Source organism: Pseudomonas schmalbachii (genome assembly GCF_017589465.1).
In the GTDB taxonomy this organism is placed as follows: domain Bacteria; phylum Pseudomonadota; class Gammaproteobacteria; order Pseudomonadales; family Pseudomonadaceae; genus Pseudomonas; species Pseudomonas schmalbachii.
Genome location: NZ_JAELYA010000008.1, coordinates 1 through 115,343, shown reverse-complemented (window position 1 = coordinate 115,343; position 115,343 = coordinate 1). Strand labels below are relative to the sequence as shown.

The 115,343-nt window shown below is 66.3% G+C and carries 88 protein-coding genes, 2 rRNA genes and 2 pseudogenes (1 of these 92 running past the window's edge); 50 read left to right on the top strand and 42 right to left on the bottom strand.

Annotated elements, in window-relative coordinates:
* Together JFY56_RS19505 and JFY56_RS19500 are read left to right on the top strand one after the other, a co-directional pair.
* Window positions 1–317 carry the 3' portion of a CBS domain-containing protein gene (locus tag JFY56_RS19505; protein ID WP_208315713.1) on the top strand. 118 nt of this gene lie to the left of the window's left edge, so 317 of the gene's 435 nt are visible here — the last part of the coding sequence; its start codon lies beyond the left edge, outside the window; the stop codon is at window positions 315–317.
* A gap of 329 nt (window positions 318–646) precedes the next feature.
* Window positions 647–3,406: a LuxR C-terminal-related transcriptional regulator gene (locus JFY56_RS19500; protein WP_208315712.1), complete on the top strand. Its 2,760-nt coding sequence runs from the start codon at window positions 647–649 to the stop codon at window positions 3,404–3,406.
* Between the two features lie 190 nt (window positions 3,407–3,596).
* On the opposite strand, the gene JFY56_RS19495 is transcribed toward JFY56_RS19500, so the two are convergent.
* From JFY56_RS19495 to JFY56_RS19465, 7 genes are all read right to left on the bottom strand, one after another.
* Window positions 3,597–5,165, bottom strand: coding sequence for a long-chain-fatty-acid--CoA ligase (locus tag JFY56_RS19495; RefSeq protein WP_208315711.1), 1,569 nt, complete (start codon window positions 5,163–5,165; stop codon window positions 3,597–3,599).
* 166 nt (window positions 5,166–5,331) lie between these two features.
* Complete coding sequence (locus tag JFY56_RS19490; protein ID WP_208315710.1) at window positions 5,332–5,913, bottom strand: DUF2889 domain-containing protein; 582 nt, start codon at window positions 5,911–5,913, stop codon at window positions 5,332–5,334.
* A gap of 104 nt (window positions 5,914–6,017) precedes the next feature.
* Entirely contained in the window at window positions 6,018–7,160 is a 1,143-nt protein-coding gene (locus tag JFY56_RS19485) for an acyl-CoA dehydrogenase family protein (RefSeq protein ID WP_208315709.1), read from the bottom strand.
* A gap of 197 nt (window positions 7,161–7,357) precedes the next feature.
* Complete coding sequence (locus tag JFY56_RS19480) at window positions 7,358–8,191, bottom strand: SDR family NAD(P)-dependent oxidoreductase (protein WP_208315708.1); 834 nt, start codon at window positions 8,189–8,191, stop codon at window positions 7,358–7,360.
* A 105-nt stretch (window positions 8,192–8,296) separates the two neighbouring features.
* A complete protein-coding gene (locus JFY56_RS19475; protein WP_208315707.1) occupies window positions 8,297–8,716 on the bottom strand; it encodes a MaoC family dehydratase in 420 nt (139 codons plus the stop codon).
* Between the two features lie 10 nt (window positions 8,717–8,726).
* A complete protein-coding gene (locus JFY56_RS19470) occupies window positions 8,727–9,167 on the bottom strand; it encodes a MaoC family dehydratase N-terminal domain-containing protein (RefSeq protein ID WP_208315706.1) in 441 nt (146 codons plus the stop codon).
* 57 nt (window positions 9,168–9,224) lie between these two features.
* A complete protein-coding gene (locus JFY56_RS19465) occupies window positions 9,225–10,412 on the bottom strand; it encodes a lipid-transfer protein (RefSeq protein ID WP_208315705.1) in 1,188 nt (395 codons plus the stop codon).
* 514 nt (window positions 10,413–10,926) lie between these two features.
* Between JFY56_RS19465 and JFY56_RS19460 the strand changes: the two genes are divergently transcribed.
* The 3 genes from JFY56_RS19460 (at window position 10,927) to JFY56_RS19450 (ending at window position 16,475) form a co-directional block, all read left to right on the top strand.
* On the top strand, window positions 10,927–12,474 hold the full coding sequence (locus JFY56_RS19460) for a class I adenylate-forming enzyme family protein (protein ID WP_208315704.1): 1,548 nt from the start codon (window positions 10,927–10,929) through the stop codon (window positions 12,472–12,474).
* A 284-nt stretch (window positions 12,475–12,758) separates the two neighbouring features.
* Entirely contained in the window at window positions 12,759–15,473 is a 2,715-nt protein-coding gene (locus JFY56_RS19455) for a LuxR C-terminal-related transcriptional regulator (RefSeq protein ID WP_208315703.1), read from the top strand.
* Between the two features lie 219 nt (window positions 15,474–15,692).
* Window positions 15,693–16,475: an SDR family oxidoreductase gene (locus tag JFY56_RS19450; RefSeq protein WP_236032880.1), complete on the top strand. Its 783-nt coding sequence runs from the start codon at window positions 15,693–15,695 to the stop codon at window positions 16,473–16,475.
* Window positions 16,476–17,374: 899 nt separating this feature from the next.
* On the opposite strand, the gene JFY56_RS19445 is transcribed toward JFY56_RS19450, so the two are convergent.
* Both JFY56_RS19445 and JFY56_RS19440 read right to left on the bottom strand, forming a co-directional pair.
* Complete coding sequence (locus tag JFY56_RS19445) at window positions 17,375–18,751, bottom strand: DUF1329 domain-containing protein (RefSeq protein WP_208315701.1); 1,377 nt, start codon at window positions 18,749–18,751, stop codon at window positions 17,375–17,377.
* A gap of 21 nt (window positions 18,752–18,772) precedes the next feature.
* The gene (locus tag JFY56_RS19440) at window positions 18,773–20,557 is read right to left on the bottom strand and encodes a DUF1302 domain-containing protein (RefSeq protein WP_208315700.1); all 1,785 of its coding nucleotides are present in this window, start codon (window positions 20,555–20,557) and stop codon (window positions 18,773–18,775) included.
* 608 nt (window positions 20,558–21,165) lie between these two features.
* Between JFY56_RS19440 and JFY56_RS19435 the strand changes: the two genes are divergently transcribed.
* A complete protein-coding gene (locus JFY56_RS19435) occupies window positions 21,166–23,703 on the top strand; it encodes a LuxR C-terminal-related transcriptional regulator (protein WP_208315699.1) in 2,538 nt (845 codons plus the stop codon).
* A 314-nt stretch (window positions 23,704–24,017) separates the two neighbouring features.
* Here the strand turns inward: JFY56_RS19435 and JFY56_RS19430 are convergent, their stop codons facing one another.
* A complete protein-coding gene (locus JFY56_RS19430) occupies window positions 24,018–26,699 on the bottom strand; it encodes a LuxR C-terminal-related transcriptional regulator (RefSeq protein ID WP_208315698.1) in 2,682 nt (893 codons plus the stop codon).
* 289 nt (window positions 26,700–26,988) lie between these two features.
* Here JFY56_RS19430 and JFY56_RS19425 point away from each other — a divergent pair, with 289 nt between their 5' ends.
* Complete coding sequence (locus tag JFY56_RS19425) at window positions 26,989–28,536, top strand: acyl-CoA synthetase (RefSeq protein WP_208315697.1); 1,548 nt, start codon at window positions 26,989–26,991, stop codon at window positions 28,534–28,536.
* Between the two features lie 311 nt (window positions 28,537–28,847).
* Here JFY56_RS19425 and JFY56_RS19420 read toward each other — a convergent pair whose 3' ends face one another.
* The gene (locus JFY56_RS19420; protein ID WP_208315696.1) at window positions 28,848–30,005 is read right to left on the bottom strand and encodes a CaiB/BaiF CoA transferase family protein; all 1,158 of its coding nucleotides are present in this window, start codon (window positions 30,003–30,005) and stop codon (window positions 28,848–28,850) included.
* 176 nt (window positions 30,006–30,181) lie between these two features.
* Here JFY56_RS19420 and JFY56_RS19415 point away from each other — a divergent pair, with 176 nt between their 5' ends.
* On the top strand, window positions 30,182–31,084 hold the full coding sequence (locus tag JFY56_RS19415) for a LysR family transcriptional regulator (protein WP_208315695.1): 903 nt from the start codon (window positions 30,182–30,184) through the stop codon (window positions 31,082–31,084).
* 176 nt (window positions 31,085–31,260) lie between these two features.
* Here JFY56_RS19415 and JFY56_RS19410 read toward each other — a convergent pair whose 3' ends face one another.
* A complete protein-coding gene (locus JFY56_RS19410) occupies window positions 31,261–32,463 on the bottom strand; it encodes a CaiB/BaiF CoA transferase family protein (RefSeq protein WP_208315694.1) in 1,203 nt (400 codons plus the stop codon).
* A 527-nt stretch (window positions 32,464–32,990) separates the two neighbouring features.
* Here JFY56_RS19410 and JFY56_RS19405 point away from each other — a divergent pair.
* The gene (locus tag JFY56_RS19405) at window positions 32,991–35,732 is read left to right on the top strand and encodes a LuxR C-terminal-related transcriptional regulator (RefSeq protein WP_208315693.1); all 2,742 of its coding nucleotides are present in this window, start codon (window positions 32,991–32,993) and stop codon (window positions 35,730–35,732) included.
* 112 nt (window positions 35,733–35,844) lie between these two features.
* Window positions 35,845–36,423 carry a DUF2889 domain-containing protein gene (locus JFY56_RS19400; protein ID WP_208315692.1) on the top strand — a complete coding sequence of 193 codons (579 nt, stop codon included), beginning with the start codon at window positions 35,845–35,847 and terminating at the stop codon, window positions 36,421–36,423.
* Between the two features lie 248 nt (window positions 36,424–36,671).
* On the opposite strand, the gene JFY56_RS19395 is transcribed toward JFY56_RS19400, so the two are convergent.
* Complete coding sequence (locus JFY56_RS19395; RefSeq protein ID WP_208315691.1) at window positions 36,672–37,778, bottom strand: CaiB/BaiF CoA transferase family protein; 1,107 nt, start codon at window positions 37,776–37,778, stop codon at window positions 36,672–36,674.
* A 214-nt stretch (window positions 37,779–37,992) separates the two neighbouring features.
* Between JFY56_RS19395 and JFY56_RS19390 the strand changes: the two genes are divergently transcribed.
* A complete protein-coding gene (locus JFY56_RS19390; RefSeq protein ID WP_208315690.1) occupies window positions 37,993–39,711 on the top strand; it encodes a hypothetical protein in 1,719 nt (572 codons plus the stop codon).
* A 224-nt stretch (window positions 39,712–39,935) separates the two neighbouring features.
* Here the strand turns inward: JFY56_RS19390 and JFY56_RS19385 are convergent, their stop codons facing one another.
* The 5 genes and pseudogenes from JFY56_RS19385 to JFY56_RS19365 form a co-directional block, all read right to left on the bottom strand.
* On the bottom strand, window positions 39,936–41,633 hold the full coding sequence (locus JFY56_RS19385; RefSeq protein ID WP_208315689.1) for an N-acyl-D-amino-acid deacylase family protein: 1,698 nt from the start codon (window positions 41,631–41,633) through the stop codon (window positions 39,936–39,938).
* Window positions 41,634–41,824: 191 nt separating this feature from the next.
* On the bottom strand, window positions 41,825–43,480 hold the full coding sequence (locus tag JFY56_RS19380) for a flavin-containing monooxygenase (RefSeq protein ID WP_208315688.1): 1,656 nt from the start codon (window positions 43,478–43,480) through the stop codon (window positions 41,825–41,827).
* Window positions 43,481–43,567: 87 nt separating this feature from the next.
* Window positions 43,568–44,482, bottom strand: coding sequence for an alpha/beta hydrolase (locus JFY56_RS19375; RefSeq protein WP_208315687.1), 915 nt, complete (start codon window positions 44,480–44,482; stop codon window positions 43,568–43,570).
* Between the two features lie 140 nt (window positions 44,483–44,622).
* A complete protein-coding gene (locus tag JFY56_RS19370; protein ID WP_208315686.1) occupies window positions 44,623–47,292 on the bottom strand; it encodes a LuxR C-terminal-related transcriptional regulator in 2,670 nt (889 codons plus the stop codon).
* A gap of 259 nt (window positions 47,293–47,551) precedes the next feature.
* Window positions 47,552–48,640: pseudogene (locus JFY56_RS19365) on the bottom strand (NAD(P)H-dependent flavin oxidoreductase); the annotation flags it as partial.
* 207 nt (window positions 48,641–48,847) lie between these two features.
* Between JFY56_RS19365 and JFY56_RS19360 the strand changes: the two are divergent.
* Together JFY56_RS19360 and JFY56_RS19355 are read left to right on the top strand one after the other, a co-directional pair.
* The gene (locus JFY56_RS19360) at window positions 48,848–49,855 is read left to right on the top strand and encodes a helix-turn-helix transcriptional regulator (protein ID WP_208315684.1); all 1,008 of its coding nucleotides are present in this window, start codon (window positions 48,848–48,850) and stop codon (window positions 49,853–49,855) included.
* Window positions 49,856–49,873: 18 nt separating this feature from the next.
* Window positions 49,874–50,575 (top strand): SDR family NAD(P)-dependent oxidoreductase, encoded by a 702-nt coding sequence (locus tag JFY56_RS19355; RefSeq protein ID WP_208315683.1) that lies wholly within the window; start codon window positions 49,874–49,876, stop codon window positions 50,573–50,575.
* Between the two features lie 59 nt (window positions 50,576–50,634).
* Here the strand turns inward: JFY56_RS19355 and JFY56_RS19350 are convergent, their stop codons facing one another.
* Both JFY56_RS19350 and JFY56_RS19345 read right to left on the bottom strand, forming a co-directional pair.
* Window positions 50,635–52,296: a SulP family inorganic anion transporter gene (locus tag JFY56_RS19350; protein ID WP_208315682.1), complete on the bottom strand. Its 1,662-nt coding sequence runs from the start codon at window positions 52,294–52,296 to the stop codon at window positions 50,635–50,637.
* Between the two features lie 209 nt (window positions 52,297–52,505).
* Window positions 52,506–53,453: an adenosine deaminase gene (locus JFY56_RS19345; RefSeq protein ID WP_208315681.1), complete on the bottom strand. Its 948-nt coding sequence runs from the start codon at window positions 53,451–53,453 to the stop codon at window positions 52,506–52,508.
* Window positions 53,454–53,641: 188 nt separating this feature from the next.
* Here JFY56_RS19345 and JFY56_RS19340 point away from each other — a divergent pair, with 188 nt between their 5' ends.
* Together JFY56_RS19340 and JFY56_RS19335 are read left to right on the top strand one after the other, a co-directional pair.
* Window positions 53,642–54,724, top strand: coding sequence for a calcium:proton antiporter (locus tag JFY56_RS19340; protein ID WP_208315680.1), 1,083 nt, complete (start codon window positions 53,642–53,644; stop codon window positions 54,722–54,724).
* A 2-nt stretch (window positions 54,725–54,726) separates the two neighbouring features.
* Window positions 54,727–55,233, top strand: coding sequence for a nucleoside 2-deoxyribosyltransferase (locus tag JFY56_RS19335; RefSeq protein ID WP_208315679.1), 507 nt, complete (start codon window positions 54,727–54,729; stop codon window positions 55,231–55,233).
* Between the two features lie 127 nt (window positions 55,234–55,360).
* On the opposite strand, the gene JFY56_RS19330 is transcribed toward JFY56_RS19335, so the two are convergent.
* Both JFY56_RS19330 and JFY56_RS19325 read right to left on the bottom strand, forming a co-directional pair.
* Window positions 55,361–56,398, bottom strand: a complete 1,038-nt coding sequence (locus JFY56_RS19330; RefSeq protein ID WP_208315678.1) for an energy transducer TonB — start codon at window positions 56,396–56,398, stop codon at window positions 55,361–55,363.
* 87 nt (window positions 56,399–56,485) lie between these two features.
* Window positions 56,486–57,451, bottom strand: a complete 966-nt coding sequence (locus JFY56_RS19325) for a CobW family GTP-binding protein (protein ID WP_208315677.1) — start codon at window positions 57,449–57,451, stop codon at window positions 56,486–56,488.
* Window positions 57,452–57,527: 76 nt separating this feature from the next.
* On the opposite strand from JFY56_RS19325, the gene JFY56_RS19320 reads away from it, so the two are divergent.
* The gene (locus JFY56_RS19320; protein WP_208315676.1) at window positions 57,528–57,881 is read left to right on the top strand and encodes an NADH:ubiquinone oxidoreductase; all 354 of its coding nucleotides are present in this window, start codon (window positions 57,528–57,530) and stop codon (window positions 57,879–57,881) included.
* Window positions 57,882–57,981: 100 nt separating this feature from the next.
* On the opposite strand, the gene zigA is transcribed toward JFY56_RS19320, so the two are convergent.
* On the bottom strand, window positions 57,982–59,184 hold the full coding sequence (zigA, locus tag JFY56_RS19315; RefSeq protein WP_208315675.1) for a zinc metallochaperone GTPase ZigA: 1,203 nt from the start codon (window positions 59,182–59,184) through the stop codon (window positions 57,982–57,984).
* A gap of 20 nt (window positions 59,185–59,204) precedes the next feature.
* On the bottom strand, window positions 59,205–59,609 hold the full coding sequence (dksA, locus tag JFY56_RS19310; protein WP_208315674.1) for an RNA polymerase-binding protein DksA: 405 nt from the start codon (window positions 59,607–59,609) through the stop codon (window positions 59,205–59,207).
* 72 nt (window positions 59,610–59,681) lie between these two features.
* On the opposite strand from dksA, the gene folE2 reads away from it, so the two are divergent.
* Window positions 59,682–60,578, top strand: coding sequence for a GTP cyclohydrolase FolE2 (gene folE2 / locus JFY56_RS19305; RefSeq protein ID WP_208315673.1), 897 nt, complete (start codon window positions 59,682–59,684; stop codon window positions 60,576–60,578).
* Between the two features lie 48 nt (window positions 60,579–60,626).
* On the opposite strand, the gene cfaB is transcribed toward folE2, so the two are convergent.
* Window positions 60,627–61,811: a C17 cyclopropane fatty acid synthase CfaB gene (cfaB, locus tag JFY56_RS19300; RefSeq protein WP_208315672.1), complete on the bottom strand. Its 1,185-nt coding sequence runs from the start codon at window positions 61,809–61,811 to the stop codon at window positions 60,627–60,629.
* Between the two features lie 854 nt (window positions 61,812–62,665).
* On the opposite strand from cfaB, the gene JFY56_RS24745 reads away from it, so the two are divergent.
* The 19 genes and pseudogenes from JFY56_RS24745 (at window position 62,666) to JFY56_RS19205 (ending at window position 85,177) form a co-directional block, all read left to right on the top strand.
* A complete protein-coding gene (locus JFY56_RS24745) occupies window positions 62,666–62,755 on the top strand; it encodes a COX aromatic rich motif-containing protein (protein ID WP_208315671.1) in 90 nt (29 codons plus the stop codon).
* Between the two features lie 100 nt (window positions 62,756–62,855).
* Window positions 62,856–64,412 carry a type VI secretion system protein TssA gene (tssA, locus tag JFY56_RS19290; RefSeq protein WP_208315670.1) on the top strand — a complete coding sequence of 519 codons (1,557 nt, stop codon included), beginning with the start codon at window positions 62,856–62,858 and terminating at the stop codon, window positions 64,410–64,412.
* A 32-nt stretch (window positions 64,413–64,444) separates the two neighbouring features.
* Window positions 64,445–64,954, top strand: coding sequence for a type VI secretion system contractile sheath small subunit (gene tssB / locus JFY56_RS19285; protein WP_208315669.1), 510 nt, complete (start codon window positions 64,445–64,447; stop codon window positions 64,952–64,954).
* 25 nt (window positions 64,955–64,979) lie between these two features.
* Window positions 64,980–66,455 carry a type VI secretion system contractile sheath large subunit gene (gene tssC / locus JFY56_RS19280; protein ID WP_208315668.1) on the top strand — a complete coding sequence of 492 codons (1,476 nt, stop codon included), beginning with the start codon at window positions 64,980–64,982 and terminating at the stop codon, window positions 66,453–66,455.
* A gap of 15 nt (window positions 66,456–66,470) precedes the next feature.
* A complete protein-coding gene (gene tssE / locus JFY56_RS19275; RefSeq protein ID WP_208315667.1) occupies window positions 66,471–66,878 on the top strand; it encodes a type VI secretion system baseplate subunit TssE in 408 nt (135 codons plus the stop codon).
* 9 nt (window positions 66,879–66,887) lie between these two features.
* Window positions 66,888–68,672, top strand: coding sequence for a type VI secretion system baseplate subunit TssF (tssF, locus tag JFY56_RS19270; RefSeq protein WP_208315666.1), 1,785 nt, complete (start codon window positions 66,888–66,890; stop codon window positions 68,670–68,672).
* Window positions 68,636–69,643 (top strand): type VI secretion system baseplate subunit TssG, encoded by a 1,008-nt coding sequence (gene tssG, locus JFY56_RS19265; protein ID WP_208315665.1) that lies wholly within the window; start codon window positions 68,636–68,638, stop codon window positions 69,641–69,643. Before tssF ends, tssG begins: the two co-directional genes overlap by 37 nt.
* Window positions 69,644–69,649: 6 nt before the next feature.
* A complete protein-coding gene (gene tssH / locus JFY56_RS19260; RefSeq protein ID WP_208315664.1) occupies window positions 69,650–72,241 on the top strand; it encodes a type VI secretion system ATPase TssH in 2,592 nt (863 codons plus the stop codon).
* 10 nt (window positions 72,242–72,251) lie between these two features.
* The gene (locus JFY56_RS19255) at window positions 72,252–73,760 is read left to right on the top strand and encodes a sigma 54-interacting transcriptional regulator (protein WP_208315663.1); all 1,509 of its coding nucleotides are present in this window, start codon (window positions 72,252–72,254) and stop codon (window positions 73,758–73,760) included.
* Between the two features lie 16 nt (window positions 73,761–73,776).
* Window positions 73,777–75,180, top strand: a pseudogene (locus JFY56_RS19250) (type VI secretion system Vgr family protein); the annotation flags it as partial.
* A gap of 26 nt (window positions 75,181–75,206) precedes the next feature.
* Window positions 75,207–75,839, top strand: coding sequence for a DUF2931 family protein (locus JFY56_RS19245; protein WP_208315661.1), 633 nt, complete (start codon window positions 75,207–75,209; stop codon window positions 75,837–75,839).
* Window positions 75,840–75,900: 61 nt separating this feature from the next.
* A complete protein-coding gene (locus JFY56_RS19240; RefSeq protein ID WP_208315660.1) occupies window positions 75,901–76,041 on the top strand; it encodes a type VI secretion protein in 141 nt (46 codons plus the stop codon).
* A gap of 25 nt (window positions 76,042–76,066) precedes the next feature.
* Window positions 76,067–77,254: a type VI secretion system-associated FHA domain protein TagH gene (tagH, locus tag JFY56_RS19235; protein WP_208315659.1), complete on the top strand. Its 1,188-nt coding sequence runs from the start codon at window positions 76,067–76,069 to the stop codon at window positions 77,252–77,254.
* 5 nt (window positions 77,255–77,259) lie between these two features.
* Window positions 77,260–77,748, top strand: a complete 489-nt coding sequence (gene tssJ / locus JFY56_RS19230) for a type VI secretion system lipoprotein TssJ (protein ID WP_208315658.1) — start codon at window positions 77,260–77,262, stop codon at window positions 77,746–77,748.
* Window positions 77,745–79,076 (top strand): type VI secretion system baseplate subunit TssK, encoded by a 1,332-nt coding sequence (tssK, locus tag JFY56_RS19225; protein ID WP_208315657.1) that lies wholly within the window; start codon window positions 77,745–77,747, stop codon window positions 79,074–79,076. The genes tssJ and tssK overlap by 4 nt, the downstream gene beginning before the upstream one ends.
* A 5-nt stretch (window positions 79,077–79,081) precedes the next feature.
* Complete coding sequence (icmH, locus tag JFY56_RS19220; RefSeq protein ID WP_208315656.1) at window positions 79,082–79,951, top strand: type IVB secretion system protein IcmH/DotU; 870 nt, start codon at window positions 79,082–79,084, stop codon at window positions 79,949–79,951.
* Window positions 79,952–79,968: 17 nt separating this feature from the next.
* On the top strand, window positions 79,969–83,496 hold the full coding sequence (gene tssM, locus JFY56_RS19215; protein WP_208315655.1) for a type VI secretion system membrane subunit TssM: 3,528 nt from the start codon (window positions 79,969–79,971) through the stop codon (window positions 83,494–83,496).
* A complete protein-coding gene (locus JFY56_RS19210) occupies window positions 83,496–84,224 on the top strand; it encodes a PP2C family protein-serine/threonine phosphatase (RefSeq protein ID WP_208315654.1) in 729 nt (242 codons plus the stop codon). The genes tssM and JFY56_RS19210 overlap by 1 nt, the downstream gene beginning before the upstream one ends.
* Complete coding sequence (locus tag JFY56_RS19205) at window positions 84,221–85,177, top strand: serine/threonine-protein kinase (protein ID WP_208315653.1); 957 nt, start codon at window positions 84,221–84,223, stop codon at window positions 85,175–85,177. The genes JFY56_RS19210 and JFY56_RS19205 overlap by 4 nt, the downstream gene beginning before the upstream one ends.
* Window positions 85,178–85,274: 97 nt before the next feature.
* Here the strand turns inward: JFY56_RS19205 and JFY56_RS19200 are convergent, their stop codons facing one another.
* Window positions 85,275–85,646 carry a DUF4870 domain-containing protein gene (locus JFY56_RS19200; RefSeq protein WP_208315652.1) on the bottom strand — a complete coding sequence of 124 codons (372 nt, stop codon included), beginning with the start codon at window positions 85,644–85,646 and terminating at the stop codon, window positions 85,275–85,277.
* 30 nt (window positions 85,647–85,676) lie between these two features.
* On the bottom strand, window positions 85,677–86,396 hold the full coding sequence (gene rph / locus JFY56_RS19195; RefSeq protein WP_208315651.1) for a ribonuclease PH: 720 nt from the start codon (window positions 86,394–86,396) through the stop codon (window positions 85,677–85,679).
* Between the two features lie 168 nt (window positions 86,397–86,564).
* On the opposite strand from rph, the gene JFY56_RS19190 reads away from it, so the two are divergent.
* The 6 genes from JFY56_RS19190 to JFY56_RS19165 all read left to right on the top strand — a co-directional run bounded on the left by JFY56_RS19190 (window position 86,565) and on the right by JFY56_RS19165 (window position 91,823).
* Window positions 86,565–87,428, top strand: coding sequence for a YicC/YloC family endoribonuclease (locus JFY56_RS19190; RefSeq protein WP_208315650.1), 864 nt, complete (start codon window positions 86,565–86,567; stop codon window positions 87,426–87,428).
* Window positions 87,429–87,489: 61 nt separating this feature from the next.
* Window positions 87,490–88,101 carry a guanylate kinase gene (gene gmk / locus JFY56_RS19185; protein WP_208315649.1) on the top strand — a complete coding sequence of 204 codons (612 nt, stop codon included), beginning with the start codon at window positions 87,490–87,492 and terminating at the stop codon, window positions 88,099–88,101.
* An 89-nt stretch (window positions 88,102–88,190) separates the two neighbouring features.
* Entirely contained in the window at window positions 88,191–88,457 is a 267-nt protein-coding gene (rpoZ, locus tag JFY56_RS19180; RefSeq protein ID WP_208315648.1) for a DNA-directed RNA polymerase subunit omega, read from the top strand.
* 60 nt (window positions 88,458–88,517) lie between these two features.
* Entirely contained in the window at window positions 88,518–90,626 is a 2,109-nt protein-coding gene (spoT, locus tag JFY56_RS19175; RefSeq protein ID WP_208315647.1) for a bifunctional GTP diphosphokinase/guanosine-3',5'-bis pyrophosphate 3'-pyrophosphohydrolase, read from the top strand.
* 26 nt (window positions 90,627–90,652) lie between these two features.
* Complete coding sequence (locus tag JFY56_RS19170; RefSeq protein ID WP_208315646.1) at window positions 90,653–91,033, top strand: RidA family protein; 381 nt, start codon at window positions 90,653–90,655, stop codon at window positions 91,031–91,033.
* 55 nt (window positions 91,034–91,088) lie between these two features.
* On the top strand, window positions 91,089–91,823 hold the full coding sequence (locus tag JFY56_RS19165) for a hypothetical protein (RefSeq protein ID WP_208315645.1): 735 nt from the start codon (window positions 91,089–91,091) through the stop codon (window positions 91,821–91,823).
* A 91-nt stretch (window positions 91,824–91,914) separates the two neighbouring features.
* Here JFY56_RS19165 and JFY56_RS19160 read toward each other — a convergent pair whose 3' ends face one another.
* Window positions 91,915–92,781, bottom strand: a complete 867-nt coding sequence (locus tag JFY56_RS19160; RefSeq protein WP_208315644.1) for an NAD-dependent epimerase/dehydratase family protein — start codon at window positions 92,779–92,781, stop codon at window positions 91,915–91,917.
* A 176-nt stretch (window positions 92,782–92,957) separates the two neighbouring features.
* Between JFY56_RS19160 and JFY56_RS19155 the strand changes: the two genes are divergently transcribed.
* The 3 genes from JFY56_RS19155 to JFY56_RS19145 all read left to right on the top strand — a co-directional run bounded on the left by JFY56_RS19155 (window position 92,958) and on the right by JFY56_RS19145 (window position 97,468).
* Window positions 92,958–93,890 carry a hydrogen peroxide-inducible genes activator gene (locus JFY56_RS19155; protein ID WP_208315643.1) on the top strand — a complete coding sequence of 311 codons (933 nt, stop codon included), beginning with the start codon at window positions 92,958–92,960 and terminating at the stop codon, window positions 93,888–93,890.
* Window positions 93,887–95,962, top strand: a complete 2,076-nt coding sequence (gene recG / locus JFY56_RS19150) for an ATP-dependent DNA helicase RecG (RefSeq protein ID WP_208315642.1) — start codon at window positions 93,887–93,889, stop codon at window positions 95,960–95,962. Before JFY56_RS19155 ends, recG begins: the two co-directional genes overlap by 4 nt.
* A gap of 102 nt (window positions 95,963–96,064) precedes the next feature.
* A complete protein-coding gene (locus JFY56_RS19145) occupies window positions 96,065–97,468 on the top strand; it encodes an aminoacyl-tRNA deacylase and HDOD domain-containing protein (protein WP_208315641.1) in 1,404 nt (467 codons plus the stop codon).
* 369 nt (window positions 97,469–97,837) lie between these two features.
* Here the strand turns inward: JFY56_RS19145 and JFY56_RS19140 are convergent, their stop codons facing one another.
* The 5 genes from JFY56_RS19140 to JFY56_RS19120 all read right to left on the bottom strand — a co-directional run bounded on the left by JFY56_RS19140 (window position 97,838) and on the right by JFY56_RS19120 (window position 100,516).
* Window positions 97,838–98,230: a helicase gene (locus JFY56_RS19140; protein ID WP_208315640.1), complete on the bottom strand. Its 393-nt coding sequence runs from the start codon at window positions 98,228–98,230 to the stop codon at window positions 97,838–97,840.
* A gap of 133 nt (window positions 98,231–98,363) precedes the next feature.
* Complete coding sequence (locus JFY56_RS19135) at window positions 98,364–98,708, bottom strand: HU family DNA-binding protein (RefSeq protein ID WP_268968885.1); 345 nt, start codon at window positions 98,706–98,708, stop codon at window positions 98,364–98,366.
* A gap of 132 nt (window positions 98,709–98,840) precedes the next feature.
* Complete coding sequence (locus tag JFY56_RS19130) at window positions 98,841–99,995, bottom strand: FAD-dependent oxidoreductase (protein WP_208315638.1); 1,155 nt, start codon at window positions 99,993–99,995, stop codon at window positions 98,841–98,843.
* 54 nt (window positions 99,996–100,049) lie between these two features.
* Window positions 100,050–100,217, bottom strand: coding sequence for a rubredoxin (locus JFY56_RS19125; RefSeq protein ID WP_208315637.1), 168 nt, complete (start codon window positions 100,215–100,217; stop codon window positions 100,050–100,052).
* Between the two features lie 131 nt (window positions 100,218–100,348).
* Window positions 100,349–100,516: a rubredoxin gene (locus JFY56_RS19120; protein WP_208315636.1), complete on the bottom strand. Its 168-nt coding sequence runs from the start codon at window positions 100,514–100,516 to the stop codon at window positions 100,349–100,351.
* 201 nt (window positions 100,517–100,717) lie between these two features.
* Here JFY56_RS19120 and JFY56_RS19115 point away from each other — a divergent pair, with 201 nt between their 5' ends.
* Together JFY56_RS19115 and ubiA are read left to right on the top strand one after the other, a co-directional pair.
* Window positions 100,718–101,266, top strand: coding sequence for a chorismate--pyruvate lyase family protein (locus JFY56_RS19115; protein ID WP_408004436.1), 549 nt, complete (start codon window positions 100,718–100,720; stop codon window positions 101,264–101,266).
* Window positions 101,267–101,293: 27 nt separating this feature from the next.
* On the top strand, window positions 101,294–102,184 hold the full coding sequence (gene ubiA / locus JFY56_RS19110; protein ID WP_208315634.1) for a 4-hydroxybenzoate octaprenyltransferase: 891 nt from the start codon (window positions 101,294–101,296) through the stop codon (window positions 102,182–102,184).
* Window positions 102,185–102,250: 66 nt separating this feature from the next.
* Here ubiA and JFY56_RS19105 read toward each other — a convergent pair whose 3' ends face one another.
* A complete protein-coding gene (locus JFY56_RS19105) occupies window positions 102,251–102,622 on the bottom strand; it encodes a COG4315 family predicted lipoprotein (protein WP_208315633.1) in 372 nt (123 codons plus the stop codon).
* Window positions 102,623–102,917: 295 nt separating this feature from the next.
* On the opposite strand from JFY56_RS19105, the gene phoB reads away from it, so the two are divergent.
* The 3 genes from phoB (at window position 102,918) to JFY56_RS19090 (ending at window position 106,402) form a co-directional block, all read left to right on the top strand.
* Entirely contained in the window at window positions 102,918–103,607 is a 690-nt protein-coding gene (gene phoB / locus JFY56_RS19100; protein ID WP_208315632.1) for a phosphate regulon transcriptional regulator PhoB, read from the top strand.
* A gap of 43 nt (window positions 103,608–103,650) precedes the next feature.
* Window positions 103,651–104,955 carry a phosphate regulon sensor histidine kinase PhoR gene (phoR, locus tag JFY56_RS19095; RefSeq protein ID WP_208315631.1) on the top strand — a complete coding sequence of 435 codons (1,305 nt, stop codon included), beginning with the start codon at window positions 103,651–103,653 and terminating at the stop codon, window positions 104,953–104,955.
* Between the two features lie 106 nt (window positions 104,956–105,061).
* A complete protein-coding gene (locus JFY56_RS19090; protein ID WP_208315630.1) occupies window positions 105,062–106,402 on the top strand; it encodes a hemolysin family protein in 1,341 nt (446 codons plus the stop codon).
* Between the two features lie 235 nt (window positions 106,403–106,637).
* On the opposite strand, the gene JFY56_RS19085 is transcribed toward JFY56_RS19090, so the two are convergent.
* The 8 genes from JFY56_RS19085 to JFY56_RS19050 form a co-directional block, all read right to left on the bottom strand.
* Window positions 106,638–107,537: a peptidoglycan DD-metalloendopeptidase family protein gene (locus JFY56_RS19085; RefSeq protein WP_208315629.1), complete on the bottom strand. Its 900-nt coding sequence runs from the start codon at window positions 107,535–107,537 to the stop codon at window positions 106,638–106,640.
* A 220-nt stretch (window positions 107,538–107,757) separates the two neighbouring features.
* The gene (phoU, locus tag JFY56_RS19080; protein WP_208315628.1) at window positions 107,758–108,486 is read right to left on the bottom strand and encodes a phosphate signaling complex protein PhoU; all 729 of its coding nucleotides are present in this window, start codon (window positions 108,484–108,486) and stop codon (window positions 107,758–107,760) included.
* Window positions 108,487–108,641: 155 nt separating this feature from the next.
* Window positions 108,642–109,478 carry a phosphate ABC transporter ATP-binding protein PstB gene (gene pstB, locus JFY56_RS19075; RefSeq protein ID WP_208315627.1) on the bottom strand — a complete coding sequence of 279 codons (837 nt, stop codon included), beginning with the start codon at window positions 109,476–109,478 and terminating at the stop codon, window positions 108,642–108,644.
* A 57-nt stretch (window positions 109,479–109,535) separates the two neighbouring features.
* Entirely contained in the window at window positions 109,536–111,212 is a 1,677-nt protein-coding gene (gene pstA, locus JFY56_RS19070; protein ID WP_208315626.1) for a phosphate ABC transporter permease PstA, read from the bottom strand.
* Between the two features lie 25 nt (window positions 111,213–111,237).
* Window positions 111,238–113,214 (bottom strand): ABC transporter permease subunit, encoded by a 1,977-nt coding sequence (locus JFY56_RS19065; protein ID WP_408004440.1) that lies wholly within the window; start codon window positions 113,212–113,214, stop codon window positions 111,238–111,240.
* Window positions 113,215–113,665: 451 nt separating this feature from the next.
* Window positions 113,666–114,637 carry a phosphate ABC transporter substrate-binding protein PstS gene (pstS, locus tag JFY56_RS19060; protein WP_208315625.1) on the bottom strand — a complete coding sequence of 324 codons (972 nt, stop codon included), beginning with the start codon at window positions 114,635–114,637 and terminating at the stop codon, window positions 113,666–113,668.
* A 339-nt stretch (window positions 114,638–114,976) separates the two neighbouring features.
* Window positions 114,977–115,092 (bottom strand): 5S ribosomal RNA (rrf, locus tag JFY56_RS19055).
* Between the two features lie 144 nt (window positions 115,093–115,236).
* Window positions 115,237–115,343: ribosomal RNA gene (locus JFY56_RS19050) — 23S ribosomal RNA — on the bottom strand; the annotation flags it as partial.

Here is a 115,343-nt window from a genome sequence, read left to right as displayed (position 1 = left end):
TGCCGGTGGTGAAGGACGGCACGGTGGTCGGCGTGGTCAGCGAGCGCGACTATGCGCGCAAGCTGGTGCTGCTGGGTCGTTCCTCTATCGGTACGCCGGTCAGCGCGATCATGAGTTCGCCGGTGGTGACGGTGGACACCCACCAGACCATCGACACCTGCATGACCATCATGACCGAGCGCCACCTGCGCCACCTGCCGGTGGTGGAGGACGGCGAGCTGCTCGGCCTGCTGTCCATCGGCGACCTGGTGAAGGAAGCCATCGCCGAACAGGCCGACCTGATCCGCCAGCTGGAACAGTACATCCGCGGCGAATGACGATCTCTCCCCGCCCTCTTCCGCAAGGGGAGAGGGCATGGGAAACAACCCGCAACACCCCCGTCCCCACCCTTCCCGATACGGGTCGCCCCGGTCCTTTCGTCCAGCCAGCCTGCTTCCACGGCAAAAATGGTCCATAAGGGGGATATGCACCTGCCTGCCGATATGAAAGACCACCAGGCGCGCTGCCGCCACGATCCATCCGCGGTTATTCTGGGCCACCTGCCCGCCGCTCAGGCGTGGCAGAATAGGCGGGATACCTAATAAGAGCAGTCGGCGGACCGGCCTCGTTGGAGGCGGGCAAATGACCGAAGTGGAGACCATCTTTCATGCCAACCTCCTGGGACAAGCGCACGCCTTCGTCCAGCGGCGCATCCATCAGCACGGATGCCTCGAACGCCGGCAAGCAATCGGCTGACGGCGGTGCGCTGCGCAATCTGTCCACCAAGTACGCCACGCCGAACGCCGCCAGCAGTCACCTGGCGCGGGCGCGGTTGCTCGAACAGATGGAAAACGCCGGGACGGCGAAGCTGATCCTCATCCGCGCCGCCGCCGGCTTCGGCAAGACCACCCTGCTCCAGCAATACCGGCAGCGCTGTCTGGCCGCCGGCCGGCCGACCCTGTGGATCAACCTGGATGCCGCCGACAACGACCTGCAGCGCTTCACCCTGCTGATCGGCAACGGCCTGCGCACCATCCTGCCCGCGGACGCCCAGCCCGCACCGGCAGGCAGCGGCCAGGAGAGCCAGGACCTGCTGGACCTGATCGCCGGCAGCGAAACCCCGTTCGTCATCATCCTCGACGAGTTCGAGGTGCTGCAGAATCCCGAAGTGCTCAGCTTCATCCAGCAACTGCTGGAGGCACTGCCGGGCGGCAGCACCCTGGCGATGGCCTCGCGCTCCACCCCCGGCATCGGCCTCGGCCGCATCCGCGCGCGCGGCCAGTTGCTGGAGATCAAGCCGAGCGACCTGCGCTTCACCCTCGAAGAAGCCATGGAGTTCATCCGCGACAAGCGCGAGCTGCAGCTGCGCGAAGCCGACATCGCCACCCTCTACAAGCGCACCGAAGGCTGGATCGCCGGCCTCTACCTGGCCAGCCTGTCGCTCAAGGGCCGCGACGACCAGGCGGACTTCATTTCCTCGTTCTCCGGCTCCAACCTGGAACTGGCCGAGTACCTCACCGAGGACATCCTCTCCCGGCAGACCGAGGAGTGCCGCGAGTTCCTCCTGCAGACCAGCATCCTCGGGCAGTTCAGCGCCTCGCTGTGCGACGCCGTGACCGGCCGCGACGACAGCCGGGAAATGCTCGAACGGCTGGAGCGCGCCAACCTGTTCCTGCTTCCGGTGGACAGCCAGCAGCAGTGGTTCCGCTACCACAACCTGTTCGCCAGCTTCCTGCGCGACGCGCTGGAGCGCCAGCATCCCGGCAAGGCCAAGAAGCTCCACGAGATCGCCGCGCGCTGGTTCCTCCAGGCCCAGCAGCCGATCCCGGCGATCGAGCACCTGTTCAACGCCGACCTCCTCGACGAAGCCGCCGCCCGTCTCGCCGAGCACCTGGACACCCTGATGGACAACGGCCGCACCCGCCTGCTGGTGCGCTGGCTGGACCGCCTGCCGGAAAGCGCGCTGGACCGCTATCCCAACCTCGGCCTGGTCTATGCCTGGATGCTCGCCCTGTCGAGCCGCATGAAGGACTCAATCCAGATCGCCGAGCGCCTGGAACGCGGAGCGAAGCCGGAGCACATCTACGTGGCCAAGGCGATCCGCTGCATGCAGCTGTCGATCACCGACCAGGTCGAGGCGTGCTGCAAGGCCGGCATCGAGCTGCTGGACGTGGTCCCGCAGTCCGACGTGCACCTGTATTCGGCGCTGGCCCATACCGTGGCCAACACCATGGTTTCCGCCGGCCGCTATGACGAGGCACGGCGCCTGCTGTCCCATGCGCTGCAACGCGACCTGCAGGGCGGCTCGGGCTTCCTGCGCTTCGGCTTCAGCGTCAGCGAGGCGGTCCTCGACCTGATCCAGGGCCGCCTGAGCAACGCCCTGACCCGCCTGCTGGCGGCCAACGAAGGCGACAAGAGCGGCACCAGGGGCCGCCACGACACCACCATCTCGCTGAACATCGCCCTCGCCCTGCTGCACTACGAGAACAATGCCCTGGCGGAGGCGGAGCGCCTGCTCACGCGCAACCTGCCGTTCACCAAGCACCTCAGCTCGCCGGACCTCCTGATCAACAGCCACGTGCTGTCGGCGCGCATCGCCTACCTGCAGGGCGACCGCAATACCTGGCTGCGCTGCCTGGTCGAGCTGGAACAACTGGGCCAGCACGCCAACTCGCAGCGCATCCAGTGCTCGGTATGGCTGGAGCGCGCCCGCGTGGCGATCCTCGAAGGCCGTCTCGACACCGCCACCCAGGCCCTGCACGAGGCCGATCAGGCCAGCGACTGGGACCGCCCCGGCGTCCTGCGCTACGCCAACGACGTCGATACGCCGAGCATCGCCCACCAGCGCCTGCGCATCGCCCAGGGACTCTTCGCGGAAGCGGCCAAGGCCCTGCGCGAGGCCATCGAGGATGCCCATTCGCGCCAGCTGCACCGCCGCGAAATCAAGCTGCGCCTGCTGCTGGCCCTGGCGCTGGACGGTCTGCAGCAGCAACAGGATGCCTTCGAGGAACTCAACCAGGCCCTGCGCCTGGCCAGCCACGAAGGCTTCCTGCGCACCTTCATCGACGAGGGCGAGCCGATGGCTCACCTGCTGCAGCGCTGGGCGTCGACCGGACAGGCGCGCGGCAAGGACCTGGGCATCGAACCGCATTTCGTCGAGACGCTGCTGCAACAGCTGAACGTCGCCAGCGAAGGCGCCAAGCCGACGGTGACGGAGGGTGGCGACGTGCACCAGATCCTCACCGAGCGGGAGATCCAGGTCCTCCAGTTGCTGGCCGCCGGCCACCGCAACCGGGAGATCGCCGAGAAGGTGTTCCTCTCCGAATTCACGGTGAAATCGCACCTGCAGAAGATCTACGCCAAGCTCGACGCCAAGGGCCGCACCGAAGCCCTGGCCATCGCCCACGCGCGGGGTTGGATCAACTAGCACGCTGGGCGGAGCCGAACGTTGGGCTTCGCAAGCTCAGCACCAACCTACGATAAGCGCGGCGCCGGAATCGTAGGTTGGCGCTGAACGCAGTGAAGCCCAACATCAGCGGGGCCGGGCGTTGGGCTTCGCTACGCTCAGCCCAACCTACGAGAGCAAACTCCCAACATCGGCACAGCCCGGCGCCAACCTACGCGATATTGCGCTTCTGGCTTTCCCAGAACGGTTTGCGCAGTTCGGTCTTCAGTACCTTGCCGACGCTGGACAGCGGCAGCGCGTCGCGGAATTCCACGCTGCGCGGGCACTTGTAGCCGGCGATGCGTTCGCGGCAGTGGGCGATGATTTCCTCCGGCGTGGCGGTTGCGCCCGGCTTGAGGATGACCACCGCGTGCACCGTCTCGCCCCACTTGTCGCTGGGGATGCCGATCACCGCGCCCTGGGCCACCGCCGGATGGCTGGCCATGGCGGTCTCGACCTCGGCGGAATAGATGTTCTCGCCGCCGCTGACGATCATGTCCTTCAGCCGGTCGCAGACGTAGACGAAGCCGTCCTTGTCCATGTAGCCGCCGTCGCCGGTATGCATCCAGCCGTTGCGCAGGGCGTCCGCCGTGGCTTCCGGTTTCTTCCAGTAGCCGAGCATGACGTGCGGGCCCTTGACCACGATCTCGCCCACGGTGCCGCGCGGCACTTCGTTGTCGTCCTCGTCGACGATGCGCACTTCGGCGCAGCACGCCGCCTTGCCGGCCGAGTACATCTTGCCGCTGATCTGGTGCTCGGGGGTGTGGAATTCCGGGCCGAGGGTGGTGGCGATCGGCGCCAGTTCGGTCATGCCGTAGCCCTGGCTGAAGCCGGCCGAGCGGAAGGCCAGGCGGGCGCGGTCGAGCAGCACCTGGGTGATCGGCGAGGCGCCGTAGCCGACGATGCGGATCGAACCGAGGTCAAGCGCGGCCGCCTCGGGATGGCTGTCGCGCCAGTCGAGCAGCATCTGGATCATGGTCGGCGCGAGGAGGATCTCGTTGACCTTATGGCGGTCGATGGCTTCCAGCATGCTCTGCGGGGTAAAGGTCGGCAGCACGACGTGGGTGCCCCCGCTGATGAACAGCGCGGTCATCGCCGCGAAGTCCGCCAGGTGGAACATCGGCATCGAGTGCAGGAAGACGCAGTCGTTGGCGAAACGGCCGCCATTCAGCGATGCGGTCGCCGAGAAGAACAGGTTGTTGTGGCTGAGCATCACGCCCTTGGGGAAACCGGTGGTGCCGCCGGTGTAGAAGATCCCCAGCAGCGAATCGCCGCCCCGGCGCGCGTCCTCGACCGGCGGGGTCGCGGCGATCAGCGCCTCGTAGGACATCATGCCGGCCGGGCATTCGCCGTCGCCGGAGTAGATCACCTGGCGGATCGTCTTCGACTCCGCGGCGACCCTGGCGCCCAGCTCCTTGAAGGTATCGTCGACGATCAGTACGGCGGTTTCCGAATCATCCATGGAGTAGATGATTTCCGCCGCGCTCCAGCGGATGTTGACCGGATTGACCACCGCGTCCGCCCACGGCACCGCCAGGTTGTATTCGATGCAGCGGGGCGAGTTGATGGAAAGCATGGCTACCCGCTCGCCGCTGCCCACGCCCATGCTCTTCAGCGCGCCGGCGAGCCGCGCCACGCGGTCGCCGAACTCGGCGTATGTCATGTCGCCGCCCGGGGAACGGATGGCGATCGCGTCGGGATTCTGTTGCAGCTGTCGGTGCAAACCCTGAGTAATGTACATGCGAAACTCCACTTTTATTGTTATCTGGAAGCCTTTTCGCAACTACCGCAGCCTGGTGGAGCGCAGTAGTCACACACACTGGAAACCCTGCCTGCTCAACGGTGGACGCCCTGCCGGATCGGTCCACCCATCGACCGTAGCGTATTCCTTGCCGGCGGTCGCCTCACTACTCTTTTCGATTCGTTTCAGCCCCCAGCGCCAGCAGTTTCCGCGTGACCTCGCTGTCCGGGTGATAGGCATGACAGGTGCCGATCACCCAGTTGTTGCGGGTCGACTGGTAATCCGGGTCGCGGGCGGCCTTTTCGTTTTCCAGCTTGCGCATCAGCTCGAAGGTGGTCTGGTACAGGGTGGTGGCCATCGGTCCGAGCAGTTCGGTGAGATGGGTGCAGCCGTGTACGCCGCCGACGCGCTGGCTGACCTGCTTCTTGAAGCCGGGGCCGATCTTCAGCCCCCTGAGCGCCTCGTAGGCACTGGCGATGTTGCCGCAGATCGGGGTCGGCGCAGCCTCGGTGAACGCCTTGACGTCCTGGATCACGAAGTCCATGTCGACGGTCAGCAGCATGCGCATCAGGTGGAAGGGCTCGCCGGCCTCGACTGTCTTGTACAGCGTCTGCGAGGGGACCGGCTTGACGTCGACGATGCTGCCCTCGATGTCGATCAGGCCGTCGTCGCGCAGGTAGCCACGGCAATGCACATGGCGGTCGTGCAGGAGGGTTCGGGCGGGACCGTTCGGTAAGTCATCCGTCATGGCGACTGCCTCGAAACTCGGTGGGACTGGCGGCCGCTCCCGGCTGCCGGATGTCGCAGGCGCTACGGGAACCGCCGCCTGGGCGGCCCCGCAGCGATCCTTCGTTACAGCGAGCGGGCGACCACTTCACGCTGGATCTCGTTCGATCCACCGTAGATGCGCGCCACGCGGGCGTCGGTCCACATGCGCGCGATGGGGTACTCGTGCATGTAGCCGTAGCCGCCGAACAGTTGCAGGCACTTGTCGAGCACTTCGCCCAGACGCTCGGTCAGCCAGAACTTGCCCATGGACGCCAGGGTGGTGTCCAGGGTGCCGTCGATCCAGCGCGAGATGATCAGGTCGACGAAGGTCTTCGACGCCTGCACGGTGGCCTTCACGTCGGCCAGCACGAAGCGGCTGTTCTGGAACTCGATCACCGGCTTGCCGAAGGCCTTGCGGTCCTTGGTGTACTCGATGGTCAGGCGCAGGGCGCGCTCCATCACGGCAACGGCGCCAACGCCGATCTGCGCGCGCTCGTAGGCCAGCTGGCGCATCAGGGTGTAGAAGCCCTGGCCTTCCTTGCCGCCGAGCAGGCAGTCTTCCGACACTTCGACGTCGTCGAAGAACATCTCGGAAGTGTCCTGGGAGTGCATGCCGATCTTTTCCAGGCACTTGCCGCGGCGGAAGCCCGGGGTCTTGGTGTCGACCATGAACAGCGAAACGCCCTTGGAGCCTTCGCCGGCATCGGTCTTCGCCACCACCAGCACCATGTCGCAGGTCTGGCCGTTGGAGATGAAGGTCTTGGCGCCGTTGATGACGTACTTGTCGCCCTTCTTCACCGCGCGGGTACGGACCGACTGCAGGTCGGAACCGGCGCCCGGCTCGGTCATGGCGATGGCGCAGATCACCTCGCCGGAGCCGACTTTCGGCAGCCAGTATTTCTTCTGCTCTTCGGTGCCGTCGTCGAGGATGTACTTGGCGACGATGTGGCTCAGGCCGGTGCCGAGACCGCCACCGTTGGCGGCGAAGACCTGGGAGGTGCACACGTAGTGGCCGACATGGCCGCCAGCGCCGCCGTATTCCTCGGGGAAGTCGGGGAGGATCAGGCCCAGTTCGCCGGCCTTCAGCCAGGCGGCACGGTCAGCGTAGTGCTGTTCGCGCCACTTCAGTTCGTTCGGCTCGATGTATTCCTTGGCGAAGCGCTCGACCATGTCCTTGAACTGTTCGAGATCTTCGTCCATCCAGGGGGAGCGGTAGTTGTCCAGCATTGCGGTTACCTCGAAATCTGAAAGAGAGCCAGGACTCGCAGGGCGGGTGCAACCCGCCGGGCCTCTGTGCAGAGCGGCGGGTTGCACCCGCCCTACGGTCTGGAGAACTCCTGGTCGTAGGTTGGGCTGAGCCTGCGAAGCCCAACATCAGCATCGTTGGGCTTCACTGCGTTCAGCGCCAACCTACGGGCGGGTTCTTAGAAGTTGGAGCCCGGGCCGCCGCCGCAGTACAGGGTCTGGCCGGAGCAGTAGTCGGATTCCGGCAGGCACATCAGCACCACCGCACCGGCGGCTTCTGCCGGGGTACCCGGACGGCCCAGCGGGATCGCCTTGCTGGCGCCGTCGACCATGGCCTGCTGGATGCCGACCTTGATCTCGCGACCTTCGATGTTCACGGTCTTGCTGTCGGCACCGGCCAGGGCTTCGGTCAGGCGGGTCTGGATGAAGCCGAAGGCAACGGCGTTGACGTTGACTTTCAGGCGGCCCCACTCCTTCGCCAGGGTCTTGGTCATGCCCAGGATGCCGGCCTTGGCCGAGGAGTAGTTGGTCTGGCCGGCGTTGCCGCCAGCAGCGCCGGAGGAGATGTTGACGATCTTGCGGAACACTTCCTTGCCTTCAGCGGCCTCTTTCTTGGCAGCGGCGCTGATCACCGGCTGGGCGGCGCGCAGGATGCGGAAGGGCGCGGTCAGGTGGCAGTCGATGATCGCGTACCACTGCTCGTCGGTCATCTTCTGGATGACGTTGTCCCAAGTGTAGCCGGCGTTGTTGACGATGATGTCGATGCCGCCGTAGTTCTTCACCGCGGTGGCGACGAAACGGTCGGCGAAGTCGGGAGCGGTCACGCTGCCGAAGCAGGCAACGGCTTCACCGCCGGCAGCGCGGATTTCCGCAACGACTTCGTCAGCCGGGGCCTGGTCCAGGTCGTTGACCACGACCTTGGCGCCGTAGGCAGCCAGTTGCAGGGCGACTTCACGACCGATGCCACGGCCGGAGCCGGTTACCAGGGCGACTTTACCTTCGAGCTTTTTCATTGTTCTGTTCCTGTTCAGTTTCTTGTGTAGGGCGGGTGCAACCCGCCGGAGCGGAGTGGCCGATTGGCGGGTTGCACCCGCCCTACGACGTGTTCGTATGGGTTATCAGGCCAGGGCGACGACTGCTTCGCCGACCAGTTTCTCTTCGCCGTACTGGTTGCCGCAGCGAATGGCCACGCGAACCAGCTTCTCGCCGTTCGCTTCGAACTTCTCGGTGATGGTGCCGGTGCAGGTCGGCACGTGGCCCAGCTGGGTGATGCCGGTGAAGCGCACGGAGTAGCTGCGCAGTTGCGACTGCGGGACCCAGTTGGTCATCAGGCGGCCGAGGTAGGCAGCCGACAGCATGCCGTGGGCGAAGACGTCGGGCATGCGCGCCTTGCGGGCGAAGTCGATATCGATGTGGATCGGGTTGTGGTCGCCCGAGGCGCCGCAGTACAGGGCCAGGGTGGTGCGGTTGATCGCCGGCAGCTTCAGTTCGGGGATCTGATCGCCAACGTTGACGTCATTGAATTTCGGGGCGGTCATTTCGTTCTCCTTAGCGGTGCACGAGCGAGTTGCGTACGTCGGCGATGTGCTCGCCGTCCTGGTTGGTCACGCGGCTTTCCTGGACCACGAACTGCAGGGCGCCGCCCTTCTTCTCGTACACATCGGAGATGCGGGTCTCGAAGCTCAGCACGTCACCGGCATAGGCCATCTTGTGGTAGGTGAAGGACTGCTCGGCGTGCAGGATGCGACCGAGGTCCCAGCCCAGCAGCTTCATCAGGCCGCCGATATCGCCACGGATTTCGCTCATCAGCGGCATCAGCATGGTCGGCGGAACCGGCAGGCTCTTGTGGCCGGCGGCCTTGGCAACGGCTTCGTCGGTGTAGACCGGATCGGTCTCGCCGATGGCCTTGGCGAAGAAGCGCAGCTTGCCTTTTTCCACTTCGACCGAACCTTGCGTCGTCACATGTCCGATCAGACTCTTGTCTGCCATTTGTTTCACTCCTCTTTCAGGGCGCGCACCCGGCAGAGTGCGCGCGAAGGTGGTTGATCAGTTGCGGCCGTACATGGTGACGACGCAGGCGCCGCCGAGGCCGAGGTTGTGCTGCAGGGCGATGTTCACGTCCTCGACCTGACGGGCGCCGGCGGTGCCGCGCAGCTGATGGGTCAGCTCGTAGCACTGCGCCAGACCGGTGGCGCCCAGCGGGTGGCCCTTGGAGAGCAGGCCGCCGGACGGGTTGGTGACCACCTGGCCACCGTAGGTGTTGTCGCCGTCGAGGACGAAGCGCTCGCCGCCGCCGACCGGGCACAGGCCCAGGGCTTCGTAGGTCAGCAGTTCGTTCTGGGCGAAGCAGTCGTGCAGCTCGACCACGCGGATGTCCTGCGGGCCGACACCGGCTTTTTCGTAGACCTGCTGGGCGGCGTCCTGCGCCATGTAGAAACCAGCGTAGGCGATCAGCGACGGCGGATCGAAGGAGATCACCGGGTCGGTGGCCATCGACTGGGCGAGGATCACCACGTCGCTGCGCAGGCCATGCTTCTTGGCGAACTTCTCGGAAACGATCAGCGCGGCGGCAGCGCCGCAGGTCGGCGGGCAGGCCATCAGGCGGGTCATCACGCCCGGCCACATGAGCTTGTCGTTCATCACGTCTTCGGTGGTGACGACGTTCTTGAACAGCGCCAGCGGGTTGTTCGCGGCATGACGGCTGGCCTTGGCGCGAATGGCGGCGAAGGTTTCCATCTTGGTGCCGTACTTCTGCATGTGTTCGCGACCGGCGCCACCGAAGGTGCGCAGGGCCTGCGGCAGGTCCGGGACGTCGGCGGTCAGGTCTTCCATGACGTGGACGACGCTGGCGCGGGTACGCGGGCGGTCATCCCAGTGCGATTTCAGCGCGCCGGCCTGCATCTGCTCGAAGCCGAGGGCCAGGGCGCAATCGACCTGGCCGCTCTGCACGGCGGCACGGGCCAGGTACAGGGCGGTGGAACCGGTGGAGCAGTTGTTGTTGACGTTGACCACCGGGATACCGGTACGGCCCACTTCGTAGAGGGCGGTCTGGCCGCAGGTGGAGTCACCGTACACGTAGCCGGCGAAGGCCATCTGCACCTGGTCGTAGCTCAGGCCGGCGTCTTTCAGCGCCAGACGCACGGCTTCGGCGCCCATGTCGGTGTAGCTCGGGCTGGCGCCCGGCTTGGTGAAGGGGATCATGCCGACGCCGGCAACGACTACTTTTTCGCTCATGCTCGATGCTCCTGTAGTAACGCCGCGCCAGGCAGGACATGTCGTCCGTATCGAAGCCGGGAGCCAGGTTGCCCTGAAGCTGCTCCACCAGGCGCTGTGTGTTCGCGCCAGGCCGGATGTCCTCGGCCACTGACGCAGTTATCACGTTCAATCCTAGGGAGCGTCCGCCTGCCCAGCGACCGTCGAAGGGATGAAGTTGAGGAGGAACCGGAGGCATCCAAATGGACGAGGGAATGGGCGGAAAGGCCCTGCGGCCGGACAAAACCGTCGCTTCGGACGACGACACCCGGGACGCCCGTTTGCATCATCGGTACATCCCCCCGACCGACGGTATGCCTGCCTGCAGGGCCCGCCGGTGGAATGTGGAGACCGGCCGGTGCGCAACCGGCCGACGACGATCCAGCAATGCCTCGCACAACCGGTCCGGGCGCCACGCCCCGAACCAGACAACAATAACCAGCGTCGCCGTTGTAACCCCGCGCCGGACGGAGCGGGGCCAACCAGGAGATCTTCGATGAAACGTCATGCCATGGGCAAAATGGTGGTCGGCCAGGTCATCAGCACCGCCGCCATCCGCTTCCCCGAACGGGAAAGCTTCTTCTGCAGTTCCACCCAGCGCCGCTTCACCTTCCGCCAGACCAACGACCGCTGCAATCGCCTCGCCCACGGCCTGGGCGGTCTTGGCCTGCGCAAGGGCGACCGGGTGGCGTTCCTCAGCAGCAACCGCGCGGAAATGGTCGAGACCTACTTCGCCCTGGCCAAGACCGGGCTGGTCGGCCTGCCGCTCAACTACCGCCTGGCGCCGCTGGAAATGCTCGAACTGATGCGCGCCACCGGCGTGGTCGCCCTGGTCATCGAGCGCCGCTTCGCCGAGGCGCTGGCGCCGCTGCTCGCCGACCTGCCGCAGATCGCCCATTGCGTCAGCTTCGGCGACGGCCCGGCGCTGGGTCACGACTACGAAACGCTGCTGGCGCGCTCGGCCAGCAGCGAACCGGACATCGAGGTGGAGGAGGACGACCCGTACTACTTCAACCTCACCTCCGGCACCACCGGCCTGCCCAAGTGCTACGTGATCAACCACTACAACTGCACCGCCGCCACCAGCCTGTTCCAAAGCTACGACATGACCAGTCGCGATGTGGCGATGACGGTATTCCCGATGTTCGGCCGGGTCGGCTTCGGCTGGGCGATCGCCTCGGTATCCCAGGGCATCCGCAACGTGCTGGTCAACTTCGACGCGGAAACCGCGCTGCGCCTGATCGGCGAGGAAGGCGTGAGCATCGTCAACCTGGTGCCGACCATGGCGGCGATGCTGCTGGCCGCGCCGAACCTGGCCAGCGCCAAGGTCGATTCGCTGCGCGCCATCGTCTTCGCCGGCTCGTCGCTGCCCGAACCGCTGCGCCACGCGGTCCAGGCTTCGCTGTGCCAGGACCTCTACGAGTACTACGGCATGCAGGAAAGCGGCGCCCTGGTGCTCAGCACGCCGGAAGACCGGCTGCGCAAGCCGGGCTCGGTGGGCCGTCAGGTCCTGCATTCGCAGGTGCGCATCGTCGACCTGCAGGGCCGCGACCTGCCGGCCGGCCAGCCGGGCGAGATCCTCGGGCGCTGCCCGGCGGCAGTCACCGCCTACTACGACAACCCGGAAAAATCGGCGGAAACCTTCCGCGACGGCTGGGTGCATACCGGCGACATCGGCTACCTCGACGAGGAAGGCTATCTGTTCATCAGCGGCCGGCTGAAGGAAGTCATCGTCACCGGCGGGCAGAACGTGCATGCCGCCGAGGTGGAGGAAACCATCCTGGCCGTCCCCGGCATCGCCGAGTGCGCGGTGATCGGCCTGCCCGACCCGCTGTGGGGCGAGGCGGTGACTGCCGTGGTGGTCCCGGCGGGCAGCGAGCCGGTGGATGGCGATGCGGTGATCCGCCATTGCCATGCCCGCCTGGCCGGCTTCAAGACGCCCAAGCGGGTGATCCAGCAGCAGGACCCGCTGCCGCGCACGCCGACCGGCAAGGTGCAGAAGTTCAAGCTGGTCGAGCGCTACGCGGAGCAAGCCAAGAAATAGCAGGTAGGGCGGGTGCAACCCGCCATCACACCTCCGGACTGGCGGGTTGCACCCGCCCTGCGCAAAGCCTCCCGGAACCCGCCAACCGGCCACGCCGGTCGGCGGGTTATACCGCCCGTCACCCCCAGTCCACCCTCCCCCTCGCTGGCCGTAGTGCCTACCTGCCGAGCAACCTCTCTTTCCGGCACCTTGCCGTGGCACAATGCCCCAAAATGAAACAATTGGATGGCGACGGCCGCAGTCTCACGTCGCCCGAACAGGAGGTGCGTTGCATGACATGGTCCATGGATAACTCAGCCACCGCGCCGTCCCGCGCCGGCAATGCGCCAGCCAGGTCCGCACCGATCCGTATCCTCGCCACCAAGTACGCACCACCCTGCAGCGACAGCCACCACCTGCAACGCCAGCATCTGCTCGACCAGATGGAAAACGCCCGCGACGCCCGGCTGATCCTGGTCCGCGCCGCCGCCGGCTTCGGCAAGACCACCCTGCTCCAGCAATTCCACGACCGCTGCCGCGCCACCGGCCGCCGTCCGCTGTGGATCAACCTCGACGCCGCCGACAACGACCTGCAGCGCTTCGTCGTCCTGCTCTGGCACGGGCTGCGCAACCTGCTGCCGGAGGGGGCGGAGGCCAGCGCCGCCGACGAGCCGGGCACCCAGAACGTGCTGGACCTGCTCGGCCAGTGCCAGCCGCCGTTCGCCATCCTCTTCGACGAGTTCGAGGTGATCCAGAACCCCTCCGTGCTCAGCTTCGTCCAGCAGATCCTCGACAGCCTGCCGACGGGCGGCGTGCTGGCGATCGGCACCCGCACCACCCCGGAACTCGACCTCGGCCGCCTCGCCGCCCGTGGCCGCCTGCTGGAGCTGGCCCCCGGCGCGATGCGCTTCAGCCTGGAGGAAACCACCTCGCTGGTGCGCGACAAGCGCCAGCTGCCGCTGCTCAACAACCTGATCTCCAGCCTCTACCGGCGCACCGAAGGCTGGGTCACCGCGATCTACCTGGCCTGCCTGTCGCTGCAGGGCCGCGAGGACCATGCGTCGGTGATCGCCTCGTTCTCCGGCTCCAACCTGCAGCTGGCGGAATACCTGGCCGAGGACATCCTCGCCCGGCTCGACGACGACTGCCGCCAGTTCCTCCTGCAGACCAGCGTGGTCGAGCAGTTCTGCGCGCCGCTGTGCGACGCACTGACCGGCCGCGACGACAGCCAGGCGATGCTGCAGCGGCTGGAGCGCGCCAACCTGTTCCTGATCCCCATCGAAGGCCAGCACCAGTGGTTCCGCTACCACAGCCTGTTCACCAGCTTCCTGCGCGACGCCCTGGAGCGACGCCACCCCGGCCAGGCCCGCGAGTTGCAACGCAAGGCGGCGCAATGGTTCCTCGCCGAAGGGCGGCCGATACCGGCCATCGAACTGCTGCTGGATGCCGGCGACCAGACCGAAGCCGCCGGACAGCTGGCCGAGCACATCGACAGCCTGGTGGAAACCGGCCGCACGCGCATGCTGCTGCGCTGGCTGGACCGCCTCCCCGGCGAGCTGCTGGACCGCCATCCGCGACTCAACCTGGCCTATGCCTGGGCGCTGATCTTTGCCCGCCGCTTCCATGACGCCAACCGCCTGATCGACCAGTTGTCGCAGACCGGCGAGGCCATGGAGGCACAGACCCTGCGCTGCCTGCTGCTGGGTCTGACCGACGAGGTCGAGGAATGCTGCCGCGTCGGCCTGGAGCAGTTGCTTCGTCTGCCCGAAGGCGAGCTCTTCCAGTACGACGTGCTGATCAACGCCCTGGCCTACAACCTGATCGCCAGCGGCCGCTACGACGAGGCCCGGCAACTGATCGCCCAGGCCCGCGAGCGCGACGCGCAGAGCCCGTCGAGCCTGCTGCGCAGCGTTTCCGACTGCAACGAAAGCATCCTCGACCTGATCCAGGGGCGCCTCGGCGAGGGTCTGGCGCGCCTGCAGGGCGACGGCGCCAATCCCTGGCACGAGGTCGACGGCAAGTCGGTCGGCGCCCTGCTCACCCGCGACGCCATCAGCGCCCAGCTGCTCTACGAAATCGATCGCCTGCAGGAGGCCGAGCGCCTACTGCAGCGGATCATGCCGACCACCAAGAACGCCAGCACGCCGGACAGCCTGATCGTCAGCCATGTGCTGATGGCGCGCCTGGCCCTGGCCCGTGGCGAGCGCGACACCTGGCTGCGCTATCTGGTGGAGCTGGAGCAGATCGGCCATCAGGCCGGCTCGCCGCGCGTACAGTGCTCCGCCTGGTTGGAGCGCGCCCGCGTGGCCATCCTGGAACACCGCCTGGACGCCGCGCAGCAGGCGCTGGAGTCCGCCGAGCAGGTCGGCGGCTGGGATCGCCCCGGCTTCCTGATGTTCGCCAACGACGTCGATACCCCGAGCATCGCCCGCCAGCGCCTGCACATCGCCCTCGGCGAGCACGCCGCGGCGGTCGAGGCCCTGCGCCCGGCCATCGCCGATGCCCGCGAGCGCCTGCACCGGCGCCGCGAGATCAAGCTGCAAGTGCTGCTGGCCCTCGCCCTCGATGGCCTGGGCCGCACGCAGCCGGCCTTCGAGGCGCTCGGCCTGGCCCTGCAACTGGCCAGCCAGAACGGCTTCGTGGAGACCTTCGTCGAGGAAGGCGAGCGCCTGGTCGCGCTGCTGCGCCGCTGGACGCTCAACCAGCGCACCCAGGGCGGCGACCAGCGCGGCGTCGAACCGCGCTTCCTCGCCGCGCTGCTGGAGCGCCTGAACATCGTGGTGGAGAGCGCGGGCAGCGGCGAAGGCAGTGCCGACGCCCATCAGGAAGCGCTGACCGCCCGGGAAATCCAGGTCCTGCAACTGCTCGCAGCCGGCCACCGCAACCGCGCCATCGCCGAGAAGCTGTTCCTCTCCGAATGCACGGTGAAATCCCATCTACGCAAGATCAACGCCAAGCTCGGCGCCCAGGGCCGCACCCAGGCCATCGCCATCGCCCGCAACCGCGGTCTGCTGGACTGAAGGATGTTGGCTCACCGCTCCCGTAGGTTGGGCTGAGTTTACGAAGCCCAACGATGCAATGGCTCGACAGATGTTGGGCTTCGCTGCCTGTAGGTTGGTGCTGAGCTTGCGAAGCCCAACGATGCCAATGCCGGGCTCATGTTGGGCTTCGCTGCGCTCAGCGCCAACCTACGGCCACCAACCTACGTTCCGGACTACAACAAGAAAGGAGTACCCATGATGCAAACCCATCCCTGGTCGGGCTTCGCCAACGCCCACGTCTTCGTCGCCGGCGGCACCAGCGGCATCAACCTCGGCATCGCCCGGGCCTTCGCCCGGTGCGGCGCGAAGGTCGCGGTGCTCGGGCGCAATCCGGAAAAGGCCGCCAATGCCGCCGCGGAACTCGGCCCGCAGGCCCTCGGCCTGGCTGCCGACGTGCGCGATCCGCAGGCGCTGGGCGCCGCGCTGGAGAAGGCGGTGGAAGCCTTCGGCCCGATCGACGTGCTGATCTCCGGGGCCGCCGGCAACTTCCTCGCCGCTGCCACCGACATGTCCTGCAACGCCTTCAAGACCGTGGTCGACATCGACCTGCTGGGCACCTTCAACGTCGTCCGCCTCGGCCACCAGCACCTGCGCGGCGCCGGCTCCTCGGTGCTGACCATCTCCGCGCCGCAGGCGAGCATCCCCACCCCGCTGCAGAGCCACGCCTGCGCCGCCAAGGCCGGCATGGAAATGCTCACCCGCACCCTCGCCGTCGAGTGGGGTCGCCAGGGCATCCGCGTCAACGCGCTGGTGCCCGGCCCGATCGGCGACACCGAGGGCATGCGCCGGCTGGCGCCGGACGACGAAAGCACCAAACGCACCGCCAGCCTGGTGCCGCTGGGTCGCTACGGCACGCTGGAGGAAGTCGCCAACGCCGCGCTGTTCCTCTCCTCGCCGCTGGCCTCCTACATCAGCGGCACCGTGCTGAACGTCGATGGCGGCTATTCCCAGGGTGGCGCGATGTTCCGCATGGGCGCCTGACCCGCGGCCGGACCAGCCATCGCCCGGACGGGAAATTGGTCCGAAGTGATTAGAGCCATCCACCATCGCCGCGTCGATAATCGGCAACAGCTATCGACGCGGCCGCAGTTCCGGCCATGCGCCGATCCCGACCGCAAGCGACGGACCAGCCACGGATGCCGGTCGATGAACGAACGCTTGCAGCCGTGCGCCCCGAATCGCACGCCCCTCCCCGCGTAGCGCGGCCGCTCCGGCCCGCTGCGTCGACAGATTTCCCACGGACGATCCCCTCCCTGCCGAGACTCATAGACACGGCAGGCCGGGCAGCGCCGTGTTTCTATCCCCCTTTGGTTTCACCGGGCCGCTTGGCCCGGTTTTTTTTTGCGTCTTTCCTGCCCCTCCGGCTAGACGCGGGGGTATTCCTGTAGGAGCGAGCTCTGCTCGCGAAGCTTTTGCGGGGCCGATGTTCGCGAGCAGAGCTCGCTCCTACATCAGTACCCTTGGCCGCGCAAGACAGTTATTCCTACGACGATGCTGTTGCGTTGCCGGCTCCCTCACCCCAACCCTCTCCCGGAGGGAGAGGGGGTAAAACGGTGCAAGGATATGCGCCGTGCCAACCGGCAACTCCGACCAGTCCCCTCTCCCTCCGGGAGAGGGTTAGGGTGAGGGGGTAGCCTCGCGACAACGCAAAGACAGTTGCTCCTGCAGGTCGATACACGGGGCAAGGACCGAGGCATTGGCGGGTTGCACCCGCCCTACCTCCTGAAATACCGAGGGCAGCGGCTGCAGCACCCCGAGCCACGGTGGAGCGGACCGTGGATCGGGCATGCTGCAGAAGCTGCCCTCGTGTACTGGAAATGCCCGGGCCCTGCCGAACCTGCCAGCCCGCATTGCGGGCGGCAGGAGGGCCGGGGATGGGGTTAGCGGATACCGGCGTTGCGCAGCGCGGCCGGGGTGAAGTCGTTCATGGTGAACTTCTGGCCGAACGAGGAAGCACGCTTGACCTCGTTGGTCAGGCCGATCACCGCATAGCGGCCGGCGATCAGGTCGTACAGGGTCTGGGCGGCATAGGTACCGGCGCCCTGCTGGTAGTCCAGCACCTGGTGACCCTCGCCGACGCGCCACAGCTGGCCACGGCCGTCGTAATGGTCGACTTCCACCAGTTGCCAGGTGTCCTCGTCGAAGTACATGTGGCGCTTGGCGTAGATGTGACGCTCACCCGGCTTGACGGTACCCTCCACTTCCCACACGCGGTGCAGTTCGTAGCGGGTCAGGTCCTGGTTGATGTGGCCCGGCTTGAGGATGTCGGCGTACTTCACCTTCGGCGACCACAGCTTGTAGTTGTTGTACGGGATGTACATCTCCTTCTTGCCGATCAGCTTCCAGTTGTAGCGGTCCGGCGCGCCGTTATACATGTCCGAGTTGTCGGCGGTACGCATACCGTCGGCGGCGGTACCCGGACCGTCGTAGGCGACCTGCGGGGCGCGGCGCACACGGCGCTGGCCAGCGTTGTAGGCCCAGGCCAGACGCGGCTCCTTGACCTGGTCGATGGTCTCGTGAACCAGGGTCACGTTACCGGCCAGGCGCGCCGGGGCGACGATTTCCTGCTTCACGTAGAAGAGGAAGTTGGCACCTTTCTCCGGACTGACGTCGGACATCAGCTGCGGGAAAGCCACATCCTGCTTGAACTCGACGATGGTGTAGGTGCCATTGGCCTGCGGTGTGGCCTGAACCGAGAGCTGCGTGTAGTTGCTGCCGCGATAACGGGTCTCGTGGTTCCACACCACTTCCACGCCGCTCTTCGGAATCGGGAAGGCGTAGTTGTGCGACTGCTCGAAGTTCTTCAGGCCGTTGCCGTCGTTGACCGCCTCGGTGGTCACCGCGCTCTTCTTGATGGCGTCATACACGGTCTGCGGAGCGGCGGCGGTACGGCGAGTCTGATACACCGGGATCTTGTAGGTGTCCGGGTAGCGCTGGAACAGCGCCTGCTGGCCGGGGGTCAGCTTGTCCTTGTACTGATCGACGTTGGCCTTGGTGATGACGAACAGCGGCTTGTCGCTTTCGAACGGGTTACCGAGGAAGCCGTTGGCATCCACCGGAGCGGCGCCCGGCTTGAGGCCGCCGGTCCACTCCGGAATGCTGCCGTCGGCATTGCCGGCCTTCTCCGCGCCCAGCGGGGTCAGGGTGGTGCCGAGCTTGGCGGCCTCTTCCGGAGAAACCGCGGCCAGCACGCTGGTGGCCAGCAGGGACAGGGACAGAGCCAGTACACCCGATTGCAGCTTTGTAATTGTTTTCATGTGCATGCCCTTTCGGTGAGGTTAGAAGTTCACGCCGACGCTGAGCGCGACGAAGTCACGGTCGCCGTTGGTGCTGAAGTTGCCGCCGAAGAAGTCGGTGTAGCTGAGGCTGGCGGTGTACTTGGTCAGGTAGTCGGCGTCGACGCCAATGCTGATGGCCTTGGAGCCTTCGTCGAAGTTCGGGCCGTAGCCGTCCACGGAATGCTGCCAGGCGACGGTCGGCGCCAGGTTGATACCGGCGATCACGTTGGAGTAGTCCAGGCGGGCACGAGCCTGGTAACCCCAGGAGTTGGTGGTGTAGAAGCCGTGGTTGCTGCACTTGGCATTGGTGGTGGCGCTCGGTACGCAGGCGTTGCTGGCGAAGACGCTCGGACCGGCGCCGAATACCGGGCTGCGGCCGAAGCGCAGGTCGCTGCCATCGGTGTCACCCAGGCCGTTGATGCGGTTGTAGCCGATCTCGCCGACCAGGGTCAGGCGGCTGGCGCCCCAGATCTGGTCGAAGAACTGGGTGGCGGTCATCTGCGCCTGGAATACCGGCATGCGCTTGTAGGCGGTCATCTCCTGGCCACGCTGGCTGGCCTGCAGGCCGGTGGGGTTCACCGGAGTCTGGCGACCCAGTGCCGCGCCGAGGAAGTCCGGCGAGGACAGTTGCAGCGGCTGGTTCGGCCGGAAGCTGATTTCGCCGCCCAGCGAGGTGCCGCCGACGTTGGTCTGGAAGCTCAGACCATACATGCGGATATCTTCAGGATAGTCGATGAAGAAGCGCGTGTTACGAACGGTATTGATCGCAGCCGCACCGGGGCCGGTCGCACCAGTGGTGGCGATGGTGTTAATGAACGGGTTGCGGCTGTGATAGTTCATGTAATAGGCGCCGAACTCGGTGTCGTTCAGCTCCGGCACGAACCAGCGCAGGGCCAGGCCATACTGGCCGCTGTCGCGGGCGTCGTCGTCCTTCAGGCGGGGCACGTAGGCACTGTTTGCGGCGACGTTAAGACGCGGATCACCCTGGGGGAAGTCCGGGCCGGCTGCCGACAGACGATCGTTACAGCCTTGCTGGACCGCATCGGCGCCGAAGAAGGTGCCGCAGTTGTCGATGATGGTCTTCTCCCACTGCAACTGGTAGAAGCCCTCGGCGGTGAGGTTCTCGGCCAGGCCCTGGGACAGGTAGAACATGTTCACCGGGATCAGGCCTTCCTTCACCTCGGCACCCGGACGGCGCAGGGCGGCGACGTCGAGCGGGTTGATCACGTTGATGCCGTTCTGGATGAAGGTACTCTCACCCCAGCTGACCACCTGTTTGCCGAAACGCACGTTGCCGGGCAGTTCGCCAAGGTTGTAGTTGTAGTAGAGGAAGGCGTCGAGGAATTCGGCGCCGGAAGACTTGGCCAGGTCGTCACGACCGCTGTCGTCGATATCGTAGAACAGGCGGTGCTCGTCCTTCAGTTCGAAGTCGTACCAGTACTTGCCGCGGATGAAGGCACCGCCGTCGCCGTACTTCAGTTCGAGGTCATGCAGGCCCTTGAAGATCTTCGAGAAGGTCTCGCCCTTCTTGAAGTTCAGGCGGCCGTCGTCGACGGTGGCGCTGCCTGCCGCGCCGCGCTTGCCCATTGTGTTGTTCGGCGAGATGTAATCCGGATCGGCACCGCGGACAGCCCAGCTGGCGCCAACAGATAGAGACGAGTCGAAACGCCCCTCGATCTCCCCGATATTGAATTCAACGGCGTGAGCCTGTGCGCTGATCCCCAAGGCTACTGCTGCGGCCAGCAGGTGCGGTTGGTACAGCCCGCGCATTTTTATAGTTGTCATGCGGTACTCCGATTGCGGATGTGTTGACAGTTGGAAGCTAGATGCTAGGGAGCGGCGCAAGGGGTAAACATTGCCTGTTGGAGTAATTTTGAGTCACCCGTGCGGGTGATTGGATTGGCGGCGGCGATTACAGAAGGTAACGGTCCGCATACCAACGGAAACGAAACGGCGTTTACGCATCGCCAGGCATTAGCGGAAACCCCTTCCAGCACGGGCACTTGCGGCGTACCGCGAGGCGTCCGCGAAAGTGTTACGACCACCCCGCCCGCCACGGATCGCGATGCTGGCCTGCGTGCTCCGCTTCACGCGGCGTTTCGTCCCATCGGGCGAAGGAAGTAACCCGTATCACCCGAAAAGGGTATTGCCCGCTGGAGTGGTTCCCAAACAATCCTTAATGCCCGCAGAGGGAGGGAAAATCGCTGCCCGGCATAGCGCCGGAAACGCCCAGCGCAGGGGACTTCCACCCTGCCGGCCAACCAGCTCGCGAATCATGCGGCACAGCGCCGCGTCGGCCGATCCGATTGGAATCGGCCATGGCACATCACTCATTCACTCGCAGAAGTGTCGACAGCGTCGCAATCCGGCGCCGTCCAGGAGAATAAAAAAAGATGTCGCAGCATCTCTCAGCCATCGCCCTGGAGACCGCCCAGGCGGTGAGCTTCGAGGCCCCCATACGATCCGTACCGTCATCCCGGCTCGTGCCGCGTCCGCGCCTGGTCGCCGAACTGCTTGCCGGGCAGCCGCGCCTGCGCCTGCTCTGCGCACCCGCCGGCTACGGCAAAAGCACCCTGATCCGGGAATGCCTGGAGCAGTCCGACGCACAGGGGCGCTGCGTCCACCTCGACCTGGCCGGAAAGCCGCTGCCGCTGCAGAAGCTCTGCGCGCGCATCGCCGAACAGCTGGACGGTGCACCGGACGGCAGCCAGGCGCTGCTGGAATTCCTCGAACGCTCGAACGCTCCCCTGCGTGTGGTGCTGGACGACTACCCGGCCGAGGCCGACGCCGAACTGGACGCCTGGATCGATCACCTGCTGGTGCATTCCCGCGCGCCCCTGCAGCTCTGGGTGGGCAGCCGGCAACGGCCGCAGTGGAACCTGCCGCGCCTGCTGCTGGACGGCGAGCTGCTGGAGCTGGGCAGCGATGCGCTGGCCTTTTCCCGCGGCGAGTTCGACGACATCGTCGCCCTCCTCTCCCCCGCCACCAGCGTCAGCACCCGCGAGGAGGTCTGGCAACGGACCCTCGGCTGGTGCGCCGGCGTGCGTCTGCTGCTCGGCGCCCAGGGCCGCGCCAGCCAGTCCAGCGCGGTGTGGCTGGGCGACTATCTGGAACGCGAACTGCTGTCGCGCCTGAGCGAGGACGAGCGCCGCCTGCTCGGTGGCCTGGCGCACCTGCCGCGCTTCTCGGCGAATTTCTGCGCCCAGTTGTGGGACGACCTGGACGCCAGGGGACTGTTCCAGCGACTGCTGCAATCACAGTCGTTCTTCCAGCCGCTCGACCGCGACGGCGAATGGTATCGCCTGCTGCCGGCCGTGGCGCACGTGCTGCAGGACCGGGCAGCCACGGTCGACGTCAACCGCCTGCGCCTGGCCGCCTGCCGACTGCTCAGCGCCCTGCGCTTCACCGACGAAGCCATCGACCTGGCGCTGGACGCCGGGCACCTGGACGTTGCCGTCAACTACATGTCGCGGCTGAGCCCGAGCTGGCTGCTCGGCGGACAACACCTGATGGCCTTCCTCGACTGGCGCAAGCGCCTGCCCGTACGCCTGCTGGAGAGCACGCCGCGACTGGTGGCGCTGAATGCCTGCGCCCTGCTGATGGCCTCGCGCCTCAGCGAGGCCCAGACCTGCCTGACCCACCTGGGGCACTTCCTGCCGCAACCCACGGCCGACCTGAACCGCTGCCTGCTGGCCGCATGGCAGGCGCTGCACGGCACCATCCAGGGCCTGCTGGGCAGTTGCGACAGCGCCCGCGAACACTGCCAGTCGGCGTTGGCCCAGCTGGGCGAGAGCGACCGCCACGTCTCCTTCCTCTGCCACTCGACGCTGGCCCGCCTGGCCATGAGCGCCGGGGAGACCGCACAGGCCCAGCAGATCCTCATGGATGCGGTGGAGCAGGCGCGGCGCCATGGCTGCCTGGCCAGCGAAGCGCTGGTCAACAGCGAGCGCATCTGCCTGATGATCCTCTGCGGCGAAATCACGCTCGCCGAACTGCTGCTGCAGGAGAACCTCGCCCTGCTGCAGGCCGACGGCAACCACCACCAGATGCTGCACGGGCGTCTGCTGGCCATGCAGGGCAAGCTGCATCTGCAGCGCGGCGACCTGGATGCCTGCGAGCGGGCCATGCAGGAAGCCCTGCAGCACATCCAGAATTGCGGCTCGCCGCTGCTGCACGCCCTGACCGGCCTTGCCGAAGTGGCCTCCTGCCGCGGCGACCAGCAGCAGGCATTCCGCTACCTGCAGGATGCCGAACGGCGCCTGCAGTGCGCCAACGTCCAGGAAACCAGTTACCGCGGCGTGCTCAACCTGCAATCGCTGAGCATCCTGGTGCGGCAGAACAAGTGGGAACAGGCGCTGACCATGGCCCGCTCGATCGAGGACTACCTGCGCGGCCCCACCGCGCGCCTGAACGGCATGCTGGTGCCCTCCATGATGGTGCGCAACCAGGTGCTGATGGCCCGCGCCGAGATCGGCCTGGGCCGGGTGAGGGATGCCGAGAAGCGCCTGCAGATGACCCAGAAGGAATGCCTGCGCCTGAATTTCCGCGGCCTGCTGAACAGGGTGCGGCAGACCCTGGAACAACTCGAACAGGCCCAGCCGGAGGCGGCCCAGCCAGGCGAGAGCCGGCATGTGCCGGCGGGTGGATCGTTCAACCTGCTGGTCGGCGAGGCCAAGGCCGCGCAACCGGCCAGGTCCCATTCCGAAGGCGGTTCCGGCAGCAGCCTGAAGAAGCGCGAGGAACTCACCTCGCGGGAAGTCTCGGTGCTGGAACTGCTGGCCGAAGGGCTTTCCAACCAGGAAATCGGCGAGCGCCTGTATATCTCCACCAACACGGTCAAGGCGCACACCAAGCACATCAACCACAAACTCGGCGTGACGCGCCGGACCCAGGCGGTGGTGCGGGCCAAGGCGATGGGGGTGTTGTCCTGAGGCAGTCGCGGGAGTGGTTCGCTCCCACCGAAACACCGGCGTTGCGATTCCCTCACCCCAACCCTCTCCCGGAGGGAGAGGGGGTACAACTGCGTCGGGCGATATGCCGTGCCAGCCGGCAACTCCGAACAGTCCCCTCTCCCTGGAGGGAGAGGGTTAGGGTGAGGGGGTAGCCACGCGACAAATCCCACCGCCACGGCGCAAACGTAGGATGGGTTGAGCGAAGCGATACCCATCGAATGGTGGATGCCGCGAATGATGGGTATCGCAAGCTCAACCCATCCTACGATTTCCTCTCTCCTGCGCCGGCAGCGCTAATCGAGCAACCCGCGCGACCGGGCGATGGCGATGGCTTCCATGCGGCCGTGGGAGCCGAGCTTGCCGTTGATGTTGCGCAGGTGGGTCTTCACCGTGTGCAGGGAAAGACTCATCCGCTCGGCGATGTCGCGGATCGCGCAGCCTTCGGCGGCCAGTTGCATGACCTCGCGTTCGCGCTCGGTGAGCAGGTCGCGCGCCTCGCCGGCGCCATCGCGGCCGCCCGGCTCGCTGCGCGTACCGACCCGCCTGAGCAGTTCGCCAAGGAAGCGCGGGGCGATGCCCAGCGCCGATGCGCTGGGCCGGTATGACTGCGCCCAGCGCTGCAGCAGATCCGCCAGCCGCGCGCCTTCTTCGAGGAAGGTCGCGACAAAGCCTTCGTGACTGGCGAAGCGCAGCGCCTCGCCGAGCACCGCGAAGGCCCTGCCCTCCGGCCCCATGCCGTCCAGCGCCAGCGCCAGCAGCAGGCGCAGCTTCAGCGCGCGACGCAGCAGCCGCTGCCCCTCGGCAGCGTCGATGGCCTGGGTCAGCGCCTCGGCCGCCGCGGCGTGCTGTCCCTGGGCGATAGCCAGGCGCAGACGGGCGATGCTCGGGTTGTCCGTATCGTTGCTGTGGAACAGGATGCCGGGGCGATCCCAGTCGCCGTGGCGCTCGGCCTGGTACAGCGCCTGGGCGGCGCCTTCCAGGCGGCCTTCGAGAGAAGCGACGCGCGCTCGCTCGATCCACACCGAGCAGAGGATGCGCGAGGAGCCGCAGCTGCGGCCGATCTGTTCGAGGTCCAGCAGGTTCTGCTGCCATGCCGTCCGCTCGCCACGCGACCAGGCGATGCGCGCCAGCAGCAGGTGGACGATGATCGGCGTGTTCAGCGGTCCGCTGTCCTGCGCATAGGGCTGGCACTCGCTGAGCAACAGCTCGACTTCGTCCAGCTGGCCGCTCTCGTAGAGCGCCACGGCGCGGATGACGTTCAGCGCCAGCTTGCCGCCGAACAGCTTGCCGCCAGCCGAGCCCCAGTGACTCAGGCCCAGGTCCTGCACGCGGGCCAGCGCGCTGCCCAGGCGCCCCTGGACCAGGTCGAGGTTGCTTTCGATGCTGACCGAGACGCTTTTCATGAACCCCGTTCCACGCTGCGTGGCGTGCTGGATCGCGCTCGACAGCAGGCGTCGCGACTCGTCGCTGCGGCCGGTGGCGAGCATGCAGTAGGCCAGCGTATTGGCCAGCGTCCCGTAGGCGAAGCGCTCGTTCGGCGTCACCCGGTCGCGCAGCGCCAGCCCCAGTTCATAGGCTTCCTCCACCCGGTCGGTGACCGCCAGCACCATGCAGCGGATCAGGTCGCGCTCGACCGGCGAAGCGGAGCGCCCCACCAGGTGCAGCGCCTCGTCATAGCGCCGGGCCAGGGTCAGCACCCAGGCATACACCAGCAGCAGCCCCGGCTGCTCGTCGAGCTGCTCCACCGGGATCTGCTCCAGCCAGCGCAGCAGCAGGCGCGTATGCCCGCGTTCGAACAGCGCGGGGAAATGGCCGGCCAGCACGCCGGCGGCCGCCCGGGTATCGCCGGCGCGCAGCAGGTGGTCGATCGCCTGCACCGGCAGCCCCTCGGCCAGGTGCCACTGCGCGGCCGCCCGGTGCAACGCCACGGCGCGGCCGGGGAAACGCTGCTCCAGGGCATCGGCGAGGAAACTGGCGAACAGGGTGTGATAGCGGAACCAGCGCTGCTCCTCGTCCACCGGGAACAGGAACAGGTTGGCGTGCAGCAGGTATTCGATCATCTGCCGGCTGTCGTTGCGGCCGGTCAGCGCATCGCAGAGCGGCGCGCTGAGCTGCCGCAGCACGCTGGTCTGCAGCAGGAAACCGCGGCACTCCCTGCTCTGCTGGGCAAGGATGTCGTTGGCCAGGTAGCTGGCCAGTTCCAGATGGGAGCCGGAGAAGGATTCGATGAACGCCGCCGGATCGTCGCGCCCGTGCAGGGACAGCACGGCCAGGCAGAGCGCCGCCGCCCAGCCCTCGGTGCACTCGTGCAGCCTGGCAATCTCGCTGTCGCCGAGCTTCAGCCGGTGCATGTCGCGCAGATAGAACGCCGTCTCCGCCATGCTGAAACGCAGTGCGTCGGGCCGAATTTCCAGCAGTTGCCCGCGCGCACGGATGCGGCCGATGCCGATCGCCGGGGTGGTGCGCGAGGCGATCACCAGCCGGCCGGCCGCCGGCAGCGCGGCCAGCAGTTGCTGGATGAAGCTGAGCACGGCGGGATTCTGGATCGCCTCGAACTCGTCGAGCAGGATCGCGAAGGGCCGCTCGCTGCCGTGCAGGTATTCCAGCAGCAGGTGGATCGATTCAGCGGCATCGGCGCCGTCGTCCGTGCCATCGGCCTCGTCGCCCAGGTCCAGCGCGCGGATGCCGGTTTCCAGGCGTCCGGCGAAACTCGCCAGGTCGTTGTCCGCCGTTTCCATGTCCAGCCAGAGGACCTGCATCCCCGCCGCCACGCAGCGCTCGCGGTATTGCTGGAGCAGGCTGCTCTTGCCGAACCCCGCCGCCGCGCGGATCAGGATCAGCCGGGCGTTACCGGCATTGTCCAGCCGTTCCAGCAGCTTGCCGCGCGGCATTTGCCCAACCACGGCCCATCTGCCCGGCATGGCGGCGGACAGCCCGTCGGCGGCGGGCGAGACACTGTTGTGGTGATCAGGCATGCGACTCTCCTGCAACCCGCCCCGCGATGACTCCGGTGAATGCCGTGGCGAGTGGATAAGCGAATGATCCCTGTTCCGCCATGACTGGCGATCCGGCCCTTTCCTGGCCGCCAGGGTGAAGGTACAGGCCACTGGACACGCCTACAGCTACTCTCCGCGGGTAGCTCCCCCCGGCTTCCCGCCATGCCACCATTTCCCGCAGCAATACCGACCCGGTAGCGGAGCTTCCAGGCGCGCCTGGCGCAAGGACAGCTCCCACGCAAATACAAGCATAAGAGATGACCGACAGATGGAAGCTCCCAAGTACCTCGGCGATCACGCCATCCTGACGCCGGAAAGGCCGGCCGTCATCAACGCCAACAGCGGCGAGACCCTGACCTACCGCGAGCTGGACGAGCGCTCCAACCGCTTCGCCCAGTATCTCCATGCGCACGGCCTGCGCCGCGGCGACCGCTTCGCGATGTTCCTCGAGAACAACATCCGCTGCTTCGAGATCTGCTGGGCGGCGCTGCGCTCCGGGCTGCTGGTGGTGCCGATCAACCGCTTCCTGACCGCCGGCGAAGTGGCCTACATCGTCGAGGACAGCAACTCCAAGCTGATCGTCAGCTCCTGGGCCATGCGCGAAACCGCCAAGGACCTGCCGCCGCTGATCCCCAACTGCACCCAGCATCTGATGGTGGATGGCGCCCTCGACGGCTGGACGCGCTTCGAAGACGCCGTGGCCGACTTCCCCGCCGAACGCCTGGCGGACGAATGGCTGGGCGCCACCATGATGTACAGCTCCGGCACCACCGGCCGGCCGAAAGGCGTCCTGCGCGCCCTGCCGCAGGTGAAGATCAACGAGTACGCCGCGGTCAGCCCGATGGTCACGCTGCTCGGCTACACCGGCGACAGCGTCTACCTGTCCACCGCGCCGCTGTACCACGCCGCGCCCATGGGCTTCGCGCTGAACCTGCACTACCTCGGCGCCACCGTGGTGTTCATGGAGAAGTTCGACGAGCTGCAGGCGCTGGCGAACATCGAGCGTTACCGCATCACCCACAGCCAGTGGGTGCCGACCATGTTCGTGCGCCTGCTCAAGCTGCCGGCGGAAGATCGCCAGCGCTACGACCTGTCCAGCCACCGGAGCGCCGTGCACGCCGCGGCGCCCTGCCCGGTGGAGATCAAGCGGCAGATGATCGACTGGTGGGGGCCGATCATCAACGAGTACTACGGCGGCAGCGAAGGCAACGGCGCCACCGCGCTGAACAGCGAGGAATGGCTGGCCCACCCGGGCTCGGTCGGCAAGCCGCTGATCGGCACGCTGCACATCTGCGACGACGAGGGTAACGAACTGCCCGCCGGCGAGAAGGGCCTGGTCTACTTCGGCTCCGAGCAGCCGGCCTTCCAGTACCACAACGACACCGAGAAGACCCGCTCCTCGCAGCACCCGCGCAACCCGAACTGGAGCGCCATCGGCGACATCGGCTACGTGGACGAGGACGGCTTCCTGTACCTGACCGACCGCAAGTCGTTCATGATCATTTCCGGTGGGGTCAACATCTACCCGCAGGCGATCGAGAACGAACTGATCCTCCACCCCAGCGTCGCCGACGTGGCGGTGATCGGCGTGCCGAACGCGGAGATGGGCGAAGAGGTCAAGGCGGTGGTGGAGCTGGTGCCCGGCGCGCAGGCTTCCGACGACCTGGCGAAGGCGCTGATCGAGTTCCTCAACGGCAAGATCGGCCGCTACATGATGCCGCGCTCGGTCGACTTCACCGACCAGCTACCGCGCCTGCCCACCGGCAAGCTGTACAAGCAGCAACTGCGCGAACGCTACTGGCCGAAGCAGGCCTGAGGGCGGTAGGAACGAAAAAGCCGGAGCATCAGCTCCGGCTTTTTTTCGCGCGTAGGGCGGGTGCAACCCGCCATGACATCTACGGACTGGCGGGTTGCACCCGCCCTACGGCTTCCGCTCTCTCTCGAACGTAGGGTGGAAAACGGCGAAGCCTTTTCCACCACCATCAAAAGCGGTGGACAAGCAGAGCGTTGTCCACCCTACGAACTGCTCCTACGTATTCCATACGTAGGGTGGAAATCGCGAAGCATTTCCACCAATTCATGGCCCCGACGTTGGACAAGCAAAGCGTTGTCCACCGTACAAAGGGCTCACCCCTGCGGGCCGTCTCCCAGCACGCCGTTGTCGCGCCAGCGGTTGATCTCCTCGCTCGGCAGCCAGCCGGCCAGGGCCGCGTCGGCGCCGGCGCGGGTGGCGGCTTCCGGCGGGGTCGGGGTGGCCGACGGCGTGCGGCTGAAGCGCGGCGCCGGGGCCGGTTGCGCTACGCCGTCGATCTCAATGAGGGTGCCACGCGCCTTCAGGTGCGGATGCTGCGGCGCCTCGGCGAACGACAATACCGGCGAGAAGCACACGTCGGTGCCTTCCAGCAGCGCGCACCACTCGTCGCGGTTGCGCTGCTTGAACGCCTGGGCGAACAGCTCGCGGGCCTTCGGCCAGTTGCGCGGGTCGTTCTGCGCGCCGACCTGATCCGGGTCGATGTCCAGGCGCTTGAGCAGTTCGGCGTGGAAGCGTCCCTCGATGGGGCCGATGGAAATCAGCTGGTCGTCCTTGCACGAATAGACGTCGTAGAAGTGCGCACCGGAATCCAGCACGTTGCTGCCGCGCCGGGGGTTCCACTGGCCGCTGGCGGTCATGCCGTAGAAGATCGTCGCCATCGACGCGGTGCCGTCGACGATCGCCGCGTCCACCACCTGGCCCTGCTTCGACTGCCGCGCTTCGAGGATCGCCGCGAGCACGCCGATGGTCAGGTACAGCGCGCCGCCGCTCATGTCGCCGAGCAGCGCCAGCGGAATCGACGGCAGCTGGTCCTTACGGCCGATGGCGTTGAGCACGCCGGTCAGGGCGATGTAGTTGATGTCGTGGCCGGCGGCCTTGGCCAGCGGGCCGTCCTGCCCCCAGCCGGTGATGCGGCCGTAGACCAGGCGCGGGTTGATCGCCAGGCACTGCTCCGGGCCGAGGCCGAGGCGCTCGGTGACGCCGGGGCGGAAGCCCTCGATCAGCGCGTCGGCGTCGCGGACCAGCTCCAGCACCAGCTTGACCGCTTCCGGGTCCTTCAGGTCGAGGGCGATGGCCTTGCGGTTGCGCAGCGTCAGGTTGTACTTCAGCTCTTTCTTCACGCCCAGGTCGACGGCCTCGCGGCGCTCGATGCGCAGCACGGTGGCGCCCAGGTCGGCGAGCATCATGGCGGCCATCGGGCCCGGCCCGATGCCCGCCAGTTCGATCACTTTCACACCAGCAAGTGGTCCCATGGAATTCTTTCGCTCTGGCAGATTGGTAGACGCGGCCACGGCCGTACGCTTCAGGCGGACGCCGGGGCCATGCGATACTCTGTGGCCCGCCGCAAGCCGCGTCCAATACCGGATTCGGATAGCCCGATACACTCGGCGTATGGTGTCGCCGCCCACTCGCCAACACGGCAAGCCCTATGGAACTTCGTCAACTCAAGCAGGTGCTGGTCCTCGCCGAGACCCTCAACTTCCGCCGCGCCGCGGAGCAGCTGCATATCGCCCAGCCGCCGCTGTCCACGTCGATCAAGAAGCTGGAGGAAGAGCTCGGCGTGCTGCTGTTCGAACGCCTGCCCAGCGGCCTCAGGCTGACCCCGGCCGGCGAGGTGGTGCTGCGCAACGCCCGCCGCACGCTGTTCTACGCCGAGGAAATCCGCCGCTCCGCGCGCGAGGGCGAATCCGGCGAGCAGGGACGGCTGCGCGTCGGTTTCGTCGGCTCGGCATCCTACGCATTGCTGCCGCGCATCGTGCGCAGCTTCCGCGAGCGCTATCCGCGCATCGACCTGCTGATCGAGGAAGGCCCCACCAGCGGCCTGCTGCGCCGCCTCGACGAACACACGCTGGACGTGGCGCTGGTGCGTTTTCCGGTGCTGGAGTCGACCAGCGCCAGCATCACCCTGCTGCAACGCGAACGCCTGGTGCTGGCGGTCAGCAGCGACTCACCGCTGGCCACACGCGACGAGGTGGAAATCGCCGAACTGGCGGAGCTGCCCTTCATCATCTACTCCCGCAGCCTGGTGCCGAGCCTGCACGCGCTGACCCTGTATGCCTTCCAGGAAGCCGGCATCCAGCCACGGATCGTCCAGGAGGCGGTGCAGGTGCATGCCATCCTCGGCCTGGTGGAAGGTGGCCTCGGTGTCGCACTGCTACCGGACGGGCTGGGCAAATACGCCGGCGATGGCATCCGCCTGATCCCGCTGCGCGGCGTGTCGGAGAAGCTGGTGGTGGGGACCGCGCTGGCGGTACTGCCCGATGCAGTCACGCCTGCGGCGCGGAATTTCATCGAGCATGTGCGCGAAGTGGTGCAGGTTGTCGAGGAATAAGCGACCTTCGCGGGCTGCAATGCCCACCGTAGGTTGGCGCTGAGCAACGCGAAGCCCGACATCGCCATCGTTGGGCTTCACTGCGTTCAGCACCAACCTACGCGGCTTCTGGCCCAGCCACGTAGTTACGTAACCCATGAACGCGCCGGGACAAAGGTTGGCGGGTTGCACCCGCCCTACGGTTCCAGCCGCGTAACGCCCCGCGCCACCATCGCCGCGATCTCCTCCTCGCCGTACCCCGCCTCGCGCAGCACCTCCGCGCTGTGCTGGCCCAGGCGCGGCGCGTGGCGGGTCAGTGAGGGCTGGGTCTTCGACCAGGTCGCCGGCACGCCGAGCGAGCGGATGCGTCCTTCGCTGGGATGTTCGAGTTCTTCGAAGAAGCCCACCGCCTGCAGGTGCGGGTCGTCCATCAGCGACTCGATGGTGTGCATCGGCATCACCGGGATATCGGCGCTTTCCAGCGCATCGATCCATTCGGCGCTGGTGCGGGTGAGCATGATCTCGGCGACCATCCGGTACAGCTCGTGGATGTGCTCGGTGCGCTTGCCGATGGTGCTGAAGCGCGGGTCGCTGTCCATCAGCTCCGGGCTGCCGATCAGTTCGAAGAACGCCCGCCACTGCTTGTCGTTGTAGATCATCACGCACAGGTGGCCGTCCCTGGTGACGTACGGCTTGCGGTGCTCGTTGAGCAGGCGCGCGTAGCCGGCCGGGCCGGCCGGCGGGTCGAAGGTCAGGCCGCCCATGTGGTCGCCGAGGACGAAGGCGGCCATGGTCTCGAACATCGGGATGTCGATGCACTGCCCCTCGCCGCTGCGCTCGCGGTGGAACAGCGCGGCAGTCACCGCGTTCACCGCGCTCATGCCGACGACGCGGTCGGCCATCGCCAGCGGCACGTAGCGCGGCACGTCGGAGCCGGCCTGCATGGCCAGGGTCGGCAGCGCCACGGCACCCTGGATCAGGTCGTCGTAGGCCGGCTTGGCCGCGTAGGGGCCGCCCTGTCCGTAGCCATAGACGCCGACGTAGATGATCCGCGGGTTGACCGCCGCCACCGCCGCGTAGTCCAGCCCCAGCCGCGCCATCGCCTGCGGGCGCACGTTGTAGATCAGCACGTCGGCATCCGCCGCCAGGCGCAGCAGGGCCTCGCGGCCGTCGGGCGCCTTCAGGTCGAGGACGATGCTGCGCTTGTTGCGGTTGGCCTGCATGAACACCCCGGCCATCCCCGGGCCGCGCCGTGGGCCGATATCGCGCACGTTGTCGCCGGCCGGGGCTTCGATCTTGATCACGTCCGCGCCGAGGTCGCCGAGCAGTTGCGTCGCGTACGGCCCCATCAGCACGCTGGTGATGTCGATGATGCGGACGCCCGCCAATGGCCCGCTCATGCCGCGATCCCCGCGAAGGGCGAACAGGAACGGTGTGCCGGGGTGAACTGGATGGGCGCGGGCATGGACTGGCTTCCGTGGGGTGACTGCAGCCATGCTATGGAAGCCGGAGCAGCGGGCGACAATACTTTCTGTATCTTGCCCGATACGCCGTTCGTATCGGCCACTAGGGGCTGTTGACGTTTCGTTCCGGCCGCGACGGAGCCTGTTTTTGCGCGGGGCAAGGCGCGAGGAGAGTGGTTTGGTTATTCCAAATGAACGACGAGTAACGCGGCACCGCGCAAAAACAGGCCCGTCCCTTCGGGTTGCGCGGCAAATCGCGCCATGCGTCGTTGCGGGACTTGGCAAGGGAGCACCATTCCCTGCGCCCCGCGCCTAGCCTGGCGCGATTTGTCGCGGCAACGCGGTTCGGAACGAAACGTCAACAGCCCCTAGTACATTTGATTGCAAACCGGCGGCGAAAAAATAGGTATCCTCGGGCAATCCATACAAGAAAAACCGGCTTCGGCCATTCATAGCGACTCGCCATGCCTAGCTCCCGATATTCGTCCAGCGACCGCGAACTGCAGGTCGTCGCCAGCACCAAAGTCCTGCCGCCCCGCGGGGCGCGCCACCTGATGCCGCGCGAGGCGCTGATCTCCCGCCTGCTCGAAGCGCGACGGCAGCGCTGCGTGGTGATCCAGGGGCCGGCCGGCTGCGGCAAGACCAGCACGCTGCTGGCCTGGCGCCGCGAGCTGCTGTCGCTGAACTTCGATGTCGCCTGGCTCTCCCTGGCCGGCGAGGACAACGACCTGGCGCGCTTCTCCAGCTGCCTGCTGGCGAGCCTGGCCGAGGTGGACCCGGCCATGGTCCGCGAGGCCGCGATTCTCGTGGGACGGGAAAACGACGACCTGGCCATGGAGCACTGGGTGATCACCCTGGTGCAGGGCATCGCCCAGCACAAGCAGGAACTCGTGCTGATCCTCGACGACCTGCACCTCCTGAGCGACCCGCGCATCTTCCAGATACTGCAATGGCTGCTCGAATACGCGCCGGCGCATTTCCACCTGGTGCTCGGTTCGCGCACCGCAGTGCCCATGCCCCATGCGCTGACCCGCCTGCGCGCCCAGGGCCTGCTGAGCGAATTCGACCTGCGCGACCTGCGCTTCAGCGCCGAGGAGTCGGAGCGCTTCCTCCGCGAATACCTGGGCAAGATCGACAAGCGCGACGCCGAAGTCCTGCACGAACTGACCGACGGCTGGGCCGCCGGCCTGCAGCTGTTCGCCGTCGACCTGAAGGCCAGGCCGAACGGCAGCTATCCGCACGTACAGGTGCGCGATGCCGGCGCCTTCGCCAGCTACTTCGAGCAGGAAGTGCTGGCCAACCTGGCGCCGGACGACCTCGCCCTGCTGCTGCGCACGTCCATCTGCAACCGCTTCTGCGCCTCGTTGTGCGCCGCCCTGTTCGGCCAGCCGCACGCCCTGCCGAAGATGCTCAACCGCCTGGCCCGGCTGGACGGCAGCAACCTGTTCATCACCAAGGTCGAAAGCCATGACCGCGAGTCCTGGTACCGCATGCACCCGCTGCTGCGCGAGGTGCTGCGCGGCCAGCTGGCGGAGCATCCGGAAATCGACCAGCAGGCGCTGCATGCGACCGCACGCAGCTGGTTCAGTGAACGCGGCTACCTCGACGAGGCGGTCCGCCATGCCATCCAGGCCGGCGATACCCAGGCGGCGGCGGACATCGTCGAAGCCTGGGCCTACGACCTTCTCGCCCGCGGCGACCTGAGCCAGTTGGCCAGCCTGCTGCGGCGCATTCCGGAAGAGCAGATGCAGGAGCGCTTCGGCCTGCTGCTGGTGACCGCGCATCGCCACATGTTCGCCCGCGACTACGCGGCGCTGGAGCAGGCCGTGGCGCGCCTCGACGGCATGCGTGAGGGCCTGGAACCCAACCAGCGCTACGCCCTGACCCTGCTGCACGCTGGCACCGCCCTGCAGCGCGACGATACCGACGCGGCGCAGGCGCTGCTCCCGGAACTGCTCGATATCCCCGAGGATGCCGACGACTTCGCCCAGACCGGGCGCAGCAACGCTCTCGCCTGGCTGTACATGTACCAGGGCGAGTACGAGCACGCCCGCGCCATCCTCGATGCCGGCGAGCGGCCCGGCGGCTCGCCGCGACGCAGCCTGGTCGGGCGCTGCATGGCCGGCATGAGCCTGATCCTCGAAGGGCGCATCACCCAGGCCGAACACATCTTCCGCGAGGTGCTGCAGGAGGCGGAACAGCAGGGCCCGGCCTATGGCACCGTCGCCTTCATGGCCGCCGGCCTGCTGGCCAGCGCGCTCTACGAACTGAACGAATGCGAGTCGGTGTGCCAGTTGCTGGAACCGCGGATCGGCGTGCTGGAGCGCGCCTCGCTGCCGGAGGCGGTGCTGCAGGCGCTGCTCATGCTGTCGTCCTCGCACTGGCAGGCCGGCCGCCGCCTGGAGGCCCACGCGCAGATCGACCGGCTGGAGGAATACGCCAGCGCCTACAGCCTCGACCGCCTGCTGGTCAGCGCCCTCATCGTCCGCCACAGCTTCTTCCTCCAGCAGGGCGAGATCGAACAGGCGAAGGCTACGCTGGAGCGCATCGAAACACTGGCCGCCGGCTACTCCGACAACCGTGGCATCGCCGGCGATATCCGCATGGTCGCCCAGCGCGCCCAGGCCGAGGAGCGCATCCACCGCAAGGACTTCGCCACCGCCGCCGAGGTACTCGCGCCGCTGATCGCCACCTGCGAGGAAAGCAAGCGCTGGCGCCGGGTGGCCAGCCTGCGCATGCTGCTGGCGATCGCCGAACAGGGCCGCGGCAACGACGAAGCGGCCCGCGCACAGATGATCGAGGCGCTGCGCCTGGGCCATCAGCTGGGTCTGCTGCGCAGCCTGCTGAGCGTTTCCCACCGGGTGCCGAAGATGCTCGCCAGACTGCTGGAAGACGAGCGGACCGACCCTGTCCTCGGCTTCTACATCCAGCGCCTGCTGGCGGCGAGCGAGCAGGCCGCGCAGGACGCCGGCACCGGCACGGCGCCCGCCGCGGCCATCGGCAACCTGAGCGACCGGGAAAGCGAAGTGCTCGCCCTGCTCGCCCACGCCATGCCGAACAAGAAGATCGCCCGGGCGCTGGGCGTCTCGCCGGAAACGGTGAAATGGCACCTGAAGAACATCTACGGCAAGCTCGGCGTCTCCGGCCGCGACGAGGCCATCGCCAGGATGCGCGACCTGGGCCTGGACTCCGCCGGCAAGCTGTAGCCTGCCACCCACCGTGGGTAGTGTTCCTCCAGCGCCTGCCTGCCGATCATCGATGCTGGCCGGATTCCTTCGAAGGAGTCCGGCTGCCCACTTCGAACGAGAGCGATAGCCCATGAGCACTGCGCAGCAGAAACCCGGACGCAAACTCCTGCACACCCGCCGGATCGTCTGCGATGGCTATGAGCGCGAGGATGGCCTGTACGACATCGAGGCGCGCATGCAGGACATCAGCGCCGACGATACCCGCCTGCCCTACCGCGACCTGGAAGCCGGCGGCGACATCCATGACATGCACATGTGCATGACCGTCGACAGACAGCTGGTGATCCACGAGGTGTCCGCGCGCATCGCCGCTTCGCCGACGCCGTTCTGCCCGGAAATCAACACCGCCTATGCCGCGCTGGCCGGCGAGAAGATCGGCCCCGGCTTCACCCAGCGGGTGAAGAGCCTGTTCGCCGGCGCGCAGGGCTGCACCCATCTCACCGAACTGCTCGGCCCGATGGCGACCACCGCCTACCAGACGATGTTCTCCATCCAGCGCGCGACGATCGGCCCGATGCCGACGCCAAAGGGCAGCGGCCCGATGGAAAGACCCCGGTCGATCGACTCCTGCTACGCCCTGCGCGAAGACGGCCCGCCGGCGGCACGCATCTGGCCGCTGGAGCGGCGCCAGCTGATCGCCAGCGAGTAGGCCCGGTAGGGCGGGTAGGTTGGGCCGGGCACCGTAGGTTGGGCTGAGGCACGAAGCCCAACGATGGCCGGGCGCTGCACCGTTGGGCTTCACTGCGTTCAGCGCCAACCTACGCGGCCTCGCGAGACGGCCCGTAGGATGGGTTGAGCGAAGCGATACCCATGCGGTAACGGAAGGTTGGTATCCAGCATCCGCGAACGAAAAAGCCCGCCACCCTTTCGGGTGGCGGGCTTTTCATTCGGGCTGGATCAGGCGCGCCAGGGCGATCCGTTTTCCAGGCCGGCGACCACCTCGGCGGTGTGCTCGCCACGGGTCGGGACCGGGCCGGGGGTGACCACCTTGCCGTCGAAGCGCGGCGCCGGCGAAACCTGCAGCATGCCGTCGCGCTCGAAGTACACGCCGCGCTCGACCATGTGCGGATGCTTCGACGCTTCGCGCGGGCTGTTCACCGGAGCGAAGCACACGTCGGTGCCTTCCATCAGGTCGCACCATTCGGCGCGGGTGCGGCCGGCGAAGATCTTCGCCAGGGCAGCGCGCTGTTCCGGCCAGCGCTGCTGGTCCCACTGCTTGGCGAACAGCGGGTCGTCCTTGAGGCCGAGCTGCTCCAGCAGCAGGGCATAGAACTGCGGCTCCATCGAGCCCAGCGCCACGTACTGGCCATCGGCGCAGCGGTAGGTGGCGTAGAAGTGCGAACCGTCGTGGACGCTCCTGCCGCGTTCTTCCTTCAGCAGGCCCTTGGCGGCCAGGTTCATCATCAGACCCATGATGTGCGCCGAGCCATCGACGATGGCGGCGTCGACCACGGTGCCCTTGCCGGTGGCGCGGGCGTTGAGGATGCCGGAGAGGATGCCGATAGCCAGGTACAGCGCGCCGCCGGCGATGTCGCCGAGCAGCGAGATCGGCGCGGACGGCGCCTCGTTCGCGGTGCCGCAGTAGTACATGGCGCCGGACAGCGAGGCGTAGTTGTTGTCATGGCCGGCGGCCTTGGCCATCGGGCCGTACTGGCCCCAGCCGGTCATGCGGCCGAACACCAGCTTCGGATTGCGCGCCAGCAGCACGTCCGGGCCGAGGCCCAGGCGCTCCATCACGCCCGGACGCATGCCTTCGATCAGCGCGTCGGCGCTTTCGATCAGTTTCAGCACGGTCTCGCGGCCTTCGGCGGTCTTCAGGTCGGCGGTCACCGAACGCTTGCCACGGTTCATCGGGTTCTTCGCGGCGTTGGCTTCGCCGGTGATCGACATCGATTCGGCGCGCTCGACGGCGATGACATCCGCGCCGAGGTCGGCCAGATGCATGGAACAGAAGGGACCCGGACCGATCCCGCAAATTTCGACGATCTTGATACCTGACAGCATCAGCGTGCCTCTCTCTTGTCTTGACCCGCGCAGGGGATTTTCAATCGTTCCGAGGCTAACAGAGCGGTCGCCACGCACTTACTACCCGCACCGGGTGGCCCCTACTCGGTGCGGGTAGGCGGCACCGGCGGGGCATGCGGCTATAGTCCCGCCAAGGCCCGGGCGCAGCCCCGGCATCAGGCTCATGACAATTCACATAAAAGAGACCGACCCCATGAAACATCTGCTTCGTACCCGCCGGACGCTTCTGGCGGCCTGCCTCGCCGCTCCGCTGATGGCCTCCGCTGGCACCGTCGCGCCGAGCAACCCCTATCTGGCGCAGTCCTACAACAACCAGACGCACTGGAACGACGCGGCCAGCGACAGCACCGACATCCCGGTGGCGCGCGGTTTCTACAAGGTCACCCCGGATTCCTGGCGCATCCTGCCGAACGAGTCGGCGAGCCTGATCCAGTACTACGACAAGGTCGCCGGCCAGGACATCTACTGGCTGTGGTCCGGCTTCTCGCTGCGCAAGGTGAAGCTCGACGACTTCAAGTTCACCGAGATCGCCCGCGTCGACCTGCCGATGCGCCTGCCCAACTACAAGGCCATCACCCCGGAGCAGCGCCTGCAGCAGGCGGCCGACACCCGCAAGTTCCTCGAAGCCAAGGATGAGAAGGGCCTGCTGGAATACATGCAGAAGCAGCCCAACCGCATGCTGAGCAGCACCACCGACCAGATCCTCAACGGCTCCATCTACTCGTTGCTGACCCGCGACAACGCCTTCATCGGCGTCAACGGCCGCAGCGTGTTCCGCATCGACCAGAACGATCCGAAGGACCCCAACTCCGGCATGAAGCTGAGCCGCGAGGAGAAACTCCCCGACTCGCTGTTCAACCCCGAGAAGGTCAAGCGCGTCACCGGCAAGCAGGCGGACGTGACCTTCGGCCTGGGCATGACCCTGAACGGCTACCTGGTGGCCAGCACCATGGGCGGCACCATCGCCACCTTCGACCGCAACACCCTGAAGCTGATCGACAGTTACCGCATGGAAGGCAGCGACGAGCTGATCTTCAACTCCTTCGCCACCGGTCCGGAAGTCGATGGCGGCGCGGTATACGTCGCGTCCAACCAGAATATGTACCGCCTGGTGGTGGACAAGCAGGGCAAGCTCCACGCCGACGAAGCCAGCGGCGCCTGGAAGGCCCCGTACGAGCGCGGCCCGCTGTTCACCACCATCAAGATCGCCGACGGCACCGGCTCCACCCCGACCCTGATGGGCTTCGGTCCGGACGAGGACAAGCTGGTGGTGCTCACCGACGGCGCGAAGAAGATGCACATGGTGGCCATGTGGCGCGACAAGATCCCGGCCGGCTGGAAGCAGAAGCCCGGCACCCTGTCGCCGCGCATCGCCGACCAGCGTGAAGTCGACCTGGGCGCGGACATTCCCACCGTGCAGTCCGAGCAGTCGGTCGCGGTGTATGACGGCCATGCCTTCGTGGTCAACAACATCCCCGCCGAAGACACGCCGGTCCTGGACAAGTCCAGCTACTACGTCACCATGCTCAACGGCATGACCCGTCCGACCCCGCGCGGCGTGGCGATGTTCAAGTGGGACAACGCCAAGGACGAGTGGAAGACCCTGTGGACCCGTACCGACGTCGGCTCCATCTCCATCGTGCCGATGATCAGCGGCGGCAGCCGCATGGCGATCATCAACGGCTTCTACGCCGGCCGCATGGGCGAGGGCTACCACATCGGCATGGACCTCGACACCGGCAAGACCGTGCTGGAAATCGCCTCCGGCAGCGACCCGGTATTCAACGGCATGTACGCGCCGATCAAGGTCGACCACACCGGCCGCATCATGTACGGCATGGCCTTCGGCCACGTGCTGCTGGACACCAGCCGCATGGAGAAGGTCGAGCCGGTCAAGGTGAGTCAGAAGTAAGCGCCTAAACGCAGGTTGGCGCTGAATCGTAGGTTGGCGCTGAGCGCAGCGAAGCCCAACATGAGCCCGGCAGTGGCACCGTTGGGCTTCGCAAGCTCAGCGCCAACCTACGCGAAACAACCCCGCACACCTCCGATCCACCGTAGGTTGGGCTGAGGCACGAAGCCCAACGAAAGTGGTGCCGGCCCCGCCAGATGTTGGGCTTCGCTGCGCTCAGCGCCAACCTACGGCCGTACCAGCCGGCCGGGGTATTGGCCGGTGGGTTCTCCGTCGCGGTACACCGGCACGCCGGACACGATGGTCGCCACATAGCCGCTGGCACCCTGCAGCAGGCGCTTGCCGCCGGCCGGCAGGTCGTGGCGGATGTGTGGCACCGCCAGCCCGAGGCGGTCCGGCGCGATCACATTGATATCCGCCTTCATCCCCGGCGCGATCACCCCGCGATCCAGCAGGCCCACCGCGCGGGCGGTGTCCGAGGTCTGCCGCTTGACCAGCCACGGCAGGCTGAAGCGGCCGCTGTGCGTGCCCCAGTGCTGCAGGAGGAAGGTCGGGAAACTGGAATCGCAGATCAGCCCGACATGCGCGCCGCCGTCGCCGAGGCCGATCACCGTGTTGGGGTCGGCGATCATCTCGGCGCAGCACTCCAGGTCGCGCGCGGCGTAGTTGGCCATCGGCATGTAGAGGAAATTGCCGCCGTCGTCCTCCAGCAGCAGGTCGTAGGCCATCTCCTTCGCCTCGCGCCCTTCCCGTGCGGCAATGGCGGCGACCGCCGCTTCCCGGCCGGGGTTGTAGTTCGGCGGGTTGCCGATCCGGTAGAGGTTGGCGTAGTCGTGCAGCTTCGGCCCCAGCAGCGCATGGCGCGAGCCATCGACCTCCGCCAGCAGGCGCTCGCGCAGCTGCGGCTCGCGCATCCGCGCCACCCGCTCCTCCAGCGGCAGATCGGCGATTTCCCTGTAGCCCGGACACTCGCAGAACACATTCAGGCTGCCCTTCAGGCCAAGCAGCACGCCGACGCCGCGCGGAGCGATCTGTGCCCGCATCGGCAGGCCGTCGCGCACCGCCTCGGCGGTCAGCTCCAGCACGCGCCTCCAGGCATCGGGCGCGCTGTGGCGCTGCGCCAGGGAGAACGACAGCGGCCGCCCGGACACCTCGACCAGCCGGCGCAGCAGGGCGAACTCGGCCTCCACGTCGAGGAAGTCGGTGATCACCTGCAGCACGCCACGCCCGGCGTCCTTCAGGCCGAGGGCGATGGCGGTCAGCTCTTCCTCGGCGGCGCGCAGGCTCGGCGTCGGGTCGCCCCTGACCGACTTGTGGTTCAGCGAGCGCGAAGTGGAGAAACCGATGGCGCCGGCGCGCATGGCCTCCGCGGCCAGCTCGCGCATGCGCGCCATGTCCTCGTCGGTGGCCATCTCCAGGCGCACGGCGCGCTCGCCCATCACGTAGAGGCGCAACGCGGCGTGGGGCAACTGGGCGCAGCAGTCGATATCGCGGGGACGGGCCTCCAGCGCGGCGAGGTAGTCGGCGAAGCTTTCCCACTGCCAGTCCAGCCCTTCATGCAGGGCCACGCCGGGGATGTCCTCGACGCCTTCCATCAGCTCGATCAGGCACTCGCGGTCGCCCGCACGCACCGGGGCGAAGCCGACACCGCAGTTGCCCATCACCACGGTGGTCACCCCGTGATTGCTCGACGGCGCCAGGCTGCGATCCCACATGGCCTGGGCATCGTAATGAGTGTGGATATCGACGAAGCCGGGCGTCACCAGATGGCCGCGCGCGTCGATTTCCTCCACGCCACGGCCGGCGACCTGCCCCACCTCGACGATGCGCCCGTCCCTGATCGCCACGTCGGCGCGACAGGTCTCGCCACCCAGCCCGTCGGCGACTTCGCCGCCACGGATCACCAGATCGAATTGCGTGCTCATGCCACCTCCTCGGTTGGCGTGGATCGTTGTTGCCTTCTGGGCGGGAGGGTTCGGTGTGAATCCGTTGCCCTCACCCCAGCCCTCTCCCGGTGGGAGAGGGGGTAGTACGTGCAGCGCTCAGGCACGGTGCTCCACTTCACACCGAACAGTCCCCTCTCCCTTCGGGAGAGGGTTAGGGTGAGGGAAAATCGCTACCCGACCACCCTCTCCATCCGCACCTCGCCAATCTCCACCCGCTCCAGCTCGAACCCCCGATACCCCTGCGCCGCCACCTCGTCGCAGATCGCCCGGTAGGCATCCACGCCCCCGGCGAACGGCATGAACACCCGCGGCTTGCCCGGCACGTTGGCGCCCAGGTACCAGGAGTTGGCCTGCACCATCAGGGTTCCGGCGGCGATCCGGTTGACCGTCTCGACCCAGCCGTCCTCCGCCTCCGCTTGCGCCTCGATGGATCGAATGCCTCCTGCACGGGCCGAGGCGATCAGCTCGCTGATCCACTCCACGTGCTGCTCGATGGAGACGATCATGTTGCTCAGCACCGACGGGCTGCCCGGCGCGGTGACCATGAACAGGTTGGGGAAACCGGCCGTGGCCAGGCCGAGATAGGTGCGCGGCCCGGCGCTCCATTTGTCGCGCAGGCCGAGGCCGTCGATGCCGCGGATATCCACCGCCAGCAGCGGCCCGGTCATGGCGTCGTAGCCGGTGGCGAACACCAGCGCATCGAACTCGAAGTCCTGGCCGAGGGTGCGCACGCCGCGTTCCGTGACGGCCACGATGGGGTCGTCGGAGAGGTCGACCAGGGTGACGTTCGGCCGGTTGTAGGTGGCGTAGTAGTCGGTGTCCACGCAGATGCGCTTGGTCCCGAGCGGGTGCGACTTCGGCATCAGGCTGGCGGCCACGCGCGGGTCGCGGACGATCTCGCCGATGCGCGCATGGACGAACTCCACCACCGTGTCGTTGGCCGCCCTGTCGATCAGCAGGTCGGCGTAGGCGCGCTGCAGGAACGGCCCGCCGCGCTGCCACAGCTCGCGGTAGCGGCGCTCGCGCTCCTCGGCGGAGACCTCCAGCGCCGACTGCTGGTTGTAGGCGACCGGCACGCCGCCGTAGGAATGCCGGGCCTGCTCGCGGTACTGCGGGTAGCTGCGCTTGCGCTCGCGGACTTCCTCCGCCGTCAGCGGGCGGTTGTGCGCCGGCACGCTGAAGTTCGGCGTGCGCTGGAACACATGCAGGTGCGCGGCCTGGCGGGCGATCTCGGGAATCGCCTGGATCGCCGAGGAACCGGTGCCGATCACCGCCACCCGCTTGCCGCTGAAATCCACGCCTTCATGGGGCCACAGGCCGGTGTGGTACGTCGGGCCGGCGAAGCGCTCCAGGCCGGGAATCTCCGGCATCTTGGTGCTGGACAGGCAGCCGCTGGCCATGACGAAGAAGCGCGAGCGCACCTGTTCGCCGGCACTGGTGCGCACCCGCCAGGTGGCGCTGGGCTGGTCGTATTCCGCCGCCTCGACGCGGGTGTCGAAGCGGATGTCGCGGCGCAGGTCGAAGCGCTCGGCGACGTGGCGGATGTAGCGGAGGATTTCCGGCTGGGCGGCGTAGCGCTCGCTCCACTCCCATTCCTGCTGCAGTTCCTCGGAGAAGGAATAGGAGTAATCCATGCTCTCCACGTCGCAGCGCGCGCCGGGGTAGCGATTCCAGTACCAGGTGCCGCCGACGTCGCTGCCCTTCTCGTAGGCGCGCACGGAAAAGCCGAGGTTGCGCAGGCGGTGGATCAGGTACAGCCCGGCGAAACCGGCGCCGACCACCACCACGTCGAAGTCCACAGCCGTTGCCTTGCCGAAGTCGTTCATCCTGTCGATCTCCGTTTCATTGGCGCGATTCGCTTTGTGCTGCTTTTTGTAGGAACCAGCTTGCTGGCTCCTACGAAAAGCGGTCCGTCAGGCCAGATAGCTCTTCAGATCATCGATGCAGCGGTCGAGGATCGGCACCGCCGAGGGCAGCGCCTTGCGGACCGAGACCAGCCCGTGGATCAGCCCGGCCGCCTCGTGGAACTTCACCGCCACGCCGTCGCCGACCAGCCGCGCCGCATAGACCCGGCCTTCGTCGCGCAGCACGTCCAGCCCGGCGGTGAGCAGCACGGTCGGCGCGTGGCCGGCGAAGCTTTCCGCCAGCAGCGGCGACACGCGCAGGTCGCGGCGGTCTTCCAGGCGTGGCAGGTAGCTGTCGATGAAGTAGTCCATGTCGGCGCGTTCGAGCAGGTAGCCTTCGGCGAACTCGGCGTAGGACTGGCTATGGCGGCTGGCGTCCAGCGCCGGATAGAGCAGCAGTTGCGCCCTGATCCGCTCGCCCGCCGCCGCGCAGATCGCCGCGGCCAGGTTGCCGCCGGCGCTGTCGCCGGCCAGCGCCACCGACTCCACCGGCGCACCCAGCGATGCGGGCGAGCCGAGCAGCCAGTCGAGGCAGGCCAGGCAGTCTTCGTAGGCGGCGGGGAACGGGTGTTCCGGTGCGCGCCGGTAGTCCACCGCCAGCACGCGCAGGCCGAGGCGCTGGCTCAGGTGGCGGCAGAAACTGTCGTGGGAATCGAGGCTGCCGATCACCCAGCCGCCGCCGTGCATGAACATCACCAGCGGTCCCTGGCAGTCCGTGCCCGGCCGGTACAGGCGCACGGGCACGGCTCCGGCGGGGCCGTCGAAAGTCAGGTTATCCACAGCGGCCAGCGGTACGGGTGGCAGGTCGAGCACGGCCGGCATCAGCTCCATCTGCTGGCGCGCGGTTTCCAGCGGCAGTTGATGGATACGTGGACGACTGGCGGCCGCCTCAAGATGCAGACGGGTTTCGGCAAGGATGTGCATGGCGGGTCTCTTCGCTCTCCGTGCGGCGGGCCGCCGGAGTCTGTTGTTCTTGTTGTACAGCGTCGCAGGACCACGCTATCCATCGCCCTGCGCCACGCCTAGTGGTGGCGGCGCCAAATAGTTGTTCGATCGCGCCAGCGTCAGCCTTCGCTGCGGCGGCGCGCGGCGACTACCGCCTCATAGCGGCTGGTCACGCCGAGCTTGGCGTAGATGTTCTTCAGGTTCCATTTCACCGTGTCCAGGCTGAGGTTCAGCGCCAGGGCGATGCGCTTGTTGGAGATCGGCTGCTCCAGCAGGGCGAGGATGTCCTGCTCGCGGGGGGTCAGCGAAGCGGCAGCGTCCACCAGGGCACGGCGGGCGCGGGCGGGCGACTCGACCGGGGCCTGCGGCAGCAGGCTCTGCCGGTAGGCTTCCAGCACCGCGTCTTCCGGCAGTTCGAGACGGGCCAGCAGCGCCTGCAATGCCTCGCCCTCGTCGAGGAAGGTGCGCCGCAGACCGAAGCGATAGCCGCTCGCCAGGGCCGCATGCAGGCAGCGCAGCGCCTGCGCTTCTTCGCCCAGGGCATCCAGCGCCAGGGCCTGGAGGATATCCCGACGCACCCGCCAGATGCCCCGGCCATAGCGTTCGACGAAGGGCCCGACCTCCTCCAGCGCGCGCAGGCTGGTTTCCGGGTCCTGCATGAACAGGGCCAGCCGCGCCCGGGAAAGCGCAACCAGAGCCACGATCTCCCGGTCCACCGGATTGTCGGTACGGAAATTGGCGGCAAGTTCTTCGAGGGTCGCCTGCAGGTTCCCCGCATGTCGCCAGTCGCCGCAATGCAATGCCATGCGCAGTTGCCCGGCCAGCATGTGGACGACACCGCGCGGGAAACCCCGGCTGCGGAAATGCACCTCCATCTTTTCCAGATGCCCCAGCGCCTCGCGCACCGAGACCTGCAGGAGCAGCATCTGCGCATGGCAGAGTGCCGCACAGATGGTGTAGCCCTGTACGGCGAAGTCCAGCACGTCGAGGCGGTTGGCCAGGGCTTCGCGGGCCTCGTCGAGGCGGTCGAGCTCGTAGAACACTTCGGACATGGTCGCCGCTACCAGGCAGGCGCTGGTGGAGCGGCGACCATGCAGGGCTTCGGCCTGAGCCAGAATCGGCGCGCCGATGCGTTCGGCCTCCAGCACGTTGCCTTCGAGCAGGGCCGCGTTGGCGACGGCGAACCGGGCGATGAAGGCCATCTCGCTGCTGCTGGAGTGCAGCGCGCGGGCGGCCGGCGCATGAAGCAGGCTGCGTGCCTCGGCATACTGGCCCAGACGGGCCAGGCAGTTGATCGCCACGCAGGCATGCACCTGCGCCAGCAGGGGCCTTTCCGGCGGCAGACTGTCGGCTGGCGGCAGCAGTTCGAGGCTGGCCGGCAGTTCCTCGCGCTGGGAGGCGATCACTGCCCTCATCAGGGCGATCTGCACGCGCCAGGGTGAAGGATCGGTTGCCGCTTCGAGCACGGCCACCCAGCCTTCCGCCTGGTCGGGCAGCGCCGCCACCACGCAGCCCCAGGCGCACAGCGCCACCAGCGAGGGATGACCGGCCAGCAGCGGCCGCGGCACCCGCTCGACCCAGCGCATGAAGCGGATCAGGTGGCTGACGCTGTAGTCCGTCGGCTGCAGGCGCTCCAGCAACTGGCCGACCAGTTCGAAGTCCTCGCTGAGCAGGGCATGATGCAGCGCGTCCTCGACCATCCCGGCCTGCTCGAACCACTCGGCGGCGCGGCGCTGCAGGCGCGGCACGTCGATATCGCCGGCCTGCAGGCGCTGGGCGAGGAACTCGACGAACATCGGGTGCAGGCGGAACCAGTGGTGCTCCTCGCCGGCATCCACCGGCAGGAGGAACAGGTTGCGCGCCTCGATGACCCCGATCAGCCGCGACGCTTCCGGTGCCTCGCTGACCCAGGCCGCCAGCGGCTCGTTGAAGCGGCGCAGGATGCTGATCTTCTGCAGGAAGTCGATCAGTTCCGCCGGCAGCCCGGCCATCACATCCTCGGCAAGATAGGAGGCCAGGCCGACGCTGTTCGGCAGCAGCGCGCCGATGCTCGGGCGCCTGCCGGGATTGCTCTTCAGCGCGATGGATACCAGCTGCACGCCGATCGGCCAGCCCTGGGTGAGCTCGTGGATGGAGTGCGCGGTATCGGCGTCGATGCCTCCATCCAGGTGCGCCTTGAGGAAGGCCAGCGACTCGCGGAAATCGAACGACAGCTCGGCGCAGTCCACTTCGCAGAGCTCGCCCATCGCCCGCAGCCGCCCGAGCAACAGCCCCGGGGCCGTCCGCGAGGCGATCACGATGTGCAGATTGTGCGGCGCGCCATCCACCAGTGCCTGCATCAGACGGGCGATGGCGGGATCGGCGGCATGGTGGAAATCGTCGAGCATCAGATACAGCTCGGCATTCACCCGGGCGATGGCGTTGATCAGTACGGAGGCGATGGCCTGCAGATGCTCGGTCGCCTCCGACATGCCCAGCCAGGGCAGCTCGTCCTCCAGCGGCACTTCCGCCTGCTGCAGGGCGCCGATCAGGCTGGCGCAGAAGCTGTCCGGCGCGCCGTCGTCGGTCGACAGCGACAACCAGGCCACCGAAGCGCCGTCGCGCACCAGGGATTGCCGCCACTGCGCCAGCAGGGTGCTCTTGCCGAAACCGGCAGCGCCGGTCACCAGCAGCAGACGGCTCTGCCGGCCCTGCTGCAGGCGCGCCAGCAACTGCTCACGCAGCACGGCATGGCCGCCGATGCGCGGCGGCGCGAATTTGGTCGAGATGAGCGGGGCGGTCGGTTTCATCGGGCGGCGTACTGCAGGGGCGTCGCCCCACTATGTACGACTGCCCGCCGGCGGAAAACGCCAAGCGTCCCGCGCTGGCCGAATGCGAAGCATTTTTGGCCGGAATGCAGTCAGCTCCTACGAGCTGCAATGCCCACCGTAGGTTGGCGCTGAGCAACGCGAAGCCCAACATCGCCATCGTTGGGCTTCACTGCGTTCAGCACCAACCTACGCGGGTTATGGCCCAGCCACGTAGTTACGCAGGATGCAAGACAGACCGTCACGCGCTATGCGATACCGGCCGCAACACCACCGTCTCGCCCTGCCCCGCCGTCATGCTGGCATTCACCCGGGCGCGTACCTCTTCGGCCTGCTGCACCACGTTGCGGATGATCTGCGCGGCCGGCAGCACCTCCTGCACCAGCCCCTGGGACTGGCCGATCGGCGAGATGCCGTGCTCCAGGTCGCCCTGCTCGATGCCGCGACGGGCCTGGATACCGAATGCGCCCCAGTGCGCGCGCATACGGAACTCGCCCGGCTCTTCCCAGATCATGCGCAGCACCTTGCTCAGCGGAACCTTCATCCAGCGCGAGACGATCAGTGCCTTCATGCAGGCCTTGACCAGCGTCATCGGCCGCTTGAACTGGCGGCGCGCCTCGGGGCCGTCCATCACCCGGCACGGCAGGCCGTCGAAGTTCACGCTGTAGAGGGTGTCAGCGACGCTGTTGCCCACCGCGGCATGCTTGATGTTCTGGTGCAGCGGGCTTTCCAGCGAAGTGGCGAAGCGCGTGCCCATGGCGATGGCATCGGCGCCGAGCGCCAGCGCCGCCACCAGGCCGCGACCGTCGGCGAAACCGCCGGCGGCGATGATCGGCAGGTCGACCGCATCGCGCAGGAACGGGATCAGGGTCAGCGAAGTCACCGCGCCGCCGTGGGCCGCCGCCTCGTGGCCGGTGACGATCAGCGCGTCGGCGCCGGCCGCCTGGCCCGCCTTGGCGTGCTTCTCGGTGGTCACGGTATTGACCACCTTGCCGCCGTAGGCATGCACGGCGGCGAAGAATCTCGCGTCGCGGCCCAGCGACATGTTCACCACCGGCACCTTCTCCTCCAGCACCATGCGGCACATGTCGGCGGCGAACGGGGTCTTCATGGTGATGTTGATGCCGAACGGCCGCGAGGTCTTCTCGCGGATGCGCCGGATCGAGGCGCGCGCCTCGTCGGGCGTCAGCGATGCGCTGGCGAGGATGCCCAGGCCGCCGGCCTCGCAGACCGCGATCACCAGCTCCGGGATCGCCACCTTGCTCATGCCCGAACTGACGATGGGATGCTCGATGCCGAACAGTTCGGTAATACGGGTCTTCATGCTGCCGTCCTCTTTTAATTGTTCTGGGAATACGGGGCCTGCCGGCCACCCTGCTGCGAATCATGATTGCCCAGGCGAAGCGGCGTTACCCCTCACGCGTGGGGTGGGGTGGAAGCCGACGGGGTGGGGGCGCCCCCCGACTCGTGTGGTGGTGGGGGCATCGATTGGTTGCTAGGTTCTGTACGTCCGACAATAAGAAAAGTCCCACGAGCCATGCGTCTGAACACCCTGCACAGCATCCGTCTGTCGAACTTCAGCATCCGCAACATGGCCAACGTGTTGCTGGAGGAGCGTCTGGACGTGCACGCGGCATTCCGCGCCGCCGGCATCCCCCACTCGGTGCTCGATGCGGCGGACGCCTGCATCACCGGCGAAGAGGAGTTCGCCTTCCAGCACCAGTTCGCCAGCCTCACCCACGGTCGCCATGACCTGTGGATAAGAACCGGCCTGCGCTACCGGATGCTCGCCTTCGGCACCTTCGGCCTGGCCCGCCTCACCGCGCCGACCTTCCGCCATCTGCTGCAGACTTCGGCGCGCTTCAACCAGCTGCACTACTCGCTGTGCAGCTTCACCCCGCTGCAAGAGGACGGCCGCCTGACCGGCTGCGCCTTCGATCTGTCGGAGGTGCCGGAGGACCTGCGCGAGTTCACCCTGTTCCGCGATCTCGGCGCACTGGTGGCGACCTGGCGCGATCTCGGCGTCCAGCGCATACCCTGCAGCGAAATACGCCTGTCGACCGCCCCGCCAGCCTGCGACTGCTCGGCATTGCTGGGCAACATCCCGCTGGTCTACGGCGCCGAGGAATGCAGCTGGCGCTGGCCGGCAGGCACCGAGGAGCTGGTCCTGCCCAACGGCGACCCGCTGATGCACGAGATCTACACACGCCAGTGCGAACAATTGCTGGCCGGCAGCGCCGGCGAGGGTTTCCTCGACCGCCTGCTGAGCCAGATGGGCGAAGACCGGCCCGCCAGCCTGAAGGAAGTCGCCATGCGGATGGGCATGTCCGCGCGCACCCTGCAGCGCCGCCTCGGCCCCTACGGCCTGAGCTTCCAGGGCCTGCAGAACCAGGTGCGCGCGCAGGCGGCCAAGCGCATGCTGGGTAATCCGAAGCTATCGATCAGCGAGATCGCCTGGCGCCTCGGCTATGCCGACGTCAGCGCCTTCTCCCATGCCTTCCAGCGCTGGACCGGGGTGTCGCCGCGGCGCTTTCGGCATAACTGAATCCACAAGGAGCAATGGATGGAAAAGAACCTCAAGGGGCAGGTCATCGCCGTCACCGGCGCCTTCGGCAATCTCGGCCTGGCGGTGGCGCAGGCTGCGGCGGAGCGTGGCGCGAAGGTGGTGATGATCGGCCGCTCGGCGGGCGCGGAACTGCCGCCGGCGCTGAGCCACGCGCTGGAGATCACCGGCGTCGACCTGGCTTCCTTCGAGGACGCCCAGGCCGCCATGGCGCGCATCAGGGCCGAATGCGGCCGGCTGGACGCGCTGGTCAACGTCGCCGGCGGCTTCCGCTGGGAAACCCTGGAAGACGGCGACCTGGCCAGCTGGGACTTCCTCTACAACGTCAACCTGCGCACCGCCGCCAGCGCCTCGAAGGCCGCCCTGCCGCTGCTGCTGAAGGCGCCGGCCGGGCGCATCGTCAACGTCGGCGCCAGCGGAGCGCAGAAAGCCGGCAAGGGCATGGGCGCCTACGCCGCCTCCAAGGCCGGCGTGGCGCGGCTGACCGAAAGCCTGGCGGAAGAGTTGAAGGATCGCGGCATCACGGTCAACGCGGTGCTGCCGAGCATCATCGACACCCCGCAGAACCGCGCCGACATGCCCAACACCGACTACAGCCGCTGGGTTACGCCGGAGAAGCTGGCGGCGGTGATCCTGTTCCTGCTCTCCACCGACGCCAGCGCGGTGACCGGGGCGCTGATTCCGGTGACCGGACGAGTGTAAGACCGTAGGGCGGGTGCAACCCGCCAATTCAACGGTGGCGGGTTGCACCCGCCCTACCACTACGCCGTCGCCATCGCTGGCTCCGCCCCCGCCGCCAGCGCGGCATGGAAGTCGGCGTGGTAATGCGCCTCGCCGATCTCGTCGAGCACGCCGACCTTGCGCAGCTTGCCATGCACCCGGGGGTTGGCCTCGCACAGGCGCACAACGATGCCGCGCAGCTTGAGCTGCTGGATCACCTCGCGCAGGGTTTCCAGGCCGGTGATGTCCATGAACGGCACGCGGTGCAGGCGGATGATCAGCTCGCGCGGGTCGGTATGGGTCTGCGCCAGCGCCCGCTCGAAGGTTTCCGCCGCGCCGAAGAACAGCGGCCCCTCGATGGTGTACACCAGCACGCCGGGCGGCAGTTTCTCGATGCCGCGTCCGCGCAGTTCCACTTCCATTTCCTGTTCGGCGACTTCATGCACGCCCACCGAGGACGCCATGCGCCGCATGAAATGCAGCATCGCCAGGATCACCCCGATGTTCACCGCGATCACCAGGTCGCTGAACACGGTGAGCAGGAAGGTGATCAGCAGGATCGCCACGTCCGCCCGCGGGGCGCGCCGGAGCATGCGGGCGAAGTGCTTCACCTCGCTCATGTTCCAGGCGACCACGAAGAGGATCGCCGCCAGCGCGCAGAGCGGGATGTTCGACGCCAGCGGGGCGAGCATCAGCACGATCAGGGTCAGGGTCAGCGCGTGGATCACCCCGGCCAGCGGGCTGTTGCCGCCGTTGCGGATATTGGTCGCGGTGCGGGCGATGGCGCCGGTCGCGGCGAAGCCGCCGAACAGCGGCGCGGCGATGTTGGCGATGCCCTGGCCGACCAGTTCCTGGTTGGAGTCGTGGCGGGTGCCGGCCATGCCGTCGGCGACCACCGCCGACAGCAGCGACTCGATGGCGCCGAGCATGGCGATGGCGAAGGCCGGGCCGATCAGCTCCAGCACGCGCGACAGCGTCACTTCGGGCAGGCTCAGGCTCGGCAGGCCCAGCGGGATGCCGCCGAAGGCGCTGCCGATGGTGGCCACGCCGTCGAAATGGAACAGCGACTGGATGACGGTCACCGCGACCATCGCCACCAGCGGTCCGGGCACCTTGCTCAAGTGCGGAATGCGCGACGTGAAGATCACCAGCGCGAGCGCCAGCAGGGCCAGCACGGTGGTCATGAAATGCAGCTGCGGCAGCGCCTGCAGCAGCTGCCAGAGCTTCTGGTGGAAATGCTCGCCACCAACCGCGGGCAGGCCGAAGAAGTCCTTCCACTGGCCGACCCAGATGATCACCCCGATGCCGGCGGTGAAGCCGACGATGACCGGCGCGGGGATGAACTTGATGATCGCGCCGAGGCGCGTCACGCCGAGCGCCAGCAGGATGATGCCGGCCATGATGGTGGCGATCTGCAGCCCGTCGATGCCGTGCTTGGCCGTTACCCCCGCGAGAATCACGATGAACGCCCCGGTCGGCCCGGCGATCTGCACCCGGCTGCCGCCCAGCAGGGATACCGCCAGGCCGGCGATGATCGCGGTGTAGATGCCCTGCTCCGGCTTCACCCCGGAGCCGATGGCGATGGCGAAGGCCATGGCCAGCGGCAACGCGACGACGCCGACGATCGCCCCCGATACCAGATTGCGCAGCCAGTGCTGGCGGCCGAGCAGGCCAGCTTTCCATGCTTCTTGTATGGCGACCATCATATTCTCCGACAGGGGGACACAAAGCCGGATACTAGCACCGCCCCGGCGCGCCTACCCTTCGTCGTTAGTCGCGCAGGGACGGGCTGGGGAGCCACGATGCTCCGCTTCACGCTGTGCAGGGCGGGATGGGTTGAGCGAAGCGATACCCATGCGGTTTCGGACGATGGGTATCGCAACCACCACGATCCCAGCGGGTTGCACCCGCCCTACACCATCCGCGCATCCATGCTGTTCTGCGCCAGCTTCCGCGCCTGGGCCTCGGTCATGCCGAGGTGGTCGTGCAGCGCCTGGAAGTTCTCCGCCACGTAGCCGCCGAAGTAGGCCGGATCGTCCGAGTTCACCGTCACCTTCACGCCCTGTTCGAGCATGTCGAGGATGTTGTGCTCGCGCATATGCCCGAACACGCAGAGCTTGATGTTGGACAGCGGGCAGACGGTCAGCGGGATCTGTTCGTCGATGATGCGCCGCATCAGCTCCGGGTCCTCGGCGGCGCGCACGCCGTGGTCGATGCGTTCGACCTTGAGCAGGTCCAGTGCTTCCCAGATGTACTCCGGCGGGCCTTCCTCGCCGGCATGGGCGACGGCGCGGAAGCCCTCCGCCCGCGCCTTGTCGAACACGCGCTGGAACTTGCGCGGCGGGTGGCCGACTTCGGAGCTGTCGAGGCCGACGGCGATGAAGGCGTCGCGGAACGGCATGGCTTGCTCCAGGGTCCTGAACGCCTCTTCCTCGGACAGATGGCGCAGGAAGCTGAGGATCAGCCCGTGGCTGATGCCCAGTTGCTTCTCGCCGTCCCGCAGCGCCGCCTGGATGCCGTTGATCACCACTTCGAAGGGGATGCCGCGGTCGGTGTGGGTCTGCGGGTCGAAGAACGGCTCGACGTGCACCACGCCCTGCGCCTTGCATTTCTGCAGGTAGGCCCAGGTCAGGTCGTAGAAGTCCTGCTCGCTGCGCAGCACGTTCGCGCCGGCGTAGTAGAGGTCGAGAAATTCCTGCAGGTTGTTGAAGGCATAGGCCTTGCGCAGGGTCTCGACGTCGGCCCAGGGCAGCGCGACGCCGTTGCGCTCGGCGAGGGCGAACAACAGCTCCGGCTCCAGCGTGCCTTCCAGATGCAGGTGCAGTTCCGCCTTGGGCAGCGCGTTGATCCATTCGTACATGGCGAGGTCTCGTTATCAGGCTGATCTGCCGCCAGTTTAACCGCTGAAGGAAGGCGCCGTAGGTTGGCGCTGAGCTTGCGAAGCCCAACGGCGCCATGGCTCGACAGATGTTGGGCTTCACTGCGTTCAGCGCCAACCTACGTGTGCCGCTAAGATGATCGTTGCCCTTCCGGAATGGACCCCGCCCTATGCTGCGCCTGCTCAGAGAGGAAAAATTCCTCCTCGTCGCCCTGCTCCTCGCGGTCATCGTCTATCCGCTGGAACACAGCCTGCTGGAAGGTGGCAAGACCGTCGCCGGGGCGGTCGCGGCGGTGCTGCTGGCGGCGATCATCGGCGTCTCGCTGCGCGTCGCGCACCACGCGGAAATCCTCGCGGAGAAGGTCGGCGAGCCCTACGGCACGATGATCCTGACCCTCGCTGCGGTGCTGGTGGAGGTGGTCATCCTGGCCATCATGATGGGCCACAACCACTCGCCGACCCTGGCCCGCGACACCATCTACGCGGCGGTGATGCTCGACATGAACGGCATCCTCGGCCTCGCCGCGCTGCTCGGCGGCCTCAAGCACGGCGAGCAGTCCTACAACGACGACTCCGGCAAAACCTACGTGACCATGATCCTCACCGCCGTGGGCATTTCCATGGTCATCCCGGAACTGATCCCGGCGCCGCTGTGGAAGCACTATTCGGTGTTCACCATCGGCTGCATGGTGATGCTCTACGGCCTGTTCCTGCGCATGCAGACCGGCCAGCACAGCTACTTCTTCGCCTACAACTACGCCACCCACGGCGACCCGCACGATACCCATGGGGAGCATGGCAACAGCCGGCAGTCGATGGCGCTGCTGGTGGCCGGCGTGGTGCTGATCGGCGCACTCGCCGAGGTGATGTCCAAGGCGCTGGACGTCGGCCTGGAAGGCAGCGGCGTGCCGCCGATCCTGCCGGCGCTGCTGGTGGCGGCGATCTCCGCCAGCCCGGAAATCCTCACCGCGCTGCGCGCCGCGCTGGCCAACCGCATGCAGCCGGTGGTCAACATCGCCCTCGGCGCCTCGCTGTCGACGGTGATCCTCACCGTGCCGGTGATCGAGGCACTGGCACTGTTCCGCGATCAGCCGATCCAGATGGCGATGACCCCGCTGCAGACCGGCATGATGTTCATCACTCTGATCGTCGCGGGCTTCAACCTGCACGACGGCAAGACCAATGCCATCGAGGGGATGACACACTTCGTGCTGTTCGCCACCTTCCTCATGCTGACCATTCTCGGACTGTAACGATGCTGAAGATCTACCTGGCCGGCCCGGACGTGTTCCGTCCGGATGCCATGGAGCACGGCGCAAGGCTCAAGGCGCTGTGCGCGGAGTTCGGTTTCCACGGACTCTATCCGCTGGATTGTGCGGTGCCGGAGGAGATCGCCGACGGCCACGAGCGGGCCCGATGGATCTACCAGGCCAATATCGCCCTGATCGCCGAGGCCGATTGCCTGCTGGCCAACCTGGATGCTTTCCGCGGGAGCGAACCGGACAGCGGTACCTGCTTCGAACTGGGCTACGCCGCCGCCCTCGGCAAGCCGCTGTATGGCTATGTCGGCGCGACCGGCGACTATGCCGAACGCCTGCGCCGCGAGCATCCCGAATGGCTGGGCGAGGCCGGCCATGACCGCGACGGCAACGCGCTGGAGGCCTTCGGCCTGTCGCACAACCTGATGCTCGCGGTGCCCGCGCGGATAGCCATCGGCGGCCCGCGCGAAGCACTGGAGCTGATCACCGTAGGTTGGCGCTGAGCGTAGCGAAGCCCAATGGTGCCACTGCCGGGCTCATGTTGGGCTTCGCTACGCTCAGCGCCAACCTACGTCGTTGCAAACAAAAACCGCGCCCAGGGCGCGGTTTTCGTATTCCGGGACGATCGGCTCAGCGCCGCCCTTCCAACTTGAAGAAGAACACCTTGGTCGCCTTGCGCGCGACGATCCGGCCGCCGCTGACGCGCGGTTCGAAGCGCCACTTCTGCATGGCCACGCGCACGGCGTTGTCGAACATCCGCGACGGCACCGACTCCAGTACCTGGATATCGTTGATACGCCCATCGCTGGTGATGGTGAACAGCACCTTCACGCGGCCTTCGACGCCACGGCTGAGGGCCATGCGCGGGTAGACCGGCGGGTCCATGCGCAGCGGCTTGATGTCGCTGTCGTTCAGGCTGCCGGTGGGCAGGCCGGCCGGCCCCTGCGAACCGGTCGGCGCGGACTGCGCGCCCGGCGTGAACTGTCCGACCACCGGGGCCGCGGGTGGTGGCGGCGGAGCGGGCGGAGTCGGCTGCGCGGAGGTCTCCTGCACCGGTTCCGGGTCCGGCTCGGGTTTGGGCTTCGGCTTGGGTTTCGGCGAAACCTTGGGCACCGCCTTTTCCACCGGTTTGGGTTTCGGCTTGGGCTTCTCCACCACCGGTTTCGGCGGCTCGACCGGCTTCGGCGGCTCCGGTTCCGGCGGCGGGGGCACCGGCTCGGGCGCGGCGGCCGGCGGCTGCGGGACTGGGTCGGGCTTCTTCTCCAACTGGACGAAGCTCACCTGCATGGCCTTGGGCATCTCGCCATGGCCGAGGTTGAGCTCGCTGGGAGTCGGCGCGACCCAGACCAGCCCGGCGACGATAGCCACATGCATGGCGACGGCCAGGACGGAACTCTTCGCCCAGCCACCCTGGCGCTTCGGATCATCGCCCTCTTCCACGCCTTCCACCGGGGTGGCATAGGGGATCACCAGTTCTTCAGGAATCACCTCTTCATCGCGGCGACCGCCCTGGCAACTCACCACGCGCAGGGTGGCCTCGTTGACCCGCTGGGCATTCACGCAGGGCAGCGTGAGGCCCTCGTCCCCGGCGGCGGGGGGCGACAGGAGGGCCTCAGCGGACGCGGCAACTGCGGCGCCCGCTGACGAGCGAGAATGCGATGAAGACATGGGAAAGCCTGCGAAGTGTTGGCACGAAGCACTATCTGCTGATAATTATTATCATTCACCAAAGGCCATCAGGGCAACCTCATCCCGTCAGCCCGGAATGAACGCACAGCGTAGCAGTCCATCCTGCAACTGCTGTGCATCCTGCTCGCCGTCGAATATCAGCTCGATACGGCTGTCCCGCCGCCAGGCGCTGACCTGCCATGCCCCCTCGGCGGAAAGCCGGTTGCAGGATAGCCACCCCTCCTGGCAATGCACCACCGCCTTGACCCGCAGCAGCCCGGACAGCTGCGCCAGCCAGGCATCCAGCGCATTCCGGTCAAAGCACCAGTCGCGATGGAAACGCCAGCCAATGGCCTGGCGACCTTCCTCGACGTGGATCTGGCGCAGCGGCTGGTCGCGCAGCAGCAGCGAAGGCACCACCTCATCCCGTGGCGACGGCAGCTCCCCGGCTACGGGGCTGCTCGCGCCCTGCCAACCGGGCAATTCCTCGATCGGCAGACAGCCGCGGTTGGTCCAGCGCAGCGGGCGGTCCGGCATCTGCACCTGCAGCCGCTCGCGAACCGAGGCATTCAGACCTTCCGCCTTGTTCAGCAGCACCAGCCCCGCCTGTTCCAGCGCTTCGCGCTGGCTATCCGGCAACACGGCGCCAGCGGCCAGCGCGGCCGCGTCGAGCACCAGCAACGCCGGCTGTACATCCAGTACGCCCTGCCACGGCGGCGCCTGCAACTGCGCCAGCAACTGCACCGGATGGCCAAGACCGGAGGGCTCGATGAACAGCCGATCAGGCCGCGCCTTGCGCAGCAGGCGCGACAGGCCGACCTGGAAGGGCACGCCGTTGACGCAGCACAGGCAGCCGCCGGCGACTTCACCGAGGGCGACGCCATCGGCATCGCTGCTGAGCAACGCGGCATCCAGGCCGACCTGGCCGAATTCGTTGACCAGCACCGCCCAGCGCTCGCCCGCGGGGCGCTGGCCGAGCAGATGGCGGATCAGGCTGGTCTTGCCGGCGCCCAACGGGCCGCCGATCACATGGGTGGGGATCTGAGTGAGCATCGGCCTATGGTGCCGCCTGACGAGTGCCAGGAAAAGCATTAGAGTCGCCCCTTCCATCAACGCGGACCCATTGCCCATGCGCCTGCCGGCCCTTTTCCTGCTTACCGCCCTCCCCCTGCTCGCCCACGGCGAAGCCTGCGTGGTGCACAGCCAGGGCAAGGACGTCGACGTGAAGGTCTGCCAGCAGAACCGCAGCATCCCGGCCAAGCTGTTCCGCGAAGGCTTCTGCCAGCCGCAGCTGCAGGGCCAGAAAGTCGAGGTGGATTTCGCCGAAAGCTGCCCGCCGGGCGCCTTCGGCATCTGCCACAACGCCCAGGTGACGAACATGCCCTATCGCCAGGACATCCACTACTACGGCGTGGCCAGCGACGCGCGCTTCCTCGCGCCATTCTGCGAAAGCCAGAGCCACGGCGAGTGGAAGAAACCGTAAAGGTCCGCCCCGTAGGTTGGCGCTGAGCTTGCGAAGCCCAACATCAGCAACCACCAGCAACCACCGCGCCGGGTCGTTGGGCTTCGTGCCTCAGCCCAACCTACGACGGCTCCGACCAGCTTTCGAACGGATCGCCCAGCCGCCGCCAGCCCTCCAGCCCCAGGCGCATTTCCTCGTCGTCGAGCAGACAGCTGTCGAGCTCCGCAGTCAGCCGCTCGAAATCGATGCCCTGGCCGATGAACACCAGTTCCTGACGGCAATCGCCGCACTCCGCCTGCCAGTTGCGCATGATCGCGCGCACTCCGTCCTCGTCCTGCGGCCAGTCCTCCTTCGGCACGAAGCGCCACCAGCGTCCGGCATGACCATGCCGCGCCATCCCGCCGGCCTGCGACCAGCTGCCCGCCTCGCTCGGCCGGCTGGCCAGCCAGAAGAAGCCCTTGGAGCGCAGCAGCCGGCCGTTGTCCCAGCTGCGCGAGAGGAACTCGTGGAAGCGCTGCGGATGGAACGGCCGGCGTGCGCGATAGGCGCGGGAGGCGATGCCGTATTCCTCGGTTTCGGGCACATGCTCGCCACGCAGCTCCCTGAGCCAGCCCGGCGCCTGGGCGGCGCGCTCGAAGTCGAAGCGGCCGGTGTCGAGGATCTTCTCCAGCGGTACTCGCCCCATGCTTATCGGCTGGATCTCCGCCTCGGCATTCAGCCCGCGCAGGATGGCGGTCAGCTCCTCACGCTCGGCACTGGAAATCAGGTCGATCTTGCTGATCAGGATGACGTCGGCGAACTCCACCTGCTCGATCAGCAGGTCGGTGATCGAGCGCTCGTCCTGCTCGCCCAGCGTCTCGCCGCGGCTGGCCAGGCTTTCCGCCGCCTGGAAGTCGCGCAGGAAGTTCAGCCCGTCGACCACCGTGACCATCGTATCCAGCCGCGCCAGATCGGACAGGCTGCGGCCCGCGTCATCGCGAAAGGTGAAGGTCTCGGCAACCGGCAGCGGCTCGGAAATGCCGGTGGATTCGATCAGCAGGTAGTCGAAGCGCCCCTCGCGAGCCAGCCGGCTGACCTCTTCCAGCAGGTCCTCGCGCAGGGTGCAGCAGATGCAGCCGTTGCTCATCTCGACGAGCTTCTCTTCCGCGCGATTCAGGCTGACGTCGCGCTGGACTTCGCTGCCGTCGATGTTGATTTCGCTCATGTCGTTGACGATCACCGCCACCCGGCGGTTCTCGCGGTTCTTCAGCACATGGTTGAGCAGCGTGCTCTTGCCGGCGCCAAGGAAGCCGGACAGCACGGTAACGGGGAGGCGTTGGTTCACGGTCGTGTTCTCGTTGGTCATCAGGGTTCGCGCAGGTGTACTTCGCGCCGTTCCTGGCGCTCCTTGGCCTCGACGCAGAGGGTCGCGGTCGGTCGCAGCAGCAGGCGGCGCAGGCCGATGGGCTCGCCGGTTTCCACGCACCAGCCGTACTCGCCACGGGCCAGGCGCTCCAGGGCGTGGTCGATCTTGTCGAGCAGGCGCTTTTCCCTTTCCAGCAGGCGCAATTGCCATTGCCGCTGCTCCTCGCGACTGGCCATGTCGGCCTCGTCGCTGGGCCGGTCGTCGTCGCGCAACTCGCCGAACTCACCCTCGATGCGCGAGCGCAGGACATCCCGCTGTTCCAGCAGCAGATCGCGGAAATAACCCTGCTGCTCGTCGCTCATGTAGGCGGAGGCGGGTTGGGCAAGCAGTTCCTGTTCGGTCACGACGGTCTCCGGCAGCGTCTTTTGATGTTATATTATAACAATTCAAAAACAGCAAACCAACGACGCCACACCATGACCGCATTCCCCCTCCCGGATATCGCCAGCCAGACCACCATCACCCCCATCGCCCTCGACTGGGTAGGCATGCAGGGCATCGCCGTGCCGATCCGCCTTGCCGGCGAGCGCACCAGCGCACTGGCCGACGCCGGCGTCAGCCTGGATGCCGCCAGCGCGCGCGGCATCCATATGTCGCGCCTGTACCTGGCCCTCGGCCAACTGGAAAACCACGAGCTGACGCCGGTCCTGCTGCGCGAGGTGCTGCAGGCGTTCCTCGCCAGTCACGCGGGACTCTCCAATCGCGCCAGCCTGCGCCTGGGTTTCGACGCGCTGCTGCGCCGCCCCGCGCTGGTCAGCCCGCTGAGCGGCTGGAAGCGCTATCCCTGCGAACTCCACGCGAGCCTCGAAGGCGATGTGCTGAAAGTCGAACTGCGCCTGCAGGTTGCCTATTCCTCGACCTGCCCCTGCTCCGCGGCGCTGGCCCGGCAACTGATCCAGGCACGCTTCGACAGCGACTTCGGCGGGCGCGCCCTCGATCACACGGAAGTCCGTACCTGGCTCGGCAGCAGCGACGGCATCGTCGCCACGCCGCATAGCCAGCGCAGTACGGCGGACCTGCATGTGCAACTGGCCCCGGACCTGGCAGACCTGCCGCTGGAGTCGCTGATCGACAGCACCGAAGCCTGCCTCGGCACCGCGCTGCAGACCGCCGTGAAACGCGCCGACGAGCAGGCATTCGCCCTCGCCAACGGGCAGAACCTGATGTTCTGCGAGGACGCCGCCCGGCGCCTGCACCAGGCCCTGGCCGCGCGCGACGAGCTAGTGGGTTTCAGGCTGACGGTGATCCACGCGGAAAGCCTGCACGCCCACGATGCGGTGGCGTCGAGCAGTTGGCGCAGGGCGCAGCCATGAAAAAGGCGACCGTCCTTGCGGCACGGTCGCCCTTTCGTTCGTGGCGGATCAGGAATAGATGTCGCGGCGGCTCCACGGCAGTTCGTGGGAACCATCGGCATGCGGCCGGGTGGCGAGGATCTGGTGCAGGTTGATCCAGTTGTGCCTGAAGCCGTAGGCGCAGCCGGCCAGGTACAGGCGCCAGATGCGCAGCGCCTGCTCGGACACCAGCGTGGCAGCTTTCTTCAGGTTCGCTTCCAGTCCCGCGCTCCAGAAGTCCAGGGTGCGCGCGTAATGCAGGCGCAGGCTCTCGACATCCACCACTTCCAGACCGGCATCGCTCATCGACGCCACGGCCTGCGCCAGATGCGGCAACTCGCCGTGGGGGAACACGTAGCGGTCGATGAAATCGCCGGCACCGCGCCCCACCGGCCGGCCATCGGTATGCCGCGAGGTGATGCCATGGTTCATCACCAGGCCACCCGGGCGCACCGCATCGAACAGATGCTGGAAGTAGATGCCCAGGTTGGCGTGGCCGACGTGCTCGAACATGCCGACGCTGACCACCTTGTCGAAGCGGCCGTCACGCGGCAGGTCGCGATAGTCCCACAATTCGATGGTGACCTTGCCGTCCAGTCCCTCGGCCTTCACCCGCTCGCGCCCCAGCTTGTGCTGCTCCTCGCTGAGGGTGATGCCCAGCACCTCGACACCGAACTCCCGCGCCGCCAGCCGCGCCAGCCCGCCCCAGCCGCAGCCGACGTCGAGCAGGCGCTCACCCGGCTTCAGGCGCAGCTTGCGGCAGAGATGGCGGAGCTTGGCCAGCTGGGCGGTGGCGAGGTCTTCCTGGCCGGTCTCGAAATAGGCGCAGGAGTAGACCATCTCCGGGTCGAGCCAGAGCTGGTAGAAGTCGTTGGAAAGGTCGTAGTGGTAGCGGATGGCTTCGGCGTCGGTGGCCTTGTCATGGCTCCTGCGCGAGTAGTCGCCGCTGCCGTCATCCGGCGCGAGCGCGGCGGTCAGCGCATCCCCCATGGCGATCACCGCGCCGATCGGCCCTTCGATGTCCATGCGTTGCTCTACATAGGCACGGCCGAGCAGATCGAGGCTGGGACGGGTGATTTCCGTCAGCAGCGTCGGGTCGCGTACGACGATCGTCACCTGCGGGTCCGGCCCGAGGTCGAACGCCTGGGCCTCGCCGATGCGGATGCGCAACGGCAACTGCAGGGACAGCAACTCAGAGGGCAGATTGGCTTTCATGCAAACCTCCCGGTCACGTGACTGGCTCCACTATAGATCAGACCACCCATAGCCTGTTTTTATGGCCCGACCCGATGAAAGTCTATCGACACGCCGAGCAGACACGGTGCCGCCGGCGATGCATAGTTCGCTATGCAAGCGTAGCAGGCACGCTCCCGCCGCTCCTGCCACGGCAAGATAGAATCCCCGCCATTGCGTCCGGATGGCAGCCCTGACGCGGCACAGGCCGCGGCAGGCAGGTGGCATGGGCTCGAACCGCCTGGTCGAATATCGAACAGTCCGTCGACCTACCGATTGACCGGCCCATGGCCAGCTTCTATCGTGGTGCCGCCTCGCATCCCTCGGGCGACTTGTCAGGTACCCCTCGAAGGACCGTGGTACGACCTTGTCCACAAGACAAGGTCGCTTCTCCTCCCCCTGCGTCGCGGCTCCCGCCGCCCAGCCTCGGTGCCCCGTCCCCACCCCGGACGCGCCGGCACCGGGGGAAGGTTGGCCGCAGCTCTCGATCTCTCCCTGTTCGAGCGACGTGTTCGCGCGCAGGCCGGCACAAATGAAACTCGACCCGCCCCGCTGGAATAACAATCCCGAAGCGCCCACTTATTCCTGGAATATAAAGTCGATATGGGTAGCCATGCCGGCGTCTACAGGAAATAAATAAGAAATATCATACAAACTGCCAGAAATCTCTTATTCAATTATCAACAACAACTGTAAGAATCAGAGACTTCCGAAATACCCCCGAATACCCAATCACCATTTAGCAATAAAGAAAGACATCCGCGCCAAGCCAGTGCCCATCGAGCCTGGCGACGTACCACTTCAGGATACTCGTGAACCGACATCACAATTAGAGAGTGGGCTTCTTGTGGCAAAAAATAGAGAAACCTAATATCCGCCACCCAGTACGATACTTCGCGCAAGTCCTTGCGTATTCCCGATCGTAGAAAGTCACGAAGTAACAACCACGGGTGAAATGGAACATTCACCACACAACTGGAAATCAGCACTTCGCCAAGCAATAAACGCTTGAAATGAACGCCACGGATGACTTACTCGAGCAAGCTGACAGCCCATTACCTTGAACTGGCGAGAAGGCCCGTTTCCGCAAACGACTTCGCCGGTGAAGACGTTCGCTATTCCAGCGCGTACGAGACGCTGGAAGACGAACTGGCCAAGGCCACAACCCTGCACAACAGCGGGCAGATCGACTGGCAACGGGTGCGGGAAGGCAGCGAAGCCATTCTCCGCGACCAGTCGAGGGACCTGCGCGTTGCCGCATGGCTCTGCTGGGCGCTGCACCAGTGCGAGTCGTTTCCCGGCCTGCTGGCTGGAGCAGGCCTGCTGCACCACCTCTGCGAACACCACTGGGAGCAGCTCCACCCCCGCAAGGACAGAACCCGCGCGGCGGCGATCAACTGGCTGATCCCCCGCCTCGAACAGGTCATGGCGGAAAACCTGGCGATCAAGGACCAGTTGCCCCTTTTCCGCCAGCTTTCCGCACACCTGCGCGGCATGGACGACTGCCTTTCCCGCCATCTGGGCGAGGAATCCCCGCTGCTCCTGCCAATCTGCCGCCGCCTCGACGAAATGATCCAGCGCGCCACCGCAGGCCAGCCCGAACCCGGCAGCGTGGGCGCCGTGGTGGCCCAGGTGAAACAGGCGGCGAGCCAGATCATCAGTGCCAGCAGCGCCATCGACAACGAGCGGGATGCCCACAAGACGCTGCGCGCCCTGCAGGACAATGCCCGTCCCCTGTGCGCCTGGTGGCTGCAGCAGAAAGCCACTGACTCGCGCGCCCTGCGCCTGAACCGAACCCTGCTGTGGCTGCCGATCGACAGCCTGCCCGAGCACAACGCCGACCACATCACCGCCCTGCGCAGCCTCCCGACGGACAAGCTGCGCAGCTATCGGGAACGCTTCGACAGGGGCCAATACCCCGATCTGCTGGTCGACGTCGAAAGCAGCCTGACCCGCGCTCCGTTCTGGTTCGACGGGCAACGCATCGCCTGGGAATGCCTGCTGGAACTGAACGCCGAAAGCGCCATGCGCGAAGTGGAAATTCACTTCGCGCTGCTCCTCCAGCGGCTGCCGGGGCTGGTCGATCTGCGCTTCCATGACGGCAGCCCGTTCGCCGACGCCGAGACCCGCAACTGGATCGGCAGCCGCGTCATGCCCCATCTCCAACCCCACGGCAACACCCGGGCAGAACCCGTCCGGGATACCCAGGCGCCGTGGGAACAAGGGCTGCAGGAAGCCCTCTCGATACTGCGCCAGGACGGCCTCAAGTCCGCGGTGCAACACCTCAAGCAGGGCCTGCAGTACGCCACCGGCGGGCGCCAGCGCTTCTTCTGGCAGTACGGCCTGGCCCGTCTCTGTCATCACGCGAAGAAATACGAGCTGGCCAAGACCCAGCTGGATGCCCTCGATCGTGAACTGCAGAAATCCGGCCTGCAGCAATGGGAACCCGATCTCTGCCTGGAAGTACTGCACCTGCTCTACAACTGCTGCGAGCTGCTGCCGCAGAGCCATGTGGTGCGCGAGCACAAGGACGAAATCCACCGAAGGCTGTGCCATCTCGACCTCGAGATGGTGCTCGACTAGCCCACCGGACATCACCGCAAAGGAGAAATGCAATGGCCAAGAAAGAAGGCTCGGTAGCCCCCAAGGAGCGCATCAACGTCACCTTCAAGCCCGCGACGGGCAATGCCCAGGAGGAAATCGAACTCCCCCTGAAGCTGCTCGTCCTGGGCGACTTCACCCAGCGTGAGGACTCGACCAAGGTCGAGGACCGCAAACCGATCGGCATCGACAAGAACAACTTCGACGAAGTCCTGGCCAAGCAGGAACTGCAGCTCACCCTCAGCGTGCCCAACCGGCTCCAGGATGGCGACGACGGCGAAGACCTGGCCCTCGGCCTGAAGGTCAACTCGATGAAGGACTTCAACCCCGCCAATCTCGTCGAGCAGGTACCGGAGCTGAAAAAGCTGATGGAACTGCGCGACGCGCTGGTCGCCCTGAAAGGCCCGCTGGGCAATGCCCCGGCCTTCCGCAAGGCCATCGAAAGCGTACTGGCCGACGACGACTCGCGGAACCGCGTACTGGGCGAGCTCGGCCTGGACGCCAAACCCACCCAGGATGCCTGACAGCCAGGAAAAGGAAGCCCAGAGAATGACTACCAGCACCGCCCGCGAACACAGCAGCACCCTCGCCGAAGGGGGAATTCTCGACCGCATCATCGCGGAAACCCGACTGACGCCGGACGACGAGGCCTATGGCATCGCCAAGCGCGGCGTTTCGGCCTTCATCGAGGAACTGCTGAAACCGCAGAACCAGCACGAACCGGTAAAGAAGGCGCTGGTCGACCGCATGATCGCGGAGATCGACGCCAAGCTCAGCCAGCAGATGGATGAAATCCTACACAACCCGCAATTCCAGGCACTGGAGTCCTCCTGGCGGGGCCTGAAACTGCTGGTGGACCGCACCGACTTCCGCGAGAACGTCAGGATCGAAATCCTCAACGTCTCCAAGCAGGACCTGCTGGAAGACTTCGAGGACTCCCCGGAGGTCGTCCAGTCGGGCCTCTACAAGCACATCTATACGGCCGAGTACGGCCAGTTCGGCGGCCAGCCGGTCGGCGCGATCATCGCCAACTACTACCTCGACCCCAGCGCGCCGGACATCAAGACCATGCAGTACGTCTCCAACGTGGCGAGCATGTCCCACGCGCCGTTCATCGCTGCCGCCGGTCCCCGGTTCTTCGGCCTGGAAAGCTTCACCGGCCTGCCCGACCTGAAGGACCTCAAGGATCATTTCGAAGGCCCGCAATTCGCCAAATGGCAAAGCTTCCGCGAACAGGAGGACTCGCGTTATGTCGGCCTGACCGTACCGCGCTTCCTGCTGCGCACCCCGTACGACCCGGAAGAAAACCCGGTGAAGACCTTCGTCTACAAGGAGAACGTGGCCAACAGTCACGAACACTACCTGTGGGGCAACACCGCCTATGCCTTCGCCAGCCGCCTGAGCGACAGCTTCGCCAAGTTCCGCTGGTGCCCGAACATCATCGGTCCGCAGAGCGGCGGCGCGGTCGAGGATCTGCCCCTGCACCACTTCGAGAGCATGGGCGAGATCGAAACCAAGATCCCGACCGAAGTGCTGGTTTCCGACCGTCGCGAGTACGAACTGGCGGAAGAAGGCTTCATCTCCCTGACCATGCGCAAGGGCAGCGACAACGCGGCGTTCTTCTCCGCCAACTCGGTGCAGAAGCCGAAGTTCTTCGGCATCAGCGAGGAAGGCCGCACCGCGGAGCTGAACTACAAGCTCGGCACCCAGCTGCCGTACCTGTTCATCATCAACCGCCTGGCGCACTACCTGAAAGTGCTGCAGCGCGAGCAGATCGGCGCCTGGAAGGAACGCACCGACCTGGAGCTGGAACTGAACAAGTGGATTCGCCAGTACGTCGCCGACCAGGAGAACCCCAGCGCCGAGGTACGCAGCCGTCGCCCGCTGCGCGCAGCACAGGTACTGGTCAGCGATGTGGAGGGAGAACCGGGCTGGTACCGGGTCACCCTGAGCGTGCGCCCGCATTTCAAGTACATGGGGGCGGACTTCACGCTGTCGCTGGTCGGCAAGCTCGATAAAGAGTGAGCCGAGGGCTGAGCGATGAGCGCATACGGCAGCCTGTTCGAGCGCCTGAGCGGCGAAGCCGGCAAACGTGCCGGCTGGAGCCGCGAGATAGCCGTGACGGCCTCGGTGGCGGCCCACCTGGCGAAGATGCTCAGCACCCGTGCGGGCAGCGTGCAGACGCTGCCCGACTACGGCCTGCCCGATCTCAACGACATGCGCCTGAGCCTGCACGACTCGCTGAGCCAGGCCCGCAGCGCCATCGAGCGCTTCATCGAAGCCTACGAACCGCGCCTCTCCCAGGTGCGCGTCGTATCGCTGCCTCGCAATCACGATCCGCTGAATCTGGCCTTCGCCATCGAAGGGATGCTGGAAATCGACGGGCTCAAGCGGCACACCCGCTTTTCCGCACGCCTGGATGGCAGCGGTCAGGTCAGGGTCCAGTAGGGAAAGCCGATGTCCTTCAACCACTACTACCAGAGCGAGCTCAGCGCCCTGCGCCAACTGGGCCGGCAGTTCGCCGAGCGCAGCCCGGCGCTGGCGCCGCTCCTTGCCCAGAGCGGGCGCGATCCGGATGTCGAGCGGCTGCTCGAAGGCTTCGCCTTCCTCACCGGGAGGCTGCGGCAGAAGCTCGACGATGAGCTGCCGGAGCTGACCCATTCGCTGATGCACCTGCTGTGGCCGAACTACATGCGGCCGCTGCCGGCATTCAGCATGCTGCAATTCGATCCATTGCCACACCCCGGCGTATTGCCGGTTCCACGCGGGACGTCCGTTGAAAGCAACCCCATCGACGGAGTGCGCTGCCGCTTCCGCACCTGCTTCCCCACCCAGGTGCTGCCGCTGGCCCTGACGGCGCTGAGCTATTCGGTGAAAGGCGACGGGGCCCTGCTCAGCGTGCGCCTGGAAATGTGCTGCGACGGCCACCTCGGCGAACTGGAAATGGATCGCCTGCGCTTCCACCTCGCTGGCGAACGCCATGTCAGCCAGACGCTCTACCTCTGCCTGCTGCGCCATCTGCATGATGTGGAAGTGGTGCCACTGGATGACCGGCAGCGTGAGCTGCGCGCAGCCAATGACCTGCCGCTGGCCGTGCGTCTGGACAGTGCGCAGGTACAACCGGTCGGCTTCGCCGAAGAAGAAGCGCTGATCCCCTATCCGCTGAACACCTTCCGTGGTTATCGCTACCTGCAGGAGTACTTCGCCTTCCAGGAGAAGTTCCAGTTCGTCGAACTGTCCGGTCTCGAACAGCTCAGGCGCATCCCGGAAGAACAACTCAAGCGGGCCCGCGGGCTGGAACTGCGTTTCGATATCCGCAAGAGCGGCATCCAGCGCCTGCGCCCGACCAAAGAGAACCTGAAGCTGCACTGCACGCCGGTCGCCAACCTGTTCAGACACGATGCGCTGCCTATCCGGCTGGACGGCAAGCAGGACGAATACCTGCTGCTCCCCGCCGAACACTCCCCGGAGCGCTGCGGGATATTCTCGGTGGAGCGCGTGACCGGCTGGCAAGCGGGAGGCCAGGGCTACCTGGACTATGTGCCCTTCGAGTCCTTCGAGCACGACCGCAGCTTCGACGTGCCCAATCCTCGTCCCCACTTCAGCGTCCGCCAGCGCAACTCCTTGCTGCACGGCGGCCTGGACACCTACCTGAGCTTCGGCAACCGCCCCGTCGAACAGATGGAGACCCTCTCGGTCGAGATCGTCTGCAGCAACCAGAACCTGCCCCAGCGCCTGAAGCTGGGCGATATCTGCCAACCCTGCGAGGGAACCCCCGGACTCCTGAGCTTCCGCAACATCACGCCAGCCACGCCGAGCTATGCCCCTCCGCTGGATCGCGACTTCCTCTGGAAGCTGATCAGCAACATGTCGCTCAACTACCTGTCGCTGGCCAATGTCGATGCGCTCCGGGTGATCCTCGAGACCTACGACTTCCCCCGCTACTACGACCAGCATGCGGCCAGAGTCAGCAAGCAGTTGCTGGGCGGTCTCAAGTCGATCCGCCACAAGGCTGTCGACCGGCTGTATCGCGGCCTGCCCCTGCGCGGCCTGCGCACCGAGCTGACGATCGATCCGGACGGCTACATCGGCGACGGCGAGATGTTCGTCTTCGCCTCGGTACTCAATGAATTCTTCGCGCTCTACGCCAGCCTCAACTCGTACCACGAGCTGCAGGTGAAGGGCGCCCAGGGAGAGGTTTACCAATGGACGCCCCGCATGGGACAGCAGCCCCTGCTCTGAGCCGCATCAGCCAGGGCATCCGCGAGTACTCGCTGTTCCAGGGCATACGGCTGGTGCTCGAGCGCCTGCGCAAGGCACATCCGCAGCTGTCCGAGGACGAGCTCCATGAGCGCCTGGAGTTCCAGGCGAACCCGAGCCTGGGCTTCCCCGGCAGCGACATCGACTGCGTACGGTTCTTCGAGGAAGACGGAGAGCTGCGCGCCTGCCTGCGTCTCAACCTGATCGGGCTGAGCGGATCCGGTTCGCCATTGCCGGCCTTCTACGGCGAGCAGGCACTTGGCGATGGCGAAGAAGGAAACCCGACCCGTCTCTTCCTCGACCTCTTCCACCACCACCTGCAACGCCTGCTGCTGCCGATCTGGCACAAGTACCGCTACCGCGTACGCTTCCAGGAAGGTGCAACGGACGCATTCTCGGAGCAGCTGTTCGCCCTGATCGGCCTGGCCGGAGCAGAAATCCGCAAGGCCGAGGAGCTCAACTGGAAACGCCTGCTGCCCTATCTCGGCCTGCTCAGCCTGCGCGCCCACTCGGCTGCGCTGATCGAGGCAGTGCTGCGCTACTACTTCAAGCACGCCGCGCTGTTCATCGAACAGTGCATCGAGCGCAGGGTGGCGATACCCGCCGAGCAGAGCAATCGTCTCGGCCTCGCCAGCAGCCGCCTGGGTGACGAACTGGTGCTGGGCGAGCAGGTGCGCGACCGCAGCGGCAAGTTCCGCATTCACATTCGCCAGCTCGACTGGCAGCGCTTCCACGACTTCCTGCCGATCGGCGCAGGCCACCAGCCGCTTCGCGCGCTGGTGCGTTTCACGCTGCGCGACCCGCTCGACTACGACCTGCACCTGGAACTGCGCCGGGACTCCATACGCGAACTGCGGATCGGCAAGGACAACCCATGCCGACTGGGCTGGACCAGTTGGCTGGGCCCCGAACATGCCGACGGCATCGTCGTCCTCGGCAGCACGACTCATTAAGGATTGATGAAGATGATCAACGTCGACCTGCAACAACTCGTCCAGGCGCTGGACGCCTTGACCCGCCGCGACCTCGAAGACGCCGCCAGCCGCTGCGCCGCCCGTGGCGGAGCCAGGGTCCTCGTCGAGGATCTGCTGCTGGCGCTGCTGGAGCGTCCTCAAGGCCTGCTGGCCCGAGCCCTGCAGGACGCCGAAGTGGAGCCGGGGGAACTGGCCGCCGTCCTGCAACCGCGCAGCGAGCAGGAGTCGGCGCGCAATCCGGTGTTCTCCCTGGAACTGGTGCAGTGGCTGCAGGACGCCCTGCTGGTCGCCAACCTCGAACTGCAGCAGAGCCATATCGACCAGGCGGCGCTGATCCTGGCCCTGCTGCGCAACCCACTGCGCCATGCGGGCAGCCGCTACCAGGAGTTGCTGGCGCGGATCGACTGCGCACGCCTGCGTGACTACGCACGCGCCCAGCAACCCGAAACCCCGTTGTCTGCGCCAACAGCGGCCGGCGAAGGCATCCTCCAGCGCTTCACCCACGACCTGACCCGGCAGGCCCGCGAGGGCCGGCTCGACCCGGTGCTCTGTCGCGATGCGGCGATCCGCCAGATGATCGACATCCTCGCGCGGCGACGGAAGAACAACCCGATCGTGGTCGGCGAGGCCGGCGTCGGCAAGACTGCCGTGGTCGAAGGCCTGGCTGCGCGCATCGCCCAGGGCGAAGTCCCGGACGCCCTCAAGGGTGTGCAACTGCTGTCGCTCGACCTCGGCCTGCTGCAGGCCGGCGCCAGCATCAAGGGCGAATTCGAGCGCCGCCTGAAGGGCGTGATCGACGAGGTCAAGGCCTCGCCCCAACCCATCGTCCTGTTCATCGACGAAGCCCACACCCTGATCGGCGCCGGCGGGCAGGCCGGCGCCTCGGACGCCGCCAACCTGCTCAAGCCGGCCCTGGCACGCGGGGAATTGCGCACCATCGGCGCGACCACCTGGAGCGAATACAAGAAGTACTTCGAGAAGGACCCGGCCCTGGCGCGGCGTTTCCAGCCCGTGCAACTGCACGAACCGACCATCGCCGAGGCGATCACCATCCTGCGCGGCCTGGCACAAGTCTACGAGCAGAGTCACGGCATCTATCTGCGGGACGACGCGGTAGTCGCCGCAGCGGAACTCTCGGCCCGCTACCTCGCCGGCCGCCAGCTTCCGGACAAGGCCGTGGACGTGCTCGACACCGCCTGCGCCCGCGTGCGCATCAGCCTCGCCGCAGCACCGGAGAGCCTGGAAAACCTGCGCAACGAACTGGCCGAAGGTGAACGTCAGCGTCAGGCCCTGCGCCGCGATGCCGAAGCCGGACTGGCGATAGACGAAGAGGCGCTGTCCGCCCTGGAGCAGCGCCTGGCCGAGGCCCGCGACAGGCAGGGCGAACTGGAAGGACTCTGGCATGAACAGCGCCGGCAGGCCGGGTATCTGCTCGAACTGCGCCAACGCCTGGCGAAGGCCCGCACTGCAAGCGACGAAGACGGGGAAGATCCGCAGGCCCTGCAAGCCGAGCTGGATACCGCCCAGGTCGCCCTGCTCCAGTCCCAGGCCAGGCAGCGTCTGGTGAGTTTCGAAGTCTGCCCGCGCCTGGTCGCCGAAGTGATCAGCCACTGGACCGGCGTGCCGCTCGCGCAACTGGCCCGCGAGCACAACGCCAGGGTCGCCAGCTTCGCCGAAGACCTGCGCCAGCGCGTGCGTGGCCAGGACCAGGCGGTCCAGGCCCTCGACCGCGCGATGCGAGCCGTGGCCGCCGGCCTGAACAAGCCGGATGCGCCTGTCGGCGTATTCCTCCTGGTGGGGCCCAGCGGGGTCGGCAAGACCGAAACCGCCCTGGCCCTGGCGGACCTGCTGTACGGCGGCGAACGCTTCCTCACCACCATCAACATGTCCGAGTTCCAGGAGAAGCACACCGTCTCCCGCCTGATCGGCGCGCCGCCAGGCTATGTCGGATATGGCGAGGGCGGCATGCTCACCGAAGCGGTACGACAGAAGCCCTACTCCGTGATCCTCCTCGACGAGGTCGAGAAGGCCGATCCGGATGTGCTCAACCTTTTCTATCAGATCTTCGACAAGGGCATCGCCAACGACGGCGAAGGACGCGAGATCGACTTCCGCAACACGCTGATACTGATGACCTCCAACCTCGCCAGCGAGCGCATCGCCACGCTCTGCACAGGCGACGCGCGCCCGGACGCCGAGGAGCTGGAGCAGGCCATTCGCCCCGCGCTCAGCCGCCACTTCAAACCGGCCCTGCTGGCGCGAATGCGGGTGGTGCCCTACTACCCGGTGGGCGGTGCGGTCCTGCGCGAACTGATCGAACTCAAGCTGCAGCGTCTCGGCCAGCGCCTGGCCTGTCGCCAACTGGACTTCAGCCACTGCCAGGGGCTGGTCGATCATCTGGCCGAACGCTGCACGCAAGGTGAAAGCGGCGCCCGGCTCATCGACCACCTGCTCGACAACCACCTGCTGCCGCTGATCACCGACCACCTGCTGGACGCCATGGCCAGAGGGGAGACCCTGAGTCGAGCACATGCCAGTCTCGACGCCGATGGCGGCATCGTCTGCGAGGTCGCCTGAATTGAGCTCGATGCTGTCCCAGATCCCCCAGCCCCTGCGCTATGCCGAAGCGCTGCTGCACCGCTATGCCGGGTTGGCGGGGGTGTCCGATCCGCATGCCTTGCTGGAGAAGTTCGTCGAAGCGATCGCCGAGCTCAGCGGTTGCGAGCTCGTCCAGCTCTATCTGCTCGACGCGACCCATACCTGCCTGCATCGGAGCGCGGAGAGCCATCTGGGACACATGCAACTGGCTGCAGATACCGCCCTGCCGGCCGATTACCGGGACGCCCAGCTCCTGCAGTTCGCGCTGTGCCAGAACCGCATCATCAGCCTCGACGAGCTCAACCCCAGCCTGCATGAAACCGGCTTCCTGCCGGCCACGGAAACACCCTGGCGGAGCCTGCTCTGCATACCGCTCCCGGGGCCGCGAAAAACACCGCAGGGCGTCCTGCTCTGCGCCAGCCGGCAACCGCGGGACCTACGGAGGCTGGCCGACAGCCTCGGACAGCTCGGAGCATTCGTTCTCGGCCAGCTGCACCTGCTGCGCAGACTGCAGGCGCCACAGCAGGACAGCCCCGCGCCCGCTCCAGTAGCGCGCCCCGGCGGCTATGGCCTGATCGGCGACAGCCCGGCCATGCGCCGCACCTGCCAGTTGATCGGCAAGGTCCTGCACGCCCCTTGCACCGTCCTCATCACCGGCGAAACCGGCACCGGCAAGGAGCTGGTGGCACGCGCGGTCCATGAGTGCGGCTCCCGGCGGAACCGGCCGTTCATCGTGCAGAACTGCGCGGCGCTTCCCGAGAACCTGCTGGAAAGCGAGCTGTTCGGCTACCGCAAGGGCGCCTTCACCGGAGCCGACCGCGACCGGCAGGGACTGCTCGACGCAGCCGACGGCGGCACCCTTTTCCTCGATGAGGTAGGCGACATGCCGCTTGCCCTCCAGGCCAAGCTGCTGCGCGTTCTCCAGGATGGCGAAGTGCGGCCGCTGGGCTCCAGCAAGACGCACCGGGTCGACGTGCGAGTCATCGCCGCGACCCACCGCGACCTGTCCGCACTGGTCAGCGACGATCGCTTCCGCGAAGACCTCTACTACCGCCTGATGCAGTTCCCCATCGAGCTGCCCCCCTTGCGCCAGCGCGGCGAAGACATCGCACAGCTCGCCCGGCACTTCGCGGAAAAGGCCTGCGCCTTCTTCCAGCGCCCACCCTGCCAATGGTCCGGGCCGACGCTCGCCCGCCTGTCGAGCCACGCCTTCCCGGGCAACGTGCGCGAACTCAAGGGGCTGGTCGAACGGGCGGTACTGCTCTGCGAAGGGAACATCCTGCTGCCGGAACACTTCCCCTTCGACGAGCAGAAAGCTGGCAACGACCGCCCCCAGAGCCTGCGCGAGCGGCTGGAACAGATGGAGCGCAAGTTGCTGATCGAATGCCTGCAAAGGAATGGCAGCAACCAGGCAAACGCAGCCCAGGAATTGGGACTGCCCCGCCGCACCCTGCAGTACCGCATGAGCCGGCTGAAGATCAGCCTCGGCAAGCACTGAAGAGCGAGAAACAAGGATGTTCAACCCCGCCAACCAGGCCCATTTCACCCTGACCATCGACGGCCTGGCGCATGACCTGCAGGTCCTCGAATTCCATGGCCGGGAAGCGATCAGCCAGCCCTACCGTTTCGACCTCGAACTGGTCAGCGAGCGCCCCGATCTGGATCTGGAAAGCCTGCTGCACAAGTCGGCATTCCTGTACATGTCGCCGTCGGGCACAGGCATCCACGGGCAGATTCACCAGATCGGCCAGGGCGATTCCAGCCGGCGCCTGACCCGCTACCGTCTGACCCTGGTGCCGCGCCTGGCCTATCTCGCTCATCGCATCAACCAGCGCATCTTCCAGCAACTGACGGTGCCGCAGATCGTCGCCCGGGTGCTGGAGGAGCACGGCATCCTCGCCGACGCCTACCGTCTCCAGCTCGGCTCGGCCTATCCCGAACGCGAATACTGCACCCAGTACGACGAGTCCGACCTGCACTTCATCCAGCGCCTGTGCGAGGAAGAAGGCATCCACTACCACTTCCGGCACAGCGCCAGCGGCCATGTACTGGTGTTCGGCGACGACCAGACGGTGTTCCCCAAACTGGCGCCGGTGACTTACCAGCAGGACAGCGGACTGGTCGCCGACACCCCGGTGATCAAGCGCCTCGGCCAGCGTCTGGAAACCCGCAGCAGCCGCGTCAGCCGCCGCGACTACGACTTCGAGCAACCGCGCCTGCGCCTGCAAGGCCAGGCCCGCAGCGAGGCACTGCCGGACCTGGAGGACTACGATTATCCCGGCCGCTTCACCAGCGGCGAGCGCGGCAAACACCTGGCCCGCCGCGCCCTGGAGCGTCACCGCAGCGACTATCGCCTGCTCGACGGGCAGAGCGACCAGCCATTGCTGGTCAGCGGGCATTTCCTGCCGCTGCAGCAACATCCCCGCCCGGAGTGGAACGATCTCTGGCTGCTCACGGAAGTCATCCACGAAGGCAAGCAGCCGCAGGTGCTGGAAGAAGGCACGACATTCCCCTCGCCCAGTGCGGGAGCTGACAACAACTTCACCCAGGGCTACCGCAACCGCTTCCTTGCTACCCCCTGGGACGCCATCTTCCGCCCCCCGCTGGCCCATCCCAAGCCGCGCATCCTCGGCAGCCAGAGCGCCGTGGTCACCGGACCCGCCGGCGAGGAAATCCACTGCGACGAGTATGGCCGGATCAAGGTGCAGTTCCACTGGGATCGCGAAGGCCAGGGCGACGAGCGGACCAGTTGCTGGCTGCGCGTGTCGTCGAGTTGGGCCGGCGACCGCTACGGCGCCATCGCCATCCCGCGGGTCGGCATGGAGGTGTTGGTCAGCTTCCTCGAAGGCGACCCCGACCAGCCACTGGTCAGCGGCTGCCTGTACCACAAGGTCAACGCCGTGCCCTACGAGCTGCCGGCCAAGCCTCAGGAGGGCTACCCGGAATGAAGCGCCTCGCGATTTTCCTGTTTGCTTTAGTTCTAGCTGGCTGCGCCATTGGCCAGGGCAAACCCAGACTGCCCTACAACACCTGGTACGTAGGCATCGCCGCACCACGCTTCATGGAAGTCTGGGTGGAAAGCGTCGATGTAATAGACCGTCGCGGTCTGGCTTTCGAGCGCGTACATGGCGGGGTTGTCGGCTATACCAGCAATCCAGTGGGCTGGCACAAGGGGGGAGGCGCCATGAAACCGGTCTCCGGTGTCGACCTGCCGGAAATCATCTTCGTCCGCTGGCAATCCCTGGTGGAGCCCCAGACCTACAACGTACGCATCGATATCCCGCAGTGGGTGCGCGACGAGATGCTCAAACCCCAACGGGCATTCTGCCCATGGGATGGCCACTGGATCGACAACCAATATCGATACGACATCTCCGTCGGCATGGCTCCCGGCGGCATCGCCAAGGCCTGGGTGGGCGGCCCTTGCCTGCCAGCCAAGGAAATCGGCCGATTCCAGGGCAAAGTCGATCCACGCGGGCCGTACGAAGGATTATCGGATGGCAAGTACTACCGGCCGCCGACCGACGCATCCAAAGCCTATATCGAACAACACGGCATCCCCTATGGCTCGTGGTGACACCTTTGCCTGCAGCCTCACCAGCCCCTGATCCCAATATTCCAACCAAGGAGAACACCCGATGCCCCGCCATCGCTGGTACATCGCCCTTCCAATCCTCGCTGCCCTGCTCGGACTTTGCGGGTGCAGCGGCAACTACAAGTTCGACGACAACGAATATCGGCCGCTGGGCGATCCGCAAGTGATCAATCGCGGCAACTGATTGCAAGCAAGGAGGCAATACGACCATGGAGCTGGTTTTCGAAATGGTGAGCGCCCAACAGTTCGTGCCCGGGCTGCTGACCAGCAAGAGCTTTCGCCAGGCCGGCGGATTGATCGGCCGGGCCGAGGAGTGCGACTGGGCGATTCCGGACGGCAAGCGCCACCTGTCCAACCACCACGCGCGGGTGAGCTACCGCGATGGCGCGTTCTATCTCACCGATATCAGCAGCAATGGCATCCACCTCAAGGACAGCGGCGCCCGTCTGCCCAGGGGCGAGCCGCAACGCATCGAGCATGGCAGCGTCTACTGCCTGGGGGACTTCGAGATCCGCGCGCGACTGGTGCAGGATCCGGAGCTGTTCGATGGCCAGATCGGCCGGCCGCTGGAAGCCGGCAGCATCATTCCGGACGACGCCTTCCTCGACCTCGATCCATTGATCGCGCTGGACCAGGAAGAGCCGGTCCATGGGCAAGACGACGATCTCGCCATGTTCGGCGATGCCGCCGCCATGCAGCCTCGGGCGGACTATGCACGCATCGACATGGAGAGCCTGCCCCTTCCCGAACTGGTGCCCGCCCCCATCGAAACGGCACCGGCACCAGCCGCGGAAGCCGATCCAGACAAGTTCTGGAAGCGTTTCGGCGAGGCCCTCGGCATCGATATCTGCCATCTCGACCAAGACAGCCGCGAGGATTTGGCAGTACAGACCGCTCGCCTGCTCTGGCAGAGCATCGCCGGCCTGCAGCAGAGCCTGCGCACCCGCAGCGAACTGAAGAACGAGCTGCGCCTGGCCCTGACCACTGTGCAGAGCGCCGGCAACAATCCGCTCAAACAGGCCATCGACAATCGCGAGGCCATGGCAGCTCTTCTGCTCGCTGGCCGGCCGGGCCAGTTACCCGCCGAACAGGCCATCGCCCGTGCATTCCGCGACCTGCAGGCGCATCAGGTGGCGATGCTCAGCGCCAGCCGCGCCGCGTTGCGTGCCACGCTCGAGCACTTCGCACCGGAGAGCCTGGCCCTGCGTTTCGAGCGCGACGGCCACAGGTCACTGCTGCCGGGCTCCGGGGGGCTGTGGCGGGCCTTCTCCCGCTACCACCGCAGCCTGCAACAGGACGATGACTGGAGCGAGCGCCTGCTCGCCCGCGACTTCGCCCGAACCTATGAAGAACAGGTGCGCCTGATCGCCACCCTGGATACCGAGAACCAAGGATGATTCCCATGAACCGCTCCAAGACGCTGGCCATGCTGGCCGTCCTGGTCACGCTGGCCGGCTGCTCCGCGCTGTCGCCCTACTCCAGCCTGACCAAGCTCGACCTGACGCTGAGCGCCAGCGACCAGCTCAATCCCGACCTCAACGGGCGCCCCTCGCCGATCGTCCTGCGCCTGCTGGAACTGCAGCATCCGGTGGCCTTCGAGAACGCCGACTTCTTCAGCCTCTACGAGCGACCCAAGGAGTCGCTCGCCCCGGATCTGGTCGCCAGCGAAGAAATCGAACTGCGCCCAGGCGAAACCCGGGAGTTCAGGCTCAGCGTGCAGAAAGGCAGCCGCTATGTCGGCCTTCTCGCGGCCTATCGCGACCTGCCGGAAACCCGCTGGCGCTATGTACTGCAGGTGTCGCCCGGGCAACGCACCCAGGCCATGCTGCGCCTCGACCGGGACGGCATCCACGATGCCGCCGAACAGACTGCCGGGGCGGGTGAGCGATGAGCACGAGTAAGGTCATCTGGCAGGAAGGCATGCTGCTGCGGCCCCAGCATCTCCAGCAGAACGATCGCTACTACGACAACCAGCTGAAGACGCGCACCCGCCTGCTGGGCGGCCACCGCTGGGGCTTCTTCAACCTGGAAATCGACCGGCAATATCTCAACATGGGCAAGCTGGTGGTCAGCCGTGCCTCCGGCATCCTCCCGGATGGCAGCCTGTTCGACCTGGCCCTGCAGGGCGAGATGCTGGCCGTGGACGTCCCGCCGAACACCAGTAATACGCCGGTTCACCTGGCGCTGCCGCTGGTCACCGGCGACCACATCGAAGCACGCCGCGCCGAGCAGCAGGATGTGCTCGCGCGCTACACCGCACACGCCGAGGAAATAGCCGACTCAAACGCCGGCGAGGGTTCCAGTTGCCAGGTGAGCTGCGCGCGCCCCAACTTCCGCCTGCTGCTTGGCGAGCAACAGAACGACCACGCCTACGTGAAACTCAAGCTGTGCGATGTGCTGGATACTTCGCCGGACGGCGTCATCAGCCTCGATCCGGAATTCATCCCGAGCTTCGTCCACTTCCATGCCTCCGGCTACCTGCTGTCCTGCCTCAAGGAAGTGGTCAGCATGCTCGCCCATCGCGGCGACACCCTGGCCGAACGCATCCGCTCCACCGGCAAGGTAGGCGGCGCCGAGGTCGGCGACTTCATGATGCTGCAGCTGATCAACCGCACCGAACTGGTACTGCGGCATTACCTTGGTCTGGAGCAGGTCCATCCGGAAGAAATCTACCGCACCCTGCTGGCCATGCTCGGCGACCTCGCGACCTTCGCCAGCGACAGCAAGCGCCCGCGCCTGGACAGCCGTTACCAGCACGGCGACCAGGGCGCCAGCTTCCGCAAGCTGATGGATGCGATTCGCCAGGTGCTGTCGATGGTGCTGGAGCAGCACGCCATCGAGCTGCCGCTGCAGCAGCGCCAGTACGGAATCCAGGTCTCCACCCTGCACGATCACAAGCTGCTCGGCTCCGCCGCCTTCGTCCTCGCCGCCAGCGCCCAGTGCGATACCGAGGAGCTGCGCCAGCGCCTGCCGTCCCAGCTCAAGGTCGGCCCGGTGGAGCGCATTCGCCAGCTGGTCAACCTGCACCTCCCGGGTATCCGGGTCAAACCCCTGCCGGTGGCGCCGCGGCAGATTCCCTTCCATGCCAACAAGGCCTATTTCACCCTCGAACTCTCGGCGGAGGAACTGGCGCAACTGGAACGCTCCGGTGGCTTCGCCTTCCACGTTTCCGGCGAGTTCAGCGGGCTTGAACTGAAATTCTGGGCAATCAGGGACTGAACGAAATGACCAGGGAAATGGATTACCAGCAGGACGACCGGACCGTCCTGCTCGACCGCCGGGGCGAGGCGCCGGCATACAGCCAACTGACCGACTTCAGCGAGTCGCCGCGCTTCGAACAGCTGGAAGAACGGATGATCTACTCGGCCCGCCTGCGTCCGGCGGAGGCCTTCAACATCAGCCTGAATCCCCTGGTGGCGGCGGCCTCCGGACTGCTCTCGGAAGTGGTCCGGCTCAAGCACAGCCATACCGAGGAAGACCTTCCCAGCCTCAAGGAACGCCTGTCGGGCCACCTCAAGCAGTTCGAGCTGCAGGCCCTGCACGAGGGTGTCGAGGGCAACCAGGTGATGGCCGCCCGCTACGCCCTGTGCACCGTGGCCGACGAGGCCGTGGTGACCACTCCCTGGGGCAATGAAAGCCAGTGGTCGCAGATGAGCCTGCTGAGCACCTTCCACAACGAGACCTTCGGTGGCGCGAAGTTCTTCCAGTTGCTGGAGCGCCTGTCACGCAACCCGGTGAAGCACCTGGCGATGCTGGAGCTGATGTACCTCTGCCTGTCCCTCGGCTTCGAAGGCAAGTACCGCGTGATGCCGCGCGGGATGCTCGAACTGGAGGCGATCCGCGACAGCCTGTACCGGCAGATCCGCCAGCTGCGCGGCGACGTGCCGCGCGAACTGTCGCCGCACTGGCAGGGCCTCGACGCCCGGCGCGGCGGCCTGGTGCGCATCGTGCCCTGGTGGCTGGTGCTGCTGTTCACCCTGGTCAGCCTGGCGGCGATGTACTCCTGCTTCGCCTGGGTACTCGGGGAGCAACGGGAGAACGTCCTGCAGCCGTACCAGCGACCGGGCATGGAGTCGGTCGTACCCAAGCCGTGAAAACAGGGATGTGGATGATGAAAGAGTTCTTCAAGAAACTGGCGGCCTTCCTGCGCCGGACCTGGGTGTGGACCCTTCTGCTGGTCCTGCTCCTCGCCCTGCTGGTGTGGTTCGCCGGGCCGCTGCTGGCGGTCGCCGACTACAAGTTCTGGGAAAGCGCCGCCTCGCGCCTGCTGACCATCAGCGTGCTGTTCCTGGCGTGGGGCCTGTTCATGGTCTTCGCCAGTTGGCGCGCCAACCGGCGCAGGAAACGCGAAGCGGAAAATGAAGGCGGCGAGGAACGTCTGCGCCGCTCGGAACAGATCGAGGAAGAGCAGCAGGAACTGCGCGCACGCTTCAAGGAGGCCCTGCATACCCTGCGTCGCTCCAGCCTCTACCGTGGCCGCAGCGAGCGCTGGCGCAACGACTTGCCCTGGTATCTCCTGTTGGGTCCGCAGGGCAGCGGCAAGACCAGCCTGCTGGACTTCTCCGGCCTGGAATTCCCGCTCAACCGGATCGAGCGCAAGCTGACCCGGGACACCAGTGGCACCAGCCATTGCGACTGGTACTTCGCCGAGCATGGCGTGCTGATCGACACCGCCGGCCGCTACCTGACCCACGCCAACCCCGAGATCGACGGCACCGCCTGGCAGACCCTGCTCGACCTGCTGCGCAAACGGAAACGGGCCCGTCCCCTCAATGGCGTGCTGGTCAACATCCCCATCGAGCAGTTGCGCGACAGCAGCGAGTCGGAGCTGGACACCCTAGCCCGCCAGGTTCGCGCCCGCCTGCAGGAGGTCCAGCAGAAGCTGCACACCGACCTGCCGGTCTACCTACTGCTGAGCAAGGCCGACAGGCTGCTCGGCTTCGACGAATTCTTCGATCAGCTGTCGCGCGAGGAAAGCGACCAGGTACTCGGCGTCAGCTTCCGCAAGGAGCAGAACGGCACCGATGTCTCCGTGCTGCGCCAGGAGTTCGAGGAGTTGCTGCGGCGCCTGAACAGCCAGGTGATCACGCGCATGCACCAGGAGCGCGACACCCAGCGTCGCGGCCGAATCCTCGACTTCCCGCACCAGCTCGGCCGGATCGGCGAGCGCCTGTGCCTGTTCGTCGACCTGGCGTTCACCGGCAACCGCTACCAGCGCGCCAGCCAGTTGCGCGGTTTCTACCTGACCAGCGCGCCGCACCTGGCCGAGCGGCTGGACCAGGATACCGCCGAGATCGGCCACAACCTCGGCCTCTCCAGCACCGCCCTGCCCACGCTGCGCCAGGGGCGTACGCGCTTCATCCATCACGTGCTCAGCCGGGTGATCTTTCCCGAAGCGGAACTGGCCGGCCTGGACAAGCACGAAACCAGGCGCATCCACTGGGGGCAACGCGCGGTCTACGCAGGCGCCCTGGCGATACTGGTCCTGTTCGGCGCGCTCTGGGCGACCAGCTTCTCCGCCAACCATGATCGCCTGGAACAGCTGCGCGACCTGGCACAGCAACTGACTCGGCAGCACGCCGCACTCGGCACCCAGGACGACGCCATGGCAGCGCTGGAACCGCTCGCCAGCAGCCATGCCGCCACCCGGGTATTCCCCGCCGACGGCGACGTCGCGCTACGGGAACGCGGCGGCCTGTACCAGGGCGAACGAAGCACTCCGGTGCTCGAAGCCAGTTATCGCCACGAACTGGAAAGCCTGCTCCTGCCACGTGTCGCACGAACCCTGGAGAACCAGATCCGCAGCAACCTGGGTAATCGCGAACGCCTGCTCGGCAGCCTGCGCGCCTATCTCATGCTCGGCCTGCCGGAGCATCGCGACCCGGGCTTCCTCAAGGACTGGCTCGCCACCGACTGGTCATTGCGCTATGCCGGCAACGCCAGGGTGCAGAACGACCTGAATGGCCACTTCGCGCGCCTGCTCGAACAGCCTTTCGTCTACCCGCCGAACGACACGCTGGTGAGCCAGGCACGCCAGGCGCTGCGCAGCGAATCGCTGGCCAGCGTGGTCTACCGACTGATGCGCGAACAGGCGAAAAGCCTGCCGGAATATCGCCTGAGCCAGCACCTCGGGCCGCAAGGGTCGCTGCTCGGCGGCACCGACTACAGCATTCCCGGGCTGTACACCCTGCGCGGTTACCAGCAGTACTTCGTCACCCAAGGGGCCGGGCTGGTCCGCGAGATACTGCGCGACAACTGGGTTCTCGGCGAAGGCAGCGAACTCAGCGGGATGGATCTGCAGCGCCTGATGGTGGAACTGGAGCAGCTGTACTTCCGCGACTACTCCAGCTACTGGAGCGACGCCGTCGGCCAGGTTGCCCTGCAGCCATTCAGCGAGATCGCCCAGGGTGCCGACCAGCTTGCCGGTCTCACGGCCGCCAATTCTCCGCTGCTGCAATTGCTCGTCGAAGTCCGCGACAACACCCGCATTCCGGGCATTGCCGAGAATGCCGGTGACGTGGCTGAAGCCACCGCCCAGGCCGACGGCAAGCTCGGCAAACTGGGCAAGGTCGCCGCGGCGGCAGCGAAACAGGCACAGGACGCGCTGGCGAAAAGTCTGCCGGACACCGCCCGGATGGCCTTGCAACGACGCTTCGATCCCCTGCATCGGTTGCTCGACGAAAACGCCGGCCCCTCCGCCGACCTGACGCCCGCCCTGCAGGCGCTCAACGACCTGCAACTGCAACTCGCCGGCCTGGCCCGCGCCAGCCTGCCCGACCAGGCAGCCTTCGACCTGGCCAGGGCGCGCATGGGCGGCCAGCGCGATGCGCTGAACAACCTGCGCATCGCCGCCGCACGCCTGCCGCAACCGGTCAGCGGATGGTTCAACCTGCTGGCCGAAGACTCCTGGCGACTGGTGCTCGCAGACGCCTACCGCTACCTCAACCAGCGCTACCAGGGCGAGCTCTACAGCGTCTACTTCAAGGCGATCAACAAGCGCTACCCGTTCAACGCGCATAGCGAGAGCGACGTGGCCATCGCCGACTTCCGCGAGTTCTTCAAGCCCCAGGGCGCCGTCGAGCAGTTCTTCGACAGCTACCTGCGCCCGTTCGTCAGCAACGACGCCGGCAACTATCGCCTGCGCAGCATCGACGGCCACAGCCTGCCGGTGTCGCGCACGATCCTCGAACAGATGGGCAGGGCGCAGGTCATTCGGCGCAGCTTCTTCGCCGACAATCCGGCCGAACCGCAGGTGCAATTCAAGCTGGAGCCTTACTCCATCGACTCCAGCCTGGGCCGCGCCGACTTCCGCCTTGGCAACCAGCAACTGGAATACCGCCACGGCCCCATCGTGCCGGCCGCCTTCAAGTGGCCGACCGATGCCGACGACGGGAAAACCAGCCTGACCCTGGAGGAGCTGGGCGGACGCAAGGTCGTCATCGAGAAGAACACCGGCCCCTGGTCGCTGTTCCGCCTGTTCGACCTGATGCAGACGGAATACCACAGCGGCCGTGACGTGCTGATGCTCAAGGCCGAGATCGGCGGACTGCGCGCCAACTACCTGCTGCTCGGCCAGCGCTCGCCGAATCCGTTCGACATGGGCGGACTGCGCGACTTCCGCCTGCCGGTGTCGCTCTGATGCTGGCCGGCAAGCGTTGGCGCAGCGCCGCGCGCACCGACCCGGGCAAGGTCCGCTCGCGCAACGAGGACGCCTTTCTCGACTGCCCGGAGCATGGCCTCTGGGCGGTCGCCGACGGCATGGGAGGGCACCGCCATGGCGATCTGGCCAGCCGGCTGATCGTCGAAAGCCTGGCCGAACTGCCAGTCATGGGCGACCTCGACGAGCGGGTACGCCGCTTGCGCCAATGCCTGCACTGGCTCAACCGGCGGCTTGGCGAAGAACTGACGGTGATCTCCGGGCAGACCGAGCAGACCGTCGGCAGCACGGTGGTCGCCCTGCTGCGCGACGGCAATCGCGCGGCCTGCGTCTGGGCCGGCGACAGCCGCTGCTATCTCTGGCGCAACCAGCGGCTGTACCAGCTTTCCCGCGACCACTCCTTGCTTCAGCGTCTGCTCGATGAGGGGGAGGTGAGCCCCGAACAGGCTCGCCGCCATCCCTCCGCCCACGCGCTGACCCGCGCCGTGGGCGCCAGCGCGCAACTGAATCTGGAAGTGCTCGAACTGGAAGTCCGCCCCGGCGATGCCTTCCTGCTTTGCAGCGACGGCCTCTACCAGAACCTCGACCAACGGACCCTGGATCACGCCCTCAGCCTCGCCTCGCCGCGTGCCGCCCTCGAACGCCTGTTCGACAGTGCCCTGCGCGGCGCCGCACGGGACAATCTGACAGGGATCGTGATCCGCCAATGAGCGAAATGGACGTAGCCGACAATCCGACCTGCTTCGAGATTCCTGGGGAGCATGGAGCACTGCCGGCGCCACCTCTCCCGCCAGGTGAGCTGCCCGAAGTATTGAACGGTCGCTACCGGATCGAGCGGTTGCTCGGCGTGGGCGGCATGGGCGCCGTGTATCGCGCGCGCGATCTGCTACGCGAGCAGTTCGGCGAACCCGATCCCTACGTGGCGGTAAAAGTCATCAGCGAAACCTTCGCCGAATACCCCGACGCCAGCACCCTGCTCTACAGCGAATTCGCCCTCACCATGCGCCTGCACCATCCGCATGTGGTGCGCCTGTATGACTTCGCCGTGGATCTGCAGTGCCGTCGCGCCTTCATCACACAGGAACTGATGCGCGGCCTCACCCTCGACCGGCTCCTGTGCGAACGCCCACAGGGCCTCGTCTGGAACGAACTGCGAGAAATCGCCCTGCCCTTGCTCGACGCCCTGGCCTATTCGCATGAAAGGGGCGTCCTGCATGGAGACCTGAAACCCAGCAACGTAATGCTCGCCGAGGACGGCCTGCGGCTGTTCGACTATGGCCTGGGACAATCGCGGGACGGAGTGCTGCCCGGACTGCCGCGACTATGCCGCGAACACATCGCTGCCTGGACACCCCGCTACGCGGCCCCCGAACTGCTCGACGGCGCACCTCTCTCCACGGCCACCGACATCTTTTCGGTCGCCTGCGTGCTCTACGAACTGGCTTGCGGAAAACACCCTTTCCCCAAAGATACGCAAACCGTACAAGTGGACCGGCAACCGCCTGCCCCTGCATCGCTGCCAACACACTGCTGGCGCGCCTTGCGCACTGCCCTGTCGCAGAGCGCAGAGGATCGCAGGATCAGCGCTCGAGAGCTGCATGAGGCATTCAATACGGCAGTACCCGGCAATCGCAGGCGCTGGATCGATTGGCGCGCCAGGTGACACTCGCCGTACCGGCTCCTGCCGGCCATACCTCCGGAGTTCGCCAGCACAAACGAAAAAGCCGGCATCGAGCCGGCTTCTTCATCCCTGACAAACGCTACTTGAGCGGCCGCCAGGTGAACGGATAGCTGTACGGCACGCCTTCGTTGGCCTTGATGCCGGCGATGATGGTCAGGACCAGGGCGACGATGGTGACCAGCCCCAGCAGCAGGAAGCCGATGATCACCAGCATCAGTACGCAACTGATCAGCATGGCCAGGGTGACGGTGATCTGGAAGTTCACCGCTTCCTTGCCCTGCTGGTCGATGTACGGATCGGATTCTCGCCGGATCTGCCAGACGATCAGCGGCCCGAGCAGGTTGCCGAAGGGGAACACCAGGCCGAAGAACGCCGCGTAATGGCAGAACATCGCCCACTGCCGGGCTTCGCGGCTGGGTTGCGTCTGCGGGACTTGCGCTTCATCGATCATCGTTCACTCCTTGAAAAGGGCAATCCGTGCTCAGTCGGCCAGTGCCGCACGCTGCAGCTCGAAGAGCTCGCGCAGGCCCTGCTGAGCCAGTTCCAGCATGGCATTCAGCTCGGTCGGCTGGAAGGGGGTGCCTTCGGCGGTGCCCTGCACCTCGATGAAGCCGCCGGCATCGGTCATCACCACGTTCAGGTCGGTTTCCGCGGCCGAGTCCTCGATGTAGTCGAGGTCCAGCACCGGCACGCCGTTGTAGATGCCGACGGAAACCGCGGCGACCATCTGCTTGAGCGGCTCGCCCTTCAGCGCGCCACGCTTCTTCAGCACGGCCAGGGCGTCGATCAGCGCCACGGTGGCGCCGGTGATCGAGGCGGTGCGGGTGCCGCCGTCGGCCTGGATGACATCGCAATCGATGTACAGGGTGTTCTCGCCGAGCTTGGTCAGGTCCAGCGCCGCGCGCAGCGAGCGGCCGATCAGGCGTTGGATTTCCAAGGTGCGGCCACCCTGCTTGCCGCGGCTGGCCTCGCGCTGGTTACGTTCGCCGGTGGAGCGCGGCAGCATGCCGTATTCGGCGGTCAGCCAACCCTGGCCCTGGCCCTTGAGGAAGCGCGGCACGCCGGCTTCGGCACTGACGGTACAGATCACCTTGGTATCGCCGAATTCGACCAGCACCGAGCCTTCGGCGTGCTTGGTGTAATGGCGGGTGATACGGATCGGGCGCAGCTGGTCGGCGGCACGGCCACTGGGACGGTTCATCGGGGACACCTGTAAGACTGACGAGGCTGGAGTTGGCCGCCATTATAGAGGCCCCCGGCGGCACACAACCACCGCCAACGTGCGGCTGGGCGTTTCGCTGGGGTACAATCGCCGGTTCTCGACGGGCTATGCTTCCCGTTTTTCCAGATTATTCAGCGAGGTAGCTCCATGGTGCACAGCATGACCGCATTCGCCCGGGTGGAACGGGCCGGTACCAATGGCACCCTGAGCTGGGAACTGCGCTCGGTCAATCACCGCTATCTGGAACCGAACCTGCGTCTGCCGGAAGCCTTCCGCGACCTGGAAGGCAGCGTGCGCGAAGCGCTGCGCCAGGGCCTGTCGCGCGGCAAGGTGGAATGCACCCTGCGCTTCATCGAGGACAACGCCGGCAAACCGCTGCAGGTCGACCGTGAACGCGCCGCGCAACTGGTCGCCGCCGCCGAGAGCGTGGCCGCTCTGATCAGGCAGCCCGCGCCGCTCGACCCGCTCGCCGTGCTGGCCTGGCCGGGCGTGCTGGTGGCCGATGCCGCCGATCCGCAGGCGCTGAATGCGCAGGCACTGGCCGCCTTCAACCAGGCACTGGACGAACTGAAGGCCGGCCGCGCCCGCGAAGGCGCCGAACTGGCGAAGATCATCGACGAGCGCCTGGCCGCGATCCTCGATGAAGTGACCAACCTGCGCACGCTGGTCCCGGAAATGCTCGGCAACCAGCGGCAGAAGATTCTCGACCGTTTCGCCGAAATGAAGGCGGAACTCGACCCGCAGCGTCTGGAGCAGGAAATGGTCCTGCTGGCGCAGAAGAGCGACGTGGCCGAAGAACTCGACCGCCTGACCACCCACGTGACCGAAGTGCGCCGCGTGCTCAAGGCCGGTGGCGCTGCCGGCCGACGCCTGGACTTCCTCATGCAGGAGCTCAACCGCGAGGCCAATACCCTCGGCTCCAAGGCCTTCGACCCGCGCTCCACTCAGGCGGCGGTCAACCTCAAGGTCCTGATCGAGCAGATGCGCGAACAGGTCCAGAACATCGAATAAAACCGGCAGCTCCGGCTGCTAGGCTTTCCAGAAACCTACCGTAATACTCAGGAACCCCGTTATGCCCGGCACCCTGTACATCGTTTCCGCCCCCTCCGGTGCCGGCAAGACCAGTCTGGTCAAGGCCCTGCTCGACAGCATGCCCAGCGTGCGCGTATCCGTCTCGCACACCACCCGCGGCATGCGCCCGGGCGAGGTGGACGGGGTCAACTACCACTTCGTCGGCCGCGACACCTTCAAGTCCATGCTCGAGCGCGACGAATTCCTCGAACACGCCGAGGTTTTCGACAACCTCTACGGCACTTCTCAGCGCTGGGTGGAAAAGACCCTCGCCGAAGGTCTCGACCTGATCCTCGAGATCGACTGGCAGGGTGCCCTGCAGGTGCGCAGGCTGATGCCGCAGGCGCAGTCGATCTTCATCCTGCCGCCCACCCAGCAGGCCCTGCGCCAGCGCCTGACCAACCGCGGCCAGGACAGCGACGAGGTGATCGAGCGGCGCATGCGCGAGGCGGTCAGCGAGATGAGCCATTACGTCGAGTACGATCACCTGGTGATCAACGACGATTTCGCCCATGCCCTAGAAGACCTCAAGGCGATCTTCCGCGCCCGCCAGCTACGCCAGGATGCCCAGCAGAAGCGTCACGCCGAGCTGCTCAGTCGTCTGCTAGCCTGAAATCGGCACTTCCATAAATATTGGCGATTTTTTAGACTATCCAGTCCGCCCGGTAATTTCCGGGCTTCATCATCGTTACGAGGAACACCATGGCCCGCGTCACCGTCGAAGACTGCCTGGACAACGTCGACAACCGTTTCGAACTGGTCATGCTCGCCACCAAGCGCGCACGCCAGCTGGCCACCGGCGGCAAGGAGCCGAAGGTAGCCTGGGAAAACGACAAGCCCACCGTAGTCGCCCTGCGTGAAATCGCCTCCGGCCTGGTCGACTATGAAGTGATTGCGCAAGAGGACGTGGTTGAAGATGAGCCGCTGTTCGCCGCATTCGAAGACGAGGCCAACAACGAGGCCCTGTAAGTTCATGCCGGGCCGACGCCCAGGGGCGCCGTATTCAGATGTTCGGCAGGAGGTGATTGCTTGCCGAACATAGATGCTTTCGCCGACCGTCTGTCGAGTTATCTCAGCGTGGACCAGGTCAATCTGGTCCGCCGCGCCTACTACTACGCCGAGCAAGCCCACGATGGCCAGCGCCGCCGCAGCGGCGAGGCCTACGTCACCCATCCGCTCGCCGTCGCCAACATCCTCGCCGACATGCACATGGACCATCAGAGCCTGATGGCCGCGATGCTGCATGACGTGATCGAGGACACCGGCATCGCCAAGGAAGCGCTCACCGGGCAGTTCGGCGAAACCGTCGCCGAGCTGGTCGACGGGGTCAGCAAGCTGACCCAGATGCACTTCGAGTCGAAGGCCGAGGCGCAGGCGGAGAATTTCCAGAAGATGGCCATGGCCATGGCTCGCGACATCCGCGTGATCCTGGTCAAGCTGGCCGACCGCCTGCACAACATGCGCACCCTGGAAGTGCTGTCCGGCGAGAAGCGCCGGCGCATCGCCAAGGAAACCCTGGAAATCTACGCCCCCATCGCCAACCGCCTGGGCATGCACAGCATGCGCGTGGAGTTCGAGGATCTCGGCTTCAAGGCGATGCACCCGATGCGCTCCGAACGCATCCGCCAGGCGGTGAAGAAGGCCCGCGGCAACCGCCGCGAGATCGTCGGCAAGATCCAGGAGTCGCTGGTCAACTGCCTCGCCCGCGAGGGTCTGGAAGGCCAGGTGCTGGGGCGCGAGAAGCACCTCTACAGCATCTACAAGAAGATGCGCGGCAAACGCCGGGCGTTCACCGAGATCATGGACGTCTACGCCTTCCGCATCGTCGTCGACAAGGCCGATACCTGCTACCGCGTGCTTGGCGCCGTGCACAGCCTGTACAAGCCGTTCCCGGGGCGCTTCAAGGACTACATCGCGATTCCCAAGGCGAACGGCTACCAGTCGCTGCACACTACGCTGTTCGGCATGCATGGCGTGCCCATCGAAATCCAGATCCGCACCCGCGAGATGGAAGAGATGGCCAACCACGGCATCGCCGCGCACTGGCTGTACAAGTCCGCCGACGACGAGTCGTTCAAGGGCACCCGCGCCCGCGCCCGCCAGTGGGTGAAGGGCGTTCTGGAATTGCAGCAGCGCGCCGGCAACTCGCTGGAGTTCATCGAGAACGTGAAGATCGACCTGTTCCCGGACGAGGTCTACATCTTCACACCCAAGGGCCGCATCATGGAGCTGCCCAAAGGTTCCACGCCGGTCGACTTCGCCTACGCGGTGCACACCGACGTCGGCAACAGCTGCATCGCCTGCCGTATCAACCGCCGCCTGGCGCCGCTGTCCGAGCCGCTGCAGAGCGGCCAGACGGTGGAAATCGTCACCGCGCCGGGCACCCGGCCGAATCCGGCCTGGCTGAACTTCGTGGTCACCGGCAAAGCGCGCACACACATCCGCCACGCCCTGAAACTGCAGCGCCGCTCCGAGTCGATCAACCTCGGCGAGCGCCTGCTGAACAAGACCCTCACCGGCTTCGACAGCCACCTCGAGAAGGTCCCGCAGGAGCGCATCCAGGCGGTGCTCGCCGAATACCGCATGGAAGTCTTCGAGGACCTGCTGGAAGAGATCGGCCTGGGCAACCGCATGGCCTACGTGGTCGCCCGCCGCCTGGTCTCCAGCGAAGGCGAGGCCACGCCGAATGCCGAAGGACCGCTGGCGATCCGCGGCACTGAAGGATTGGTGATCAGCTATGCGAAATGCTGCTCGCCGATTCCCGGCGACCCCATCGTCGGCCACCTGTCCGCCGGCAAGGGCATGGTCGTGCACCTGGAAAGCTGCAAGAACATCAGCGAATTCCGCCATAACCCGGAAAAATGCATCCAGCTCAGCTGGGCCAAGGATGTCACCGGGGAATTCAACGTCGAATTGCGCATCGAACTGGAGCACCAGCGCGGCCTGATCGCCCTGCTCGCCACCAGCGTCAACGCCGCCGACGGCAACATCGAGAAGATCGGCATGGACGAACGCGATGGCCGCATCAGCGTGGTCCAGCTGGTCGTCAGCGTGCACGACCGCGTGCACCTGGCCCGCGTCATCAAGAAGCTGCGCGCGCTCAAGGGCGTGATCCGCATCACCCGCACGCGCAGCTGACCTCACCTATCCAATAAGGAGTCTTCATGAGCAAGTCCGTCATCCACACCGACAATGCACCTGCCGCCATCGGTACCTACTCCCAGGCCATCAAGGCCGGCAACACCGTCTACGTTTCCGGGCAGATCCCGCTGGATCCGAAGACCATGGAGCTGGTCAGCGGCTTCGAAGAGCAGACCGTGCAGGTGTTCGAGAACCTCAAGGCAGTGATCGAGGCCTCCGGTGGCGCCCTGAAGGACGTGGTCAAGCTGAACATCTTCCTCACCGACCTCTCGCACTTCGCCAAGGTCAACGAAATCATGGGCCGCTACTTCACCCAGCCCTACCCGGCCCGCGCCGCCATCGGCGTGGCCGCCCTGCCGAAAGGCGCCCAGGTCGAGATGGACGCCATCGTCGTCCTGGAATAAGCGCAATCCCGGACGGGGCCCTTCGGGGCCCCGTTTTTTTATGCAAGGAGCACCCATGCGTCGCGCCCTCGTGCTGAGCGCCCTGCTCGGCCTGCTGACCGGCTGCGCCGGCACCCCGTCCGATCCGTCCGGCATCTGGATCAACCAGGCCGCCATCGAAGCCGCCAGCAAGGGCGGCAAACTCCGCGAAGCGCTGCTCGCCTACGGTCCGAACCTGGAATGGCGGCTGGACGGCAAGGCCCATGTAGCGACCTTCAGTAACGGCTTCGAACTCGGCTCCGGCCAGTTGAACGAGGAAAGCCCCCAGCGCTGGCGGGTCGATTTCTACGGCAACACCCGGGAATACCTGGAGCTAGCCGGCAAGGAGCTGGTTCAGGTCGGCAGCGAGAACTGGCCGGAACAGCGTTTCGCCCGTGCGGAACAGCAACCGGCGGAAAACACGCCGCCCGGCGCCACCTTCCAGCGCGCGTTGTACCAGGCCTATCTGGACGGCAGCTGGGAAATCCAGGAAGGCCCCGGCCAAGGCGAAGAAGTGAAGTTCCAGCCCGACGGCCGCGTCGACGGACTCCCCGGCGCCGAGCGCTACGCGCTGTGCCTGGCTGGCGACTGCGCCGCAATGAGCGGCGACAACGACAGCATCTGGCTGCAACAGGGCGCCCAGGGCCGCGAATACCTGTTCGTCCGCGAAGAGGACAAGCTGGAACTGTTCGAGGCCGTGAACGGCGCCCGGGACGGGGAAATGCCCGAGTACAGTCCCGGCAAGCGCGTCTGGCTGCTGGAGCGCGACTAGCGCCAGGGGCAGCAGCGCCCTTGGCAGGTTGGCGCTGAACGCAGTGAAGCCCAACATTCCGCGCGTTGGGCTTCGCAAGCTCAGCACCAACCTACATGGAGCCGGTGCTCACCTCATCCAGCATCGCCGCGTAGCCCTCGCGATAGCTGGGATAGCGCGGCACCCAGCCGAGCGCGCGGGCGCGGGCGTTGCTGCAGCGCTTGCTGCCGGTGCGGCGCATTTCCTGCTGCTCGGACCACTGCGTGACGCCCAGGCGCTCGCGCAGCCAGCCGACCACTTCGGCCAGCGCCGCCGGCTCGTCGTCCACGCCCAGATAGCAGTCCTGCAGCGCCACGCCGCGTGCGTCCGCCTCGACCAGAGCCGCCAGCAGACCGGCGGCATCGTCGGCATGGATGCGGTTGGCGTATACAGGCGGCTCGCTGGCCACCCGGTAGCCCTGGCGCACCTGGTTGAGCAGCCATTCGCGGCCGGGGCCGTAGATGCCGGTGAGGCGCACCACGCTCGCCGGGATGTCGCTGCCCAGCGCCAGTTGCTCGCCGTCGAGCATCACCCGCCCGGTGAAGTGCTCGGCGTCGGCGGCGGAAGTCTCGTCCACCCATTCGCCGTCCTGCTGGGCATACACACCGCTGCTGGAGACGAACAACAGCCGTTTCGGCCGTTGGCCGCATTGCCGCAGCCAGCCGAGGGCGTTGCGCAGGCCGTCGACATAGGCCGCGCGGTAGCCAGCCTCGTCATGCTGGTTGGCGGCGGCGGTGAACACCACGTAGTCCAGCTCGCCACGCGGCCAGTCCGCCGGGCAGGCCGGGTCGGCCAGGTCGCCCGCCACCGGCTGGATCGCTGACGGCAGCGCGGCGACGTTGCGGCGCAGGCCATGAACGGACCAGCCTTTCTCGGCGAGCTGCACGCCCAGGCGGCTGCCGACATCACCGCATCCCACGATCATCAGGCTTCGAGACATATTCCACTCCCAAGGAAGACCGGCCCGAGTTTAGTGGCCTGGACGACTAATTCAATCGATCACTGCGCCACAACGGAACCATGGCCCCTCATCAATTAGCCGCACGGGCCCGCCGCGCAGGTTGGTTCGTGGCGGAGCAGCCGCTATGCTTGGCCGACATAAACGGATTAGCCGCCATGACCCTCACCGAACTGCGCTATATCGTCACACTCGCTCAGGAGCAGCATTTCGGCCGCGCCGCGGAGCGCTGCCACGTCAGCCAGCCGACCCTCTCGGTCGGCGTGAAGAAGCTCGAGGATGAGCTGGGTGTGCTGATCTTCGAGCGCAGCAAGAGCGCCGTGCGCCTGACACCGGTCGGCGAGGGCATCGTCGCCCAGGCGCAGAAAGTGCTCGAACAGGCGCAGAGCATTCGCGAGCTGGCCCAGGCCGGCAAGAATCAGCTGACCTCGCCGCTCAAGGTCGGCGCCATCTACACCATCGGCCCGTACCTGTTCCCGCACCTGATTCCTCAGTTGCACAAGGTCGCGCCGCAGATGCCGCTGTACATCGAGGAAAACTTCACCCACATCCTCCGCGACAAGCTGCGCACCGGCGAACTGGACGCGATCATCATCGCCCTGCCGTTCGAAGAAGCCGACGTACTGACCAAACAGCTGTTCGACGAGCCGTTCTACGTGCTGATGCCCGCCGGCCACCCGTGGACCGCCAAGCCGACCATCGACGCCGAACTGCTCAACGACAAGAGCCTGCTGCTGCTCGGCGAGGGTCACTGCTTCCGCGACCAGGTGCTGGAAGCCTGCCCGAGCGTGCGCAAGGGCGACGACCACAAGCACACCACGGTGGAATCCAGCTCGCTGGAAACCATCCGCCACATGGTCGCCTCCGGGCTCGGTATTTCGGTGCTGCCGTTTTCCGCGGTGGACAGCCACCACTACGCACCCGGCGTGATCGACGTACGCCCGTTCACCGCACCGGTGCCCTACCGCACCGTGGCCATCGCCTGGCGCGCCAGCTTCCCGCGCCCTCGCGCCATCGAAGTGCTGGCCGACTCGATCCGCCTCTGCTCGGTCGCCCGGCCGACGGTCAAGGGTGAAGCCGAGCCGGCATGACGGAACTGGCGAATGTCCCGGTCACGGCGCTGAAGGGCGTCGGCGCGGCGCTGGAAGAAAAGCTCGCGCGGGTCGGCCTGGAGAATCTGCAGGACATCCTCTTCCACCTGCCGTTGCGCTACCAGGACCGCACCCGCGTCATCCCCATCGGCGCGCTGCGCCCGGGACAGGACGCGGTGATCGAAGGCGTGGTGGTCGGCGCCGACGTGGTCATGGGCAAGCGCCGCAGCCTGCTGGTCCGCCTGCAGGACGGCAGCGGCACGCTGAGCCTGCGCTTCTACCACTTCAGCCAGGCGCAGAAGGACGGCCTCAAGCGCGGCACGCACCTGCGCTGCTATGGCGAGGCCCGTCCCGGCGCCTCCGGCCTGGAGATCTACCACCCGGAATACCGCGCGCTGAGCGACGCCGCGCCCGCCCCGGTGGAACAGACCCTGACACCGATCTACCCGACCACCGAAGGCCTCACCCAGCAGCGCCTGCGCCAGCTCAGCCAGCAAGCCTTGGCACTGCTCGGCCCACGCAGCCTGCCGGACTGGCTGCCGGCGGAACTGGCCCGCGACTACCGACTGGGGCCGCTGGACGAGGCGATCCGCTACCTGCACCGCCCGCCGCCGGATGCCGACCTCGAAGAACTCGCCGAAGGCCGCCACTGGGCGCAGCACCGCCTGGCCTTCGAGGAACTGCTGACCCACCAGCTGTCGCTGCAACGCCTGCGCGAAAGCGTGCGCTCGCAGGAAGCTCCCCAGCTTCCGCCGGCACGCAAGCTGCCGCAGCGCTTCCTGAAGAATCTCGGCTTTGCCCCCACCGGCGCGCAGCAGCGGGTCGGTGCGGAAATCGCCTACGACCTCGCCCAGCCGGAGCCGATGCTGCGCCTGGTACAGGGCGACGTCGGCGCCGGCAAGACGGTGGTCGCTGCCCTCGCCGCCCTGCAGGCGCTGGAGGCCGGCTACCAGGTGGCGCTGATGGCGCCCACCGAAATCCTCGCCGAGCAGCACTTCATCAACTTCAGCAAGTGGCTGGAGCCGCTCGGCATCGAAGTCGCCTGGCTGGCCGGCAAGCTCAAGGGCAAGGCGCGCACGGCGGCGCTGGAGAAGATCGCCGGCGGCGTGCCGATGGTGGTCGGCACCCATGCGCTGTTCCAGGACGAAGTGCAGTTCCGCCGCCTGGCCCTGGCGATCATCGACGAGCAGCACCGCTTCGGCGTGCAGCAGCGCCTAGCTCTGCGTCAGAAGGGCGTGGACGGCCGCCTGTGCCCGCACCAGCTGATCATGACTGCCACGCCGATCCCGCGGACCCTGGCGATGAGCGCCTACGCCGACCTCGATACCTCGATCCTCGACGAACTGCCGCCCGGCCGCACGCCGGTGAACACCGTGCTGGTCGCCGACAGCCGCCGCATCGAAGTCATCGAGCGCGTGCGCGCCGCCTGCCGGGAAGGCCGCCAGGCGTACTGGGTGTGCACGCTGATCGAGGAATCCGAGGAACTGACCTGCCAGGCCGCGGAAACCACCTTCGAGGAACTGTCCTCCGCCCTCGGCGAACTGCGCGTCGGCCTGATCCACGGGCGCATGAAGCCGGCGGAAAAGGCCGAAGTGATGCTGGAGTTCAAGGAAGGCCGCCTGCAACTGCTGGCGGCCACCACGGTGATCGAGGTGGGCGTCGACGTGCCCAACGCCAGCCTGATGATCATCGAGAACCCCGAGCGCCTTGGCCTGGCCCAGCTGCACCAGTTGCGCGGGCGTGTCGGCCGGGGCAGCGCGGCGAGTCATTGCGTGCTGCTCTACCATCCGCCGCTGTCGCAGATCGGTCGCGAGCGCCTGGCGATCATGCGTGAGACCTGCGACGGCTTCGTCATCGCAGAGAAGGACCTGGAGCTGCGCGGCCCCGGCGAGATGCTCGGCACCCGCCAGACCGGCCTGCTGCAGTTCAAGGTCGCCGACCTGATGCGCGACGCCGACCTGCTGCCGGCGGTGCGCGACGCCGCCCAGGCATTGCTGGCGCGCTGGCCGCAACACGTCAGCCCGCTGCTGGAACGCTGGCTTCGGCATGGCCAGCAGTACGGCCAAGTGTGACGAACCTCACCTGAATTCCTCCGCGCCCATCGGCTGAAGCCCCCGGCATTCGCGGCGTCTGGTTATACTCCCGGCCAGCCGCCGATAACCGGAACCCCACTCATGAGCGACGCCGCCCTCGCCCAATCAGACACGGCACGATCCCCTGCCGCGATACTCCAGCTGCTCGCCCGCCTGGGCATCGCCTATCGCGAGGTCAGCGAGGCAATCGCCCTGCCGCTCGCGCGCCGCGTGCAGGCCTGTTTCCTGGAAGATGCCGGTGGCACCCTGCTGGTGCTGTTCCCGCAGAACCAGTTGCTCGACCTCGGCCGCCTGGGCGAACTCACCGGCCGCCACCTCGTCGCCGTCGCCCCGGAGCGCCTGGAGCGTATGCTCGGCAAGCACCATCTCGCCCGCCTGCCCGGCCTGCCGCCGATCACCAGCTCGCCCTGCCTGTACGACGAGCGCCTGCTGCAGGAGCCGCATCTGCTGGTGGAATCCGGCGTGCCGGGGACCCTGCTGGAAATCGCCACCGGCGACTTCCGCAATCTGCTCGACAAGGCGATTGCCGGGCGCTTCGGCATCCCGCTGGAAGCCATCCACCCGAACCTCGACCGCCCCGACGACGACCGCGCGGAAATCACCCAGGCGGTGCATGCGTTCACCGCCCGCCGCATCCAGCAGCGCCTGGAAGAAACCATCGAGATCCCGCCGCTGCCGCAGACGGCGCAGAAGATCATCAAGCTGCGGGTCGATCCGGACGCCACGGTGGAAGACATCACCGACGTGGTCGAGACCGACCCGGCACTGGCCGCGCAGGTGGTCAGCTGGGCCGCTTCGCCGTTCTACGCGGCGCCCGGCAAGATTCGCTCGGTGGAAGACGCCATCGTCCGCGTGCTCGGCTTCGACCTGGTGATCAACCTCGCCCTCGGCCTGGCCCTGGGCAAGACCCTCAGCCTGCCCAAGGACCACCCGCAGAAGGCCACGCCCTACTGGAACCAGGCGATCTACAACGCCGCGGTGATCGACGGCCTGACCCGCGCCATGCCGCGCAGCGCTCGGCCGGAGACGGGGCTGGCATACCTCGGCGGCCTGCTCCACAGCATCGGCTACCTGGTCCTGGCGCACATCTTCCCGCCGCATTTCTCGCTGATCTGCCGGCATCTGGAGGTCAACCCGCACCTGGAGCACAGCCAGGTCGAGCAGCACCTGCTGGGGATCACCCGCGAACAGATCGGCGCCTGGCTGATGCGCGCCTGGGGCATGCCGGAGGAAATCTATACCGCCCTGCGCTTCCAGCATGACCCGGACTACAGCGGCGCCTGCGCGCCCTACGCCAACCTGGTGTGCCTGGCGACCCACCTGCTGCGCAACAACGGCATCGGCAGCGGCCCGGTGGGCGACATCCCGCAGGCCCTGCTGGATCGCCTGGAGATCAGCCACACCCGCGCCGAAGATGCCGTACGCAGGGTGCTGGATGCGGAAGCGGCACTGCGCGAGCTGGTATCCAACCTGAACACACAGTGACGTAGGTTGGTGCTGAGCGCAGCGAAGCCCAACGGTCCACCCTGCGTATCTGAGGAAAATCGCGGGCATGGCCCGCTCCTACGGCTCGCTCGTGCGGAACGTAGGGTGGAAAACGGCGAAGCCTTTTCCACCATCAAGCGCGGTGTGGGGGGGACGCCCAGTCCGATGCTCGCGAAGCTTTTGAGTTGCCGGCGTTCGCGAGCAGAGCTCGCTCCTACAGGAATACGCTCCGCGTCTGACCGTAGGAGCGGGCCATGCCCGCGATGCATTTACGTGGTGCGGGCTGAGCGCAGCGAAGGCTGAGCCATGGCACCGTTGGGCTTCACTGCGTTCAGCGCCAACCTACGCGGCGGCGCGCCACGGCGAACGTCAGGCAGCCTGCTTCTCCACTGCCTTCTTCCTGGGCTTCAGGTGCTTGGCCAGCCCCTGGAACCAGATCACCAGCGCCGGATTGCCCTGGATCTGGATTGTCTTGTTCTGGATGCCCTGCATGAAAGCCAGCTGCGCATTCTTCGCGGTCATCAGGGCGAAGCCGGTGGCGCCGTCCTTGAAGCCGATGGCGAAGGCGGGTTGCGCATGCTGGCCGCGGCGGGCGCTGACCTGCCGGTCCTTGACGATGAAATGGCGGGCGATCTTGCCGTCCAGCGTATGCAGCTGGAACACCAGGTCCTTGCCTTCGAGCTGCTCGCGGAATGCGGGATTGTCGCGACTGGCCCTGGCCATCCGGCGACCGAGCATCCACAGGAGAAAACGAAATTTCAAGCGCGCAACCTCGAAGTTCATGAACGATGGCGGCGCATTGTAGCGACTTTCCGGAGCGACTACATCCGGACTTCGATAAGGCGGGAGGGAGTTGGGATGACCCGGAGCCATGCCGGCTCCGGGTCGGGGACGATCAGTTGACTGCGTCCTTGAGAGCCTTGCCCGGCTTGAAGGCGACGGTGTTGCTGGCCTTGATCTTGACCGGTTGGCCGGTCTGCGGGTTCTTGCCGGTACGTGCGCCACGATGGCGCTGAACGAAGGTGCCAAAACCTACCAGGGTGACGCTGTCCTTGCGGTTGAGTGCTCCGGTGATCTCATCCAGCAGAGCATTCAGTACCTTGTTGGCCTGGTCTTTGGTGAGGTCAGCCTTTTCTGCAATTGCAGCGGCGAGTTCAGGTTTGCGCATAGATGCCTCTTTGACGGTTTGTTGTTGTTTTGTGTCCGTGCTGTCTTCCCAGCAGCGCCCGGAGCCCCACAGCTCGGCCGTGCCCTACAGGCTCTAGGCTGCGGGATACCGGGAGGAGGATGGCACGGCTGACGCTGGCACGCCAGTATCATTAGGCAAATCGCCAGGGCAATCCGGAGGCAAAACCGCCATGAAATCGGCTATTTACGCCAAAAGTGCGGGTAACTCTTTGTTCAACGAGAGTTTTTCGCCTACCGCGGCGCCGCAGAGGGCATATCCGAGCAGACGACCAGCGGTATCCCGGCAAAGCACCTTGAGGTCCGCGCCAGAGCCTTCCACGTGCCATTCACCCTCGCTGCCGCGCGGTGGCGGCGACACCACCAGCGGGCAGACCGGCGTCTTCACGGTGACCGGCATCGGGCCGTAGGCCACCGGCGTCGGCTTGCCCGCCAGGGTCTGCGCCAGCGCCCGCGCGCAGGCCATCAGCGGCATGACGTAAAGCAGGTTGAGGCCATCGACTTCGGCGCAGTCGCCGAGGGCATGGATGTTCGGCTGGGAGGTGCGCAGATGGCGGTCGACGACGATGCCGCGGTTGACCCCCAGCCCCGCCGCGGCGGCCACCTCGATGCGCGGGCGCAGGCCGACCGCGGATACCACCAGGTCGCACTCGACCACGCTGCCATCGGAGAGGCGCGCTTCCAGGCCGTCCGCGCGGCGCGTCAGGCTGGACAGCACCGGGCCAAGGTGGAAGCGCACGCCGAGACCTTCCAGTCCGGCCTGCACGGCCCTCGCCGCGGCGGAATGGATCAGGCCCGGCATGACCTGCTCGCACGGCGCCACCACGTCGATCTGGTAGCCGCCGCTGGAAAGATCGTTGGCGAACTCGCAGCCGATCAGCCCGGCGCCCAGCAGCAGCACACGGCGCTTGCCGTCGGCGGCGGCGCGGAAGCGTGCGTAGTCTTCGAGATCGTTGATCGGGAAGATCGCATCCTGCGCATCGCCCTGCACCGGCACGCGAATGGTGTCGGCGCCCCAGGCGAGCACCAGGTCGCGGTATTCGATCCGTTCTTCGCCAATGCAGATGCATCGCTGATCGGGCTCGATGGCGGTGACGCGGGTATGGGTGAAGATGCGCGCGTTCAACTGCTCGGCCATCGCGCCGGCCTCCGCCGTGGCCAGGCCGTCGGCGTCCTTGTTGCGGGCGAAGCCGGTGGAGAGCATCGGCTTGGAGTAGGAGCGGCCGTCGTCGGCGGTAATCAGCAGCAGCGGCGTTTCGCTGTCCAGCCTGCGCCACTCGCGGGCCAGGGTGTAGCCGGCCAGGCCGGTGCCGATGATCACCAGCGGTGCATTGTCACTCATCGAGTTCTCCACTTCGTGGACGACCAGGCGGTCGTCAATCTGAACGAGGGGGAATCAGGAAATTTCGATCATCTCGAAGTCGATCTTGCCGGCCCCGCAGTCGGGGCAGACCCAGTCGGCGGGAATGTCTTCCCACGGGGTGCCGGGTTCTATCCCCTCTTCCGGCAGACCGGCCGCCTCGTCATAGATGAAACCGCAGACCACGCATTGCCATTTGCGCATCGCCTTCCCTCCCCCGGGTCGCCTCGCGAACCAATGCGCAAGAGGATACCTGCAGCCCGTACGAAGCCCAAGGCAGCGGCACAAACGAAAACGGCGGCTCCAGGCCGCCGTCATCGGGGAAACGCGGGCGATCAGCCGATCTCGATCATCTCGAAATCCATCTTGCCCACGCCGCAGTCCGGGCACAGCCAGTCTTCCGGGACATCCTCCCAGCGGGTACCGGCGGCGATACCCTCTTCCGGCCAGCCCTGGGATTCGTCATAGACCAGGCCACACACCACACACTGCCACTTCTTCATCGGCTAACACCTTTCTAATAATGTCGGGATCGCAACACGATCCGCACTCGCCCCGTTTTGTACTGGCGATGGGCCGGCCATGCAAGTACCGGCCGGCCATTGCGTGGAAAACCGGCAATGCAGCCTTGCCCATCATGCAAAACCGGCCGCCCGCGCGGGCATGCTAAGCTGCGCGCTTCGACCCGACCTGCAAGCATCACCGTGCCCGACGCCGCCCTGATCCATCCGCCACGCTGGCTCACCGCCGCCCAGTTGCACCCCGCACCGCCCGCCAGCGTTCTCGACTGGCTGTTCGACCAGGGCTCGCTGACCCGCCGCCTCACAGCCCAGTCCGATGGCACCTTCGCCGTCGAACCGCTGGCGGAAGGCTGGCACCGCCTGCGTCCGGACGAGTGCGCCGCCCTCGGCGTGGCCGACGGCAGCCAGGGCTGGGTGCGCGAGGTCTACCTGCATGGCCGCGGCCAGCCCTGGGTGTTCGCCCGCAGCGTCGCCGCCCGCAGCGCGCTGGAAGGCTCCGGCTTCGATCTCAGCCTGCTCGGCAGCCGCTCGCTCGGCGAACTGCTGTTCAGCGACCGCGCCTTCCATCGCGGCGCCATCGAAGTCTGCCGCTACCCGGCCGCCTGCCTGCCGCCGACGGTGCGCAGCGAGCGCCTGTGGGGGCGTCGCTCGTGCTTCTCCCGCGGCAGTCTCGGCGTGCTGGTCGCCGAGGTATTCCTGCCGGCCTTCTGGCAACAGCTGGACGCCGTATAATCGCCCGGCCGAAGCCGGAGACCACTCATGTTCGCCACCCTGATCAAACCGCTCGCCCGCCTGCACCCCCGCGCCTGGGACTTCCTCCAGCTGATGCGGATGGACAAGCCGATCGGCATCTACCTGCTGCTGTGGCCTACCTTGTGGGCGCTGTGGATCGCCGCCGAGGGCGTGCCGGATGCGAAGAACCTGGTGATCTTCGTGCTCGGCGTGGTACTGATGCGCGCGGCCGGCTGCGTGATCAACGACTTCGCCGACCGCAACTTCGACGGCCATGTCGCACGCACCAAGGCGCGTCCGCTGGCCACCGGCAAGATCAGCGTGCGCGAGGCCTGGATCACCTTCGCCATCCTGCTCGCCGCCAGCTTCGCCTTGGTCCTGTGCACCAATGCGCCGACCATCTGGCTGTCGTTCGGCGGTGCGGCGGTGGCGGCGCTCTATCCGTTCATGAAGCGCTACACCTACTACCCGCAGGTGGTGCTCGGCGCGGCCTTCTCCTGGGGCATGCCGATGGCCTTCACCGCCGAGCGCGGCGAGCTGCCGGCAGCGGCGTGGCTGCTGTTCTTCGCCAATGTGCTGTGGACGGTGGCCTACGACACCTACTACGCGATGACCGACCGCGAGGACGACCTGAAGATCGGCATGAAATCCACCGCGATCCTCTTCGGCGACGCCGACCGCCTGATCATCGGCAGCCTGCAGGGCCTGACCCTGCTGCTGCTGGTCCTGGCCGGCAATCGCTTCGAACTGGGCGGCTATTTCTACGCCAGCCTGGCAGTGGCAGCGGGATGCTTCGCCTGGGAAGCCTGGTCGACCCGCACGCGCGATCCGCAGGCCTGCTTCAAGGCATTCCTGCACAATCACTGGGCGGGGCTGGCGATCTTCATCGGCATCGTCGCCGACTACGCGCTGCGGTAAACCGGGCGCCGGCGACGTGCCGCAAGGCGGGACCAAAAGTGTTGGGGAATGGTTCGCACCGTCCGCTTACTGCGGCTTGGCGACGTGCCAGACGCCCATCTTGCCGTCACCCGTTACATCGCCGGGTTTCTTGTCCTGAATGAAGGTGTACAGGGGCTTGCCGTAATACGCCCACTGCTTGCCGCCATCGTCGCGGGTGACGACGGTCCAGTCGTCATCGTCGGCCTTGGCTCCCTCGGCGGCCACCAGCGGCGGCCAGTTCGCCGCGCACTGACCGTTGCACGCGGACTTGCCACCGCTGTCCTTGTCGAAGGTGTACAGCGTCATGCCCTTGGCATCGACCAGCACGCCATCCTTGACCGTCGCCGGCTCATCGGCATGCGCTGCCAGCACAGGCAGCATCAGGCCCATGGCCAATGCCAGGTATCTGATCTTCATCGTCGATCTCCTCTGGAGAAATGGAATGACGCGGGCGGAATCGCAAGGCCGGGCATCCACGAGCAGGAGTACCAGTCAGGACTGCATCGACAGCGCACGCGAACGTCATGCAGGAAATGTCGCGGCGAACGCCGGCGACCTCTGGCCAGCCTGGTACGGCCGGCTGGCGCCCCATCAGCATAGTCGAGGCATCTGCTCCGCGCCGGCCGGCAACGCGTCTAGCACAGGCATGTCACATAGCTGCAATAATTTCGTTATCTAATGCGGCGCAAGACAGGAATCTCGAGGCACCAGCATGGTTGGCAAGACAATTCTCATCGTTGACGACGAAGCGCCGATTCGCGAGATGATCGCCGTGGCGCTGGAAATGGCCGGCTACGAATGCCTTGAGGCGGATAGCGCGCCGCAGGCGCACGCGGCCATCGTCGATCGCAAGCCGGACCTGATCCTGCTCGACTGGATGCTCCCCGGTACCTCCGGCATCGAGCTGGCCCGCCGCCTCAAGCGCGACGAGCTGACCGACAACATCCCGATCATCATGCTCACCGCCAAGGGCGAAGAGGACAACAAGATCCAGGGGCTGGAAGTCGGCGCCGACGACTACATCACCAAGCCGTTCTCGCCACGCGAACTGGTCGCCCGCCTGAAGGCCGTGCTGCGCCGCGCCGGTGCCGGCGACAGCGAGACGCCGATCGAGGTGGGCGGCCTGCTGCTCGACCCGGTCAGCCACCGCGTGACCATCGACGGCCGCCCGGCGGAGATGGGCCCGACCGAATACCGCCTGCTGCAGTTCTTCATGACCCACCAGGAGCGCGCCTATACTCGCGGCCAGTTGCTCGACCAGGTGTGGGGCGGCAACGTATACGTCGAGGAACGTACCGTCGACGTGCACATCCGCCGCCTGCGCAAGGCGCTCGGCGAGGCCTACGAGAACCTGGTACAGACGGTGCGCGGAACCGGCTATCGTTTCTCCACCAAGGGCTGACCAGCCCCACGGAACGCTCACAAGGAACAGGACGCAAGCCGTCGTGAATCAAGATTGGCGTGGAGCGCTGCTGCTTCACCTGCTGCTGGTGCTGGCCGGCTCCCTGCTGGTCGGCCTGCTCACCGGCCACTACGGCTGGGCCCTGGCGATCGGCCTGGCCATCTACCTCGGCTGGACCCTGCGCCAGCTGCAACGCCTCTACCACTGGCTCAACACCCACCAGCAGGATGAAGAACCGCCGCACAGCCACGGGCTCTGGGGCGAGGTGTTCGACAGCATCTATCGCCTGCAGCGCGGCAACCAGCGCGTGCGCGGCCACCTGCAGTCGGTGATCAACCGCATGGAAGAATCCACCGCCTCGCTGCGCGACGCCATCGTCATGCTCGACAGCGACGGCAACCTGGAGTCCTGGAACCCCGCCGCGGAGCGCCTGCTGGGTCTGAAGAGCCCGCAGGACATCGGCCAGCCGGTGTACAACCTGGTGCGCCATCCGCGCTTCAAGGAATACTTCGCCGCCGAGGACTATCGCGAGCCGCTGGAGCTGCCCTCGCCGATCAACGAACATCTGCGCCTGCAGATCCAGATCACCCTCTACGGCCAACGCGATCACCTGATGCTGGCCCGCGACGTGACCCAGGTGCACCAGTTGGCGCAGATGCGCAAGGACTTCGTCGCCAACGTCTCCCACGAGCTGCGCACGCCGCTGACGGTGATCGCCGGCTACCTGGAGACCCTGCTCGACAACGCCGAGAACATCAACCCGCGCTGGGCCCGCGCGCTGCAGCAGATGCAGCAGCAGGCCGGGCGCATGCAGAGCCTGCTCAACGACCTGCTGCTGCTGGCCAAGCTGGATGCCACGGATTATCCGGCCGACAACAAGCCGGTCGCCGTCGATCTCCTGCTGCTGACGATCCGCAACGACGCCCAGGCGCTGTCCGGCGCGCGCAACCACCGCATCAGCCTGGAGGCCGACCCGAAGGTGCGGATCAAGGGCAGCGAGGCCGAGCTGCGCAGCGCCTTCTCCAACCTGGTGTTCAACGCAGTGAAATACACCCCGGACGAGGGCGAGATCCGCATTCGCTGGTGGGCCGACGAGCAGGGCGCACACATGGCCGTGCAGGACAGCGGCATCGGCATCGAGGCCAAGCACCTGCCGCGCCTGACCGAACGCTTCTACCGGGTGGACTCCAGCCGCGCGGCGAACACCGGCGGCACCGGTCTCGGCCTGGCCATCGTCAAGCACGTGCTGATGCGCCACCGCGCGACCCTGGACATCGCCAGCGTGGTCGGCAAGGGCAGCAGCTTCGTCTGCCACTTCCCGCCGACACAACTGGAAGACCGCGCCTGAAACCACGCCCGGCGCGGCGCGCTGCAAGTCCTGCAACACCTGCAGACTTGCCAGCGCCGTCCGCTGCCCGCATTCTTAGCTGCTCCTTCAACCACACAACACAACCATGGACCCTTCCCCTAGTAGCTCCTTCCTGACTTATTTCGCCGATTTCGGCCTTATTCTCTTCGCCCTTTTCCTCGTCCTGCTCAACGGCTTCTTCGTGGCCGCCGAGTTCGCCATGGTCAAGCTGCGCTCTACCCGCGTGGAGACCATCGCCAAACAGCACGGCTGGCGCGGCACCATCCTGCGCAAGGTGCACAACCAGCTCGACGCCTATCTTTCCGCCTGCCAGCTCGGTATCACCCTGGCCTCCCTCGGCCTCGGCTGGGTCGGCGAGCCGGCCTTCGCCGAACTGCTCGAACCGCTGCTGGCTGCCGTCGGCATTCAATCGCAAGAGATCATCCACGGGATCTCGTTCTTCACCGCGTTCTTCATCATTTCCTACCTGCACATCGTGGTCGGCGAGCTGGCGCCCAAGTCCTGGGCGATCCGCAAGCCCGAGCTGCTGTCGCTGTGGACCGCGGCGCCGCTGTACCTGTTCTACTGGCTGATGTACCCGGCCATCTACCTGCTCAACGCCAGCGCCAACACCATCCTGAAGATCGCCGGCCAGGGCGAACCGGGGCCGCACCACGAGCACCACTACAGCCGCGACGAGCTGAAGCTGATCCTGCACTCCAGCCGCGCCCATGACCCCAGCGACCAGGGCATGCGTGTGCTGGCCTCGGCGGTCGAGCTCGGCGAACTGGAAGTGGTGGACTGGGCCAACTCCCGCGAGGACCTGGTGTACCTGGAGCGCAGCGCGCCGCTGGACGAGATCCTGGCAACCATCCGCCGCCACAAGTACAGCCGCTACCCGGTTTTCGACAGCGCCAGGGGCGAGTTCATTGGCCTGCTGCACATCAAGGACCTGCTGCTGGCGCTGACCGCGCTGGACAGCCTGCCGGAGTCCTTCGACCTCGATGAGCTGACCCACCCGCTGGAACTGGTGACCAAGCACATGCCGCTGTCGAGCCTGCTCGAACAGTTCCGCCAGGGCGGCTCGCACTTCGCCCTGGTCGAGGAGGCCGACCACAAGGTGATCGGCTACCTGACCATGGAAGACGTGCTGGAAGTGCTGGTCGGCGACATCCAGGACGAACACCGCAAGGCCGAGCGCGGCATCCTCGCCTACCAGCCGGGCAAGCTGCTGGTGCGCGGCGATACCCCGCTGTTCAAGCTGGAACGCCTGCTTGGCATCGACCTCGACCACGTCGAGGCGGACACCCTGGCCGGGCTGGTCTACGACAGCCTGAAGCGCGTGCCGGAAGAGGAAGAAGTGCTGGAAACCGAGGGCCTGCGCATCATCGTGAAGAAGATGAAGGGCCCGAAGATCGTGCTCGCCAAGGTGGTCAAGCTGGACTGACGCCTGCCGTTCCTACGGGCGGCAATGCCCACCGTAGGTTGGCGCTGAGCAACGCGAAGCCCAACATCGCCATCGTTGGGCTTCACTGCGTTCAGCACCAACCTACGCGAATTCTGGCCCGGCCACGTAGTGCGTAGGGTGGACAACGCGAAGCTTGTCCACCTTGCCCTTCTGCAAGACTCCATCGGTGGAAACGCGGGGCGGCCATCCGCTTCGCGGTTTTCCACCCTACTCTTCAGTTATCCCCACCCACCGCGAAGTTCGGCAGTTCGTCCACCGGCTGGGCGAAGTCGAACGGGATCGATTCCAGCGCCAGGCCGACGTTGCGCTGCACCACGAAGTGCAGGTGCGGGCCGCTGCTGTTGCCGGTGTTGCCCGAGCGCGCCAGCGGCGTGCCGATGCCAACGCGCTGGCCCTCGCGGACCAGCACCGAGCCGCGCATCAGGTGCAGGTAGACGCCCATGGTGCCGTCGTCATGCAGGACGCGCACGAAGTTGCCGGACGGATTGTTGCCACGGCCGCTCTGGCTGTTCTCCACCTTCACCACCATGCCGCCGCGCGCGGCGACGATCGGCGTGCCTTCGGGCATGGCGATGTCGATGGCGTAGCGGCCTTTCGGGGTGAAGTGGCTGTACTTGCCGTTCGGCCCCTGGCTCAGGCGGAACGGCCCGCCGCGCCACGGCAGCGGATACCTGAAGAACTGCGGCTGCAGGCGCGGATCGCCGAGGGCGTAGCGCAGTTTGGGCTTGTACTGCATGGGCCTGGCCGGATCGCGCGGCGCCAGGGTGGCGAGGCGGATGGTGCTGCGCGGCGGCAGCACCCAGCGGATCGGCGCGTCCGGCACACCCACGGCATTCTGCGCACCACCGATGCGCAACTCGACCTCGACCGGGGCGAACAGGTCGTTGCGCACCTGCAGGGTTTCGCCGCCGGCGTGTTTCTTCGTTTCCAGTTTCACCTGGTTTTCCAGGTGCTCGACCATGCGGTCGCGGAACACGAACACCTGCGCACCCGCCACGGCCTTGTCCGTGTAGGTGACTACGCCATTGGCGTCGGTGTACTTGTAGATGGTCACGGCCGCGGCCGGCCCCATGGTGGCCAACAGGCCACAGAAGAAGATAAGGCGTCCCAGCATGTCGGCTCTGGTTATAGGTATGCGACGCCGCAAGACTAGCAGCGTGCCCCGGCCGCTGCGAGCTACCGGCAGTCGGCCTGTGACCCCGGTCGCCAGAATGTGTATCTGGAGGACGTAGGTTGGCGCTGAGCTTGCGAAGCCCAACGATGCAGCGCCGAGCCGATGTTGGGCTTCGCTGCGCTCAGCGCCAACCTACGTGAGAAGCCGACGTGCGCGGCAGTTACTGCTTCTTGTCGCTCTGCACTTCTTCCTGCATGCGCGTCAGGCCGATGTGGCGCACGTCGGTGCCGCGCACCAGGTAGATCACCAGTTCGGCGATGTTGCGCGCGTGGTCGCCGATGCGTTCCAGCGAGCGCAGCGCCCAGATGATGCTGAGCACCCGCGAGATCGCCCGCGGGTCTTCCATCATGTAGGTCACCAGTTCGCGCAGGGCGGTCTTGTACTCGCGGTCGACATTCTTGTCGTACTGCGCCACCGACAGCGCCAGGTCGGCGTCGAAGCGGGCGAAGGCGTCCAGCGCATCCTGGACCATCTTGCGCACCTGTCCGCCGATATGCCGGACCTCGACGTAACCGCGCGGCGCCTCGCCTTCCTCGCAGAGCTGGATGGCGCGGCGGGCAATCTTCGAGGCCTCGTCGCCGATGCGCTCGAGGTCGATCACCGACTTGGAAATGCTGATGATCAGGCGCAGGTCGGAGGCCGCCGGCTGGCGACGGGCGAGGATGCGCAGGCATTCCTCGTCGATGTTGCGCTCCATCTGGTTGATCTGGTCGTCGATCTCGCGCACCTGCTGGGCGAGGCCGGAGTCGGCGTCGATCAGCGCGGTGACCGCGTCGTTGACCTGTTTCTCCACCAGCCCGCCCATGGCCAGGAGGTGGCTGCGCACATCCTCCAGCTCGGCGTTGAACTGCTGGGAGATGTGATGGGTGAGGCTTTCTTTGTTGATCATGTGCAAACCCTTGAAAGGTGCGAAGTTCTTTTATCCGGTCTCACCTGGAACATTGAGGCCCTTGAGAAATCTTCGCTGGCGCGAAGGCGGAGCGCCGACAGTACATCCAGTACGGCAAGCTCCGCCGACAAAGCCAGAGGAGATTTCTCATGGCCTCAACCGTAACGCCCGGTGATGTAATCCTCTGTCTGCTTCTTCGCCGGATTGGTGAACAGCGTGTCGGTGTCGCCGAATTCGATCAGCTTGCCCATGTACATGAACGCCGTGTAGTCGGAAACCCGCGCGGCCTGCTGCATGTTGTGGGTGACGATGACGATGGTGAACTTCGACTTCAGCTCGTAGATCAGCTCTTCGATCTTCAGGGTGGAGATCGGGTCGAGCGCCGAGCAGGGCTCGTCGAGCAGCAGGACTTCCGGCTCCACCGCGATGGTGCGGGCGATCACCAGGCGCTGCTGCTGACCGCCGGAGAGGCCGAGGGCGGATTCGTGCAGGCGGTCCTTCACTTCATCCCACAGCGCGGCGCCCTTCAACGCCCACTCCACGGCCTCGTCGAGCACGCGCTTCTTGTTGATGCCCTGGATGCGCAGGCCGTAGACCACGTTCTCGTAGATGCTCTTGGGGAACGGGTTGGGCTTCTGGAACACCATGCCGACGCGGCGGCGCAGCTCGGCGACATCGACGCCCTTGGCGAAGATGTTGTGGCCGTCGAGGCGGATCTCGCCCTTCACATGGCAGCCGTCGACCAGGTCGTTCATGCGGTTGAAACAGCGCAGCAGGGTCGACTTGCCGCAACCGGACGGGCCGATGAAGGCGGTCACGCGCTGCTTGGGGATGTTCATGCCGACGTCGAACAGTGCCTGCTTGTCGCCATAGAACAGGTTCAGGCCGGGCACTTCGAGGGCCACCGGCTCGTTCTCGAGGATCATCCCCGGACGCTTGCCACGGCCCAGCGCGCTGATGTCGATGCCGTGGGTATGGGATTCTTGTTGCATGTGAGTCTCCTTCGGAGGCTACGGGCCGCAGGCCTGCAATGGGCCTGCGGCGACTGATCAGTTTTCCAGCGCCTTGTACTTTTCGCGCAGGCGGTTACGAATGGCGATGGCCGAGAAGTTCAGCAGGGCGATCACCATCACCAGCAGCAGCGCGGTGGCGTACACTAGCGGACGCGCGGCCTCGACGTTGGGGCTCTGGAAGCCGACGTCGTAGATGTGGAAGCCGAGGTGCATGATCTTCTGGTCCAGGTGCACGTACGGGTAGTTGCCGTCCACCGGCAGCGCCGGAGCCAGCTTGACCACGCCGACCAGCATCAGCGGCGCCACTTCGCCGGCGGCACGCGCCACGGCGAGGATCAGGCCGGTCATCATCGCCGGGCTGGCCATCGGCAGGACGACCTTCCACAGCGTCTCCGCCTTGGTCGCGCCGAGCGCCAGGGAACCTTCGCGCACCGCGCGCGGGATACGCGCCAGGCCTTCTTCCGTGGCGACGATCACCACCGGTACGGCGAGGATCGCCAGGGTCAGCGAAGCCCAGAACAGACCCGGAGTACCGAAGGTCGGCGCCGGCAGCGCTTCGGGGAAGAACAGCCGGTCGATCGAGCCGCCCAGCACGTAGACGAAGAAGCCGAGGCCGAACACGCCGTAGACGATCGCCGGAACGCCGGCGAGGTTGTTCACGGCGATGCGGATGATGCGGGTCAGCACCCCCTGCCTGGCATATTCGCGCAGGTAGACCGCGGCGATCACACCGAACGGGGTGACGATCACCGCCATCACCAGGGTCATCATCACGGTGCCGAAGATCGCCGGGAAGATGCCGCCCTCGGTGTTCGCTTCGCGCGGGTCGTCGCTGAGGAATTCCCAGAGTTTCTTGAAGTAGAAGGCGAGCTTCTCGCCGTAGCCCATGGCGTTCGGCTGATAGGCGTGCACCAGCTTGCCGAGGCTGATCTCGGTCTGCTGGCCGCTGGCGTCGCGCATCACCACGCTGTCGCGGTTGAACTCCTGGTGCAGGGCGCCGAGTTGTTCCTCGAACACCTTGTAGCGGGCATTCAGCTCGCTGCGGCTGGCGGCCAGGTCGGCCTGGGCCTCTGGGGTCAGCTCATTGCGCAACTGCAGACCACGTTCCTGCAGACGCAGGCGCTCCAGGCCGTGGTTGATGCCGCCGATGTCTTTCTTCTCCAGCTGGTAGACCTGCGCGTAGAGCTCATCCACGCGCTGCAGGCGCTTGTGCAGCTCGGCCATGGCGCCCGGCCCTTCGGCGACCACCTTGCCGCCTTCCTTGACGCTGGTCAGGTAGCCATAGAAGTTGCCGTATTCGCGGCGCTCCAGGGTGACCAGATCGTCCGGCGTGCGGACATCGCCCAGCCACTCGCCGATCACCCAGGAGAAGTCACTGCCATACAGGTCGCGGTTGCCCAGCTTGAGCAGTTCGCGGGTCATGAATTGCGGACCGCTGTCCGGCACCGGCAGGCCGGCGCTGTGCAGGCGCTCGCGCGGCACCTGCTCGCGCTGCACTTCCTCGCCGATCAGGGTCTTCGGCGCCTCGCCGGGCACGTTGTAGGTCGCCTCGATCACGTTCGCCGGCCAGAAGTGGCCGAGACCGCGCACGGCGATCACCGACAGCAGGCCGATGGTCATGATCACCGCGATGGACACCGCACCGGCGTTCAACCACACCCAGGGCGAACCGCTGGCGAACCACGCTTTGACGGATTCCTGTTTCTGTTTCACAGAGGTATGCCTCGTCATGCGCCGCTTACAGCGACGCGTATTTCTTCCGCAGCCGCTGACGGATCAGCTCGGCCAGGGTGTTCATCACGAAGGTGAAGGAAAGCAGTACCAGCGCCGAGAGGAACAGCACGCGGTAGTGGGTGCCGCCCACTTCCGATTCGGGCATTTCCACCGCGACGTTGGCGGCCAGGGTGCGCATGCCCTGGAAGATGTTCATGTCCATCACCGGGGTGTTGCCGGTCGCCATCAGCACGATCATGGTCTCGCCCACCGCACGGCCCATGCCGATCATCAGCGCCGAGAAGATGCCCGGGCTGGCGGTGAGGATCACCACGCGGGTCAGGGTCTGCCAGGGCGTGGCGCCGAGGGCCAGGGAGCCGTAGGTGAGGCTGCGCGGCACGCTGAAGATGGCGTCTTCGGCGATGGAGAAGATGTTCGGGATCACCGCGAAGCCCATCGCCAGGCCGACGATCAGGGCGTTGCGCTGGTCGTAGGTGATGCCGAGGTCATGACTTATCCACAGGCGCATGTCGCCGCCGAAGAACGCCGCTTCCATGTGCGGGCTCATCCACAGGGCGAAGACGCCTACCACCAGCACCACCGGAATCAGCATGGCGGCTTCCCAGCCGGCCGGCAGGCTCAGGCGGATGCGCTCGGGCAGGCGGCTCCAGAGCAGCCCGGCGAGCAGGATGCCCAGCGGCGTCAGTATCAGCAGGCTGAAGATGCCCGGCAGGTGGCCTTCGACATAGGGCGCGAGGAACAGGCCGGCGAAGAAGCCGAGGATCACCGTCGGCAGCGCTTCCATCAGTTCGATCACCGGCTTGACCTTGCGGCGCATGCCCGGGGCCATGAAGTAGGCGGTGTAGACGGCGGCGGCGATGGCCAGCGGCGCGGCGAGGATCATCGCGTAGAAGGCCGCCTTCAGGGTGCCGAAGGTCAGCGGCGACAGGCTCAGCTTGGGCTCGAAGTCGGTGGTCGCAGCGGTGGACTGCCAGACGTAGCCCGGCTTGTCATAGCTCTCGTACCAGACCTTGCCCCACAGCGCGCTCCAGGAAACTTCCGGGTGCGGGTTGTGCAGGCTGAGGCGCTTCAGCTCGCCGCCCTGCTCCAGCAGCAGACGGTTGGCACGCGGCGACAGAGCCATCTGGCCTGCTTCCGGCGCGACGTTTTCCACCAGCAGCTTGCGGTGGGCGGTGCTGTGGAACACGCCGAGGTTGCCTTGCCGGTCGAGGGCCAGGAAGCCCTTGCGGCGCTGTTCGGAAGCGATGCTGGCGATGGGCTGGTCGTCCAGCTTGAAGTCGCGGACATGGGAAAGACGCGGTTCGCCATCCTCGCCACGGGCCATGAACCACTGGCCGATGCCGCCGGTGGAGTCCCCAATCATCAGCGAGATACCACCGAGCAACTGGCCGCTGGCAGTGACTTCGGCGGAGGCGTCGTCGAGCAGCTTGTAACGGCCGTTCAGCTGGCGGCTGTGCAGGTCGAAGACGTCGGCATGGGCGCGGCCGTTGATGACGTACAGCCACTGCTTGCGCGGGTCCAGGTAGATCGCCTTCACCGGCTCGGCGATCTGCGGCAGCTCGATCTGCTCCTGTTCCAGGGTCGTCTCGCCGGTGAGCATGTTTTCCTGGCTGGTCAGGCTGAGCACCAGCATCTGGTTGCCGCTGGAACCGGCCAGCACCAGGCTTTCGTCGCCGGAGGCCAGCGCTACGTGTTCCAGCGGACGGCCCTGGCTGTCCAGGACGATGGCCGCTTCGCCGTAGGGGTACTCGACGTGCGGCGTGATGGTCTTCTGGTTGTTCGGGTAGGTGATCTTGTAGGTGTGCTTGAACACCAGCACCTGGCCGTTGGACAGGCCAAGGGCAATCAGCGGATGACCCGGCTGGTCCTCGGCGATCGACACCACATGGCTGCCCGCCGGCAGCTTCAGGGACTGGCGGCTCAGCTCATCGCCGGTCTTGAGGCTGAAGAACACCACCTCGCCATTGGCGGCGACGCGCATGCCCACCTGGTTCTGCTCCTCGATGCTCAGCAGCAGCGGGGCTTCGGCAGTTTTCAGCCAGGCCGGGGTCAGCGGCTGGCGGGCTTCCAGCTCGGCGCCGCGGAACAGCGGCAGCACCACGTAGGCGAGGTAGAAGAAGATCAGGGTGATCGCTGCCAGCACGGCAAGGCCGCCGACCAGCACGTACCAGCGGGTCAGGCGATCCTTGAGCGCACGCATGCGCCGCTTGCGTTGCAGCGCCGGCGTATTGAAGTCGATCCGCTCGGGAGGATTGGAAGTCATCGGGGAGTTGGCCATGTCGTTCATGGGGTGACACCCTAGCGGCTCTGTGTGACAGAAAGATGACATGCCGGTGACGCGACAAAGCCCACCAGCAGAGCCACGCCAGTGGGCCTTGTAGGGGTTGCGTCACCCCATGCCGGGCGGCCGTGCCGCCCGGTTCGCGGGCTGGTTACAGGCCCAGTTCCTTCAGCGCCTTCTCCGCGACCTTGGACGGCAGCGGGATGTAGCCGTCCTTCACGACCACTTGCTGGCCGGTCTTGGACAGGACCATCTTGAGGAACTGGCCTTCCAGCGGTTCCAGCGGCTTGTTCGGCGCCTTGTTCACGTAGACGTAGAGGAAGCGGGACAACGGGTAGGTGCCGTTCAGGGCGTTCTGCTCGTTATCCTCGACGAAGGTGGCACCATCCTTCTTGGCCAGGGCGACGGTCTTCACGCTGGCGGTCTTGTAGCCGATGCCGGAGTAGCCCACGCCATTCAGCGACTGGCTGACCGACTGCACCACCGAGGCCGAACCCGGCTGCTCGTTGACGTTCGGCTTGAAGTCGCCTTTGCACAGCGCTTCTTCCTTGAAGTAGCCGTAGGTGCCGGACACCGAGTTACGGCCGAACAGCTGGACCGACTTGTTCGCCCAGTCGCCGGTCAGGCCCAGGTCACCCCAGGTCTTCACTTCCTGCTTGCCGCCGCACAGACGGGTGGCGGAGAAGATCGCGTCGACCTGCGCCATGGTCAGGCCTTTGATCGGGTTGTCCTTGTGCACGAAGATCGCCAGGGCATCCACGGCCACCGGAATGGCAGTCGGCTTGTAGCCGTACTTCTGCTCGAAGGCCTGCAGCTCGACATCCTTCATCTTGCGGCTCATCGGGCCGAGGTTGGCGGTGCCTTCGGTCAGCGCAGGCGGCGCGGTGGAGGAACCGGCAGCCTGGATCTGGATGTTCACGTTCGGGTAAAGGCGCTTGTATTCCTCGGCCCACATGGTCATCAGGTTGGCCAGGGTGTCGGAACCGACGCTCGACAGGTTGCCCGATACACCGCTGGACTTCTGGTAATCCGGCAGCGCCGGATCGATAGCGGCTACCGCACTGGCGGCGCCCACGCCTGCGGCGACAAAAGTCAGGGCCGCCATCAAACGCTTGAGTTTCATGCCTTGCTCCTCGAACAGGATAGGTTGGATGGATCGGGGGCCAGTATCGTCAGGCCGCATGAAGACTCTATGACGCGAATGTGACAGTTGGATGAAATGCCATCAGTCATTGCGACATTTCGATGACAGCCTACGCAACTACGTGGCGGGGCCATAACCCGCGTAGATTGGTGCTGAGCGCAGTGAAGCCCAACGATGGCAATGTTGGGCTTCGCGTTGCTCAGCACCAACCTACAGTGGGCATTGCAGCCCGCGAATGACAATGGCGCGAACCGTGGGCTTTTCCGCGCGCAAAAGCAAAACCCCCGGCCATTGCTGACCAGGGGTTTCGGGATAGGTGCTTGACGATGACCTACTCTCACATGGGGAGACCCCACACTACCATCGGCGATGCGTCGTTTCACTACTGAGTTCGGGATGGGATCAGGTGGTTCCAACGCTCTATGGTCGTCAAGCAATTCTTTCGGATGCTCGTGGCTTTCGCTCACGCTCACCCCAATTCGGGTATGTGATCTTTCGGTGTCATTTGCGGTTCTCACGAACTTTCGGTTCGTCGACTTCACCACTACACCACAATCCTCAGATTGCTTGGGTGTTATATGGTCAAGCCTCACGGGCAATTAGTATCGGTTAGCTCAACGCCTCACAGCGCTTACACACCCGACCTATCAACGTCGTAGTCTTCGACGGCCCTTCAGGGGACTCA

Excerpts from the sequence above, each read along its gene's own strand:
- JFY56_RS19500 (WP_208315712.1), top strand. The coding sequence starts at position 647 with ATGCCAACCTCCTGGGACAAGCGCACGCCTTCGTCCAGCGGCGCATCC.
- JFY56_RS19495 (WP_208315711.1), bottom strand. The coding sequence starts at position 5,165 with ATGTACATTACTCAGGGTTTGCACCGACAGCTGCAACAGAATCCCGAC.
- JFY56_RS19490 (WP_208315710.1), bottom strand. The coding sequence starts at position 5,913 with ATGACGGATGACTTACCGAACGGTCCCGCCCGAACCCTCCTGCACGAC.
- JFY56_RS19485 (WP_208315709.1), bottom strand. The coding sequence starts at position 7,160 with ATGCTGGACAACTACCGCTCCCCCTGGATGGACGAAGATCTCGAACAG.
- JFY56_RS19480 (WP_208315708.1), bottom strand. The coding sequence starts at position 8,191 with ATGAAAAAGCTCGAAGGTAAAGTCGCCCTGGTAACCGGCTCCGGCCGT.
- JFY56_RS19475 (WP_208315707.1), bottom strand. The coding sequence starts at position 8,716 with ATGACCGCCCCGAAATTCAATGACGTCAACGTTGGCGATCAGATCCCC.
- JFY56_RS19470 (WP_208315706.1), bottom strand. The coding sequence starts at position 9,167 with ATGGCAGACAAGAGTCTGATCGGACATGTGACGACGCAAGGTTCGGTC.
- JFY56_RS19465 (WP_208315705.1), bottom strand. The coding sequence starts at position 10,412 with ATGAGCGAAAAAGTAGTCGTTGCCGGCGTCGGCATGATCCCCTTCACC.
- JFY56_RS19460 (WP_208315704.1), top strand. The coding sequence starts at position 10,927 with ATGAAACGTCATGCCATGGGCAAAATGGTGGTCGGCCAGGTCATCAGC.
- JFY56_RS19455 (WP_208315703.1), top strand. The coding sequence starts at position 12,759 with ATGGATAACTCAGCCACCGCGCCGTCCCGCGCCGGCAATGCGCCAGCC.
- JFY56_RS19450 (WP_236032880.1), top strand. The coding sequence starts at position 15,693 with ATGCAAACCCATCCCTGGTCGGGCTTCGCCAACGCCCACGTCTTCGTC.
- JFY56_RS19445 (WP_208315701.1), bottom strand. The coding sequence starts at position 18,751 with ATGAAAACAATTACAAAGCTGCAATCGGGTGTACTGGCTCTGTCCCTG.
- JFY56_RS19440 (WP_208315700.1), bottom strand. The coding sequence starts at position 20,557 with ATGACAACTATAAAAATGCGCGGGCTGTACCAACCGCACCTGCTGGCC.
- JFY56_RS19435 (WP_208315699.1), top strand. The coding sequence starts at position 21,166 with ATGTCGCAGCATCTCTCAGCCATCGCCCTGGAGACCGCCCAGGCGGTG.
- JFY56_RS19430 (WP_208315698.1), bottom strand. The coding sequence starts at position 26,699 with ATGCCTGATCACCACAACAGTGTCTCGCCCGCCGCCGACGGGCTGTCC.
- JFY56_RS19425 (WP_208315697.1), top strand. The coding sequence starts at position 26,989 with ATGGAAGCTCCCAAGTACCTCGGCGATCACGCCATCCTGACGCCGGAA.
- JFY56_RS19420 (WP_208315696.1), bottom strand. The coding sequence starts at position 30,005 with ATGGGACCACTTGCTGGTGTGAAAGTGATCGAACTGGCGGGCATCGGG.
- JFY56_RS19415 (WP_208315695.1), top strand. The coding sequence starts at position 30,182 with ATGGAACTTCGTCAACTCAAGCAGGTGCTGGTCCTCGCCGAGACCCTC.
- JFY56_RS19410 (WP_208315694.1), bottom strand. The coding sequence starts at position 32,463 with ATGAGCGGGCCATTGGCGGGCGTCCGCATCATCGACATCACCAGCGTG.
- JFY56_RS19405 (WP_208315693.1), top strand. The coding sequence starts at position 32,991 with ATGCCTAGCTCCCGATATTCGTCCAGCGACCGCGAACTGCAGGTCGTC.
- JFY56_RS19400 (WP_208315692.1), top strand. The coding sequence starts at position 35,845 with ATGAGCACTGCGCAGCAGAAACCCGGACGCAAACTCCTGCACACCCGC.
- JFY56_RS19395 (WP_208315691.1), bottom strand. The coding sequence starts at position 37,778 with ATGCTGTCAGGTATCAAGATCGTCGAAATTTGCGGGATCGGTCCGGGT.
- JFY56_RS19390 (WP_208315690.1), top strand. The coding sequence starts at position 37,993 with ATGAAACATCTGCTTCGTACCCGCCGGACGCTTCTGGCGGCCTGCCTC.
- JFY56_RS19385 (WP_208315689.1), bottom strand. The coding sequence starts at position 41,633 with ATGAGCACGCAATTCGATCTGGTGATCCGTGGCGGCGAAGTCGCCGAC.
- JFY56_RS19380 (WP_208315688.1), bottom strand. The coding sequence starts at position 43,480 with ATGAACGACTTCGGCAAGGCAACGGCTGTGGACTTCGACGTGGTGGTG.
- JFY56_RS19375 (WP_208315687.1), bottom strand. The coding sequence starts at position 44,482 with ATGCACATCCTTGCCGAAACCCGTCTGCATCTTGAGGCGGCCGCCAGT.
- JFY56_RS19370 (WP_208315686.1), bottom strand. The coding sequence starts at position 47,292 with ATGAAACCGACCGCCCCGCTCATCTCGACCAAATTCGCGCCGCCGCGC.
- JFY56_RS19360 (WP_208315684.1), top strand. The coding sequence starts at position 48,848 with ATGCGTCTGAACACCCTGCACAGCATCCGTCTGTCGAACTTCAGCATC.
- JFY56_RS19355 (WP_208315683.1), top strand. The coding sequence starts at position 49,874 with ATGGAAAAGAACCTCAAGGGGCAGGTCATCGCCGTCACCGGCGCCTTC.
- JFY56_RS19350 (WP_208315682.1), bottom strand. The coding sequence starts at position 52,296 with ATGGTCGCCATACAAGAAGCATGGAAAGCTGGCCTGCTCGGCCGCCAG.
- JFY56_RS19345 (WP_208315681.1), bottom strand. The coding sequence starts at position 53,453 with ATGTACGAATGGATCAACGCGCTGCCCAAGGCGGAACTGCACCTGCAT.
- JFY56_RS19340 (WP_208315680.1), top strand. The coding sequence starts at position 53,642 with ATGCTGCGCCTGCTCAGAGAGGAAAAATTCCTCCTCGTCGCCCTGCTC.
- JFY56_RS19335 (WP_208315679.1), top strand. The coding sequence starts at position 54,727 with ATGCTGAAGATCTACCTGGCCGGCCCGGACGTGTTCCGTCCGGATGCC.
- JFY56_RS19330 (WP_208315678.1), bottom strand. The coding sequence starts at position 56,398 with ATGTCTTCATCGCATTCTCGCTCGTCAGCGGGCGCCGCAGTTGCCGCG.
- JFY56_RS19325 (WP_208315677.1), bottom strand. The coding sequence starts at position 57,451 with ATGCTCACTCAGATCCCCACCCATGTGATCGGCGGCCCGTTGGGCGCC.
- JFY56_RS19320 (WP_208315676.1), top strand. The coding sequence starts at position 57,528 with ATGCGCCTGCCGGCCCTTTTCCTGCTTACCGCCCTCCCCCTGCTCGCC.
- folE2 (WP_208315673.1), top strand. The coding sequence starts at position 59,682 with ATGACCGCATTCCCCCTCCCGGATATCGCCAGCCAGACCACCATCACC.
- cfaB (WP_208315672.1), bottom strand. The coding sequence starts at position 61,811 with ATGAAAGCCAATCTGCCCTCTGAGTTGCTGTCCCTGCAGTTGCCGTTG.
- tssA (WP_208315670.1), top strand. The coding sequence starts at position 62,856 with ATGACTTACTCGAGCAAGCTGACAGCCCATTACCTTGAACTGGCGAGA.
- tssB (WP_208315669.1), top strand. The coding sequence starts at position 64,445 with ATGGCCAAGAAAGAAGGCTCGGTAGCCCCCAAGGAGCGCATCAACGTC.
- tssC (WP_208315668.1), top strand. The coding sequence starts at position 64,980 with ATGACTACCAGCACCGCCCGCGAACACAGCAGCACCCTCGCCGAAGGG.
- tssE (WP_208315667.1), top strand. The coding sequence starts at position 66,471 with ATGAGCGCATACGGCAGCCTGTTCGAGCGCCTGAGCGGCGAAGCCGGC.
- tssF (WP_208315666.1), top strand. The coding sequence starts at position 66,888 with ATGTCCTTCAACCACTACTACCAGAGCGAGCTCAGCGCCCTGCGCCAA.
- tssG (WP_208315665.1), top strand. The coding sequence starts at position 68,636 with ATGGACGCCCCGCATGGGACAGCAGCCCCTGCTCTGAGCCGCATCAGC.
- tssH (WP_208315664.1), top strand. The coding sequence starts at position 69,650 with ATGAAGATGATCAACGTCGACCTGCAACAACTCGTCCAGGCGCTGGAC.
- JFY56_RS19255 (WP_208315663.1), top strand. The coding sequence starts at position 72,252 with ATGCTGTCCCAGATCCCCCAGCCCCTGCGCTATGCCGAAGCGCTGCTG.
- JFY56_RS19245 (WP_208315661.1), top strand. The coding sequence starts at position 75,207 with ATGAAGCGCCTCGCGATTTTCCTGTTTGCTTTAGTTCTAGCTGGCTGC.
- JFY56_RS19240 (WP_208315660.1), top strand. The coding sequence starts at position 75,901 with ATGCCCCGCCATCGCTGGTACATCGCCCTTCCAATCCTCGCTGCCCTG.
- tagH (WP_208315659.1), top strand. The coding sequence starts at position 76,067 with ATGGAGCTGGTTTTCGAAATGGTGAGCGCCCAACAGTTCGTGCCCGGG.
- tssJ (WP_208315658.1), top strand. The coding sequence starts at position 77,260 with ATGAACCGCTCCAAGACGCTGGCCATGCTGGCCGTCCTGGTCACGCTG.
- tssK (WP_208315657.1), top strand. The coding sequence starts at position 77,745 with ATGAGCACGAGTAAGGTCATCTGGCAGGAAGGCATGCTGCTGCGGCCC.
- icmH (WP_208315656.1), top strand. The coding sequence starts at position 79,082 with ATGACCAGGGAAATGGATTACCAGCAGGACGACCGGACCGTCCTGCTC.
- tssM (WP_208315655.1), top strand. The coding sequence starts at position 79,969 with ATGAAAGAGTTCTTCAAGAAACTGGCGGCCTTCCTGCGCCGGACCTGG.
- JFY56_RS19210 (WP_208315654.1), top strand. The coding sequence starts at position 83,496 with ATGCTGGCCGGCAAGCGTTGGCGCAGCGCCGCGCGCACCGACCCGGGC.
- JFY56_RS19205 (WP_208315653.1), top strand. The coding sequence starts at position 84,221 with ATGAGCGAAATGGACGTAGCCGACAATCCGACCTGCTTCGAGATTCCT.
- JFY56_RS19200 (WP_208315652.1), bottom strand. The coding sequence starts at position 85,646 with ATGATCGATGAAGCGCAAGTCCCGCAGACGCAACCCAGCCGCGAAGCC.
- rph (WP_208315651.1), bottom strand. The coding sequence starts at position 86,396 with ATGAACCGTCCCAGTGGCCGTGCCGCCGACCAGCTGCGCCCGATCCGT.
- JFY56_RS19190 (WP_208315650.1), top strand. The coding sequence starts at position 86,565 with ATGGTGCACAGCATGACCGCATTCGCCCGGGTGGAACGGGCCGGTACC.
- gmk (WP_208315649.1), top strand. The coding sequence starts at position 87,490 with ATGCCCGGCACCCTGTACATCGTTTCCGCCCCCTCCGGTGCCGGCAAG.
- rpoZ (WP_208315648.1), top strand. The coding sequence starts at position 88,191 with ATGGCCCGCGTCACCGTCGAAGACTGCCTGGACAACGTCGACAACCGT.
- JFY56_RS19170 (WP_208315646.1), top strand. The coding sequence starts at position 90,653 with ATGAGCAAGTCCGTCATCCACACCGACAATGCACCTGCCGCCATCGGT.
- JFY56_RS19165 (WP_208315645.1), top strand. The coding sequence starts at position 91,089 with ATGCGTCGCGCCCTCGTGCTGAGCGCCCTGCTCGGCCTGCTGACCGGC.
- JFY56_RS19160 (WP_208315644.1), bottom strand. The coding sequence starts at position 92,781 with ATGTCTCGAAGCCTGATGATCGTGGGATGCGGTGATGTCGGCAGCCGC.
- JFY56_RS19155 (WP_208315643.1), top strand. The coding sequence starts at position 92,958 with ATGACCCTCACCGAACTGCGCTATATCGTCACACTCGCTCAGGAGCAG.
- recG (WP_208315642.1), top strand. The coding sequence starts at position 93,887 with ATGACGGAACTGGCGAATGTCCCGGTCACGGCGCTGAAGGGCGTCGGC.
- JFY56_RS19145 (WP_208315641.1), top strand. The coding sequence starts at position 96,065 with ATGAGCGACGCCGCCCTCGCCCAATCAGACACGGCACGATCCCCTGCC.
- JFY56_RS19130 (WP_208315638.1), bottom strand. The coding sequence starts at position 99,995 with ATGAGTGACAATGCACCGCTGGTGATCATCGGCACCGGCCTGGCCGGC.
- JFY56_RS19125 (WP_208315637.1), bottom strand. The coding sequence starts at position 100,217 with ATGCGCAAATGGCAATGCGTGGTCTGCGGTTTCATCTATGACGAGGCG.
- JFY56_RS19120 (WP_208315636.1), bottom strand. The coding sequence starts at position 100,516 with ATGAAGAAGTGGCAGTGTGTGGTGTGTGGCCTGGTCTATGACGAATCC.
- ubiA (WP_208315634.1), top strand. The coding sequence starts at position 101,294 with ATGTTCGCCACCCTGATCAAACCGCTCGCCCGCCTGCACCCCCGCGCC.
- JFY56_RS19105 (WP_208315633.1), bottom strand. The coding sequence starts at position 102,622 with ATGAAGATCAGATACCTGGCATTGGCCATGGGCCTGATGCTGCCTGTG.
- phoB (WP_208315632.1), top strand. The coding sequence starts at position 102,918 with ATGGTTGGCAAGACAATTCTCATCGTTGACGACGAAGCGCCGATTCGC.
- JFY56_RS19090 (WP_208315630.1), top strand. The coding sequence starts at position 105,062 with ATGGACCCTTCCCCTAGTAGCTCCTTCCTGACTTATTTCGCCGATTTC.
- JFY56_RS19085 (WP_208315629.1), bottom strand. The coding sequence starts at position 107,537 with ATGCTGGGACGCCTTATCTTCTTCTGTGGCCTGTTGGCCACCATGGGG.
- phoU (WP_208315628.1), bottom strand. The coding sequence starts at position 108,486 with ATGATCAACAAAGAAAGCCTCACCCATCACATCTCCCAGCAGTTCAAC.
- pstB (WP_208315627.1), bottom strand. The coding sequence starts at position 109,478 with ATGCAACAAGAATCCCATACCCACGGCATCGACATCAGCGCGCTGGGC.
- JFY56_RS19065 (WP_408004440.1), bottom strand. The coding sequence starts at position 113,214 with ATGCGCGTCGCCGCCAATGGCGAGGTGGTGTTCTTCAGCCTCAAGACC.
- pstS (WP_208315625.1), bottom strand. The coding sequence starts at position 114,637 with ATGAAACTCAAGCGTTTGATGGCGGCCCTGACTTTTGTCGCCGCAGGC.